The 115,343-nt window shown below is 60.8% G+C and carries 89 protein-coding genes, 2 pseudogenes and 2 riboswitches (1 of these 93 cut by a window edge); of the genes and pseudogenes, 48 read left to right on the top strand and 43 right to left on the bottom strand.

Annotated features, from left to right (window positions below; translation table 11 throughout):
- Positions 1-32 precede the first annotated feature (32 nt).
- On the top strand, positions 33-632 hold the full coding sequence (locus tag PSH66_RS14180) for a LysE family translocator (RefSeq protein ID WP_305429431.1): 600 nt from the start codon (positions 33-35) through the stop codon (positions 630-632).
- A gap of 277 nt (positions 633-909) precedes the next feature.
- Positions 910-1,383, top strand: coding sequence for a hypothetical protein (locus PSH66_RS14175; protein ID WP_305429429.1), 474 nt, complete (start codon positions 910-912; stop codon positions 1,381-1,383).
- 53 nt (positions 1,384-1,436) lie between these two features.
- Here the strand turns inward: PSH66_RS14175 and PSH66_RS14170 are convergent, their stop codons facing one another.
- The 3 genes from PSH66_RS14170 to PSH66_RS14160 all read right to left on the bottom strand — a co-directional run bounded on the left by PSH66_RS14170 (position 1,437) and on the right by PSH66_RS14160 (position 7,385).
- A complete protein-coding gene (locus PSH66_RS14170) occupies positions 1,437-3,704 on the bottom strand; it encodes an autotransporter outer membrane beta-barrel domain-containing protein (protein ID WP_305429428.1) in 2,268 nt (755 codons plus the stop codon).
- Positions 3,705-3,918: 214 nt separating this feature from the next.
- Positions 3,919-5,916: a hypothetical protein gene (locus PSH66_RS14165; protein WP_305429426.1), complete on the bottom strand. Its 1,998-nt coding sequence runs from the start codon at positions 5,914-5,916 to the stop codon at positions 3,919-3,921.
- Positions 5,917-6,110: 194 nt separating this feature from the next.
- Positions 6,111-7,385: a hypothetical protein gene (locus tag PSH66_RS14160; protein WP_305429425.1), complete on the bottom strand. Its 1,275-nt coding sequence runs from the start codon at positions 7,383-7,385 to the stop codon at positions 6,111-6,113.
- Positions 7,386-7,609: 224 nt separating this feature from the next.
- On the opposite strand from PSH66_RS14160, the gene PSH66_RS14155 reads away from it, so the two are divergent.
- From PSH66_RS14155 to PSH66_RS14135, 5 genes are all read left to right on the top strand, one after another.
- Positions 7,610-8,644, top strand: a complete 1,035-nt coding sequence (locus PSH66_RS14155; RefSeq protein WP_305429423.1) for a LacI family DNA-binding transcriptional regulator — start codon at positions 7,610-7,612, stop codon at positions 8,642-8,644.
- A 161-nt stretch (positions 8,645-8,805) separates the two neighbouring features.
- Positions 8,806-9,588 (top strand): sugar phosphate isomerase/epimerase, encoded by a 783-nt coding sequence (locus tag PSH66_RS14150; protein WP_003173647.1) that lies wholly within the window; start codon positions 8,806-8,808, stop codon positions 9,586-9,588.
- Positions 9,581-10,522 carry a sugar kinase gene (locus tag PSH66_RS14145; RefSeq protein WP_141063880.1) on the top strand — a complete coding sequence of 314 codons (942 nt, stop codon included), beginning with the start codon at positions 9,581-9,583 and terminating at the stop codon, positions 10,520-10,522. Before PSH66_RS14150 ends, PSH66_RS14145 begins: the two co-directional genes overlap by 8 nt.
- A gap of 46 nt (positions 10,523-10,568) precedes the next feature.
- Positions 10,569-11,861, top strand: coding sequence for an MFS transporter (locus tag PSH66_RS14140; RefSeq protein WP_305429422.1), 1,293 nt, complete (start codon positions 10,569-10,571; stop codon positions 11,859-11,861).
- Entirely contained in the window at positions 11,858-12,835 is a 978-nt protein-coding gene (locus PSH66_RS14135; RefSeq protein WP_078824430.1) for an NAD(P)-dependent oxidoreductase, read from the top strand. The genes PSH66_RS14140 and PSH66_RS14135 overlap by 4 nt, the downstream gene beginning before the upstream one ends.
- 88 nt (positions 12,836-12,923) lie before the next feature.
- On the opposite strand, the gene PSH66_RS14130 is transcribed toward PSH66_RS14135, so the two are convergent.
- On the bottom strand, positions 12,924-14,549 hold the full coding sequence (locus PSH66_RS14130; protein WP_042944600.1) for a methyl-accepting chemotaxis protein: 1,626 nt from the start codon (positions 14,547-14,549) through the stop codon (positions 12,924-12,926).
- Positions 14,550-14,781: 232 nt separating this feature from the next.
- On the opposite strand from PSH66_RS14130, the pseudogene PSH66_RS14125 reads away from it, so the two are divergent.
- From PSH66_RS14125 to PSH66_RS14115, 3 genes and pseudogenes are all read left to right on the top strand, one after another.
- Positions 14,782-16,210, top strand: a pseudogene (locus PSH66_RS14125) (nucleobase:cation symporter-2 family protein).
- 13 nt (positions 16,211-16,223) lie between these two features.
- Positions 16,224-16,685, top strand: a complete 462-nt coding sequence (locus PSH66_RS14120) for an LEA type 2 family protein (protein ID WP_078732972.1) — start codon at positions 16,224-16,226, stop codon at positions 16,683-16,685.
- Positions 16,686-16,690: 5 nt separating this feature from the next.
- Positions 16,691-17,242: a GNAT family N-acetyltransferase gene (locus tag PSH66_RS14115; RefSeq protein ID WP_141063883.1), complete on the top strand. Its 552-nt coding sequence runs from the start codon at positions 16,691-16,693 to the stop codon at positions 17,240-17,242.
- 168 nt (positions 17,243-17,410) lie between these two features.
- Here the strand turns inward: PSH66_RS14115 and PSH66_RS14110 are convergent, their stop codons facing one another.
- Complete coding sequence (locus PSH66_RS14110) at positions 17,411-18,358, bottom strand: carbon-nitrogen hydrolase family protein (RefSeq protein WP_305429417.1); 948 nt, start codon at positions 18,356-18,358, stop codon at positions 17,411-17,413.
- A 91-nt stretch (positions 18,359-18,449) separates the two neighbouring features.
- Between PSH66_RS14110 and PSH66_RS14105 the strand changes: the two genes are divergently transcribed.
- Positions 18,450-19,370: a LysR family transcriptional regulator gene (locus tag PSH66_RS14105; protein WP_141065042.1), complete on the top strand. Its 921-nt coding sequence runs from the start codon at positions 18,450-18,452 to the stop codon at positions 19,368-19,370.
- On the opposite strand, the gene PSH66_RS14100 is transcribed toward PSH66_RS14105, so the two are convergent.
- On the bottom strand, positions 19,342-19,596 hold the full coding sequence (locus PSH66_RS14100) for a hypothetical protein (protein WP_003173636.1): 255 nt from the start codon (positions 19,594-19,596) through the stop codon (positions 19,342-19,344). The genes PSH66_RS14105 and PSH66_RS14100 overlap by 29 nt on opposite strands.
- A 163-nt stretch (positions 19,597-19,759) precedes the next feature.
- Here PSH66_RS14100 and PSH66_RS14095 point away from each other — a divergent pair, with 163 nt between their 5' ends.
- Positions 19,760-20,080 (top strand): YqjD family protein, encoded by a 321-nt coding sequence (locus tag PSH66_RS14095; protein WP_305429416.1) that lies wholly within the window; start codon positions 19,760-19,762, stop codon positions 20,078-20,080.
- A 59-nt stretch (positions 20,081-20,139) separates the two neighbouring features.
- On the opposite strand, the gene PSH66_RS14090 is transcribed toward PSH66_RS14095, so the two are convergent.
- Entirely contained in the window at positions 20,140-21,174 is a 1,035-nt protein-coding gene (locus PSH66_RS14090; RefSeq protein WP_305429414.1) for an Ldh family oxidoreductase, read from the bottom strand.
- Between the two features lie 180 nt (positions 21,175-21,354).
- Between PSH66_RS14090 and PSH66_RS14085 the strand changes: the two genes are divergently transcribed.
- From PSH66_RS14085 to PSH66_RS14050, 8 genes are all read left to right on the top strand, one after another.
- A complete protein-coding gene (locus tag PSH66_RS14085; protein ID WP_305429413.1) occupies positions 21,355-26,517 on the top strand; it encodes a dermonecrotic toxin domain-containing protein in 5,163 nt (1,720 codons plus the stop codon).
- A gap of 115 nt (positions 26,518-26,632) precedes the next feature.
- Positions 26,633-27,628 (top strand): FecR family protein, encoded by a 996-nt coding sequence (locus tag PSH66_RS14080; protein WP_305429412.1) that lies wholly within the window; start codon positions 26,633-26,635, stop codon positions 27,626-27,628.
- Between the two features lie 351 nt (positions 27,629-27,979).
- Complete coding sequence (locus tag PSH66_RS14075) at positions 27,980-28,408, top strand: hypothetical protein (RefSeq protein WP_042945716.1); 429 nt, start codon at positions 27,980-27,982, stop codon at positions 28,406-28,408.
- Positions 28,405-28,953 carry a hypothetical protein gene (locus tag PSH66_RS14070; protein WP_003173629.1) on the top strand — a complete coding sequence of 183 codons (549 nt, stop codon included), beginning with the start codon at positions 28,405-28,407 and terminating at the stop codon, positions 28,951-28,953. Before PSH66_RS14075 ends, PSH66_RS14070 begins: the two co-directional genes overlap by 4 nt.
- Positions 28,954-29,020: 67 nt before the next feature.
- Positions 29,021-29,767 carry a hypothetical protein gene (locus PSH66_RS14065; protein ID WP_003173628.1) on the top strand — a complete coding sequence of 249 codons (747 nt, stop codon included), beginning with the start codon at positions 29,021-29,023 and terminating at the stop codon, positions 29,765-29,767.
- A gap of 75 nt (positions 29,768-29,842) precedes the next feature.
- On the top strand, positions 29,843-30,523 hold the full coding sequence (locus tag PSH66_RS14060; protein WP_305429410.1) for a C39 family peptidase: 681 nt from the start codon (positions 29,843-29,845) through the stop codon (positions 30,521-30,523).
- Between the two features lie 40 nt (positions 30,524-30,563).
- The gene (locus PSH66_RS14055) at positions 30,564-31,307 is read left to right on the top strand and encodes a hypothetical protein (RefSeq protein ID WP_078732962.1); all 744 of its coding nucleotides are present in this window, start codon (positions 30,564-30,566) and stop codon (positions 31,305-31,307) included.
- Positions 31,308-31,356: 49 nt separating this feature from the next.
- Positions 31,357-32,661: a hypothetical protein gene (locus PSH66_RS14050; RefSeq protein ID WP_003173625.1), complete on the top strand. Its 1,305-nt coding sequence runs from the start codon at positions 31,357-31,359 to the stop codon at positions 32,659-32,661.
- A 78-nt stretch (positions 32,662-32,739) separates the two neighbouring features.
- Here the strand turns inward: PSH66_RS14050 and PSH66_RS14045 are convergent, their stop codons facing one another.
- Positions 32,740-34,059, bottom strand: coding sequence for a sigma-54 dependent transcriptional regulator (locus PSH66_RS14045; protein WP_003173624.1), 1,320 nt, complete (start codon positions 34,057-34,059; stop codon positions 32,740-32,742).
- Between PSH66_RS14045 and PSH66_RS14040 the strand changes: the two genes are divergently transcribed.
- Positions 34,058-34,282, top strand: coding sequence for a hypothetical protein (locus PSH66_RS14040; RefSeq protein ID WP_042944593.1), 225 nt, complete (start codon positions 34,058-34,060; stop codon positions 34,280-34,282). The two genes, PSH66_RS14045 and PSH66_RS14040, sit on opposite strands and share 2 nt — an antisense overlap.
- A gap of 119 nt (positions 34,283-34,401) precedes the next feature.
- Positions 34,402-34,662, top strand: a complete 261-nt coding sequence (locus tag PSH66_RS14035; protein ID WP_305429408.1) for a hypothetical protein — start codon at positions 34,402-34,404, stop codon at positions 34,660-34,662.
- Positions 34,663-34,744: 82 nt separating this feature from the next.
- Here the strand turns inward: PSH66_RS14035 and PSH66_RS14030 are convergent, their stop codons facing one another.
- From PSH66_RS14030 to gnd, 3 genes are read right to left on the bottom strand one after another with little or no spacing between them, the layout of a single operon-like run.
- Complete coding sequence (locus PSH66_RS14030; protein ID WP_141065047.1) at positions 34,745-35,569, bottom strand: HAD family hydrolase; 825 nt, start codon at positions 35,567-35,569, stop codon at positions 34,745-34,747.
- Positions 35,566-37,089, bottom strand: coding sequence for a glucose-6-phosphate dehydrogenase (gene zwf, locus PSH66_RS14025; protein WP_003173620.1), 1,524 nt, complete (start codon positions 37,087-37,089; stop codon positions 35,566-35,568). The genes PSH66_RS14030 and zwf overlap by 4 nt, the downstream gene beginning before the upstream one ends.
- Positions 37,086-38,069 carry a phosphogluconate dehydrogenase (NAD(+)-dependent, decarboxylating) gene (gene gnd / locus PSH66_RS14020; protein WP_003173619.1) on the bottom strand — a complete coding sequence of 328 codons (984 nt, stop codon included), beginning with the start codon at positions 38,067-38,069 and terminating at the stop codon, positions 37,086-37,088. Before gnd ends, zwf begins: the two co-directional genes overlap by 4 nt.
- 285 nt (positions 38,070-38,354) lie before the next feature.
- On the opposite strand from gnd, the gene PSH66_RS14015 reads away from it, so the two are divergent.
- The 3 genes from PSH66_RS14015 to PSH66_RS14005 all read left to right on the top strand — a co-directional run bounded on the left by PSH66_RS14015 (position 38,355) and on the right by PSH66_RS14005 (position 40,880).
- Positions 38,355-38,519 carry a DUF6026 family protein gene (locus tag PSH66_RS14015; protein ID WP_198140477.1) on the top strand — a complete coding sequence of 55 codons (165 nt, stop codon included), beginning with the start codon at positions 38,355-38,357 and terminating at the stop codon, positions 38,517-38,519.
- 161 nt (positions 38,520-38,680) lie between these two features.
- Positions 38,681-40,438: a phosphoethanolamine transferase CptA gene (locus PSH66_RS14010; protein ID WP_305429407.1), complete on the top strand. Its 1,758-nt coding sequence runs from the start codon at positions 38,681-38,683 to the stop codon at positions 40,436-40,438.
- Between the two features lie 232 nt (positions 40,439-40,670).
- Positions 40,671-40,880: a hypothetical protein gene (locus tag PSH66_RS14005; RefSeq protein WP_003173616.1), complete on the top strand. Its 210-nt coding sequence runs from the start codon at positions 40,671-40,673 to the stop codon at positions 40,878-40,880.
- Positions 40,881-40,984: 104 nt separating this feature from the next.
- Here the strand turns inward: PSH66_RS14005 and PSH66_RS14000 are convergent, their stop codons facing one another.
- The 10 genes from PSH66_RS14000 to PSH66_RS13955 form a co-directional block, all read right to left on the bottom strand.
- Positions 40,985-41,482: a GNAT family N-acetyltransferase gene (locus PSH66_RS14000; RefSeq protein ID WP_003173615.1), complete on the bottom strand. Its 498-nt coding sequence runs from the start codon at positions 41,480-41,482 to the stop codon at positions 40,985-40,987.
- Between the two features lie 174 nt (positions 41,483-41,656).
- Entirely contained in the window at positions 41,657-42,760 is a 1,104-nt protein-coding gene (gene zapE / locus PSH66_RS13995; protein ID WP_003173614.1) for a cell division protein ZapE, read from the bottom strand.
- 15 nt (positions 42,761-42,775) lie between these two features.
- Positions 42,776-43,111 (bottom strand): nuclear transport factor 2 family protein, encoded by a 336-nt coding sequence (locus tag PSH66_RS13990; RefSeq protein ID WP_003173613.1) that lies wholly within the window; start codon positions 43,109-43,111, stop codon positions 42,776-42,778.
- 51 nt (positions 43,112-43,162) lie between these two features.
- Positions 43,163-43,879, bottom strand: coding sequence for a YafY family protein (locus PSH66_RS13985; RefSeq protein ID WP_003173612.1), 717 nt, complete (start codon positions 43,877-43,879; stop codon positions 43,163-43,165).
- A 232-nt stretch (positions 43,880-44,111) separates the two neighbouring features.
- A complete protein-coding gene (pepN, locus tag PSH66_RS13980; protein ID WP_305429405.1) occupies positions 44,112-46,769 on the bottom strand; it encodes an aminopeptidase N in 2,658 nt (885 codons plus the stop codon).
- 13 nt (positions 46,770-46,782) lie between these two features.
- A complete protein-coding gene (locus tag PSH66_RS13975) occupies positions 46,783-47,613 on the bottom strand; it encodes a DUF2797 domain-containing protein (protein WP_003173609.1) in 831 nt (276 codons plus the stop codon).
- Positions 47,610-47,870 (bottom strand): YeaC family protein, encoded by a 261-nt coding sequence (locus PSH66_RS13970; protein ID WP_078824408.1) that lies wholly within the window; start codon positions 47,868-47,870, stop codon positions 47,610-47,612. Before PSH66_RS13970 ends, PSH66_RS13975 begins: the two co-directional genes overlap by 4 nt.
- An 11-nt stretch (positions 47,871-47,881) precedes the next feature.
- A complete protein-coding gene (locus tag PSH66_RS13965; RefSeq protein ID WP_003173607.1) occupies positions 47,882-48,754 on the bottom strand; it encodes a rhomboid family intramembrane serine protease in 873 nt (290 codons plus the stop codon).
- Positions 48,751-49,725: a metallophosphoesterase gene (locus tag PSH66_RS13960; protein ID WP_370694852.1), complete on the bottom strand. Its 975-nt coding sequence runs from the start codon at positions 49,723-49,725 to the stop codon at positions 48,751-48,753. The genes PSH66_RS13965 and PSH66_RS13960 overlap by 4 nt, the downstream gene beginning before the upstream one ends.
- The gene (locus tag PSH66_RS13955; RefSeq protein WP_003217892.1) at positions 49,722-50,612 is read right to left on the bottom strand and encodes an NAD(+) kinase; all 891 of its coding nucleotides are present in this window, start codon (positions 50,610-50,612) and stop codon (positions 49,722-49,724) included. Before PSH66_RS13955 ends, PSH66_RS13960 begins: the two co-directional genes overlap by 4 nt.
- A gap of 157 nt (positions 50,613-50,769) precedes the next feature.
- Between PSH66_RS13955 and PSH66_RS13950 the strand changes: the two genes are divergently transcribed.
- Entirely contained in the window at positions 50,770-51,717 is a 948-nt protein-coding gene (locus PSH66_RS13950; RefSeq protein WP_305429403.1) for a DUF1853 family protein, read from the top strand.
- 40 nt (positions 51,718-51,757) lie between these two features.
- Here the strand turns inward: PSH66_RS13950 and PSH66_RS13945 are convergent, their stop codons facing one another.
- From PSH66_RS13945 to cobW, 4 genes are read right to left on the bottom strand one after another with little or no spacing between them, the layout of a single operon-like run.
- Entirely contained in the window at positions 51,758-52,360 is a 603-nt protein-coding gene (locus PSH66_RS13945; protein WP_003173603.1) for a VWA domain-containing protein, read from the bottom strand.
- 53 nt (positions 52,361-52,413) lie between these two features.
- The gene (locus PSH66_RS13940; RefSeq protein ID WP_305429401.1) at positions 52,414-53,412 is read right to left on the bottom strand and encodes an ATP-binding protein; all 999 of its coding nucleotides are present in this window, start codon (positions 53,410-53,412) and stop codon (positions 52,414-52,416) included.
- A complete protein-coding gene (gene cobN / locus PSH66_RS13935; RefSeq protein ID WP_305429399.1) occupies positions 53,412-57,173 on the bottom strand; it encodes a cobaltochelatase subunit CobN in 3,762 nt (1,253 codons plus the stop codon). The genes PSH66_RS13940 and cobN overlap by 1 nt, the downstream gene beginning before the upstream one ends.
- 3 nt (positions 57,174-57,176) lie before the next feature.
- On the bottom strand, positions 57,177-58,238 hold the full coding sequence (gene cobW, locus PSH66_RS13930) for a cobalamin biosynthesis protein CobW (RefSeq protein WP_141065054.1): 1,062 nt from the start codon (positions 58,236-58,238) through the stop codon (positions 57,177-57,179).
- A gap of 92 nt (positions 58,239-58,330) precedes the next feature.
- Positions 58,331-58,530: riboswitch (cobalamin riboswitch) on the bottom strand.
- Between the two features lie 42 nt (positions 58,531-58,572).
- Positions 58,573-58,778, top strand: a riboswitch (cobalamin riboswitch).
- A gap of 95 nt (positions 58,779-58,873) precedes the next feature.
- On the opposite strand from cobW, the gene PSH66_RS13925 reads away from it, so the two are divergent.
- The 4 genes from PSH66_RS13925 (at position 58,874) to cobM (ending at position 60,982) form a co-directional block, all read left to right on the top strand.
- Complete coding sequence (locus tag PSH66_RS13925; protein ID WP_003173598.1) at positions 58,874-59,062, top strand: CbtB-domain containing protein; 189 nt, start codon at positions 58,874-58,876, stop codon at positions 59,060-59,062.
- A gap of 11 nt (positions 59,063-59,073) precedes the next feature.
- Entirely contained in the window at positions 59,074-59,778 is a 705-nt protein-coding gene (locus tag PSH66_RS13920) for a CbtA family protein (protein WP_305429398.1), read from the top strand.
- Positions 59,775-60,167, top strand: a complete 393-nt coding sequence (locus tag PSH66_RS13915; protein WP_003173596.1) for a cobalamin biosynthesis protein — start codon at positions 59,775-59,777, stop codon at positions 60,165-60,167. The genes PSH66_RS13920 and PSH66_RS13915 overlap by 4 nt, the downstream gene beginning before the upstream one ends.
- Before the next feature lie 68 nt (positions 60,168-60,235).
- A complete protein-coding gene (gene cobM, locus PSH66_RS13910) occupies positions 60,236-60,982 on the top strand; it encodes a precorrin-4 C(11)-methyltransferase (RefSeq protein ID WP_141065055.1) in 747 nt (248 codons plus the stop codon).
- A gap of 366 nt (positions 60,983-61,348) precedes the next feature.
- Here the strand turns inward: cobM and nfuA are convergent, their stop codons facing one another.
- From nfuA to PSH66_RS13895, 3 genes are all read right to left on the bottom strand, one after another.
- Positions 61,349-61,933 carry a Fe-S biogenesis protein NfuA gene (nfuA, locus tag PSH66_RS13905; RefSeq protein ID WP_003173594.1) on the bottom strand — a complete coding sequence of 195 codons (585 nt, stop codon included), beginning with the start codon at positions 61,931-61,933 and terminating at the stop codon, positions 61,349-61,351.
- 59 nt (positions 61,934-61,992) lie between these two features.
- The gene (locus PSH66_RS13900) at positions 61,993-63,015 is read right to left on the bottom strand and encodes an acyltransferase (RefSeq protein WP_305429609.1); all 1,023 of its coding nucleotides are present in this window, start codon (positions 63,013-63,015) and stop codon (positions 61,993-61,995) included.
- Between the two features lie 87 nt (positions 63,016-63,102).
- On the bottom strand, positions 63,103-65,394 hold the full coding sequence (locus tag PSH66_RS13895; protein WP_305429397.1) for a fatty acid cis/trans isomerase: 2,292 nt from the start codon (positions 65,392-65,394) through the stop codon (positions 63,103-63,105).
- A 164-nt stretch (positions 65,395-65,558) separates the two neighbouring features.
- Between PSH66_RS13895 and metH the strand changes: the two genes are divergently transcribed.
- Positions 65,559-69,269 (top strand): methionine synthase, encoded by a 3,711-nt coding sequence (gene metH / locus PSH66_RS13890; RefSeq protein WP_305429396.1) that lies wholly within the window; start codon positions 65,559-65,561, stop codon positions 69,267-69,269.
- A gap of 51 nt (positions 69,270-69,320) precedes the next feature.
- Here metH and PSH66_RS13885 read toward each other — a convergent pair whose 3' ends face one another.
- Positions 69,321-76,316, bottom strand: coding sequence for an NEL-type E3 ubiquitin ligase domain-containing protein (locus PSH66_RS13885; protein ID WP_305429394.1), 6,996 nt, complete (start codon positions 76,314-76,316; stop codon positions 69,321-69,323).
- Between the two features lie 99 nt (positions 76,317-76,415).
- Positions 76,416-83,438 (bottom strand): NEL-type E3 ubiquitin ligase domain-containing protein, encoded by a 7,023-nt coding sequence (locus PSH66_RS13880; protein ID WP_305429393.1) that lies wholly within the window; start codon positions 83,436-83,438, stop codon positions 76,416-76,418.
- 148 nt (positions 83,439-83,586) lie between these two features.
- On the opposite strand from PSH66_RS13880, the gene PSH66_RS13875 reads away from it, so the two are divergent.
- Positions 83,587-83,802 (top strand): DUF2970 domain-containing protein, encoded by a 216-nt coding sequence (locus PSH66_RS13875; RefSeq protein ID WP_003173587.1) that lies wholly within the window; start codon positions 83,587-83,589, stop codon positions 83,800-83,802.
- A 52-nt stretch (positions 83,803-83,854) separates the two neighbouring features.
- Here PSH66_RS13875 and PSH66_RS13870 read toward each other — a convergent pair whose 3' ends face one another.
- Positions 83,855-86,257: a S8 family serine peptidase gene (locus PSH66_RS13870; protein WP_305429392.1), complete on the bottom strand. Its 2,403-nt coding sequence runs from the start codon at positions 86,255-86,257 to the stop codon at positions 83,855-83,857.
- A gap of 658 nt (positions 86,258-86,915) precedes the next feature.
- Here PSH66_RS13870 and PSH66_RS13865 point away from each other — a divergent pair.
- Both PSH66_RS13865 and PSH66_RS13860 read left to right on the top strand, forming a co-directional pair.
- Entirely contained in the window at positions 86,916-88,574 is a 1,659-nt protein-coding gene (locus PSH66_RS13865; RefSeq protein WP_027606484.1) for a nitrite/sulfite reductase, read from the top strand.
- Positions 88,558-89,052: a DUF934 domain-containing protein gene (locus PSH66_RS13860; protein WP_078732930.1), complete on the top strand. Its 495-nt coding sequence runs from the start codon at positions 88,558-88,560 to the stop codon at positions 89,050-89,052. Before PSH66_RS13865 ends, PSH66_RS13860 begins: the two co-directional genes overlap by 17 nt.
- A gap of 128 nt (positions 89,053-89,180) precedes the next feature.
- Here the strand turns inward: PSH66_RS13860 and PSH66_RS13855 are convergent, their stop codons facing one another.
- Positions 89,181-89,591, bottom strand: coding sequence for a MerR family transcriptional regulator (locus PSH66_RS13855; RefSeq protein ID WP_078824391.1), 411 nt, complete (start codon positions 89,589-89,591; stop codon positions 89,181-89,183).
- A 71-nt stretch (positions 89,592-89,662) separates the two neighbouring features.
- On the opposite strand from PSH66_RS13855, the gene PSH66_RS13850 reads away from it, so the two are divergent.
- Positions 89,663-90,895 (top strand): NADH:flavin oxidoreductase/NADH oxidase family protein, encoded by a 1,233-nt coding sequence (locus PSH66_RS13850; RefSeq protein ID WP_305429390.1) that lies wholly within the window; start codon positions 89,663-89,665, stop codon positions 90,893-90,895.
- Positions 90,896-90,972: 77 nt separating this feature from the next.
- Positions 90,973-92,697: a ubiquinone-dependent pyruvate dehydrogenase gene (gene poxB, locus PSH66_RS13845; protein WP_141064438.1), complete on the top strand. Its 1,725-nt coding sequence runs from the start codon at positions 90,973-90,975 to the stop codon at positions 92,695-92,697.
- Positions 92,698-92,748: 51 nt separating this feature from the next.
- Here poxB and PSH66_RS13840 read toward each other — a convergent pair whose 3' ends face one another.
- Positions 92,749-93,306: an NADPH-dependent FMN reductase gene (locus PSH66_RS13840; protein ID WP_003173579.1), complete on the bottom strand. Its 558-nt coding sequence runs from the start codon at positions 93,304-93,306 to the stop codon at positions 92,749-92,751.
- A 229-nt stretch (positions 93,307-93,535) separates the two neighbouring features.
- Here PSH66_RS13840 and PSH66_RS13835 point away from each other — a divergent pair, with 229 nt between their 5' ends.
- Positions 93,536-93,772 (top strand): hypothetical protein, encoded by a 237-nt coding sequence (locus PSH66_RS13835; RefSeq protein WP_042944582.1) that lies wholly within the window; start codon positions 93,536-93,538, stop codon positions 93,770-93,772.
- Positions 93,773-93,833: 61 nt separating this feature from the next.
- Here PSH66_RS13835 and PSH66_RS13830 read toward each other — a convergent pair whose 3' ends face one another.
- Complete coding sequence (locus PSH66_RS13830; RefSeq protein WP_003173577.1) at positions 93,834-94,172, bottom strand: hypothetical protein; 339 nt, start codon at positions 94,170-94,172, stop codon at positions 93,834-93,836.
- Positions 94,173-94,353: 181 nt separating this feature from the next.
- On the opposite strand from PSH66_RS13830, the gene PSH66_RS13825 reads away from it, so the two are divergent.
- Complete coding sequence (locus PSH66_RS13825; RefSeq protein WP_003173576.1) at positions 94,354-95,247, top strand: LysR substrate-binding domain-containing protein; 894 nt, start codon at positions 94,354-94,356, stop codon at positions 95,245-95,247.
- Here PSH66_RS13825 and PSH66_RS13820 read toward each other — a convergent pair.
- The 5 genes from PSH66_RS13820 to PSH66_RS13800 form a co-directional block, all read right to left on the bottom strand.
- Positions 95,244-95,813 (bottom strand): GNAT family N-acetyltransferase, encoded by a 570-nt coding sequence (locus tag PSH66_RS13820; protein ID WP_042944580.1) that lies wholly within the window; start codon positions 95,811-95,813, stop codon positions 95,244-95,246. The genes PSH66_RS13825 and PSH66_RS13820 overlap by 4 nt on opposite strands.
- 20 nt (positions 95,814-95,833) lie before the next feature.
- Positions 95,834-98,089, bottom strand: a complete 2,256-nt coding sequence (locus PSH66_RS13815; protein WP_003173574.1) for an Orn/Lys/Arg decarboxylase N-terminal domain-containing protein — start codon at positions 98,087-98,089, stop codon at positions 95,834-95,836.
- Positions 98,090-98,245: 156 nt separating this feature from the next.
- The gene (dnaQ, locus tag PSH66_RS13810) at positions 98,246-98,986 is read right to left on the bottom strand and encodes a DNA polymerase III subunit epsilon (protein ID WP_176156633.1); all 741 of its coding nucleotides are present in this window, start codon (positions 98,984-98,986) and stop codon (positions 98,246-98,248) included.
- Between the two features lie 65 nt (positions 98,987-99,051).
- Positions 99,052-99,504: a ribonuclease HI gene (rnhA, locus tag PSH66_RS13805; RefSeq protein ID WP_003173571.1), complete on the bottom strand. Its 453-nt coding sequence runs from the start codon at positions 99,502-99,504 to the stop codon at positions 99,052-99,054.
- A gap of 46 nt (positions 99,505-99,550) precedes the next feature.
- The gene (locus tag PSH66_RS13800; protein WP_078732922.1) at positions 99,551-100,309 is read right to left on the bottom strand and encodes a class I SAM-dependent methyltransferase; all 759 of its coding nucleotides are present in this window, start codon (positions 100,307-100,309) and stop codon (positions 99,551-99,553) included.
- 65 nt (positions 100,310-100,374) lie between these two features.
- Here PSH66_RS13800 and gloB point away from each other — a divergent pair, with 65 nt between their 5' ends.
- The 8 genes and pseudogenes from gloB to PSH66_RS13760 form a co-directional block, all read left to right on the top strand.
- Positions 100,375-101,142, top strand: coding sequence for a hydroxyacylglutathione hydrolase (gene gloB / locus PSH66_RS13795; RefSeq protein ID WP_305429387.1), 768 nt, complete (start codon positions 100,375-100,377; stop codon positions 101,140-101,142).
- 98 nt (positions 101,143-101,240) lie between these two features.
- Entirely contained in the window at positions 101,241-102,641 is a 1,401-nt protein-coding gene (locus PSH66_RS13790) for a lytic transglycosylase domain-containing protein (protein ID WP_003173568.1), read from the top strand.
- 268 nt (positions 102,642-102,909) lie between these two features.
- Positions 102,910-104,739, top strand: a complete 1,830-nt coding sequence (locus tag PSH66_RS13785) for an extracellular solute-binding protein (protein WP_141064442.1) — start codon at positions 102,910-102,912, stop codon at positions 104,737-104,739.
- Positions 104,736-106,574 carry an extracellular solute-binding protein gene (locus PSH66_RS13780; RefSeq protein ID WP_305429386.1) on the top strand — a complete coding sequence of 613 codons (1,839 nt, stop codon included), beginning with the start codon at positions 104,736-104,738 and terminating at the stop codon, positions 106,572-106,574. The genes PSH66_RS13785 and PSH66_RS13780 overlap by 4 nt, the downstream gene beginning before the upstream one ends.
- Positions 106,575-107,648 carry a microcin C ABC transporter permease YejB gene (locus PSH66_RS13775; RefSeq protein WP_078824380.1) on the top strand — a complete coding sequence of 358 codons (1,074 nt, stop codon included), beginning with the start codon at positions 106,575-106,577 and terminating at the stop codon, positions 107,646-107,648.
- Position 107,649: 1 nt separating this feature from the next.
- Positions 107,650-108,669 carry an ABC transporter permease gene (locus tag PSH66_RS13770; RefSeq protein ID WP_003173563.1) on the top strand — a complete coding sequence of 340 codons (1,020 nt, stop codon included), beginning with the start codon at positions 107,650-107,652 and terminating at the stop codon, positions 108,667-108,669.
- A 1-nt stretch (position 108,670) separates the two neighbouring features.
- Positions 108,671-110,272 (top strand): ABC transporter ATP-binding protein, encoded by a 1,602-nt coding sequence (locus PSH66_RS13765; protein WP_305429385.1) that lies wholly within the window; start codon positions 108,671-108,673, stop codon positions 110,270-110,272.
- Between the two features lie 120 nt (positions 110,273-110,392).
- Positions 110,393-111,265, top strand: a pseudogene (locus PSH66_RS13760) (AraC family ligand binding domain-containing protein); the annotation flags it as partial.
- Here the strand turns inward: PSH66_RS13760 and PSH66_RS13755 are convergent.
- Together PSH66_RS13755 and PSH66_RS13750 are read right to left on the bottom strand one after the other, a co-directional pair.
- Positions 111,210-111,797, bottom strand: coding sequence for a LysE family translocator (locus PSH66_RS13755; RefSeq protein WP_305429383.1), 588 nt, complete (start codon positions 111,795-111,797; stop codon positions 111,210-111,212). The pseudogene PSH66_RS13760 and the gene PSH66_RS13755 sit on opposite strands and share 56 nt — an antisense overlap.
- A 74-nt stretch (positions 111,798-111,871) precedes the next feature.
- Positions 111,872-112,762, bottom strand: a complete 891-nt coding sequence (locus tag PSH66_RS13750; RefSeq protein ID WP_305429382.1) for an NAD(P)/FAD-dependent oxidoreductase — start codon at positions 112,760-112,762, stop codon at positions 111,872-111,874.
- Positions 112,763-112,907: 145 nt separating this feature from the next.
- Between PSH66_RS13750 and PSH66_RS13745 the strand changes: the two genes are divergently transcribed.
- Positions 112,908-113,345 carry an Rrf2 family transcriptional regulator gene (locus tag PSH66_RS13745; protein ID WP_078824375.1) on the top strand — a complete coding sequence of 146 codons (438 nt, stop codon included), beginning with the start codon at positions 112,908-112,910 and terminating at the stop codon, positions 113,343-113,345.
- A gap of 32 nt (positions 113,346-113,377) precedes the next feature.
- Here the strand turns inward: PSH66_RS13745 and PSH66_RS13740 are convergent, their stop codons facing one another.
- A complete protein-coding gene (locus PSH66_RS13740; RefSeq protein ID WP_141064447.1) occupies positions 113,378-114,358 on the bottom strand; it encodes a Gfo/Idh/MocA family protein in 981 nt (326 codons plus the stop codon).
- 127 nt (positions 114,359-114,485) lie between these two features.
- Here PSH66_RS13740 and PSH66_RS13735 point away from each other — a divergent pair, with 127 nt between their 5' ends.
- On the top strand, positions 114,486-114,848 hold the full coding sequence (locus PSH66_RS13735; protein ID WP_305429380.1) for an NUDIX hydrolase: 363 nt from the start codon (positions 114,486-114,488) through the stop codon (positions 114,846-114,848).
- A 58-nt stretch (positions 114,849-114,906) separates the two neighbouring features.
- On the opposite strand, the gene PSH66_RS13730 is transcribed toward PSH66_RS13735, so the two are convergent.
- Positions 114,907-115,343: the 3' portion of a periplasmic heavy metal sensor gene (locus tag PSH66_RS13730; RefSeq protein ID WP_078732908.1), read on the bottom strand. The gene runs 34 nt beyond the window's last position; only the last 437 of its 471 coding nucleotides appear in the window; its start codon lies off the right edge, out of view; it ends in the stop codon at positions 114,907-114,909.

Raw genomic sequence — 115,343 nt, 5'->3', positions numbered from 1 at the left:
ACTCCATCGTTTGGTTTATCGGAGTCCCCGCCATGCTGTCTACCTTGCTGCCCTTCATGTTGTTTGCCTTTGTCGCCTCCATCACCCCAGGCCCGACCAATATCCTGGTGATGAGCAACAGCGCCCGCTACGGTTTCAAGGCGGCGTTGCCGATCATTCTAGGAGCTTGCGCGGGGGCGGCGGGGATTGTGCTGCTGGTGGGTTCGGGCGTGGGCCAGTCGCTGGTACACCTGCCTGGCATACAGACTGCGATGCGTTGCGCAGGATTGGCCTGGTTGAGCTACCTGTCCTGGCAGATTTTCACCGCGGCGCCGCAAACCATAGAGCCACAATCGCAGCAAAAGCGACTCGGCCTGTTTGGCGGTGCAAGTTTGCAACTGATCAACCCCAAGACCTGGTTGATGGCATTCGCCGTGATCAGTGCGTTCGCGGGGGACGGCGCAGATCAGCAAAGCCATATATTGCACCTGTCACTGATATTTTTCCTGATTTCCCTGCCATGCCTCAGCGCTTGGGCATTGCTGGGTACAGGTTATGGCCGGGTAAAGCGATCTCCCCGAGCGATAGTCAACTTCAATCGATGCATGGGAACCTTGCTGTTGTGCTCGGCAGGGTTCAGCGCTTTCACCTGAGACAGCTCGATACACTTAGTATAAAAAGACATTAAAAGAGTGCTTTAAACGCCCAAACATAAAAGACAAACAAGATGCATGAGGTTTCTAAACGAGATGACTCGCCTGCACAGCGTCAATGCTGGCAGGTACCCTGCAGTCTCTTGGGTCAATCATGAATTGAGTACGCTGTACACTGTTAGTTCTGACAGTTTACAGCACGAGCGTACTGGCATCTTATAACTCAACCAGCGTATCCGGTACTTTCGCCTCATACCTCTATAATGGAGTCGCCATCATGTCAGCACAGCTCGCAATGTTAACGCCTCACCAAACACAGATTTTGTTTCCCAAACCGCGCAACGGGCAAGGAAGCTTTACAACGTCGGTAGACTCGCACGCCATTCCGATCCAGACAAAAGACATCGTCCACGATACCGAAAAGCGCATCTTCGGGATTACTGGTCGCAATGCAGATGCACTGAGTGACACCGTAAGAACAGTTTATATTCAGTTTCCGGACGACACCCCGGCAGGTACGGTTTTCCATCTGGAGGAAGGTGAGTTCACCGATATCAGAGTTTGGTTTACCGTAGATACTGCTCTTAACAAATACGCCGTACGCGTTATCACAGGCACTTTGTCCATTCAGGAAATCTCTACTCGCGGTATTCATATTGCAGGGGCTTGCAGTGGCCGCACAGAGAGAAACCCCTCGGGAAAATCCCATGAAATGGTCATAAACTTCGACCTGAAAACCTCATACAGCTGAAAAATAAAAAAAAGCCCGTATCCTGCGATACGGGCTTTTTAATCAAGCGTTAGTTACCATGTGTAGCGAACACCCACATTGGCCCCCCACGGCTGTTCAACCTTGCCGCCACTGCTGTGCTCAAGGTCGGCATGCAATTGCAGATTTTTCGACAACTTCACCGCCATACCCGCTCCGAACTCAGCGCGGGAGCCGGACAGGTCGTTGTTGAACACATTATTGTTCACAGAAACCTTATTGTTATTGGCAAACTCGTGCACCATTGCCGCTCGCAGGTAAGGCTGCACCACGCTCCCACTGTCGAGTTGGATGTCACGTCCTACGGTCGCACCGGCCTTGGCCGTGATCGAGCGCGTACGTTCGCCTTTGGCTTGCAAGCCGTTATCCAGGTTGTAATTGGCCCCCTGGATAACCACAGTGGACATTTGGGCGTAAGGCTCGACAAAAAAGCCGTCATCCAACTTGATATTACGACCGAACTCAGCCGACAAGCCGCCACCGGTGTTGCTGTACTTGCCCTTGGACGAAGTGCCATCACTCAGACCGACCTTGGACTCATTCTGGAACCGGTTGACCTTGGCCACGGCATCGAAATACAAGCCGCTTTCCTCGTCCAGCCAGGTTGCGTAGGCACCCAGGTAGTAGCTCTTCACATTGCCGGAAGTACCGCGCTTGAGGTTCAGGTCCGAGGTGCTGTGACCCGCCATCACGCCCACCAGCCACTGGCTGTCGGCCAACGGAGTGTCGGCACCCAAGGTAAAGCCCTGCTGGTTCTGGCTGTAGCCAATCCCGGTGCTGTCGGACACTTTGTATTTGTTGCCATAACCACGGATCCATACACCCGCCTGACCAGGCTCGAAACGCAGCTCACCCATACGCGTACGCAGTGAAGTCGCCTCGCCGTACCACACGGTCGGCGCGGTGTTGAACAGTGCCAGCACCGAACGGGTGCCTGGGCTGATCACGCGGTTATTCGGGTCAAGGAACCAGTCGGTGCCTTCCTTTTTCAGGCCATAGGAATAAGCGCCAACGTCCACCACATCGCCCAGCAGGGAGAACTGCGCATCACCGCCGCCAGTGTGCACGATGCGGATGTCTTCGGGGTTGACTGGCTCGGCACCGCTGGCAGCCAGCAACAGGCTGTGATTACCGTTGGCCTCACCTTCAATGTTCAGGAAGTCTGTAATACCACGAGCAAAATCGGTGCTCATCACAAACGTGCCGTTACCGTCGAGGCTATCCAGGTCGAGCTGATAAAACGCATCGGTATCACCGAACTTTACGGTCCCGCCTGCCAGGCTCAAGGCACCGACCTGACTGTCTGCGGTCAACTCCCAGAACGACTGATCGCCTATGTCCAGACGAGCTACATTCTGCAACTGGCCGGTCAGGCCTGCCTGGTTCTGCAGGTTCAAGTGCGCGGTGCTGCCATCCTCGACAATGACGTTGCCGTTCAAGCGGCTGTTGTCGATATTCATGTTCGCCGTAGCGCCGCCATTGACTTCCAGCAATGTGCCATTGCCACCGGTCAGGGTAGAGCCATTGCGTACATCGATATCAACCGTCGGGACTCGCCCCGGCCGCCCTTCGACAACAATTGCAGAGCCTGTGCGACCTTCCACCTGTGAGTTATCCAGGACCAGCTTGCCCATCTCGGCATTGTTCAACTGGTTGGTCACGACGACACCGTTCTTGCCGCCAATCAATGTACTTTGGCTGGCCGTCACCAGCCCACCGCTGTCCAGAAGAACACCGAAACTGTCCGCGCCAGTACCTTCCACCAGCGTGTTTTGTTTGAAATGCAATTCACTGTTGCGTTGAGCGGTGGCTCCTCCAACGGTACCTTTGATGACACTGTTGGATACTTCGGCAATCCCACCCTGAAGCGAGCCCAAGGTTTGAAAGGCTTGCAGTCCGACGTGAGTGTGACTGATCAACGTACTGTCGGTAATGGTCGCAGTACTGTCAGCCAGACGTACAGCCGCCCATGTCGGGCTCCTCGACTCTACACGAGCGCCCGTAAGACTGACGCTGGAACCCTGGGTAGCATGGATATCATTAACCCGGCTGCCGGCATTCACGATCAAGGCCGAATCATTGACCCTGATACTTTGCGCACGGGCCCCGTTGAGGGTCAGTTCGGATTTCAGATCGAGTTGCCAGTCATTGGAGGCTTCACTGGAATCGATGGTCTTGCTTTCGCCAATCAACTGACCTGCCTGGGCCGTTCCTTGAACGGCGGCAAACATAAGCAGGGTCATCGTTGGGACTTTCATCATCGCACTCAGGGGTTTGAGTTTGAAGTGGGTTAATCTGTGCATGATTGTTCACTCTCTGGAGTAGAGCCTTCGAAAACGGCATGGCTCGTTCCCGGGGAATGAAGCCTTGCCTGTGCGGCGCAGAGAGTACGGATTGAACATCCCAAGCACTGTAGGACTTATCTTATTGAGCAGACTGAATCGACAGCAGCGTGATGCAGAAATAAAAAGGGGAGCAACGCTCCCCTTATCATATCAATGTCTATGTGCTCGAACCTCAGGGAGTCGTCGGTACCGGTGTCCCGTCACAGAAGACATGAGTCGTCCCCATCGCAACACGTGTATTCGATTTTACACCGCGTCCGGTCACACCATTGTTCAACACAGTAAAGTAAGTAGCATCGCACTCGCCTAAAGGTGCTCTATCCAAATACCCCTTGTAATCGATTTGGAATGTGATGCCATCATCGATATCGTCCTGGGTAATAGTTGGATGAACAAGCAGCAATTGAAACGGTCCCCTTGGAAAAGGCGCGTATGTGTTTTCGAGCCACAGTTCCAGCGTCAGCGGCTCGCCCAGCGCCATCCTTGCATCTCCTGGTACATAAACCTCGCCATAGAGCACAGGTGGCGTCCCCGGTGTTCGGGTTTTCAACGAAGAACAGTCCCAACGATTGTTGGAGGGATTGCGGTCTACGTACTGAGCCATCGGTAACATCACCGATACCGCATCCTGTACGTCGACATCGGTATGTGGAGATTCATTTTCGTTGGTCGTGGCCGGGTCGATGACCAGATACTTGATGGTCTTCATGTCGTTACCGTGGCGGGCGACGACCTCCCAGCCAATGTTGAAAGAAAAAGTATCGCCGCCCGCTGTTGTACCAATAGAAAACGGCCCAACTCGCTCATCTTCCCAAAGCAGGATGATCGACAGCCCCGGATGGGGCGCCACTGCGACCGTCCACAACACGATGTCCACACGCACGGGCTGGTCGGCATGCTCGGGCAACAACACATCCGGCGTCGTCGAACCCGCGCCAAATACGTGGGCTTGATTCAGGTTGATATTAGGGTCGCCAGGTTCTCCTGGGTTAACCGGACCACCTACTGACAAATCGAGCTGAATGATTTTATCCTGGGACGTAAACAGCGAGTTATTTCGCGAAATTCGGTATCGCACAGGCACCGACTGCGGCCCGACCGTGGTCCGTGTATAAGAAGCCTTGATCTGCGCTTGCATGCCATTGAACGTTTGCGGGAACGTATCGAAAACCGGGCCCAGACCACTCCACGGCTGGGTGGTCCATTGCACTTCGAGCCGATCGAGCGTCGGGGCGTGATTGGTATAGGCGCAGACCCGAACTTCAGGGTCCAGCAGATAATCGGCGATATTGATCAAGTCGTCGGTACTTCCACCCTCCGGCGCGGGTGCCAGCGGCAAAAACAGCTCACCGGGTATGGGGTCGGCGATTAACCGGACTTCACGCTCCTCGATGAACGAGGGGCGGCTGACGTTACCTGCCCAGTCTGTGATGGTGTAAAACGCCCGGTAAGTCCCACTCAGGTCAATCATCGCGCGAGGCAGAAAAAAGTTATTACCGGTCTCAAGCATCGGAATACCGCCCGGGGGACTTACGATGTCCTGGGGGCGCGGAAACATCACAGGGCTCCAATAGAAAATAATGAAATCGCCAGCCTGCCATTTGCCAGGCGGCTGAACGAAGGTATTGTCCGGAATATCGAACTGTACTCCGCCATTCATCGTCAGATAGGTCTCGTCGATAACCACACCGTCAGGCAGATTGCTTGGAAAAATGGCGGCATCGGGCTGCTCACGAAAGCTGAGATCGCCATACGGCGGAACCAGGTCAACGGTGAACGCGCCAGGATCGGAAATGTCTTCCGGGTCAGGTACGCCTGGAGCACCGAGGAAGTCTCGAGATTGCAGGCTTCTGAGTTGATAGAAGCCGTGCCGAAATCCACCGGGCGGTGCCGTAATAGGAATATTAAATCTGTCAGGTATCGTAGTGGTGTTCAGTTGCGTCGGCCCGCCGACACTGACCCAGATAGGTGGGCTTGCCTGAAGGTCCTGTCTCTGGACTTCAAACCAGTCATCGAAATCCGTCAAGTCACCTGTTTTGCATTCAGCGGTGATTCCGACTGTCGCAAGATTGGCCGGAATCGTGCCGGTCGCATCGTCGAGGGCCTCGGCAATCGTGACGGCTGCCGGGTTAGCGGTGGTTTCAGAGGACGTTTTTGGATCGCTGCTCATTTGAAGATCTCCACTATTGATTGGTTAGGTTCCTTACACACATGGCGGTGTTCGTCAGGTTCATTTCGGCGGTCGAGCGTGACGACGTCCCGAATCCCGGCAACACCTTTCCCCGCCGACTGATTTTCGGCACAACCCGGGAGGTTGAAACTTGGATTTAAATCACTATGCGAAGGCCAATGTCGTCGCTCGCCTCAAGGCTCCGGTAGATTGCCGTCAGCCCAGCAATAAAGCGGTGGGTCTTCGGGGTTGGACGAAACGACACGGTCAAATCGCGCGAATCTGGAAAAAGAGCGGCCAATGATGGCGTCCTCTCGGGAAACCATGTAGCTCGCCTCCCCGCCTGCATACTCCTTGAGCGGGCGAATCAAGCGCTCGACATCAGTAATCGAAAAGGAATAGCCGTCGGTATCCGCGACGCCGTCCCAGACATGCGTCTGGGTTTCAACGATATCGGGAAGCGGATCCACATCGGGGGCCTTGCGGTATCCCTGAAACCGCATCGTGACAAGATCCCCATCCTGGATGACCGGAAACGACGAGGTGCCCTGATCGATGCGAATTTCAACGCCCTCCCAGAGGGGCGGTATGCAGGCACACGACATGTACTTGTTCGGGTTGTTGATCGGGTCCGATTCTGCCTGTGGAAACCTCGGTCTGAGGTACGTCGGGGACGGTATGGCAACGCTCAGTCCAGCTTGCGCCACCTCTGAAAACTGTGGGTTGAGGTTACCGGCGCGATCCCTCAGACGGTAGAAACAAAAGATAAACAACGCACCCGGGAAATTGCGAAAAACCGTATTGGGTACTTCAACGATCAGCGGACCGGTAGCGCCGGGTTGCGGAGGTGAAATGAAGGTGGGTGCTCCCGTCGGCAACGCATTCATGGCAGAAAAATACAGCAGTATGGCGTCACCCGCCTCACGGCCCCCGTAGCCACCCGGGATTTCCATCGGGACCAGGAGGGTGCTGTCCAAGTAATCATCCGTGATGGGATCGACAGGGAAAATTGCGGGAGCGAGCACCTCGCCAGCACCCGGCGCATCGCGATCGATCCGAATCGTCGTGACGTCGGATCGATCGAAGACTTCGTTGTCCGGCGTATCGAGGTGGATGCGATACGTCAGATCCACAATTGCACTGTTCAGCAAAAATGCCTGAGGGATCGACGTTGTATAGGGAAAGTGATCATCGGGGTCCAATGGACCCACCAGTTCCAGGAACGGCGTCACATCAACAGGCGCAGCGCTACGGTCACTCCATTCAAAAACGACCCAGTGGGTGTCGCCGTCGCCAGGTAAAAAAGTCCAAGGCGTAACAAGCTCAACCTCTAAATCATTAAAATAGTACTGCGCAGGCACCAGCCCGTCAGCAAGGGCATTCACAACACTAGGTCGCGCCGGCTTTGGGCTTCTGCTCGTCCCAGAAGCCGCAGCCCCGTCTGGCTGACCCTTTTTTGGTGTGCTCATGCTCGTCTCCCGCTATGGCAGTAGCTGTGCTTACTTGAAGCCGATTGAACACCTCCAATAATCACTCCGATACTGTCAAACCTGACAGGTAGCCGCGCCGTTCATCGGTTTTTGACATGGCCGACGCCTAACTCATTAAAGATTTTCTTGACGGAGCTCATCGACCAATGCTCTTCTGAAACCGGTTTCAAGCTGATTTCAATTCCAATAAAAAAGGCACCACCGTGACCTCATTTTCCGCCGCCCAGCGCAGCCGCGTGACCATGCTTGATGTCGCCCAACACGCCGGCGTGTCCAAGGCCAGCGTCTCGCGGTTCATCGGCGACGACCGCGCCCTGCTCTCCGATGCCATCGCCTTGCGCATCGAACAAGCCATCGAACAACTCGGCTACCGCCCCAACCAGATGGCCCGCGGCCTCAAACGCGGCCGTACGCGCCTGATCGGCATGCTGGTGGCCGACATCCGCAATCCCTATTCCATTGCCGTGATGCACGGCGTCGAAACCGCCTGCCGCCGGCACGGCTACAGCCTGGTGGTGTGCAACACCGACCGCGACGACGAGCAGGAGCGCCAGCATCTGGCGGCGCTGCGCTCGTACAACATCGAAGGGCTGATCGTAAACACCCTCGGCCATCACCTCGACCAACTGCTGGAACTGCAACGGGAAATGCCGCTGGTGCTGGTGGACCGCAAGGTCGAGCCGCTGCACAGCGATCTGGTCGGCCTGGATAACCCGGCAGCAGTGCGCATGGCGGTGGAGCACCTGGAGCAACAGGGTTATCGCGAGGTTTTGCTGGTGAGCGAAGCCGCCGATGGCACCAGTTCACGGGTGGAACGCCTGGAGAGTTTCAAAGCCGAGATCGTCCGGCACCCGGTGCTGACCGGCGCGGTGCTGGAGCTGGATGGCAACCTCGAAAGCGGCCTGCAGGCGTTTCTCGCCAAACCGGGTCCCAAAGCGGTGTTCTGCGCCAACGGCGTCGCCGCGCTGGCCTGCACCTACGCGCTCAAGGCGTTGGGCTGCACCCTGTTTGACGACGTAGGCCTGATCGCCCTGGATGACCTGGACTGGTACCCCCTGGTGAGCACCGGCATCACCGCCCTCGCCCAACCCACCGAGGCGCTTGGCGCCAGTGCTTTTGACTGTCTGCTCAAGCGTTTGCGCGGTGATACCGGGCCCACACGTACCCTGGATTTTCTGCCACAACTGATCATCCGAGGCTCCACCCGATCCGTTGTGGGAGCTGGCTTGCTGCAGTGAGGGGCGGTGCGACGATTCAACTTGTCCCCCGACAGGTTCACTGAAGATCCAGTGGGGCTGCTTCGCAGCCCAGCGCAGGGCAAGCCTGCTCACTACAACAAGCCAGCTTCCACAGTTTGTTTTACGTATAAAAATGAAACCGGTTTCAGAGGTAAATAACAATGCACAAATACCCCGTCTCCATCAGCCTTTCCAGCTACGGCGCCGACCTGGTTCGCCAGCAGGGCCAGTTGAGTTTTGTCGAGTTGCTCGCCAGCGCCGGTGCCCAGCGCATCGAATGGCGTGAAGAGTTACTGACCGTCGAACAGCCCGCCGAGCTGGCCCAGGCCGCCGCCGAGCAGGGCCTGGAATCGGTATTCTCGTCACCGCTGGAGCTGTGGGTCGCCGGCCGCGCCCAGCCGAATGCCGAACTCGGCGCAACCCTGGACCGCGCCCAAGCCTTCGGCGCACGTTGGCTCAAGGTCTCCCTCGGCTACTTCACCGACACCAATGACCTGCAAAGCCTGCACGCCCTGCTTAACCGCCACCCGGTCAAGCTGTTGGTGGAGAACGACCAGACCCTGCACGGCGGGCGCATCGAACCGATGCAACGCTTCTTCAGCGAGGTCGAGCGCCTGGGCCTGCCGGTAAAGATGACGTTCGACATCGGCAACTGGCAGTGGCAGGACCAATCCGCCCTCACCGCCGCACGCCTGTTGGGCCGGCATGTGGATTACCTGCACTGCAAGGCCGTGGCGCGCCGCGCGGACGGCAAGCTGGTGGCACTGCCGCCCGGCGCCACCGACCTGCATCTGTGGGAACAACTGCTCAAGCACATGACTCAAGGGATTACACGGGCGGTGGAATTTCCGCTGCAAGGCGACGACCTGATCGAAGTCACCGCGCAGCAGGTCGCCACCCTCGCCCGCCTTGGCCAACCCGTTGGGGAGAACGCCCATGTCTGAGATCGATATCCTCTCGTTTGGTGAAACCATGGCGATGTTCGTCGCCGAGCAGACCGGCGACCTGGCCCAGGTGACGCACTTTCATAAACGCATTGCCGGGGCCGACAGCAACGTCGCCATCGGCTTGTCGCGCCTGGGCTTCAAGGTGGCCTGGCTGAGCCGGGTGGGCAATGATTCCCTCGGGCGTTTTGTGGTCGATACGCTCAAACAGGAAGGGCTGGATTGCCGGCATGTGGCCGTCGATCCGCTGCACCCCACGGGTTTCCAGCTCAAGTCCCGTGAAGAAGGCGGTGCGGACCCGCAGGTGGAGTACTTTCGCAAAGGTTCCGCCGCCAGCCATTTGTCTGTCGCGGCCATCAGCCCTGCGCTGCTGCAAGCGCGCCATCTGCACGCCACCGGGATTGCGCCGGCATTGTCAGAGGCCACCCGGGCGCTGTCCCGCGAGCTGATGACACAGATGCGCAAGGCCGGGCGCAGTGTGTCGTTCGACCCCAATCTGCGCCCGTCGCTATGGGCCAGCGAGCAGCAGATGATCCGCGAGATCAACGCCCTCGCCGCGCTGGCCGACTGGGTCCTGCCGGGCCTGGGCGAAGGCCGTCTGCTGACCGGCTTCGATGACCCGGCCGACATCGCCGCGTTCTACCTCGACCAGGGCGCCGAAGCCGTGGCCATCAAGCTCGGCGCGGACGGCGCCTACTACCGCACCCACCTGGACCAGGGCTTCGTCGCCGCCGTGCGCGTGGACAACGTGGTGGACACCGTGGGCGCGGGCGATGGGTTTGCCGTGGGCATGATCAGCGCCCTGTTGGAAAACGCAAGCTTCCCCGAGGCGGTGCGGCGCGGCAACTGGATCGGCAGCCGCGCCGTGCAAAGCCGTGGCGACATGGAGGGCCTGCCGACCCGCGCCGAATTACCCGCTCGATCCGTTGCATAAACCCACTACCTGTTGCCACAACTACAACAAGCTCAGGAGCAACCTTATGGACACCGTGAAACTCGCCACCCGCCGTTGGTGGTACATCATGCCCATCGTCTTCATCACCTACAGCCTGGCCTACCTGGACCGCGCCAACTACGGCTTCGCCGCCGCTTCCGGAATGGCCGAAGACCTGATGATCACGCCGGGCATGTCCTCGCTGCTCGGCGCGCTGTTTTTCCTCGGCTACTTTTTCTTCCAGGTACCGGGGGCGATCTACGCGCAGAAACGTAGCGTCAAGAAGCTGATCTTCGTCAGCCTGATCCTCTGGGGCAGCCTCGCCACCCTGACCGGCGTGGTGTCCAACGCCTATATGCTGATCGCCATCCGCTTCATGCTCGGCGTGGTCGAAGCCGCGGTGATGCCGGCGATGCTGGTGTACCTGTGCCACTGGTTCACCCGCGCCGAACGTTCGCGCGCCAACACCTTCCTGATCCTCGGCAACCCGGTGACCATGCTCTGGATGTCGGTGGTCTCGGGTTATCTGGTGCAGCATTACAGCTGGCGCTGGATGTTTATCATCGAAGGCTTGCCGGCGGTGCTGTGGGCGTTTATCTGGTGGCGCCTGGCCGACGAGCGTCCCAAGGATGCCAAGTGGCTGAGCGACGGCGAAAAACACTCACTGGAAAGCGCCCTCGCCGCCGAGCAGGTGGGGATCAAGGCGGTGAAAAACTACGGCGAAGCGTTTCGCTCGCCCAAGGTGATCATCCTGGCGCTGCAGTTCTTCTGCTGGAGCATCGGCGTGTACGGCTTTGTGCTGTGGCTGCCATCGATCCTCAAGGCCGGTTTGAAGATGGACATGGTCGAAGCCGGCTGGCTCTCGGCGCTGCCCTACCTTGCGGCGGTCATCGCCATGCTGGTGGTGAGTTGGGGGTCGGACAAGCTGCAAAAGCGTAAACGCTTTGTGTGGCCGCCGCTGCTGATCGCCTCGATAGCCTTCTATGCGTCCTACCTGCTCGGCGCCGAACACTTCTGGTGGTCCTACACCCTGTTGGTAATTGCCGGGGCATGCATGTATGCGCCGTACGGTCCGTTCTTTGCGATCGTGCCGGAAATCCTGCCGGCCAACGTCGCCGGTGGCGCCATGGCGCTGATCAACAGCATGGGCGCGCTCGGCTCGTTCGGCGGCTCGTACCTGGTGGGTTACCTCAATAGCAGCACCGGTTCGCCCGGCGCGTCGTACCTGCTGATGAGCGGCGCGTTGATGCTGTCGGTGGTGCTGACGATTTTCCTCAAGCCCGGCGCCAGCGACCGCTCGCCGGTGCCCACTCTGGCGTTGAAGGTAAAGACCTCATGAAAAAATCCGTCGTGTTGTACAAGAAACTCTCCGCGCCACTGATGGCTCGCCTGCATGAACACGCCGAGGTCACGCTGATCGACGCGCTGGATGACGCCGGCCTGGCCAAGCTGCGCGACGCCCTGCCCGGCGCCCATGGCCTGCTGGGCGCCAGCCTGCGCCTGGATGCCCGGTTGCTCGACCTGGCGCCCCACCTTGAAGCGGTAGCCAGCGTATCGGTGGGCGTCGACAACTACGACATCGATTACCTGACCGAGCGCCGCATCCTGCTCAGCAACACGCCCGATGTGCTCACCGAAACCACCGCCGACACCGGTTTTGCGCTGATCCTGGCCGCCGCCCGGCGTGTGGTCGAGCTGGCCGACATGGTGCGCGCCGGCCAATGGCACAAGAACATCGGCCCGGCGCACTTCGGCAGCGACGTGCACGGCAAGACCCTGGGCATCATCGGCATGGGCCGCATCGGTGAAGCCCTGGCCCAGCGCGGGCACTTCGGTTTCGGCATGCCGGTGATCTACCACAGCCATTCGCCCAAGCCTCGGGTCGAAGAGCGCTTTGGCGCGCAGTACCGCAACCTGCAAGACTTGCTCAAGGAGGCCGATTTCGTCTGCCTGACCCTGCCGCTCACGGCTGAAACCGAAAAGCTGATTGGCGCTGAAGAATTCGCGCTGATGGGCCCCGAAACGATCTTTATCAATATCTCGCGGGGCAAGGTGGTGGATGAAGCGGCACTGGTCGAGGCGCTGCGCCAGCGCACGATTCGCGCGGCGGGTTTGGATGTGTTCGAGCGCGAACCGTTGAATCACGACTCGCCGTTGTTACGGTTGAACAATGTGGTGGCGACGCCGCATATCGGTTCGGCGACGCATGAGACACGGGAGGCGATGGCCCGGTGTGCGGTGGATAATCTGCTGGCGGCGTTGGCGGGGCAAAAGCCGAAAAACCTCGTGAATCCAGGGGCCTGGAAGCAATAACCCCTGACACACCCCAAAACCCATGTGGGAGGGGCGGTGCGACGATTCGACTTGCCTCCTCCCACAGTTGGATTGCTTGCAAAGTGGATCAGATTACAAACTTGGCCACCATCGCATTCAAATCCACCGCCAAACGCGACAGCTCATGGCTGGCCGAACTGGTCTGGTTGGCACCCGCCGCCGACTGGGTGGCCAGGTCACGAATGTTGACCAGGTTGCGGTCCACTTCGCGGGACACCTGGGCCTGTTCCTCCGAAGCGCTGGCGATCACCAGGTTGCGCTCGTTGATCAGGCTGATCGACTGCGTGATCTGTTCCAGCGCCACACCCGCGGCACGCGCCATTTCCAGGGTGTTATGGGTGCGTTGGTTGCTCTGTTGCATGGATTGCACAGCCTCGCCGGTGCCGTTCTGAATGCCGGCGACCATTTTCTCGATCTCCTGGGTCGACTGGGCGGTACGGTGAGCCAGGGCGCGCACCTCGTCCGCCACCACCGCAAAACCGCGCCCGGCCTCACCGGCACGGGCGGCTTCGATGGCCGCGTTGAGCGCCAGCAGGTTGGTCTGCTCGGCGATCGCGCGGATCACGTCAAGCACCTTGCCGATGTCACGCCCTTGTGTGGCCAGGCCTTCGATCATCGCGGCGGTGTTCTGCACGTCCTGAGTCATGGTCTGGATCGCGCCGACAGTCTCCATCACCCGGTCACGCCCTTCGCGCGCCGCCTGGTTGGATTGTCCGGACGCCTCGGAGGTGGACACTGCGTTACGCGCCACTTCTTCCACCGCCGCCGTCATTTCGTTAACCGCCGTGGCGGCCTGGTCGATTTCATTGTTCTGTTGCTGCAAGCCTTTGGAGGCTTCTTCGGTGACCGCGCTCAGCTCTTCGGCGGCGGAGGCCAGCTGCGTGGCCGAACCGGCAATGTGCCGGATGGTCTGGCGCAGGTTGGCTTGCATCGCGGCCAGGGCACCGATCAAGCGCGCGGGTTCATCCTTGCCATCGTCTTCAATGACTTTGCTGAGGTTGCCACCGGCGATGGTTTCGGCCACTGCCACCGCTTTGCGCAACGGCGTGACGATGCTGCGCGTCAGCAACCAGGCCAGCAGTACGGTGAGCAACGCGGCGGCCACCGATACGATGATCACGCCGGTGATCGCGCTCTCGTAACCATGGCCAGCTTCGGCGTCCGACGACTTGGCGTCGGCCGCGTTGATGGCGATCAGCTTGTTCAACTGCTCGCCCATCTGATCGGTGCCTTCCTTGATGCGGCTGTTGATCAGCGCACGCATCTCATCGACCTTGCCTTGCCTGGACAGGGCGAGCATATCGGCCTGAGCCTTCAAGTAATTCTCCAGAGTGACGCCGAAGACCTTGAACAGCGCCGCTTCCTCCTGCCCGGCAGGCAGCTTGGCGTAAGCCGCCTGGGCGGTCTTCACCTTGTCGGTCAGCACACCAATGCGGGTTTCAGCCTCCTGCAGCCCGGCCGGTTCGCGGTTGACCAATACGCGAAACGACAGGATGCGCATGCGCAGCACGTTCTCCATCATCGTGCCCAGGTGCGTCACGCTGGGCAGTTGGTTGGCGCTCATCGCCACCGATGCCTCGCGAATCAGCGTCATGCGGTTGACCGCAAACACGCCCAGTACAACGACTAACAACGCAATAAATGCGAAGCCGAGAGAAGCGCGAGGGGCAATATTGAGATGGCGAAGTGACATAAGAGAGCTCTCAGAAGTAATGTTGCGTGCATCCTTGCCGCGAAACGGCCAATCGGTGTCAACGCACCGCTCAGACCTTGGTCACCACTGTTGTAATTGATCGGTGGGCCTATAAGAGCTATCGGCGGGGTCATGGGTTTTATGCAGGCTATTCATAAATATTTTTTTACACTTTTGACGATAGACGGTTTCTGGCATCCTGCGGCTCCATTTTCCGACCCGAGCCCTTACTTTGTCTGACGCTCAAGCCCCCCCGCCCGCGCTATAAATCCGACCTGATCTACGGCCTTGAAGACCGCCCGCACTTCAGCGCGGCGATGTTTGCCGCGTTACAGCACGTGCTGGCCAGTTTTGTCGGGATCATCACCCCCACGTTGATCGTCGGTGGCGTGCTCGGCCTGGAAAGCGAAGTGCCGTACCTGGTGAGCATGGCGCTGTTCGTGTCGGGGCTCGGCACCTTTGTGCAAGCGCGCACCTTCGGCCCGATCGGCTCAGGGTTGCTGTGCCTGCAAGGCACCAGTTTTTCGTTTATCAGCGTGATCCTCAGCGCGGGCTTCATGGTCAAGGCCCGGGGCGGTGGCACCGATGAGATCCTCTCGACGATATTCGGCGTGTGCTTTTTCGCGGCGTTTATCGAAGTGGTGCTCAGCCAGTTCATCGGCAAGCTGCGCAAACTGATCACCCCGGTAGTGACCGGCACCATCATCACCCTGATGGGCTTGTCGTTGATCAAAGTAGCGGTCACCGACATGGCCGGCGGCTTCGGCGCCAGCGACCTCGGCGCGGCCGGCAATATGGGCCTGGCAGGGCTGGTGCTGCTCACCATTGTGGTACTCAACCGCTTCAACAACGCGTTCCTGCGCCTGGGTTCGATCGTGATCGGCCTGACCCTGGGCTTTGTGGTGGCCTGGTGGCTGGGCCGCGTGGACATGACGGCATTGCCCCAGGTGCCGTTGATCAGTGTGCCGGTGCCGTTCAAGTACGGTTTCTCGTTCGACTGGGTGGCGTTTATCCCGGTGGCGGTGATCTTCCTGATTTCGCCGTTGGAAGCGGCCGGTGATCTGACCGCCAACTCGATGATTTCCCAACAGCCGGTCAAGGGCCCGCTGTACATCAAGCGCATCAAGTCCGGGCTGCTGGCCGACGGTCTCAACTCGGCGATGGCGGCCACCTTCAACAGCCTGCCGATGGTGACCTTCGCCCAGAACAACGGCGTGATCCAACTGACCGGCGTGGCCAGCCGTTATGTGGCGTACTTTATTGCCGGGCTCTTGGTGCTGCTGGGCCTGTTCCCGATGATCGGCGCAGTGTTGCAACTGATGCCCAAGCCGGTGCTGGGCGGCGCAACCCTGATCATGTTCGGCACGGTGGCCGTGGCCGGCATCAAGATCCTCGCCGAAGCCGGGCTGCATCGGCGCAATGTGCTGATCGTGGCGATTTCCCTCGGCATGGGCCTGGGCGTGGCCGCCGTGCCCGAGGTGTTGCGCGACTTGCCCAAGGCGCTGCGCAACATCTTCGAGTCGCCGATCACCGTGGGTGCGTTCTGTGCAATCGTGCTGAACATTTTCCTGCCGGAAGCGTTCATAGAGCTGCAAGAAGATGAATTCGATCCGGAATCTTCTACCCTCAAAGTCATGCAGGACCCGGACGTCACCCAATAGGAGCACCTTGTATATGCGCAGGCTCATGGTTCTATCGCTGTTGCTGCTGACCTTGAGCGCCTGCGCGCTGTTCCCCAACCGCGACCCGGTCAACATCAACGTGGTGGGCATCGAGCCGCTGCAGAGCCAGGAGCTGGAAGTGCGCTTCGCGGTAAAACTGCGGGTACAAAACCCCAATGAAACCGCGATCGACTACAACGGCGTGGCCCTGGACTTGGAAGTCAACGGTCGGCCGCTGGCGTCGGGAGTGACTGATCAGAGCGGCTCCATCCCGCGTTTTTCCGAGACGGTGCTGATCGTGCCGGTGAGCGTTTCGGCGTTCTCGGTGTTGCGCCAGACCCTGGGCCTGAGCCAGACCCAGAGCTTGAACAACCTGCCCTACGTGCTGCGCGGCAAACTGGCGGGCGGTCTGTTTGGCACGATGCGCTTTGTCGACCGTGGCACGCTGGACTTGCCGAACACGGCGACCTGGTGAGCACCATGCAACCGACATTGTTAACTGAAAGACTGATCCTGCGCCCGCTGACCCTGGACGACGCTGACGCAATCCAGCAGCAGTTTCCCCACTGGGAGGTGGTGCGTTACCTCAACGCGCTGGTGCCCTGGCCCTATCCGGCGGACGGCGCCCGAACTTATCTGGAACACACCGCCCTGCCCGCCATGGCGCGTGGCGAGGAATGGCATTGGTCGATCCGTCTGAAAACCGCGCCCGACCTGTTGATCGGCAATGTCAGCCTGATGGATGAGGTGGATAACAACCGAGGCTTCTGGCTCGCGCCGGCATGGCAGGGCCAAGGCTTGATGACCGAGGCCAGCGCGGCGGTGACCGACTATTGGTTCGGCGTGCTTGAACGCCCCTTGATGCGCGTGCCCAAGGCCGCGCCGAACCTGGGGTCACGGCGGATTTCCGAACGTACGGGCATGCGTTTGATCAAGACGGATGAAGGTGAGTTTGTCGAAGGCACGTTCCCCCGGGATATCTGGGAAATGACCCGTGAAGAGTGGCTGCAATCTCAATCGTCCAGACGCTGAAGAACCAATGTGGAAAGCGGGCTTTCTGTGGTGAGCGGGGCATGAATATCTACACAATTTTTAAAAGCTGATAATTCACCCTGTGGTGAGCGGGCAAGCCCGCTCACCACAACAGCCCATTCGCCATAGTTTTTTTTCGCTCACCGGAAGTTGTGTAGATACCCATGCTCATCGGGGCAAGCCCCCTCCCACATCAGTGATAAATCGCACACCCGGCTTTTCGCGCTCATCCACCGTCAGCTCAAACACATCCGGCCGGGCGTAATGCCCTACCACGTCATAGTCATACCTCGCGCGGATCAGATCGTCGGTATCGATCCGCGCCGTCAACAACCCCGCTTCACCGACCAAAGGCCCGGCAAGGATGTCGCCCATGGGCCCGACAATCACGCTGCCGCCGGCAATCAACGGGCGGTCTGAAGGCCAATTGGCGATCTCCAACCCCAATGCCTCGGGCGAGGCCTGCACCTGGCAGGCACTCACCACGAAGCAACGCCCTTCATGGGCCACATGGCGCATGCTCACCTGCCACATCTCGCGCTCGTCCACGGTAGGCGCGCACCACACTTCGACGCCTTTGGCATACATCGCGGTGCGCAGCAGCGGCATCATGTTTTCCCAGCACACGGCGCCGCCGATGCGCCCCACCGCGGTATCGATCACTGGCAAGGTGGAGCCGTCACCCTTGCCCCAGATCAGCCGCTCGGTGCCGGTCGGCATCAACTTGCGGTGCTTGGCCACCAGGCCGCCCACAGGTTCGACATACAGCATCGTGCAGTACAAGGTGCTGCCACTGCGTTCGATCACACCGAGTACCAGGCTGGCGCCGGTGCGCGCCGACAGCCCGGCCAGCGCCTCGGTCTCGGCGCCCGGCACGTCGATGGCGTTGGCGAAATAACGGGCAAAGGCTTCGCGACCTTCCGGCAAGCGATAACCCAACTGCGTGCCGAAGCCTTCACCCTTGGGGTAGCCGCCCAGCAGCGCTTCGGGCATGACCACCAGTTGCGCACCGCTGCGTTTGATTGCGTCCTCGTAACTCAGGATCTGTTCGAGGGTTTCGGCCTTGCCGCCCGGCAATGCGCCGATTTGCAGGGCCGCCACAGTAGAAACAGGCATTACAGTCACTCCGAATAAGGGGGGTTGCCCATTCTCCCGTCAGTCGCGATCATGAATAAAGCCCACCTCAGTGCTGAATGATATAAACCAAATGAATATCGCCAACGTCGACCTGAACCTGCTGAAAACCTTCGAAGCCCTGCACGATGAGTCCAGCGCCAGCCGCGCAGCGTTGCGCCTGGGCGTCACGCAATCGGCCATCAGCGCGGGCCTGCGGCGTCTGCGCGAGGTGTATGGCGACCCCTTGTTCGTGCGTACCGGCCGTGGCCTGGCACCGACGTTGCGAGCCAATCAATTGAAACCCGTGATCAGCGAGGCGCTGGACCGTTGCCGCCAGAGCCTGGCCATGGTCGACCCAACCACCCCGCATTACCAGGGGCGTTCGGTGGTGCTGGGGTTGTCCGATGATTTCGAGATTGCCTATGGCCGCCGCTTGATGGAGGAAATTGCGCAACGCCTGCCGAAACTGCGCGTGATCTTCCGCCAGACCCACAGCCAGATCGTCGCCGGCGCCCTGCTGGACCGCACGCTGGACCTGGCGATTACCGCCGGCGGTTTCGCCCAGGGGCGCTTGAGCCGACAAGTGCTTGGCGAAGGTGATTACCGCTGCCTGGCGGACCCCGCCAGCCTGGCGCCGGATCAACACACCATCACCCTGGAGGCGTTTGTCGCCCGCGAACACGTGCTGGTGTCGTCAGGCGGGTTTATCGGGATCACCGACGAGGGCTTGGCGGCGCAAGGGCTGAGCCGTCAGGTGTGTGCGTCAACCAGCCACTTTGCCGCGCTGCCGTTTTTGCTCAAGGGCAGCCAGGCGGTGGCGACCATTCCCGGGCATGCGGCGCAGGCCATCGCCGGGATGACCGGCCTGCGGGTGTTGCCCTGTCCGCTGGCGCTGCCGCGCTACCCGGTGGAGTTGGGCTGGCGCACCCAGACTCAGCTTGACCCGATGTTGCTGAAAGTACGCGAGGCCATTGTGGCCGGGTTTACTTCGTCGCCGCCATCAGCTTGTTGACTTCACTGCGCACCATGTTGGAAAACTCCGGCGGCGACATGCCGTCGAGTTCCGCGCGGACCCACTCGGCCCATTTGCCCTTGCGCTTGGCACGCTCGCCGAACAACCGCGCGGCTTCGCCCTTGGCCTTGCCCAGGTTGGTCTGCCACAGGTCGTAGAGGCGGGACTTTTCATCTTCCAGCTCGGCGCGTTCGGCGAGGGTCTTGTTGGCGAGATTGAAGCTCATGTTGAATTACCTGCTGCACAAATAGGTGTCATCTTACACTGTAGGTCGAAAATTCCTGATTCGGATTTCGCCCACGAAAGCGCTTCGGCAAAAAAACTGCAACTTTTGCCACCGCCCGATACTCCATTGTTCACTGTCACATTCACCTGCAAGGAATCACACAATGGCCCGCAAAACCGCTGCCCAAGCCACCGTCGACCAAATCAAGGATCAAGCCTTCAGCGAACTCGCCGCGCTGATTGAAGAATCGGACAAACTGCTTAAAAGCAGCGCCAACCTCGTCGGCGAAGAAGGTGAAACCCTGCGTCAGCAAGTGGCGCTGAAGCTCAAGCAGGCCATGGACTCGGTGACCAGCGTGCGCGAACGCACCCAGCCGGTGGTTGACGCCACCGAAACCTACATCGGTGGCCACCCATGGCAAACCGTGGCGATTTCGGCGGGCTTCGGCTTGGTGGTGGGCCTGTTGCTGGGTCGCCGTAACTGACCCCCTTGCCGCTGTTGTCGTAGTCGTCGTAGGGAGTTGACGACTACGCCATTAAAACTTCAACCCGCCCAATCGTGTAACTGCGCCAACGCCTCAGCCTCAATCGCAATCCCCTTCTCCAGCGACGTCGCCCGTGTGCGATGGCGTCGATCCCCTGGTAACCGCCGCAACCCCGCCGCGTGCATCTGCCGCACCAGCTCCTGGCTGCGCTCGGCAAAGCTTTGCCCGGCCGTTTTACTCGGGTCGATCACGATCAACAACTGCCCGGTCCAGGGTGTACGCGCACCCGGATGGTCGGCCCAGTTGAACTCGAAAGAAAAATTGCCGCCGGTCAACGCCGCCGCGAGCAATTCGACCATCATCGATAACGCCGAGCCCTTGTGCCCACCGAATGGCAATAAAGCTCCACCTTCCAGCACGGCTTTCGGGTCCTGGGTGGGCTGGCCAAGGCTGTCCACGCCCATCCCCGGCGGCAAGCGCTCGCCCTGGCGCGCCGCGATCTGCACGTCCCCGTGGGCAATGGCGCTGGTGGCCAGGTCGAACACAATCGGCGCGCCATCGGCACGCGGCGCGGCGAAGGCAATCGGGTTGGTGCCGAACAATGGCCGATCCGCGCCGTGGGGCACCACGCAGGTCATGCTGTTGACCACGCTCAGTGCCACCAGGCCTTCTTCGGCAAAGGGTTCGACATCCGGCCACAGCGCGGCGAAGTGATGGGAGTTATGAATCGCCAACAAGGCGATGCCGGCGCTGCGGGCCTTGTCCACCAACAGCCCACGGGCCGCCGCCAGGGCCGGCTGGGCGAAACCGTTGGCGGCGTCCACCCGCACAAAGCCGGATGCTACATCCGTGACCACCGGCACAGCCTTGCCGTCGACCCAGCCGCTGGCCAGCGTGCTGAGGTAACCGGGCATGCGAAAGACACCGTGGCTATGGGCGCCGTCGCGTTCGGCACTGGCGCAGTTGTGCGCGAGGATAGCCGCCACGTCCGGCGAGGTGCCGTGCTTTACAAACACCGTGTGGAGCAATGCCACCAGCTCATTGAAACCAATGAGTGCGCGAGTACTGTCAACTATCGGGGACTGGGCAGACATCTGTAGCTCCGATTTTATAATTGGAAGAGGCAACAACAATCCAGACCTTCGATTAAACAACGCCGTACAGGCCTGCTGTCAACGGGCGCTTGAAGCCCACCGCAATTATGTACCGCTCCACATTCCACACCGGCACCTACCGTGAGGCTTCACAACCGCCGCATTGATGGAGCGTGCACCATGGCGAAAGTCTCCCCGCCGTATTTTTTCGATGAATTTCTGCGCCCGATCAAACGCAAAGAGCCGACGCCACGGGAGCGTGCGCTGGGGTTCGCGCTCAAGGATCTGGACTGGCTGCACACGCTGTATTACGCCACCGATGCCGCACGCCAGAACCGCACACTGCACGGGTATTGCATGCGGGTCGAACGGCTGCTGATCAACCGCCCCGGCAAGCCCGTCATGCCACTGGCCGGCACCTTTATCATGAGCCCGACCCCCGATGCTGAAAAAGCCGTGCTCTACACCCCCTATGGCGGCCTGGAGCTGTTCGACAGCCGCACCGACCTGCTCAGTGAAATTGAGGCCCGCTTGCGGGACCCGGACCAGCGCCGCCAATTACTGCACTTTCTGTCCATCATAGAGCGTGACGGACTGCCGGCGGATGAGCACCTGGGCCTCAGCACATCGGTCATCGAGGGTGCAGTGATGCTGGACCAGGAGCGCGCTATCCAGGCCGGACAATACAAAAATGTAACGATGATGCTCCAGGAACTGCGCAAACTTCCCACCCTGGATGGCATGCTCCACATCTTGCTCGACATCATGGCCCGCTCCTACTTTCCGGGCCTAAAACAGGCCGACACCCGTGTTAACTTTTTCAGCCGTACGCCCACTGATGACGGGTCTCGCTGGGTCGCCTCGCTGCCGCTCAACGAGACGCTGCTGCAGTTTTACGTCAAGCATGCCTGGCCGACGGACCGGACCCACACCTTCGATAATATCGGCTACGACCCCAGCACCTTGACCCCGCAGCAACGGGCTGAGGACCAGCGACGCTGGGACAGCGTGGTGGAACAAACCAGCGCGATCCTCTCCCGGTTATTGAACAGCCTGCTGCAGACCTACTGGAACGAAGACATCAATGGGGGTGAGTCACGCGCGCAACTGTTCGCCAGGGTCATGAGCGACAAGTTCCGCGCCGACCTGTTGTTCAAGCACCAGGACGAAATCGTCTCCAGCGACGAAAGCCGGATATTGCGCGCCACGTTGCTGCCCAACACGACCTTGCGTGAGACGCCGGATCGTCAGTTGAAGCTGGAAAAGGTGCGGGTACATTCGCCCTTTCAACATTACGTCGATCTTGCCGGCACACTGATGATGAGCAATTCCCACACCTATCTCTATACCCAATCGCGCGGGTTGCAGGTACTGAAGGACCTCAAGGACCTCAACGCCACCCTGTTGAGCATGCTCAAAGCCGCGGGTCATGAAGATGAGTTGCTCAATTTTCTGTCCATGGACGAACGCAGCGTGTTTATCGGCATGGACCACATACAAGTCCATGGCCAGCCGGTCGCAGACGATGTGTTCCTGGAAATGGTCGAGGACGTCGTCACCAAGCAGTTCGACAACCTGGACTCCGCGCTGGGGCTGTTTCGCCGCAGTGCGGGCAGCATTGATCTGGCGGCACTGCTCGACAGTGCCCTGGACGTGCGCATGATGCTGGACAGTCGTTTGTTGGAGCAACCAAGCGGCGGGCGCTGGACGGTGCATCCCATCACCAGCGGCAATGGGCGCCCCAGCAGCGTGCAGGCGGAAAAAGCCAAGCTGCACCTACGGCGATTGGAAGCGATCGAAGCCGCGCTGGCCATGGAGCGCAGCCAACATCCCACCTTGCGCGAGCTGGTGGCCCATGCGCTGAACATCGAGCTGGCCAAGAGAAATCTCAACCTGAAAGCCGACGACATCCATATCAATACCTATGCCGGCCGAGCGCGAGAACAAGAAGGCCGTCTACCCCAAAAGTCTTCAAGTATGGTCGAGCACTTTATCGCGCGCCTGGCGCGGCAAAGCGAAGCACTGAAAGACTCTCTACGCACCGGGTTCTACGGCAAACGCGACGCGGGCCTCGCTCACATGCTGCACAGCCTTTCAACCGCGACGTTCAATGCGATCATCGAGCAGGTCATGCAATCCTTTGTTCAAAGCGACCTGCGCACGCTGCCTCACCTGCTGCTGGAAAACAACCAAACGCACCTGAGCCATGGCCTGTTGCAAGGACTGATCGGCGAAGTCCGATTGCGACAATTGTCCAGAAGCTTGCCGGGGCCAACGCTGGCGTTGCTGGACGCCTCTCTGGACGCCGACGGCCTGAGCCGGCTGACCCGGCATGGCCTGAACGGTTTTATACCGGATGCCTTCGGCTTGACGTTGAACCTTGGCCTCGACGCCATCCCCCAAGCCCTGGCCAACTGTTTTGTGCTGACCGAACGCGGCGGCATCGACCCCCATCATTCAGGCACGGCGCTGCTATGGACGCCGCGTTGCGGCTATGAAACCTTTGCGTCAGTCAAGGTCCTGCTCGACACCCTGGAACGACGTTTGCAAAATCCGCTGGAACGCCTGCCCCTGCTGGAGAACGTGCCGGTCTCGCGGCGTCTTCCCCATCAGTCATACTCACTGGGTCCGCTGCAACGTATCGACGACGATCTGCTGAAAAACCGCCAACAGACCTACAGCTACTTCACACGTGACGAGATCGACCACGTGCTTTCCATGGGATTGAGCGCACAGCGTTTTCAAGACTGCATGGACCGCCTGATCCGCCGCGCGCCCCCGTCCAACCTGCCCAGGGCGATCGCAATCGCGCGCGCCATGATCCTCCAGCAGGCACTGCCGGTTTGGCTGGGCATGGCAACGCCTCGGGAGCAGATCCTGCAGGCCGAGCTGATCGAGCAGTACCGCGTCAGCGCACCGGATGAACGTGACTACCTTCACGGCATCACATCCATTCGCGAGAGCGCTCAAAGCGCCCTCACGAGCTTGCTCAAAGCGCGTTTTCCTGAGCAGGACATTACGCCGGACAACGTACTGATCCCTGGAAATATCGATTTAGCGGGCAATATCCAGACGCTGACGGATTTCGCCCTGCGGCACTTGCCTGAGCTGAACGGTGACGCGATCCGGCCACGCTCACGCACCGCTACGCCCTTGCCGGCCACACTGGACGGGAATGCCGTTATGCAACTGGTTCGACAGCTGGACCTGAAAAAGCGCTTTCAGCAGCAGTTGACAACACATCTCAAAAGCCAGACCACAGCCACGCGGGAGCGCCGTGAGCGATTCTGTCGACAACTGCCCTGGCAAGTCATGCAATACGCCCATCAACACATGCTTGATGAGCGGCTGTCGGCATCCGCGTGGGGGCTTATCCAGCAAGTCTTCGACATGCCCGATGCCCTGGCGCGCGCCGCCGTACGTGGGGTCACAGCCTTCATTCGCCCGCTTGAGCTGATCGCAACCGAGGGGGCCGCCAAAGTCAAGGCGTTGGGCTGTTACCTGATCGGGCCAACGTCCGGCGCTCCTGGCCCCCTGGTGTTGTATGCGCCCTACAGCCCCGCGCATTCATTGAAGGAATATTCGAACGAAGTCGCTCTTCTCAATGAATTCATCACGCCCGGCGCGCTGCAGGACTGGGTATTGGAACAGTTGCAAACCGAGCATCAGGCCACTTACCGCAATTTGCTGAATCAGCGCTTTGGCAAAGGGCCTTCTGATATACGTCTGGGTGTGTCACCCATCACCGGCAACCTACTGACTCGCCTGTTCGAAGACAACGCCGAAATGCTCCTCAAGATGCTCGCCAGCCAGTTCTCCCGCTGGGGCAAGTCAGCCTGGGACGCGGTCACCAGCCTGTTGACTCAGGGCATTCCCAAAGGCTTGCAATTCATGGCCGGAAAACTGGCCTACCCGCTGGTGGTATGGCGCAGCTATAAACTGTTCAAGGCCTCCGCCGAGAACCTGCAGGAACACCACTGGCAACAAGCGCTGAAGATGTTCGCACTGGGTGTCGCCGAGATGGCCACTCTGCGCGGGGCGCTGGAGGATCTGCTGCCCCAAACCGAGCCGCCCGCCGAGCCGGTGATCCAGGAGCCATGGCTGCAACCGTCGCAGCCGGCGGCCACCACGCTGGGCACGCTGGATGTGACGGACCCCGAACGTACTCGACTGCAAGTCTTTGAAAGTCACGATGTCGCCCTGGACGACCTTGAGAAGACCACGCAGCCGCACATGTACCGAGACAGGCTCAATACCCGCAACTATGTGCCGTTGGCGGGCAAGGTGTACCCGATAAAAAAAACCGGTGATGGCTGGCGCCTGAACAAAGGTGAGCTGCGTGGCCCATACGTGCGGCAAAACGCCCAGGGCGAATGGACGCTCGACCTGGACCGGCATAACCCACGCTATGGCAAGACATTGAGCCGCTACGCGGGCAGGCGTCACACACGCTCGGTCGTACGGTCACTGATCAATATCGAGGCGGTGGGCATGCGGGAGATTGCTGCGCTCTCCAGCTGGAAGGCGCAATGCATCGATGAAGCACTCAACGTGGCGACGTATTACACGGTCACCTGCAAACGCAACCTTGTCCACTTCGCCGCACTGCGCGATGCCAACAGTCGGCTTGGGCGTTTTTTCAGCGAGCTCTTTGGCATCGTCACACTCACGGCCGACCAGGTGCAAAGGATCGAGCGGCGGGTCGACGAGGTGCTCGATGAGTTGATCAACCCCACCCTGGTCGGCCCCGACTCAAAACGTTTTGTCAGTGGCACCGATCGCTACAGGTCGCAGGACAGTTTCGCTTTCGTGCTACCCACCGATGAGGAGCACAAGATCTATTTGCTGGGCCGCTTCTTCGACCCGCCTATGGACATATACCAGAACCGCCTGACCGCCCCGTTCAACCTCTCGGCCCACGCGCGAGCGACCGTGTTGATTCATGAGATCACCCACATCCGGTCCTCGACCGAAGACCTGGCTTACCTGGACAGCATGCGGCCGTTCGCGGACCTGATCAACGTCGACATTCCCGGGGCCGCGTTGATGAAGACTGATCTGGAAGACGTACGTGAAACCGCGCTGTCACTGGCAACGCCGGTGACGATGCTGTTCAAGGTATGGGACGCGGTTTCCCAATTGTGGGAGGATTTTGGCGACAGCCCTTCAACACAATTGCAAATGAAGAAAGTCTTGAGTACCACCGGTGCCACCTCGCTTGACGACGCTCGCTCGATCTTCATGAGCAACGCCGACAAACGCATCGACACCATTCTGGCCAACGCCGACTCGGTGACCTACCTGATCAGTGAGCTGGGCCGCACGCTGGATGCGGGAGCGTGAGCAGCCTTCAGGTCCTGGTAAACGAGAATAAGTTCCGATTGATGTGCAATCGCCATGACGGCTGTTCTCGCCGTCCGCCTGTGGGAGTTAGAATGTGGGAAATCAGGATGCGTCAATGACCGAAAAGTCCGTCTCAGAAACCGAATACGACACCATCACAGACGCCGCCGCGCAGTGGTGCATGCGCCTGCACGCCAGTGATTGCACGACGCAGGAACGCAAGGCTTTTGAACAGTGGCACGATGCCCATCCGCTGCATGCCTTCGAATACGCTGCGATGCTGGAAATCTGGGACGTTGCAGATTATCTGCCACGCAGCGACCCGCCCCGCGTTGCGGTGCCGTTCAAACCGCATAGCCGGGGGCGAATGTATGTCATGGTCGCAGCCGTGGGCCTGCTCGCCTTGCCCGTGGCGGCCTTCACCGGCTGGGAAGCCGGTTGGCTGCCCAGTTCCTGCGAACAGTTCGAAGCCCCCCATGGCTTGCGCCTGGTGAGGCTGGGCGATGGCAGCCAGGTCGAACTCAATCTGGGCACCCGGTTGGTCTACAGCCACTACAAGGACCAGCGCCGGGTCACACTGAAAACAGGCGAGGCGTTTTTCAAGGTCAGCCATGACAGTGCCCATCCGTTCATCGTGCGGGCGGGTGAAGGCCAGGTGCGCGTGACCGGCACCCAGTTCAACGTTTGGACGTACGAGGACCAGGTCCGGGTGATGCTGCTCGAAGGCTCGGCACAGATTTCCAGCGACCCCGTGCACGGCAGCGTGCCGCTGACGCCTGGCATGCAGGCCAGCTATCAACCGGGAGAAGCCACGCCGAGCGTGAAGGCGATCAACCCCGACGACGGCGCGCTGGCCTGGCGCCAGGGCAAGCTGGTGCTCGACAACCTGACCCTGGCCGATGCCCTGCCGCTGATCAACCGCTACCTCGCCAAACCGGTGATGCTGGCTGACGCCAGCACCGGCGCGATTCGCATCGGCGGGATCTACAACCTCAACGAGGTCAACAACCTCGTCCCCTCCCTGCCCAAGGTACTGCCGGTCTACCTGACCCAGAACCAGGACGGCAACCCCGTACTCAATTCCATCCCGCGTAAAACCCCCAAGGGCTGACGTCGCCAGGCGTGCCCGTGCTTGCTCGCGCCTGTTGTGTCCATTTTTGAAACACTGCCCTGCCCTGAACCGCTTGTACGGCGCGGATTCATGGTTTTGTCACATACAGTGTTAAGCCATTGATACAACCCGATGAATCGCTTGCGGCGTGGCCGAACCTGCGTACTTGATTCAGGACTGTCTCATCCTTGAAACAGCAGTGACGGCACTTTGCCCTACAATTACTTCAACCAATTGAATAATAACGATAAATAAAAAGCGGCACGGCTCCTGCTCTATCCCTTTCAGCGCTGTTTAGGGTCAGCGCGGAGCATAAGGAACACCGCCGTGATCACATTCACTCAAGGCTTGATGAAGGGACTGCTGGCCAGCTGTGTACTCAGCCTTGGCATCAGTGCGCCGAGCTTTGCCGGTGACGGTGTGATCGTGACCGGGCGCAATGTGCAAGCGCACATGATCGGCCGCCCCGCCTACGGTAAAGACCCCTACCCCACCACGGCCAACGCCAATCCCAGCCAGGACGTCATGGCGGCCACCGGCGAACTCAGTGACCGCGATTTCGGCAACGTCAGCAGCGGTTCGAGCATCGTGCGCGTCATTCAGACCAACGACACCATGACCGGCCTGCATGCCACTCAAGGCAGCCTGTCGACCCTGGGGGCCGGCTCGGCCGGCGGTCATGGCAGTGGCAGCGGCATGGGCGGGCAGATCAGCGACTCGATCCAGCGCGGCATGGCGCCGCTCAATAACATCGGCAGCATGATGGGGGGCAAGCCATGAATCGTGCCCTGCTCGTCCTCGCCTTGCTGACCAGCGCCCCGGTCATGGCCGACGACACCGCCGTGATCAGCCACAGCGGTAAACAGTACGACGGCGTCCTGTCGATCAACCAGGCGGCCGGCACGCAGAACCAGACATCCAACAGCCGCGCCATCGCCATCGGTGGTCAAGCCACCAACGTGAATATTCAGCGTATGGACGGCAGCGTCGACCCGTCCCTGAACGCCAAGGCGGCGATCCAGGGCACCTCATTTACCAGCGGCAACGGCGTACTGGGCATCAACCAGTCCGCCGGGGCCAATAACCAATCCATCAACGCCGTGCGGATCAGTATCAACCCTGGACCGCAAAGCATCGATGACAGCGTCCTGTTGCAACAGAACACGACGCAATTGACCGACTCAGGGCTCACCCCCACCACTGGCAGCCGCCTTGTCGTGACCAGCGACCAGGCCTTCACAGGCAGCCGAGGAGTGATTCAGGTGAACCAGAGTGCCGGGGTGGGGAACCGAGTGGCTAACACCCTGGGCATCACTATCAAGTAAACGCTTGGTAGTACTCGCTGGACCGTACCAACACTTAACCAACTAATTAGAAGCAAGGAGAAACACCATGAAACCTCAAATGGCCCTGAAACCAATGGTTTTCGCGCTCGCCGCACTCATGGCTGCCGCAGCTCAAGCGGGTGGTGGCTGGCACCCTGCGCCTCAACCTACCGGCACCATCGCGGCCGTGGTGACGGATGTACAAAACAGCGCGGTCAACAAGTTCGACGACACCAAAACCGAAAACAACGCCTCGGCCGATGGCTCGGTGAACAGCAACAACGGTAACGTTGGGGTCAACGTTCAAGCCGGCAGTGGCAACCAGGCTGACAACTCTGCCGCCATCTCCAGCGCCAAAGGCGATGCCGCCACCGTATTCGGTGTGGTCGATGTGAATCAAAACAGCGTGCTGAGCAGCTTCAGCAACAAAGGCACGCAAAACAACGCTTCGCTGGATAACTCGGTTAACGGTAACTCCGGCAACGTGGGTTATAACGGCCAGGCCGGTCAAGGCAACCAGGGTAAAAACAACCTGGCGATCGTGACCGCAGACGGCAAAAACATCGCTGCGGCCGCCAACACCGAACAAAACTCCCTGGGCAACAGCTACCTCAGCACTGCAGCCAGCAGCCACGGTTATGGCCATGGCGGCAACGCTCAGTACGTGTCCAACAACGCCAGCCTCGACAACTCGGTCAACCGCAACTCCGGCAACGTGGGTGTGAACCTGCAGTCCGGCTCGGGCAACCAAGGCAGCAACAGCCTGGCGATCGGTCAAGGTTGCACCGTCTGCGCCAGCGGCGTGCGCTTCTGATCCAACGGGGCCTTGGCAACAAGGCCCTTTTTTATTCCCTTTTTTTTAAATCAGTGTCCAGCAGGTCATACGATCATGCGCCTCGCAACCCTCACCCTCCTGTTGTTGCTCACCGGCCCCGCGTGGGCAGGCACCATGGCGATCTCCGCCATGCCTGGCGGTGCGGTGATTTTCAAGAAGGTCGAGAGTATTCGTGAACGCCGGTTCGCCAACCTGGTGGAACAGAAAACCGATTTCAGCTGCGGTGCCGCGGCACTCGCCACCATCCTGCGCCAAGCCTACTGGCTGGACGTCGACGAAGATCACATCATCAAAGGCATGCTGGTCACCGCCGACCAGGACCTGGTGCGTACCCAGGGTTTTTCCATGCTGGACATGAAGCGCTACCTCGAAAGCATCGGCATGCGCGCCCGGGGCTACAAAATCGCGCCAGACACCCTGGTGACCGTGAAAATCCCCGTGGTGGTACTCCTGGAAATTCGTGGCTACAAGCACTTCGTGGTGCTACAGCGCGCCGACAAGGACTGGGTCTATATCGGCGACCCCGTGCTGGGCCACAAGCGCTATTCCCACGACGACTTCGTCAAGGGCTGGAATGGCATCGTCTTCGCCGTACTCGGTGAAGGTTACGACAAGGCCAATGTCTTGCTCGACCCACCCACGCCGCTGACCGCCAAGAACCAGTTGAATGAGTTCCGGCCCGTAGGCGATGCCGAGCTGATGGATTTCGGTTTCATCCAGAGCGACTTCTTCTAAAAGAAGCGCAATAAGGGGCAGGACGCTCCAGGAGCAGAAGATGAACACTTCCCGTTGGCTGACGGTCATGTGTCTGGCAGCCTCGATGCCCGCTTACGCTTCATCGGCATTCAAACCGATCGAACTCAAGGATGCGGAAATGGCCGACCTGCGCGGCCGTTATGTGATGCCGGGGCGGATCATCAGCTTCGGTATTGTGATGAGCAGTACCTGGACCAATGCCGTGGGTGACACTCTCACCGGCAAGGCCAGCATGCAGGTCGACGCGTCGACCATCACGCCGCAATTCTATGTGCAAACCACTGGCTCGACCGGCAATGGGACGAACCCGAACACCGGCACCGGCAACGTTACCGGCGGCGCTGGCCTGGGCAGTGGCCAGGGCGTGACACAAAGCGTGCGTGCCGCCGGTGACGGCAACACTGCCTACAACAACGTGGGGATCACCGTCGAGAACGGCCTGGCCCCCGCCAACCTGGTGCAATCGGGGCAAGTGCTGGTGGCCGGCGGCACAGTGACCGGCGACAGCGCGGCCGGCCGTGTCAGCGTGTCGGCCAATAACGGCGGCTTGCAGATGGCGATCCAGGCCAACCACAACCAGGGCAACAGCCTGCAACAGATCGGTGGCGGCAACGTGCTGCAAGGCACGGTGCTGACCGGCAACACCAACTTCGTCAACAACATGACCCAGCTCAACGTGGTAATGAACAATAACGGTTTGAACAACGGCGCATTGAACTGCAACCTCGATCAACTCAAAGCCCTACGCACCCTCGGTTATTGAACTACGCTGAGCCTCGACACTTACGCATTAGAAAAGGACGGCTTATTTCATGCATCGATCGTTATCGCTTCGCGCGGTGGTCTGTTTAAGTACGCTCTTGCCTGCATCCGTTCTGTATGCCGCGCCAGATACCGATATCGAAACACTCAAACAGGAACTCCTGGAACTCAAGCAGCGCTACGAAGTACAGCAAAAAGCCCTGGCGGTGCTGGAACAACGGGTGCGCCAGGTCGAGGACCAACCGGCGACACCGGCGCCCAAGCGCCTGGCCAAATCCCCGGCAGACTTTCAAAAAGCCAGCGGCACCACCGTCGCCGGTACGGGCGCGGCGGCTGCATCCGGTGGCGCGGGCGGTGGCGGCAGTTCCTACGGCCAGTCGCTCAAGGATGACTCGGCCCCCGCGCAAAGCGTGAGCAACCTCTATAACGAAGCCAGCGGCTTTTTCGGCAACGGCAGATTCAGCTTTGAAACCGGCGTGACTTATGCACGCTACGATGCTCGCCAGCTGACCCTCAACGGCTTCCTGGCACTGGACTCGATCTTCCTCGGCAACATCAACCTGGACCGGATCAAGTCCGACAACTGGACCCTCGACCTCACCGGCCGCTACAACCTCGATAACCGCTGGCAGTTCGACGTGAACGTGCCCGTGGTCTATCGCGAATCCACCTACCAGTCGGCCGGCGCCGGCAACAGCAGCGCCGCAACGTCGGAACAGTCGGTGACTCGCGACCCGACCATCGGCGACGTCAACTTCGGCGTGGCGTACAAGTTCCTCGACGAAACCCCATCCCTTCCGGATGCCGTGGTGTCGGTGCGGGTCAAGGCGCCAACCGGCAAAGAGCCTTTTGGTATCAAGCTGATCGGCTCGCCCACCAACGACAACCTGTTCGTGCCGGAAAGCCTGCCGACAGGCAACGGGGTCTGGTCGATCACACCCGGCATCTCGCTGGTCAAGACCTTCGACCCGGCAGTGCTGTTCGGTTCGTTGTCCTATACCCACAACTTCGAAGACTCGTTCAGCGACATCAGCAGCGACGTCAACCAGAAGGTCGGCGGCAAGGTCAGCCTGGGCGACAGCTTCCAGTTCGGCGTCGGGGTGGCCTTCGCCCTCAACGAAAAAATGAGCATGTCGTTCTCGGTGTCCGACCTGGTGCAACGCAAGAGCCGGCTCAAGCCTGACGGCGGGGACTGGCAATCGGTGGTCTCCAGCGATGCCAACGCCGGTTACTTCAACGTGGGGATGACCATTGCGGCCTCGGACAACCTCACCATCGTGCCGAACCTGGCGATCGGCATGACCGACGATGCGCCGGACTTTACGTTCAGCCTGAAATTCCCGTACTACTTCTGACCGAATCGCAGGCGATTACCACAACGCAAAAGCCCCGCAACGATAAGGGTCGTTGCGGGGCTTTTCGGTTTACCCGCCCTAGCGGATCTGGTGTTTGTGCAGCAACCGGTAGAACGTCGGCCGGGAAATGCCCAGCACACGGGCCGCGACACTCAGGTTGTCGCTGTGCCGGTTGAGCACATCGCACAACGCCTGGCGTTCGGCGCGGTGCTTGTAGTCTTCCAATGTCGCCATGGGCGGCGAACCTGCCTGTTCGGTCACCAATCCCAGATCAACGGCTTCGATCTGGCGCCCTTCGGCAAGCACCAGGCCCCGGCGTACGCGGTTGGCCAGCTCGCGCACATTGCCAGGCCACGGGTGCTGCCCCATGGCGACCAACGCGTTTTCACTGAAACTGCGGGGGCGACGACCGGTTTCCTGACTGTAGAACCGCGAAAAATGGTTGGCCAGCATGACCACGTCGCCATGCCGCTCGCGCAACGGCGCCGTGACGACTTGCAGCACATTGAGCCGGTAGTACAAATCTTCGCGAAAGCGCCCCTTGGCGACCGCGGCTTCGAGGTCGACGTGAGTGGCCGCCAGCACGCGCACATCCACCGGGATGGGCTGGGTGCCACCGACCCGTTCAATGTGCTTTTCCTGGAGAAAACGCAGCAGATTGGCCTGCAACTCCATCGGCAGATCGCCAATTTCATCGAGGAACAGGGTACCGCCATGGGCGGCTTCGATACGCCCGACCTTGCGCTGGTGGGCGCCGGTAAATGCACCCTTTTCATGGCCGAACAATTCGGACTGGATCAGATGTTCAGGGATCGCCCCGCAGTTGATCGCGACAAACGGTTTTGCATGACGCTGTGACTGACGATGCAAGGTCTTGGCGACCAGTTCCTTGCCGGTGCCGCTGTCGCCCCGGATCAATACCGGTGACTCCGTAGGCGCCAGCTTGGACAGCAACTTGCGCAGCTCACGGATCGGTCGACTGTCGCCCAGCAGTTCATGGCCTTCGTCCACCGGGGTATGGCCCTTGCCGCGCAGGCGCGCCATGCCGAAGGCGCGCCCCAGGGTGACCTGCACGCGGGCAACGTCAAACGGCAAGGTGTGGAAGTCGAAAAACCATTCGCAGACGAAGTCACCGACATTCTGCAAGCGCAGGACGTCTTGACTGAGCACGGCGATCCACTCGGTGCCGCTGCGGCCAATCAGTTCCTTGACGGCTTCGGGTCGTTCCAGGTGATAGGGCTGCAGGCGCAGCAGGCCGATATCACAGGAACGTTCACCCACCGCTTCCAATGCACAGCTGTCTACCTCCCACCCGGCGGTGCGCAAACCAGGCAATAACCCATGGCAATCGTCACAGGGGTCGACCACAAGCAAGCGACGCGCAGGTGTAGCAAGCATGATCATTCCTTGGCGCCAGAATTTTAAAGTTATTAAGAAACAACGGTTTGTTACGCCTGGCGCTAACACTAGCAAGATCTTGACGCTCGCCTTGTACCGTTTTGCTATAAGTGCGGGCAAAAAGCCACTTTTGCGGGTTTGCGGCACGGAAGTGATGCATCGCGCCAATGTTCATCGCGCTTTCAAAACAGCCACTTACATGATGTCAGTCAGGGAAAGTTAAAAATATGTGTTCTAACATGTGACCCGTACCCGGCCATCGTGCATCAGTACAAGTAACCCACCGCACGGTCAGCCCAACCGCCGGTACTCACTTGAATGGGCATTTAGAGAGAGACCCACATGAACGCCCCGCTCCGCATCAACGAAGCTCTTTTGATCGCAGACCGTGCTTTCCGACCCTTTCAGTGCGTGGCCTGGCACGATGGCAACGGCGCCCTCAGCCTGAGCGTCATCGACCGGACCAATAACCGTATCGGCAGTAAACAACTGTCATCGAACACTTATACCGACCCGGCGCAGTTGGAAAACCTGCTGTTGCAGGCCCGCGCCGAACTCGACAAAGATGGCTACCGTTTACAGTCCTGGGCTATGCCGAAGTAAGTTGATGCCAACTTGCGATGACTGCACAACAGTCATCGCACGTTAAGCCGTATAACGTTAAGGCGCTTATCGGTTCAGGTACTTATCGCGCCGCGAGAATAAACCGCTCGAGCGCTTCGGCCGCGCCATCCTCGACATTGCTGCCGGTGACCACATTGGCCTGGCGCTTGACGGTTTCTTCGGCCTGGCCCATGGCAATCGATAAGCCGGCCACGTGAAACATCGCCGGGTCATTGCCACCATCGCCCATGGCAGCCGTCTGCTCCAGCGGCACGCCGAGGTGCGCTGCCAGGGTTTTCAGGGCCTCGCCTTTATTGGCCAGCATCGCGGTCACATCCAGATAAACCGGTTGCGAACGCGACACCTGGGCCAGCCCCTGCACCTTGGGCTGCAATTGCGCTTCCAGCTCTACCAGCAATTGCGTGTTGTTGCTGGCGGCGACGATCTTGTCGACCCGGTCCAGGTAAGGCTCGAAACTCTCCACCACCACCGGCCCATACCCCAGGCCGTCGGCTTCGCGCTGAACCATCGGGCCAGGCGGATCGCGCCGCAGCCAGTCGCCGTCGGCGAATACCCACACCTCCACGTCCGGCTCGGCCGAAAACAGCGCCAGGGTTATCAGCGCCGCCTCCGCCGGCAGGTGATGGGCAACCAGGATGCTGCCATCGGGGTTGATCAGCGTGCCGCCGTTGAAACCCGCCACCGGCACGTCGATGCCGAATGTCTCGATCAAATGCAACATCGCCTTGGGCGGGCGCCCGCTGGCCAGGCTGAAAAACACCCCGGCCTCGCGCAGAGCGCGAACTGCGTCCACCGTACGCTGGCTGAAGCTGTGATCGGGATGCAGCAAGGTGCCGTCAACGTCACTCAAGATAAAACGGATGGGATGGATCGTGGCATCACTCATCCGAGGCTGTGCCAGGTGCGGCCATCACGGGCAAGCAACGCATCGGCCGCCGCCGGGCCATCTTCACCGGCCTTATAGGTCTGAATGCCATCGTCTTCCTTCCACGCGTCAAGGAATGGCTGCACCGCACGCCAGCCATTCTCGATGTTGTCGGCACGCTGGAACAAGGTCTGGTCGCCGGTCATGCAGTCGTAGATCAGGGTTTCGTACCCGGTCGATGGCTGCATTTCGAAAAAGTCCTTGTAGGCAAACCCCAACTGGATGTTGGCCATGTCCAGGGTCGGCCCGGGCTTTTTCGCCAGCAGGTCGAACCACATGCCTTCATTGGGCTGGATCTGGATCTTCAGGTAGGTGGGCTTGAGTTCGTCCACCTCGGTGTCGCGAAACTGTGCGTAAGGCGCCGGTTTGAAGCAAATCACGATTTCGGTGTCGCGCACGCTCATGCGCTTGCCGGTGCGCAGGTAAAACGGCACGCCGACCCAGCGCCAGTTGTCGATCATCACCTTGAGGGCGACGAACGTCTCGGTGCTGCTGTCGGGCGCAACGTTGGCTTCTTGGCGATAGCCCGGCATCGGCTTGCCCCCGATTTCGCCGGCGGTGTACTGGCCACGTACCGAGTTGGCCCGCGCATCTTCCAAGGACCAGGGGCGTACCGCGCCGATCACCTTGGCCTTTTCGCCACGCACTGCATCGGCACCGAATGCCGCCGGCGGCTCCATGGCCACCATGGCAAGCAACTGGAACAGGTGGTTGGGCACCATGTCGCGCAGAGTGCCGGTTTTTTCGAAGAAATTGCCCCGGGTTTCCACGCCGACGGTTTCGGCGGCGGTGATCTGCACATGGTCGATGTAGTGGTTGTTCCAGAACGCCTCGAACAGCACGTTGGAGAAACGGCTGATGAGGATGTTCTGCACCGTTTCCTTGCCCAGGTAATGGTCGATGCGATAGATCTGCTTCTCGCTCATCACCTTGAGCAGGCAGGCGTTCAACGCTTCGGCGGTGGCCAGGTCGGAACCGAACGGCTTTTCGATCACCACACGGCGGAAAGCGTCGTCGGTTTCCGTCAATAGACCGGCACTGCCCAGGCGCTGCACCACATCACTGAAGAAGCGCGGCGCGGTGGCGAGGTAGAACACCGCGTTACCGGTGCCGCTGTCGGCGATCTTCTTGCCGATGTCGGCGTAGGTGCTGTCGTCGAGAAAGTCGCCCTCGACATAGCTGATGCCCTTGGCCAGCTGTGCCCACAATGCCGGGTCCAGCGCGTTGTCCGCACTGCCCCTGACTTTGCTCGCCGCCTCGGTGCGGATGAAATCCTCGAGCTTCTTGGCGAAGTCGGCATCGCTGATGGCGTTGTGATCCACGCCGACAATGCGCAGGCCGTCACCCAGCAGCCCGTCGCGGCTGAGGTTGTACAGCGCCGGCATCAGCAGGCGCTTGACCAGGTCACCATGGGCGCCAAACAGAAACAGTGTGGTGGGTGGAGCCGGTTCGGCCTGGGTTTTCTTGCCGTTGGCGGTCATTTTTTGGAAGTCTCCACATGTCCGCCAAAGCCGAAGCGCATGGCAGACAGCATTTTGTCACCGTAGGTGCTCTGCTGGCGCGAGCGGAAACGGGCGAACAACGACGTGGACAGCACCGGCACCGGCACCGCCTGTTCCATGGCGGCCTCGATGGTCCAGCGGCCTTCGCCACTGTCGGCCACGGAACCGGAGTAACCGTCGAGTTTCGGATCGGTGGCCAGCGCATCGGCGGTGAGGTCCAACAGCCAGGACGAGACCACGCTGCCACGGCGCCATACTTCGGCAATGTCGGCGACGTTCAAGTCGAAGCGCTGATCTTCAGGCAGGTTTTCCGAGTTCTTGGTCTTGAGGATGTCAAACCCTTCGGCAAACGCCTGCATCATCCCGTACTCGATGCCGTTGTGGATCATCTTGACGAAATGCCCGGCACCCGCGGGGCCTGCGTGGATGTAGCCCTGCTCGGCACGCGGGTCGGCGCTGGCGGAACGGTCCTTGGTGCGCGGAATGCTGCCCAGGCCCGGGGCCAGGCTTTTGAAGATCGGGTCAAGGCGCTGTACGGTTTCGGTGTCGCCACCGATCATCATGCAATAGCCACGTTCCAGGCCCCAGACGCCGCCGGAGGTACCGACATCAACATAGTGCAGGCCCTTCTCGGCCAGTGCCTTGCCGCGCCGCACATCGTCCTTGTAGTTGGTGTTACCGCCGTCGATGATCACATCACCGTCTTCCAGCAGTTCACTCAACTCATTAATGGTGTTTTCGGTCGGGTCGCCAGCGGGCAGCATGACCCACACGGCACGTGGCTGTTGCAGTCCGGCAACGAGCGCCTTCAAGTCTGCAACACCGGTGGCGCCCTCCTCGCTGAGGTTTTTGACAAATGCTTCGTTACGGTCGTAAACAACGGTGGTATGCCCATTGAGCATCAGGCGCCGTGCAATATTCCCGCCCATGCGGCCTAGTCCGATAATCCCCAGTTGCATGTGCTGATGCTCCTAACTGCTAAAAAATGTGTGACGTAGTTTATAGCGCAATGAGGCTAATGAGGGTTAGTCAGGGGCAGAACCTTGTAGTTTCATGACAAAAAAGTTGCCATCGTTTCACCATCACTGCGCCGAAAGTCACACGACCACCAAAAATAAAAAAGTTCCATTGCCGTGAAAAAGAATTCAGAATCGCCCTGACTGCTGCCGAGAACCTCGACTCAAGCGTTCTGGCACACCGCGACACACCGCCTATTTGCGAGGCAAGCAATGAATACAGCACAGATGACCCGTCCTCCACAGACCCTCTACGTCTCTATCCGTCGCGATGAGTTGCGCCAGTTGAAAGACGAACGCGATCAACTGCAGCAGGAGGTCATGCGCCTGCGTGCCCATATCATTCAAGCCCAACTCGATCAGCCCGCTGGCGCCCAGCCTGCGCTCTGCTGAGCCCGGTCATCGCTTTGTAAGATAAAGGCTACAAAAATCTCACAAAGTTTTCACACGCCATTCTCGATACTCCCGCCCCCAAGGGCCATCCCATGCAAGGGTGGCCTCTGTTGCGTGCAGCCCTGCGCGTCGACTGAAAAATTATCGGGTTGGAGCGCTGGATGGCGATGTTCGAACGCAGCACTAAGTCTGCGAAAGGCTTTGATTGGGCCGGTCTTGGCTGGCTATTCGTGTTTTTCTGGTACTTCTCGGGTATTACCCAACTGCTGATCCAACTCAGCGGCACGTCCGGCTTCAGCGGTTTTCGCCAAGCCTTCTTCATGAGCGCACTGTGGCTCGCCCCCCTGCTGATATTCCCACGCCGTACGCGCCTGCTGTCCGCCTTGATCGGCGTGGTGTTGTGGGCCTGTTCCATGGCCAGCCTGGGTTATTTCTTTATCTACCAGCAGGAATTTTCCCAAAGCGTCATCTTCATCATGTTCGAGTCGAACATCTCCGAGGCCGGCGAATATGCCACCCAGTACTTCGCCTGGTGGATCGTGCTGGCGTTCATCGCCCACACCGCCGTAGCGATTTTCCTGTGGACCCGCGTGCGCCCGGTGTACCTGCCGCGCGGACAGGCACTCGTGGCCGCGACCGTGATCGTGGTGGCGATCGTCGGCTACCCGCTGGTCAAGCAGATCGCCCGCAGCGACACCCTGGACGACGCAATTGACCGCTTCGAATCGCGCATCGAGCCAGCCGTGCCGTGGCAGATGATCGTCGCCTACCACCGCTACACTGAACAACTGGACAACATGCAAGGCATGCTCGACAGCGCCAGCCAGATCCCACCCTTGACCAACCTCAAGGACACCACGGCCGGCCAGCCTTCGACCCTGGTGCTGGTGATCGGCGAGTCCACCAACCGCCAACGCATGAGCCTCTACGGTTACCCGCGCAACACCACGCCTGAACTGGATAAGCTGCGCGACCAATTGGCGGTATTCGATAACGTCATCACGCCCCGCCCCTACACCATCGAAGCATTGCAACAGGTGCTGACGTTCGCCGACGAGGAGAACCCCGACCTGTACCTCAAGACGCCGTCGATTGTCAGCGTGATGAAGCAAGCCGGGTACAAGACCTACTGGATCACCAACCAGCAGACCATGACCAAGCGCAACACCATGCTCACGACTTTTTCCGAACAGGCCGACGAGCAGGTGTACCTGAACAACAACCGCAACCAGAACGCCCGTCAATACGACGGCGACGTGCTGGCGCCGTTCTCCAAGGCCCTGGCCGACCCGGCCGAACGCAAGTTCATCGTGGTGCACCTGCTCGGCACGCACATGAGTTACCAGTACCGCTACCCACCGAGCTTTGACAAATTTACCGACCGCCAGGGCGTGCCCGACGGCGTCAGCGATGATCAACTGCCCACCTATAACAGCTACGACAATGCCGTGCTGTACAACGATTTCGTGGTGTCCAGCCTGATCAAGGACTACGCCAAGACCGACCCCAACGGTTTCCTGCTGTACCTCTCGGACCACGGCGAAGACGTCTACGACTCGGCCGGCCACGCCACCCTGGGGCGTAACGAAGGCAAACCGACGGCGCCGATGTACACGATCCCGTTCATGGCCTATGCCTCGCCGAAATGGCGCGAAAACCACGACTGGAGTTTTGCCGGTGACCTGCAACGACCCTACAGTAGCTCGCAGTTGATCCACACCTGGGCCGATCTGGCCGGGCTGAGTTTCAACGAGCTGGACCGCAGCAAAAGCCTGGTCAGCGATAGCTTTCAGGCGCGACCGCTGCTGATCGGCAACCCTTATTTGCGCCAGCAGAAAGCCTTGATTGACTTCAGCCTGATCAAGCCGAAGAAGGCCAGCCCGGCAGATGTGGTGCTCCAGGAAAAACCAGCCCAGTAACACAACGACGACAAGGTGTCCTGGGTTTGAACCTCAGCGTGTATTAAAGCGTCCCGGGTTCTGTCCCCTCTCTCCCACTGGAAGTTATAAAAGCGAAGAGTCCAACGTTAACGAAATTGTTAACGTTGGAAGTTTCTCGGGTTAATTCCCACTTAATAAGATCGCGCCACTATGGCCCACAAATCTGCTCAAGGACCGAACGGACGACGATCACACTTAATGAGAAACCTCGATGAAACTCTCGACTTTAATGCTTGCCAGCCTGATGACCCTGACCTCCGCCGCCGCGTTTGCAGAAGGCGGCTCGGAGCGTTCCAAGCAGTTCTACAATGACTTCGCCTTCTCGCAACAACAAATCCACGGCTCGGAACAACAGACCGCGTTGGCCGACGGCAAGAACCCGAAAACCGAAACGGCCGATCAGCAACAACCCAAGAGTTAATTTAACGCTGAGTTAATACTTGTTTAATCCGCAACACCCTCACGCCATTCCGCTCCTTTGGCCAAGGTTTACGGGCGCCATTTAATGGCGCCCTTTTTTAATTGTTATTTATCCAGCGGTTTATGCCAGAACAACATGCGTCCATAGGCCGGATCAAACTTCGAATCATCAAACCCAAACTTGCGATAGGCTGACTGCGCCACGGCATTACCTTCGAGCACCTCCAGGGTAATTTTGCAGCAGCCGCGCTGCCGGGCAATTTCCTCGACCTTGTGCAGCATTTTCTGGCTCAGCCCCAGGCCACGGAACGGCGCCATCACCGCCACGTCATGGATATTGACCAAGGGGCGACAGGCAAAAGTGGAAAACCCTTCAAAGCAATTCACCAGCCCCGCCGGTTCACCGCCGACAAACGCCAGCACACTGAACGCATGAGGTCGCTTGGCCAGTTCGGCCGGCAGTTGCGCCAACAGATCGGCGGACAGGCTGTGACCGCCGCCCATCGGGTCTTCGGCGTAATGGTTGAGCACACGACTAATCGCCTGGGCGTGTACCGGGTTGGTGTAGCTGGCTTGCAGCACCAGGATATCTGGGGTTTCCATTGCCTTCCTCAATCACGACAACAAGGGAATCGGCTCCCTTTGAGGGGCTTGATTGTAAGCGTGTGGACGGCGCCAGTTGAAGGAGATTAACGACAAATATCTGCGTGAACACGGGAAGGTTCTGCCGATAAAAAAGCCCAGGCCGCCCATCTCGGTGTTTTTTTCGTACAGCAATCAACCGAAACGCTGCAATTGCATTTCCCGCAGGCGGCTGAGGGTGCGGCGAAAGGGAAACGCCAGGTAGCCCTCGGTATAAAGGTTTTCCAACGCGACCTGCGCCTCGATGAACAAGGGCACCTTGCGGTCATAGCACTCGTCCACCAAGGCAATGAACCGACGCACACTGTCGTCGTGCACCGACAATTGCGGCAGTTCACGATCACCGGCCGCCACACGCTGCACCGCATCTTCAGTGCCACGGGCAATCCGACCGGGACGCTGTTGCGCGCTCAAGTTGGGCACTTCACCCAGCGCAATCGCCTTGAAGCGATCACACAGCAGCATGAAATCCATCGCCGCCAAGGGTTGCTCGCACAAGTCGGCGTAACGGCACCAGAGCACAGTGTCGCTGGACTGCACGGCGTCGATGCGACGATGACCCACGACGATCGGGCCGCTGTTTATGCCCTGCCCTTGAGCCAGTTGTGCGAAGACCCTGGCCAGCGCGTCGGGCTGGTTCACCCAATAGCGCTGCAGGCCAACGCCTGGGTGCAAGCGATGGTCCTCGCCACCGTCCACCGCCACCACCTGCATATGCTGCTTGATGGCGGCGATACCGGGCAAAAATCGCTCACGGTTGAAACCCTCGGCATACAACTGGTCCGGCGGCTGGTTGGAGGTGCAGACCATTACCACGCCTTCCGCGAACATCACTTGGAACAGGCGGCCGAGAATGATCGCATCGCCGATGTCATTGACGAACAATTCGTCGAAACACAGCACCCGCACTTGCTGGCTCAGTTCCCGTGCCAGGGCCTGCAAAGGGTCGGGGGTGCCGGTCAATTGGAACAAGCGCTGATGCACCCAGCCCATGAAGTGATGAAAATGCTGGCGCCGCGCAGGCACCCGCAAGCTTTGGTGGAACTGGTCCATCAACCAGGTTTTGCCACGGCCCACCGGGCCCCACAGGTAAACCCCGGTGAGCGGCGCATGCCCTTGATGCAAGGCCTGATGACAGGCTTGCAGAGCATCCACCGCCCGGCGCTGGGCATCGTCGGCGACGAAACCCTGTTGAGCGATAGCGTGTTGATAGGCAGCGAGGGGCGAGTCGAAAGTCATGCCCGCGATTATGACCTACAGCGAGATATCCAGCCGTGAAATCTTACCCTGTTCGTTGAGGCGAAACGTGTAGCGCAGCTCCAGCGGGCTACCGGGGAAATTGCCGGAGACCACGTTGCTGACCAACACCTTGCCGGTACGATGCTGCACGTTGAGCACCTCGACCCGCGGCTGGTAGCGCCGCGCGGTGTCTTCCATCCAGCGCGCGATGGCGGCGGTGCCGACCTGATGCTCGCCTTCATCGAACACATTGGCGTCATCGGCAAAACACTGGGCGACCGCCGAGGTGTCGCGGGTATTGGTCGCCGCGAGATAGGCCGCGATGGCGGGAGCCAATTCGGGAAGGGACATGGCACAACTCCTTGTTGGTGATCTGTGATGCCATGCTAAGCCAAGGGTGTGTCAGTTTTTGTCAGGAGTGAACGGCACGGATTCGTTGCGCTCCATCAGCTTGCGCCAGGCCCGCAGCCAGTCGCTGCGTCGCCCCGGATACCGCTCGCCCCGGACTTGCGCGCTCGCCACACGGTCGGTGCGAAAGGTGCGATAGGCGCCGCGTAGCTCACACCACGCCACGATCACCCGCACTTCATTGAGAAAGCCCAGGGCCAGCGGCCAGATCAGGCGCTGGCTCTGGACCTGGCTGGCATCCGCGTAATCGATATGCAGCTTGGCCTGATTGCGAATAGCCTCGCGAAACACATTGAGCGGCACGCGGTTTTCCGGATAGCCGAAACCGGGCGGGCCGGGCAGTAACGTCGGGTTGCGCAAGGCCTCCTGGGCGGCTGGGTCAAGGACGTCGGCAATCTTGGCCAACGCATTGGCCGCCGCGCGACTGAGCACCTCGTCCCCACGCTGGTCCACATACCGCAAGCCCAGCACCACGGCCTCGGTTTCCTCGGCGTTGAGCATCAAGGGTGGCAAAAACAGGCCATTGCGCAACACGTAGCCGACTCCGGCCTCCCCGAAAATCGGCGCCCCCAGGGCGGTCAACTCGGCAATGTCCCGGTACAGCGTACGCTCGGACACCTCCAACTGCGCCGCCAGCACGGCAGCCGTAACAGGCCGTTTTTTACCCCGCAGGGCCTGCAACAAGGTCAGTAGACGAGTAGTACGCGACACGTTGATCCCGCCGAAAAACGAAAAGTGCCGCAGTTTAGCAAAGGACCCTGTCAGGAAATGTCAGTAGCAAGGTGGGCCTTTCGGTTATTCAAAGCTCTTGCGCCGTTGTTCTGGTTCTGGCTTTTGATCTTGATCTCAGGCGCCCCGTCAAACACGCTGGCCGAACGCAGGCTTGAATCCGTGGTGAGGAAGCAAGCTCCCTCGCCACAGGTTCAAGTGCGTTTACCCATGCTTACGCCAGGCTCTTGCTGACCACCTCGAACACATCGCTCGACAGCCCACCGGAGGCCAGGATGCGCTCCAGCTCGGCCTTCATCAGCGCCTGCCGTGCGCTGTCGTATTTACGCCAGCGCGTCAGCGGCGCCAATTGGCGCGACGCGATCTGCGGGTTGAAGCCATTGAGCTGGATCACCAGGTCGGCCAGGAAGCGATAGCCCGAGCCGTCGGCCGCATGGAAGTTGATCAGGTTCTGCCCGGCAAACGCGCCGATCAGGGCACGCACCTTGTTCGGGTTCTTGAGGTTGAACGCCGGGTGCTCCATCAACGCCTGCACACGCGCCAGGCCACCCGGCAAGGTGCTGGCGGCCTGCACGCTGAACCACTGGTCCATGACCAGCGGGTTGTCCTTGAAGTTCTCGGCGAACACCGCCAGGGCCTTGGCCTTTTCCGCTTCGAACGGTGAGTTCACCAGCACGGCCAGCGCGGTCAGGCGTTCGGTCATGTTGTCGCTGGTGTCGAACTGGTCCAGCGTCGCCGCCAACACTTCTGGCTTGCCGCTGAGCATCAGGTACGACAGCGCAATGTTCTGCAACGCACGCCGGGCAAAATGCTCCGCAGCAGCGACATACGGCGTCTGCCTGGACAGCTCACGATTGGCTTGATAACGCAGCCACAGGCCTTCGAAGAGCTGGTCGGCCAGCTGCATGCGGGCAAATTCGCGAGCGGCGTGGATGGCGTCAACGTCAGCCACGTCGCTGATTTCCGTCAGGTAGGCTTCACCAGGCAGCGAGAGCATTTCGGCGACCATGGCCTGGTCCAGGCTTTCGTCGCTCAACACCGTGCGCAGCGCCTCGACCAGGCGCTGGTCCAGCTTCAGCGGTTGACCCGCCTGATGCTGGCCAATGAGTTCCTGCAACACTTGCACCGACAGTTGCTGGCCGGCATCCCAGCGGTTAAAGCCATCGCTGTCGTGCTGCATCAGGAACATCAGCTGATCGCGGCTGTAGGGAAAGCTCAGTTTCACCGGTGCCGAGAAGCCGCGCAGCAGCGAAGGCAGCGGCTGTTCAGCGATATCGACAAAAGTGAAGGTCTGCTCGGCCTCGGTCACCGAAATCACCCGCGAGGTAGCGCCCGCCGCTGCCTCACCGGTCAGGCGCAGCGCAATGCCCGCGCCTTTGCCGTCCAGCAGGCCCAGTTCGACCGGAATCACGAACGGCAGTTTTTCCACCTTGTCAGGGGTTTCGGGGCAGCTCTGGCGGAAGGTCAGGCTGTAGGTTTTTGCCGTGGCGTCGTAGGACTCGCTCACTGCCAGACGTGGGGTACCGGCCTGGCTGTACCAGCGTTTGAACTGGCTGAGGTCAGCCCCATTGGCGTCTTCCATGGCCTTGATGAAATCGTCGCAGGTCACGGCCTGGCCGTCATGGCGTTCGAAGTACAGGTCGCTGCCTTTACGGAAGCCTTCGGCGCCGAGCAAGGTGTGGATCATGCCGACCACTTCCGAGCCCTTTTCGTACACGGTCAGGGTGTAGAAGTTGGAGATTTCGATAAAGCTGTCCGGGCGCACGGCGTGGGCCATGGGGCCGGCGTCTTCGGCGAACTGGTGGGTACGCAGATAAGCCACGTCCTGGATACGCTTGACCGTGGCCGAGTTCATGTCGGCCGAGAAGCCCGAATCACGGAACACGGTAAAGCCTTCCTTGAGCGACAGCTGGAACCAGTCGCGGCAGGTCACGCGGTTGCCCGACCAGTTGTGGAAGTATTCGTGAGCCACAATCGCCTCGACGCGCTGGTGCGCGGCGTCGGTAGCGGTTTCGGCGCGGGCCAGCACGGCGCTGGAGTTGAAGATATTGAGGCCCTTGTTCTCCATGGCACCCATGTTGAAGTCGTTGACCGCGACGATCATGAAGATGTCCAGGTCGTACTCGCGGCCATAGGTTTCTTCGTCCCAGCGCATGGACTTCTTCAGGCTGGTCATGGCGTGCTGGCACTTGTCGATGTTTTCCGGCTCGACGTAGATGCGCAGCGCCACTTCACGCTGGGTCATGGTGGTGAAACTGTCTTCGACGCACCACAGATCACCGGCTACCAACGCAAACAGGTAGGCCGGCTTCTTGAACGGGTCTTCCCAGGTCGCCCAGTGGCGGCCGTCTTCGCCGGGGCCGCTGGCGATCGGGTTGCCGTTGGACAGCAGCACCGGGTAGCGGTGCTGCTCGGCGATCACCGTGGTGGTGAAGGTGCTCATGACGTCCGGGCGGTCGAGGTAATAGGTGATCTTGCGAAAGCCCTCGGCCTCGCACTGGGTGCAGAACATGCTGCCGGACTTATACAGGCCTTCCAGCGCGGTGTTGCTTTCCGGGTGGATCTTGACCGTGGTGTCGAGGGTAAACGTGGCGCTGTTTGGGTGCACGGTCAGGTGGCTGTCGGTCAACTGATAGTCAGCGTCGGTCAATTGCTGATCGGCCAGGTTCACGCTCAACAGTTCCAGTTGCTGGCCATCGAGCACCAGCGGCGGCAAACCGGCGCCACGCTCGGGGTTACGGCGCATCACCAGCTGCGCGTGGACCAGGCTGTGGTCCTCGAACAACTCGAAGGTCAGGTGCGTCTCGTCGATCAGGTAGTCCGGCGCCTGATAGTCCTTCAAGTAAATCATCTTCGGTTGTTCGGTGCGCATGCTTGCAATCCTTCTACTGATGCACGGCGAGCTGGTAGGCCGTGTATTTGCGAATATTGATAACGCCGGTGTCGAAGATCAGGTATTGGCCCTTGATCCCCAGCAGCGTGCCTTCGGCAATCGGGTTCTTGTCCAGGTTGAAGCTGACGATCTTGGTCGGATACTGCTCCACCGGGTAGCGAATCTCAATCGGCTCGACGTCGGTTACCGGTTGGATGGCCTGCAGGCCAAAGCGTTCCTGCAAGCTCAACAGCCCGTCGGCGCAGGCTGCGAACAGCTCATCGCGGACCTGCTGGAGGTCCACCGATTGCGCATCGCCCTTGAGCAGCGCACGCCAGTTGGTCTTGTCGGCCACCTGGCTGCGGAACAGGTCTTCGACGAACCCGGACTGCTGGCGCGTGGCGACACGCATGATCGGCAATGCCTGGCTCGCGCCCTGGTCCAGCCAGCGCGTCGGCAACTGGGTGGCGCGGGTGATACCGACCTTGATCCCCGACGAATTGGCCAGGTAGACCACGTGGTCGGTCATGCAGAACTGTTCGCCCCAGCCTGGATCACGGCAGGTGCCGGCGTCGTAATGGCAACGCTCGGGGCTCATGATGCACAGGTCGCACTGAGCCAGTTTGGTCATGCACGGGTAGCAATAACCCTGGCTGAAGCTGGTCTTGGTCTTGCGGCCGCAATGGCTGCAATGGATGGCACCGAGGTACTCCAGGCGCACATGGGTACCGATCAACGGATTGACCGGCACCTCGCTATCGCCCAGACGAAACGCGTATTGAACGGTCGGCTCACCGAGTTGCGCCGACATTTTGCTGACTGCACCGCGACCGATTTCAATCAATGGATCGCATCCGACTTGAACAGGATGTTCGGCACGGTGGTCGACTTGGACTGGCATTCCTGCGGGCCCATGTAGCCGGTGCGCTGGTCTTCCGGCAGGTTCTGGATCTCCCAGGCGATCATCGCCTGCAGCGACAGTTCACGCTGTTCGGCGGTGAGCTTGCGGCCATCGGACCACTTGCCGATTTCCACGGCGAGCTTGAGGCTCTCGTAGATGTCCGGGGTGATGTTTTCGATCATTTCAGCAAAAGAGGACATGAGGCTCTTCCTTATCCAATAGAGGATTTGCGGCGGCTGTACAGCCCGCCCAGCAAACCGGTGAGGCAACCGATAACCAGGCCGCCCACATGGGCCGCGTTGGCGATTTGGCCGAAACCGATCATCGAGACCAGCCCCGACAGGCACAGCACCAGCCACACCAGCATCATCACCAGCACCCCACGGGGCAGGCGATAGGCCGGGTTGGGCGAGAGCAATTGATAGATCCAGCAATGCCCGAGCAGGCCATACAACACGCCGGACAAGCCGCCGAACAGGCCAGGACCGCCATAGGCGTATTGCGCGTAATTGGAGACCAGGCTGAACAACAGGGTCAGGCCCAGCAGATTGATACTGCCTTGGCGGCTTTCGATACGCCGGCCCAGCTCCCAGTACCACATGCCGTTCATGGCCAGGTGCAGGATGCCGAAGTGGATCAGCATCGGCGTGAACAACCGCCACCACTGTCCCGACGCCAACGTTTCGGCAAATGGCGTGAACTGGATGTATTCGCCCATCACCCGGAACGGCAGGAAGGTCAGCCAGCTCATGGCTTGCAGGTTTTCCCCGAGCAGGGTCAGCGCACCGACGATCAGGCTCGCCAGCAGCACCAGGGCGGTCACCGGACTCTGGCGCAGCTGCGCTAAAAAGCCTGGGCGGGCGGGCGGCGCCTGCTCGGGAATATCCAGTTGGCGGTCGGGGTCGCCGGCGGGAAAGCGCTGGTACAGCACGCGCACGTCGTCGCTGATCGCCTCCGGCACCCACAATACCTGCTCCCCCGCTTCCTCACTGACGTGATGGGGCACTTGCATGCGTTGCAGCAATTTGACGAAACCACCCAGGTCGACGCTCAGTGGCAAGCGCAATACGGCCACGGTACTCATGCAATCACCTCGGGCCGCTCAACGTCGACCCATACGAATTTGCGCGGATCCAGTTGGGTTTCCTGATCCAACCGATACGCCACCAGCTTGCCGTACAGCACCGCGCTGTAATCCAGGCAGGCCAGGTTCGGGCGGATCGGTGCGGGTGTGCCGCTGCGCCAGTAGTGGCCGACGAACAACAGGGGCTCGTCGACGCCGTAGCGCAGCAGGGAATTTTTTTGCGTCGACGACAGTGGCGTACGGGCCACCGGCTCCGGCAAAGCGTCCGGCTGGAACACGATGTCGCCATAGGTTTTCGGGTCGTCTTCCCAGAACTTGGTACGAAAGAACGAACGCGTCAGCCCATCGCCACCGGTGAGCGTCAGGCCATCCGGCAGGCGCATGTCGGTGCCGCGCAGCAGGCGGTCGAACGCGTTGCAGGCAAAGCTGCCCGGTACGGCGGCGGCCTGCAGGAAGTGCTGGTCGATACACCCCTCGGGGAACGTGGCGCGCAGTGGCTGGATAAAGCCTTCATCCCAGCAGGCATGCACCACACGGAACCGCCCGGCGTCGACAAACAGCGGCATGTCGTAGAACCACGTGAGGAAGTCGTGCCAATCGGCCGGGTGTTGTTCGAACTGGGTCAGGGTTTCGTGGATCAAGCGTTCATGGCGTGGCGTGTGCTCGCGCACGAACTGGCGGCCACTGCCTGGCGGTGCCGGCGTGACCCAGCCCAGGGCGTTGAATTCGTGGTTACCCATGATGCACAGCGCCTGGCCGGCCTCGGCCATGTCGTGGACGATATGCAGCGCCTCGCGAATGCGCGGGCCGCGGTCGATGATATCGCCAAGGAACACCGCCATGCGCGACGGATGACGCCAGGTGCCGCCCTGCTTGTGGTAACCCATCTGATCGAGCAGGTGCTCAAGGGTATGAGCGCAGCCGTGCACGTCACCAATCAGGTCGTAGCTACGCGCGGGATCGAGCATCAGTCGCCTCCACCCCCCAAGCGGCTGCCCCAGCCCAGCTTGGTGCGGCACACTTCGTAGTAGTTGTGATCCAGCGGGTGGATCAGCCGCAACTTCTGCGCCTTTTTGCTCACGGTGATGGTGTCACCGGGTGCGCAGGTGAAATGGTTCTGCCCGTCGCAGGAGACTTGTGGGTAGATCTGCATGTCTTTGGACACCACGATTTTCAGCTCACTGTTGCCATCGACCACAATCGGTCGGCTGGACAACATATGGGGGTACATCGGCACGATCACAATGGCATCGAGCTTGGGGTGCATGATCGGGCCACCGGCCGACAGCGCGTAGGCCGTCGACCCGGTCGGCGTGGCGACGATCAGGCCGTCGGCCTTCTGGCTGCAAACGAACTGGCCGTCGATGTACAGCTCGAACTCGATCATGCGCGTGGATTTACCCGGGTGCAGCACCACGTCATTGAGCGCATCGCCCTGGCCGATGGCTTCACCGTGGCGACGCACTTCGGCTTGCAGCAGGAAGCGGTTTTCCACCAGGTAGTGGCCGTCGAGCACCTTGGCCACTTCCACTTCCAGCTCATCGGGGCGGATATCGGTCAGAAACCCCAGGCTGCCCCGGTTGATCCCCAGCACCGGCACGTTATGCCGCGCCAATGCCCGGGCCGCGCCGAGCAGGCTGCCGTCACCGCCAACCACAATGACCATGTCGCACACTTCACCGAGCATCTTGCGCGATGAGGTTTGCAGGCCATGACCGGGGAGAATCTCGGCGATGGTGTCTTCGAGGATCACATGCAGGTGGCGTTCCAGCAGGAATTTTTTCAGCCGGCGGACGGTGTCCAACACCTGGGTACTGCCCAGGCGACCGATGATGCCGATATTGCGAAATTGCTCCATGGGGCTCCTGCGGGGCGTGGGGTGTGGCAAAAAAGAAACGATTATGGGCGAAAGGCCGCGTGAGGCAAAATCCTTTGTCGCCGTGAAGCCTTGATGACAATGGTTCTCAGGGTTTTTTCAGGCATCCGCTCCCGGCTTAAAAGGCTATGCTCGGACCATGACTGTATTCCCCGACTTGCACACCCTGCCCCGCCAACTGCGCCACCCCGAGGTGCGCGACCTGGCGTGGGTGATACTCGCCCCGCCGATGCTTGCCCAGGCGCCCTGGCCGCAACGCCACCCACTGGCCGGCAGCGACTGGGTGCAAGCCCCCGACCGGCTCGAACACTGGCTGCGACAACTGGACCAGGACAGCAGCGCCTTGCAGCACTGGCTGAGCCTGTCGCGCACGCGGCGCCTGGGCCTGTATTACGAACGCCTGTGGCAGTTCGCCGTGCAGCATGCGCCGGGCGTGGAGCTGCTGGCCGCCAACCTGCCGATCCGCCGCGCCGGGCATACCCTGGGCGAGCTGGACATGCTGCTGCGCGACCGCGATGGCGTGCACCACCTGGAACTGGCGATCAAGCTCTACCTGGGCCCGCAGGCCGGCGATGGCGAGGACACGGCGCAGTGGCTGGGCCCGGGTTGTCATGACCGGCTCGACCGCAAGCTGGCGCACCTGGCCCAGCACCAATTGCCGATTTCGGCGCGGGCGGAGAGCCGTGAGGTGCTGGCGGCGCTGGATATCCAGCATTTCGATGCACATTTGTGGCTGGGTGGGTATTTGTTGTATCCCTGGCCAGGGTTGGCCGCCGCCCCTCGCGGTGCCCATCCGCAGCATTTGCGTGGGCGCTGGTTGCATCAGCGCGACTGGCAGCAGTTTGTCAGCACCAGCGCGCCAGGCCGGTGGCAACCGTTGCCCCGGCATGCCTGGCTGGCGCCGGCCCATTACCCGCCCGCAGAGGTGTGGAGCGAAGCACAGATGCAGCGTTGGCTGACTGATCTTGATCCGATGGCGCCGGCGCAGTTGTTGGTGCGCATGGTCCAGAACGGTGAGGATTGGGAGGAAGCGGAGCGTTTGTTCCTGGTGGCGGATCTTTGGCCGAATGTGCCGGGGGCAGGCTGATGGTCTTGCAGTGCTTGTCCGGGCCTCATCGGTACAGGCACTACACCTCATCGATATGCCGATACTCCAACTGCAACCCCGCCGCCAACGCCTGGGCCCGGCCCAACCTGATCGGCCCGCGCTCGATATCCACCAGCACCCCCGGACACACCAATAACGGCAACCCACGGATGTCCTTGAGTCGCCCATCGGTAATCACCAACAACTTTTGTTGCTCGGCGGGATAGCGCTTGCGCCGCGTCACCAACCACTGCCCCGCTTCGGTCAACGCCGCCAGCAACGGCGTACCGCCGCCGGCACCCAGCTGATCCAGCCAGCCGGTCAAGCCTTTCGCGGCTTTGAGCCCTTGCACCTGCCACTTGGGTGCCTGCCCACTCGCCGTCAACAACGCCATGCGCGCGCGTTGCCGATAGGCATCGTCAAACAGTTGGGCCAGCAAGCCCTTGGCATCGGTCAAGGCACGGTGCCGCCGGGTCGACGCCGAAGCGTCGACAATCACCAGCCACAACTCGTGGGCCGAGCGGCTGCGTAGATGAAACCGCAGGTCCTCGCGCGATTGCGGCCGACCGCCCAGCAAGGTACCCGGCCAGTCAACCGCCCCCTGCTGTGCGCTGCGCGCCTTGCCTTGCCTGCCGGTATTCAATCGCCCCGCCTGGGGACGGGCATCCGCCCCCGTGTCAGGCCGGGGGCGAATGCCTAGGGCTTTTTTGGCCAGGCGGGGACTTCGCTACGGGCGCCCGTGGGCAAGGCGGGTGCGGGCATGTCACCCCACTGGCCTTGGGCGGGTGAGGTGTCTGAAGGCTCGGGGGCCTGCCCTTGATCGGGCGGACTCGACGGCGACGAATGCGCCTGGCGCCGATGGCGCAGGGCAAATTCGGCCACGGCCTCGATATCCTCTTCGCCAATCGCATTGGCGCCCCGCCACGCCGCGTGGGCCCTGGCGCCGCGCAGCCAGACCAGGTCGGCGCGCATCCCATCGACACCGGCGGCAAAGCAGCGCTCGGTAATCTGCGCCAGGGCCTGGTCATCCAGGGCGATACTGTGCAACCGCGCTCGCGCGGCCGTGCAGCGTTCACGCAAGGCTGCCTGCGGTGCGGCCCACTGTGCGCAGAACGCCGTCGGGTCGCTGTCGAAATCCAGGCGTCGACGGATAATCTGCCCGCGCTCGGCCGGCAAGGTCTGCCCGCTCAACGCCACATTGAAGCCAAAACGGTCGAGCAACTGCGGACGCAGCTCGCCCTCCTCCGGGTTCATGGTGCCGATCAGCACGAAGCGCGCCGAATGCCGATGGGAGATGCCGTCACGCTCGATCAGGTTGGTGCCGCTGGCGGCGACATCAAGCAGCAGGTCGACCAGGTGATCGGCGAGCAAGTTGACCTCATCGACATACAGCACCCCGCCATCGGCCTTGGCCAGCACACCGGGGGAAAATTGTGCGCGGCCTTCGCCGAGTGCCGCGTCGAGATCGAGGGTGCCCACCAGTCGTTCTTCAGTGGCGCCCAGGGGCAACGTCACGAACTGCCCGCTGGCCAGCAGGTCGGCCAGGCCGCGCGCCAGGGTGGACTTGGCCATGCCGCGCGGGCCTTCGATCAGCACACCGCCGATCTTCGGGTCGATGGCGGTCAGGCACAGCGCTAGCTTCAAATCATCGGCACCGACCACGGCGGACAGCGGAAAATGGGGAATATCAGTCATTAGCTGTCTTCTTCTATATCCAGCAACAGGTTTTCCAACGCCTCGCGGTACGCCCCCGGCTCCTGCCACAGTCCGCGCTGTTGCGCCTCGAGCATGCGCTCGGTCATGTCGCGCAGCGCAGCGGGGTTGTGCCGCTGCACAAAATCGCGGGTGTCAGGGTCGAGCAGGTAGGCGTCGGCGAGCAAGGCATATTGATGATCGTCGATCAGCGCCGTGGTGGCGTCGAAGGCGAACAGGTTGTCCACCGTCGCGGCCATCTCGAACGCGCCTTTATAGCCATGGCGCTTCACGCCGTCGATCCACTTGGGGTTGGCGGCGCGGGAACGGATCACCCGGTTCAGCTCTTCCTTCAAGGTACGGATCTTCGGCAGGTCCGGCTGGCTGTGGTCGCCATGGTAGCTGGCGGCCTTGTCGCCGCTCAAGGTTTCCACGGCGGCGAGCATGCCGCCCTGGAACTGGTAGTAGTCGTTGGAGTCGAGCAGGTCATGCTCGCGGTTGTCCTGGTTTTGCAGCACGGCCTGCACCTGGCTCAGGCGTTGGGCGAACTGCTCGCGGGCGGCGGTGCCCTCGTCGGAGCCGCCATAAGCATAGCCACCCCAATTCAAGTAGACCTCAGCCAGATCCTCGCGACTTTGCCACAGGCGGCCGTCAATCGCGCCTTGCACGCCGGCGCCGTAGGCACCGGGCTTGGCGCCGAAAATACGCCAGCCGGCCTGTTTCGCGGCGGCATCTTCATCCAGCCCCGACAAACGCAGTGCCTCGCGCTCGCTGCGCACCTTGGCGGCCAGCGGGTTCAGGTCATCCGGCTCGTCCAGGGCCGCCACCGCCTGCACCGCCGCATCGAACAGGCGGATCAGGTTGGCGAAGGCATCGCGGAAGAACCCGGACACCCGCAACGTCACGTCCACACGCGGGCGGTCGAGCAGGCTGACCGGCAGGATTTCAAAGTCGTCCACCCGCTGGCTGCCGGTGGCCCAGACCGGGCGCACACCCATCAGCGCCATGGCCTGGGCGATATCGTCACCGCCGGTCCGCATGGTCGCCGTGCCCCACACCGACAGGCCGAGCTGACGCAGGTGGTCGCCGTGGTCCTGCAAATGCCGCTCAAGGATCAGATTCGCGGACTGGAAACCAATGCGCCAGGCCGTGGTGGTGGGCAGGTTGCGTACATCGACGCTGAAGAAGTTGCGGCCGGTGGGCAGCACATCCAGGCGCCCACGGCTGGGCGCACCGCTCGGCCCGGCTGGCACGAAACGACCGCTCAGGGCATCGAGCAAACCACGCATTTCCGCCGGGCCGCAGGCATCCAGGCGTGGCGCGACGAGGCTACGCAGGTGCTCGATCACCGCTTTCACGTCTTCCCAACCGGGCGCTTGCAACTGCTCCAGCGGCCCGTCCAAGGCCTGTTCGATCAAGCGCGCGGCGTACACTTCCAGGCGCTCGCGGGTATCGCCGGCGGTGCGCCACAGCTGTTCATCCATCTGCTGCAACGCCGCTGGGCGACGTCCGGTCCAAGGCTCGGCCAGGGCGCAATCCAGCGGATCGAAACCCAGCTCGAATGCCTTGGCCAACACCCGCAGCAGGCTCGATTGCGGGCCACGGCCATCGCCACGCGGAATACGCAGCAAGGCCAGCAGCGTATCAATGCGCAGGCGGCCTTGCGGCGACTCGCCAAAGATATGCAGGCCGTCGCGGATCTGCGATTCCTTCAAGTCACACAGGTAGGTGTCCAGGCGCGGCAGCCAAATGGCGGCATCCGCGTCGCCGTCCAGTTCAAGTTCCTGGTCGATATGGGTTTCGCGCACCAGCTTGAGAATGTCTTTTTGCAGTTCACGGGCACGGCGCGGGTCGAGCAGTTGAGCTTCGTAATACTCGTCCGCCAACAGCTCCAGGTCACGCAGCGGGCCATAGGTTTCGGCACGGGTCAGCGGCGGCATCAGGTGGTCGATGATCACCGCCTGGGTACGCCGCTTGGCTTGGGCGCCCTCACCCGGATCATTGACGATAAACGGGTAGATATTCGGCAATGGCCCGAGCAGCGCGTCGGGCCAGCAGTTTTCCGACAAGCCCACGCCCTTGCCCGGCAGCCACTCCAGGTTGCCGTGCTTGCCCACGTGGATCACGCCATGGGCGCCGTAGGTGTGGCGCAACCAGAAATAGAACGCCAGATAGCCGTGGGGCGGCACCAGGTCCGGGTCGTGATACACCGCGCTGGCATCCACTTGGTAACCGCGCGCCGGCTGGATGCCGACAAACGTCTGGCCCAGGCGCAGGCCGGCGATCATCAGGCGGCCGTCGCGGAACATCGGGTCGGTATGCGGCGCGCCCCAGCGCTCCAGCACGGCCTGGCGATTGGCCTGCGGCAAGCGCTGGAACATCGCCTCATAGTCATCCAGGCCCAGGCTTTGATGGCAGGGGCGCAGGTCCAGGCTGTCGAGGTCGTTGGTGACGCCGCCGAGCAGTTCATGGATCAATGCCGTGCCGCTGTCCGGCAAAGTATCCGGCAGCGGATAGCCTTCAGCCTGCAGCGCCCGCAGGATATTCAGTGCCGCCGCCGGCGTGTCCAGGCCCACGCCATTACCGATGCGACCATCGCGGGTCGGGTAGTTGGCGAGGATCAGCGCGATGCGCTTATGCGCATTCGGCACCCGCGCCAGCTCGACCCAGCGCCGTGCGAGCGAGGCGACAAAGTCCATGCGCTCGGGCGCTGCGCGGTAGCACACCACATCCGACTGGCTGCGCTCGCTGCGCCAGGCCAGGTCCTTGAAACTGATGGGCCGGCTGATGATGCGCCCGTCCAGTTCCGGCAAGGCAATGTGCATCGCCAGGTCCCGCGGGCCCAGGCCCTGCTCGCTGGCCTGCCAACCGGGCTGGTTGTCCTGGGCGCAAATGGCCTGGATCACTGGGATATTGCGACGAAACGGGCGCACATGCGGCGCTTCGGGGCTGGACTGGGCAAAACCGGTGGTGTTGAGGATCACCGCGGCGTCGACCTCATCCAGCAGGTCCTCGACCACCGCCAGACAGCCGGGCTCTTTCAGGCTGGCCACCGCCATCGGCAGCGGGTTGAGGCCCGCCGCCTGCAAGCGTTGACAGAACTCGTCGATAAAACCGGTATTGGCCGCCTGCAGATGCGAACGGTAGAACAGCACCGCCGCTACGGGCCAGTCCGGGTTCCACGCCAACTGCCAGTCTTCAAGACGGGCATTGGCGGTGTGCGGGTGATAGATCGCGGTCCGCGCCAGGGTTTGCGGCTCGGCCCAAGGGTAATCACGGCCCAGGTAACCGCTGGCCAGGCAGCGATAGAAATCCAGCGCATTGCCCAAGCCGCCCTGGCGCAGGAAGTGCCACAGGCGGTCGCGTTGTTCGGCGTTTACCGTGCTCAGGCCACTGAGTTCCGGGTCCGGGCGATCATCGCCCGGCACGAGGATCAGCGTGACGCCGCGTTCGGCCAGCTCCACCAGGCGCTCGATGCCATAGCGCCAATAACCGATACCGCCATGCAGCGAAAGCAGGATGACCTTGGCATGGCGTAGCACTTCGTCGACGTACAGGTCGACCGACGCGTGGTTCTGCACCTGCATCGGGTTGGCCAGGCGCAGGCTGGGGTAATCGTCGGGTAGCTGTTGCGCCGCTTCGGCCAGCAGCGCCAGGCTCGAATCGCCGCTGCACAGGATCACCAGTTCGGCAGGGGTCTGGCCAAGGTCGGCGATATTGTCGTCCGCGACGAAACCACCGGGCTGAGTCCTGAGCAGGTGCATGGGTTAAACGCTGAGCGCTGCGCGCAACTGCGCTTCAAGGCCGGCGGCATCCAGGTCCTGGCCGATCAGCACCAGGCGCGTGATGCGCGCCTCGTCAGCGCCCCAGGCACGGTCGAAGTGCTTGTCGAAACGCGTGCCCACGCCCTGGACCAGCAGACGCATCGGCTTGTTCGGGATCGCGGCGAAGCCTTTGACGCGCAGGATGCCGTGCTGCACCACCAGTTGGGTCAGCGCGTCGAGCAGCAAGGCTTCGTCGGCCTGCGGCAGGTCGATGGAGATCGAGTCAAAAGCGTCATGGTCGTGATCGTCTTCACCGTCGTGATGATGATCGTGATGGCTGTGGCGACCGTCGATGTGCTCTTCGGAGCCGGCACCCAGGCCGATCAGCACGTCCAGCGGAACGCGGCCACTGCTGGCTTCGATGACTTTCACCGCCGGCGGCAGCTCTTGGGCGACTTCCAGGCGCACGCGGGCCAGGTCTTCGCGGCTGATCAGGTCGGATTTATTGAGGATCACCAGGTCGGCGCTGGCCAACTGGTCGGCGAACAGCTCGTGCAAGGGCGACTCGTGATCCAGATTCGGGTCGAGCTTGCGCTGGGCGTCGACCTGGTCGGGGAACGCGGCGAAGGTACCGGCGGCCACGGCGGGGCTGTCGACCACGGTGATCACCGCGTCAACCGTGCAGGCGCTGCGGATTTCCGGCCACTGGAAGGCTTGCACCAACGGTTTTGGCAGCGCCAGGCCCGAGGTTTCGATGAGGATATGGTCGAGGTCGCCGCGACGGGCCACCAGCTCACGCATCACCGGGAAGAATTCTTCCTGCACGGTGCAGCACAGGCAGCCGTTGGCCAGTTCGTAGACACGACCGTTGGCTTCTTCCTCGGTGCAACCGATAGAGCACTGCTTGAGGATTTCACCGTCGATGCCCAGCTCGCCGAACTCGTTGACGATCACGGCGATGCGACGGCCCTGGGCATTGTCGAGCATATGGCGCAGCAAGGTGGTTTTGCCCGACCCGAGGAAGCCGGTAACGATGGTGACGGGAAGTTTGGCCAGTGTTTTCATCGGATGCCCTTGAGGGCGGGCATACGGGACGATAAGCCCTGCGACGGCGCGCAGCAGCGGATTTCGTCACCGGATCACCCCGCCCGGTTGAAGTGGAAAATCGGTTGCGAGGCAGGTCTCCTGGCTAGGGGCATGCGGGCCATCAGGCCGGCGCCGGCTGCGCCTTCCCGCCTGATGGGCAGTGGCATGGCAGTCGGTAAACCCTTCACAGTTGCGGGGGCAGCCACGGATTGAACCGTGTTCCCTTCTTAGCTTCGGCCTGGGCCGAAGAACCTCGCAGGATGCAAGGCTACAGGTGCTCGGTCAATTTGACTACCGTCGCTCTGCATGCTTTCCTACAGGCCTTGTTTCGGGTGCCCTTCACAGGGTGAAACGGGAAACCGGTGCGTCATCGACAGATGGCCAGTCCGGTGCTGCCCCCGCAACGGTAAGCGAGCGAAGCGTCAGATCCACTGTGTCGGTATGGCATGGGAAGGCGATGCTTTATAGACCCAGAGTCCCTCGCGAGCCCGGAGACCGGCCCGAAAAATCAGATAACAAACCCGCGGTGGGCGGGCGCTGTTCAAAACCCTGCGTGCCCGGCTCGCGGGGTTTTCATGCGCTCGTTTCACCCTGACACCTGAAAGGGACGCGCCATGTCGATCATCAGCAGCACCTCAGCTACCGCCAGCAGTACCACTACCCTCAGCCAACGTCTGACCGCCGCCATCGGCGCGTCGATCCTCGGCGCGTGCCTGGTGTATTTCGCCGGCTTCTCGCACATCGAGGCGGTGCACAACGCCGCCCACGATACCCGCCACAGCGCCGCGTTCCCGTGCCACTGAGGCCTGCCGAGATGATCAAGCGTATTGCGCAAACCGCAGGATTCACTGGCCTTTTGGCCGCCCTGCTGCTGACCCTGCTGCAAAGTTTCTGGGTCGCCCCGCTGATTCTGCAGGCGGAAACCTTTGAGCACGCCCCGGCAACCGCCGAAGTAGCCCACGAACACGGCGCCGGCGCCGCTGCCCACAGCCACGACGCCGAAGCCTGGTCGCCGGAAGACGGCTGGCAGCGCGTGCTGTCCACCACCGGCGGCAATCTGGTGGTCGCCGTCGGTTTTGCGCTGATGCTGGCAGGCTTGTACACCCTGCGCGCACCCACCCGCACCGCCCAGGGCCTGCTCTGGGGCCTGGCCGGTTATGCGACCTTTGTGCTGGCGCCCACCCTCGGCCTGCCGCCGGAATTGCCGGGCACTGCCGCCGCCGAGCTGGCGCTGCGCCAGACCTGGTGGATCGGCACCGCCGCGTCTACCGCTGTCGGAATTGCACTGATCGTGTTCGGCCGCCATTGGCTGCTCAAAGTGCTGGGCGCGGCCATCCTGGCAGTGCCGCACGTGATCGGCGCGCCCCAACCGCAAGTGCACTCGATGCTGGCGCCAGAAGCGCTGGAGGCTCAATTCAAGATCGCTTCGCAGTTGACCAACATGGCGTTCTGGCTGGCACTGGGCCTGATCAGCGCCTGGCTGTTCCGGCGCAACCGCGATGATCACTACTCGGCATGACCTGCGTCGTCGGCCTGGGCTGCCAGCGCGGTTGTGAGGTTTACACCCTGCTGGCGCTGTTTGATGCCGCCCTCGCCGAGGGCGGCATCGATCGCCAGCGCATCACCGCACTGGCCAGCCTCGATCGCAAACAGGATGAGCCCGGTTTGCTCGACCTGGCGCGGTTGCTCAAGCTGCCCTTGCAGTGTTTCAGTGCCACGCAGTTGGCTGTTTATGAAGACCGTCTCAGCCACAAATCGGCGGTCGCATTTGCCCATACGGGCTGCTACGGCATCGCCGAAAGTGCCGCGCTGGCGCTTGCCGAACAGCTCACCAATGCCCCGGCCCGCCTGTTGATCACCCGCAAAAAAAACGCCCAGGCCACCTTTGCATTGGCCTGCGGCGACTAAACGCTCGATAATCGCCCTTCCCGATCATGAACAACCTTCATGCTCGCCGCTTGTCACAGGATTTGCGTATGACCGTCTACTTCATCGGCGCCGGCCCCGGCGACCCGGAATTGATCACCGTCAAAGGCCAGCGCCTGATTCGCCAGTGCCCGGTGATCATTTATGCCGGCTCGTTGGTGCCTGCGGCGGTGCTGGTAGGCCATCAGGCGCAGCAAGTGGTCAACAGCGCCGAATTGCACCTGGAACAGATCATCGACCTGATCAAGGCTGCCCACGCCAAAGGCCTGGACGTGGCCCGCGTACATTCCGGCGATCCCAGCCTGTATGGAGCGATTGGCGAGCAGATCCGGTATTTGCGCGAAGCGGGCATCCCGTTCCAGATCATCCCCGGCGTCACGGCGGTAGCCGCCTGCGCCGCCTTGCTGGAGACCGAACTGACCCTGCCGGATATCGCTCAGAGCGTGATCCTCACGCGCTACGCCGATAAAACCAGCATGCCGGCAGGCGAGGATTTCGACAGCCTGGCGCGTCACGGCACGACCATGGCGATTCACCTGGGGGTCAATCATCTGGAAAGGATCGTCGCCGATCTGCTGCCGCACTATGGCGCGGACTGCCCGATTGCAGTGGTGCACCGAGCGACGTGGCCGGATCAGGATTGGGTGGTGGGAACACTCAGTGATATTGCCGAGAAGGTGGCGGCCAAGGGGTTCAGGCGTACGGCGCTGATCGTGGTGGGACGGGTGCTGGCAAACGACGGTTTCAGTGAATCGTCGCTGTATCGGGCCGGGCATGCGCACCTCTATCGGCCTTGATATCTCACCTTACAAATTAACAGCAACACACTGATTTAACTGAACAAACACAAAAAAATGCGGGAGGGGCTTGCCCGCAATGGCCATAGGTATCTACACAATTTTAAAAGCTCAAAATCCTCCCTGTGGTGAGCGGGACAAGCCCGCTCACCACAACAGCCCATTCGCCCTAGTTTTTTTCGCTCACCGGAAGTTGTGTAGATACCTATGCCCTGATGGCGGTGCATCAGCCTACTCATAAGCCGACTGCAAGCCCCCTCCCACACTTAATCTTCTTTGTTAGAGATACTTCGCAATACCCTGAATTTAAAGCATAAAAAACGGCGCTCACGGGGCACCGTTTTTTATATGCAGTGAACACCTTACTCAGTAGTAGGCGTTTTCTTTCTGCGTGTGGTCGGTCACGTCACGTACGCCCTTGAGCTCCGGAATACGCTCCAGCAGGGTGCGCTCGATGCCTTCGCGCAGGGTCACGTCCGCCTGGCCGCAGCCCTGGCAGCCGCCGCCGAACTTGAGCACGGCGATACCGTCCTCGACTACGTCGATCAGGCTCACCTGGCCGCCATGGCTGGCCAGACCCGGGTTGATCTCGGTTTGCAGGTAGTAGTTGATGCGCTCGTTGACCGGGCTGTCGGCGTTGACATTCGGCACCTTGGCGTTCGGCGCCTTGATGGTCAACTGGCCGCCCATACGATCGGTGGCGTAGTCGACCACGGCATCGTCAAGGAAGGCTTCGCTGAAGGCATCGATATAGGCGGTGAAGCTTTTCAGCCCCAGCGCGGTGTCTTCAGGTTTTTCTTCGCCGGGCTTGCAGTAGGCAATGCAAGTCTCGGCATATTGGGTGCCGGGCTGGGTGATAAAGACGCGGATACCGATGCCTGGCGTGTTCTGCTTGGACAGCAGGTCAGCCAGGTAATCGTGGGCGGCGTCGGTAATGGTTATGGCAGTCATGGAAACTCCTCACAGGCTTGCCGGCAGTTTACGCCAAATTATTACCGAGGTACAAAGTCCTAGTATTTTTGTCGGGAAAGACCTGCCGGCGCATCAACCCCGAACCATCCCTTGAGCCTGCGATAGGTCGCCTTTTCCAGCCACTGGTAACTGGCAAAGGCGCCCAGTGCCGTCCCTGCCATGCATACGAGCAGCATCGCATAGGGGTCTATTTCCATCCGTTCGGCAATAAATTGCCCAACAGCGAGTACCGGCACGTGGATCAAGTACACCGAATAGGAACAGTCGCCGAGCACCTTCAAAAACCGCAAACCCTTGAAATAACGCTCCAATGTCACACAACTGATGACCAATATCGCGCTGGGCACTCCCCATTCCAACGCGCGCGGTATATCTGCCCCGTGATAAACCGCCATTGACGCAACCACGATACCCAACAACGGCAGCCAAGGCCTGGCCCGGCACAGCCCCCGGCGATACATCATGCCGATCACAATGCCCATCAGAAACTCCAGGACAATGCCGTTACTGTAAAAACCGCTGACCAAGCCCAGTGCGGCGCCGAGGTAGCACACCAGATACAGCAGCGTTGCCACTACCCACAACCGATAGGATTCGCGAACTAACAAAGCGAAGGAAAACAGCGCATAGAACAACATCTCAAAGTTCAGGGTCCAACCGACCCCCAGCAGCGGATAGACCTCCTCGCCCGGTTCGCTCGGGCCCGCGATGAACAGCAGCGACCTGAGCACATAACGCCACTCAAGGTGCTCATAGGGAAAAATCGAGGGCGCGGCCGCCACCAGAAGAACCATAAGCAAGGTGTAAAACCAATACGCCGGAACGATCCTTGCCAGTCGCATGAGCATAAAACGCCAAGGGGTCAACGTCTTGTCTGCGCTCGCAATGAAGATCACAAAACCACTGATGACAAAGAAAATATCTACCCCGATACCGCCTTTATCGGCCAGCAGATACTCCAGCGAGTTATGTGCCTCAAAGTCAAAAAATAACTGCATGAAGTGAACCCCCACGACAATCCATGCCGCGAAGGCGCGCAGTGCCTGCACTGAAATCAACATCATCGGAGTACCTTTTCCAATCCCGCAAGGCAAATATCCGACTGCTTCAGCACCCACGTGGAGGGATGACTGGATCACTGACAGTAGTTATAGGTTCTCGTAGCGGTTCATGTCCAACACACCCTCTTCCACCGGCGTGGTTTCACGGATGTACTGCGACAAATCGTGGAAGTACTGCCAGAACAACGGATGACTGCGACGCACGCCCCAACGGTCGACGATTTTCTCGAACTGCCCGGCATCCTTGGCCTGTTCCATCTGGGCGACGAACTGCGGCACTTCCCTGGCCGGAATATTGAACATGAAGTTCGGGTAGCTGCTGAGCACACCGGGGTAAACGGTCAGCGTGTCCAGCCCCGGCTGATAGCGATACGCCTCGCCCAGCAGAAACGCCACGTTGCTGTGGGCGCGGTTGCGCAGCAGGCTGTAGACCTCGCGCTGGCCGCCGGCCATTTCGATACGCAGCAGGGTGGCCTCGGGCAATTGATCGATGACCTTGAGTCCCGCGGCCGGACGCGACGTGAGTCGGCTGAGGGCCTGCTCGGCGTCCTGCAGCGCCGGGTCGATACCATCGCGCGAGCAAAATGCGCCGCCGCAGCGGTTGATTGGGTCGGGGCTGGCATTCAGGTGAGCGTAGCGGGCCAGCAATTGGTTGGCAAAATCGCGTTTCGGGTACTTTTCGCTCAGGTGCAGCCCGCTGGGCTTGTCGTCATCAATGGCCTCGTAGTCCAGCCACAGCTTGAGCTTGCCACTGTTCTGGTACCAGTCGTCCATGAAGTCATCGCGGGTGTCGGCCGGCATCAGGCGCAGGAAGTTCTGCTCGGCGCCATTGCGGATCAGGTCGAAGTACAGCCGCGTCTGCGCCTGGTGCGACACGTTGCCGAACACATCGAAGTTCACCGCCAGCTGATAATAGGTGCGCTCCAGCAGCGGGAAGTCGAACAGCCACATCGTCTGTGGCACCTCGCCGATCAGGCCCTTGGTCACCGAAGCGCTGTCAAAATGCCGGAAAATGCTCAGCAACGCATTGTCGTTACCGGCCCACAGGGTCGACCAGCTGGGCGGCGGCAAATCGGCATAACTGTCACGGCGCAGCGCTTCGTACTGATTGCGCTTATCGCGGTAAGCCAGCCACAGGCCGAGGACGCTGCCCACGTCATCGTTCTGCCCCGGCATCGCCAGCAGCGGCGTGGCCTGGCCGCGATAACGCGCATCGGTGATATACAAATCGTGATCAGGGTCCTGGAACAGGGTCCAGAAATTATCGCGGATCACGTCCGTGGCGATCTGCCCACGGCACACCGGCCCGCGAATAAAGGTGCGCACGAAGTATTCGGCGTTATCCAGCATGAACTGGTAACGCGCCTTGGCCGGGATGGCTTCGAAGGTTTCGAAGGGGTTGGCGCGACGCCCCGGACCATAGCCCGGCAAGGCGTTGACCTGCCAGTTGCCTTCGTAGAAAAGCGCCTTGATGCGCGCCATTTTCGCGGCGCTGAACGGGTAAGTGATGTGGGTTTTATGCACGATCACACCCTGCACCGGCCACAGGCGGTAATACACCCGCGTGCCGGGGTCGTCGTTTGGACGCCGGGTGTTGATCAGGTCGATCGGCTGCCCGCTCGGCGTGCGCGAACGCACCCACTGGAAGAAATGCCCAGGCTCGCCGTTCTCGAAATAGATATGCGCCAGGAACAAATGCTCGAACAACCAGCGCGCCACCAGGCTCTCGCGGGCGCCGGGTTGATTGAGCAGCCCCTCCCACTGCTGCACCTGCAAGGCTTCCCTGGCACTTGGCGCCAGGCCCTGCTCATCGATCGGCGCGCCGGAGGCCAGCCAACGCTGCAAGGTCTGGTATTGCTGGTCGGTCAGGCCGGTGACCGCCAATGGCATGCCTTCCTTGGGATGGCTGCCTGCGTAGGCGTTGAACTCGCCGGGCATGGCGCAGCTGTTTTCGCGGTTCAGGCCCAACACGATCTCTTCGGGGAGCTTGGCATTGGGTTGCAGCGGCGCGTTATGCCCCAGTTCCAGCATGCGCGCCATCAACGCGGCCTGGCTGCCCTGCGCGTCCAGCACCGAATAAAAGCCCTTCTGCCGCCAGGCCTGCTGACCGAACGCGTCAAAGAACAATCGGGTGGTGGGCGCAGCCTGGCTGCGCTCGCCGTCGTACACCGGCATTTTGCTCGCCCCCCGCGTCGCCCCCTCGGCACTGCCGAGGTTGAGCTGGCAGGCGGAGTCGTAGCAGGCGTGGCAGGCCACGCACTTCTCGGTAAAGATCGGTTGGATATCACGCGTGTAGGAGATCGCCGTAACGGGACCTTGCGCCTGGGCGGTACTGGCGATCAATGCCAGGACGGCGCTGACGATAAGACGAAGTGACATGTATCCGGTCCCGATTCAATGCGTGCGCTGAAATTGCCGGCGATTCTACCGGGCCATGACGCCTGCCAACATGAGCGATATTCATGCAAACCCCCAACATGCACCAACCGCTCGCAGGTTTGTTATGATCCATGCCCTCCGTAATGCCTGACCAGAGTAGTCCCATGTCCGATCGTAGCGCTCGTCTGCACGCCCTTCACCACGCCCTCAAGGACCGTATCCTGATCCTCGACGGCGGCATGGGCACGATGATCCAGAGCTATAAACTGGAAGAGCACGACTACCGTGGCAAACGCTTCGCCGACTGGCCGAGCGACGTCAAGGGTAACAACGACCTGCTGGTGCTCACCCGCCCGGACGTGATCGGCGGGATCGAGAAGGCGTACCTGGATGCCGGCGCCGACATCCTCGAAACCAACACTTTCAACGCCACGCGCATTTCCATGGCCGACTACGGCATGGAAGAACTGGCTTACGAATTGAACGTCGAAGGCGCACGCCTGGCGCGCAAGATTGCCGATGCCAAGACTGCCGAAAACCCGGCCAAGCCACGTTTTGTCGCTGGCGTACTGGGCCCGACCAGCCGTACCTGCTCGCTGTCGCCCGACGTGAACAACCCCGGCTACCGCAATGTGACCTTCGACGAGCTGGTGGAGAACTACACCGAGGCCACCCAGGGCCTGATCGAAGGCGGCGCCGACCTGATCCTGATCGAAACCATCTTCGACACCCTGAACGCCAAGGCCGCGATCTTCGCCGTGCAAGGTGTATTCGAAGCGCTCGGTATCGAATTGCCGATCATGATCTCCGGCACCATCACCGATGCCTCCGGCCGCACGCTGTCGGGCCAGACCACCGAAGCGTTCTGGAACTCCGTGGCTCACGCCAAGCCGATCTCGGTCGGTTTGAACTGCGCCCTGGGCGCCAGCGAGCTGCGCCCCTACCTGGAAGAGCTGTCCAACAAGGCCAACACCCACGTCTCGGCGCACCCCAACGCCGGCCTGCCCAACGAATTCGGCGAGTACGACGAACTACCGTCAGAAACCGCCAAGGTCATCGAAGAATTCGCCCAAAGCGGCTTCCTCAACATTGTCGGCGGCTGCTGCGGCACCACGCCCGGCCACATCGAAGCCATCGCCAAGGCCGTGGCCGGTTATGCGCCACGCCCGATCCCGGACATTCCCAAGGCCTGCCGCCTGTCGGGCCTGGAGCCGTTCACCATTGATCGCAGCTCGCTGTTCGTCAACGTCGGCGAACGCACCAACATCACCGGCTCCGCCAGGTTCGCCCGCCTGATCCGCGAAGACAACTACACCGAAGCCCTGGAAGTCGCCCTGCAACAGGTCGAAGCCGGCGCCCAGGTGATCGACATCAACATGGACGAGGGCATGCTCGATTCGAAGAAGGCCATGGTGACCTTCCTCAATCTGATCGCCGGCGAGCCGGACATCTCCCGCGTGCCAATCATGATCGACTCCTCCAAGTGGGAAGTGATCGAAGCCGGCCTCAAGTGCATCCAGGGCAAGGGCATCGTCAACTCCATCAGCATGAAGGAAGGCGTCGAGCAGTTCATTCATCACGCCAGGCTGTGCAAGCGCTATGGCGCCGCCGTGGTGGTGATGGCTTTCGACGAAGCCGGCCAGGCCGACACCGAAGCGCGCAAGAAAGAGATCTGCAAACGCTCCTACGACATCCTGGTGAACGAAGTCGGCTTCCCGCCGGAAGACATCATCTTCGACCCGAACATCTTTGCGGTCGCCACCGGCATCGAAGAGCACAACAACTATGCTGTCGACTTCATCAACGCCTGCGCCTATATCCGTGACGAACTGCCCTACGCGCTGACCTCGGGCGGCGTGTCCAACGTGTCGTTCTCGTTCCGCGGCAACAACCCGGTGCGCGAGGCGATCCACTCGGTGTTCCTGCTGTATGCGATCCGCAACGGCCTGACCATGGGTATCGTCAACGCCGGCCAGCTGGAGATCTACGACCAGATCCCGGCCGAGCTGCGTGATGCGGTGGAAGACGTGGTGCTCAACCGCACCCCGGACGGCACCGACGCCCTGCTCGCCATCGCCGACAAGTACAAAGGCGACGGCAGCGTCAAGGAAGCCGAGACCGAAGAATGGCGTGGCTGGCCGGTGAACAAGCGCCTGGAACACGCGCTGGTCAAGGGCATCACCACACACATCGTCGAAGACACTGAAGAATCCCGGCTATCGTTCGCGCGCCCGATCGAAGTGATCGAAGGTCCGTTGATGTCCGGCATGAACATCGTCGGCGACCTGTTCGGCGCCGGCAAAATGTTCCTGCCCCAGGTGGTCAAATCCGCCCGCGTGATGAAACAGGCCGTGGCCCACCTGATCCCGTTCATCGAGCTGGAAAAAGGCGACAAACCGGAAGCCAAGGGCAAGATCCTGATGGCCACGGTGAAGGGCGACGTACACGACATCGGCAAGAACATCGTCGGCGTAGTGCTCGGTTGCAACGGCTATGACATCGTCGATCTGGGCGTGATGGTGCCGGCGGAAAAAATCCTGCAGGTGGCCAGAGAGCAGAAGTGCGACATCATCGGCCTGTCTGGCCTGATCACCCCGTCCCTGGACGAGATGGTGCATGTGGCGCGCGAGATGCAGCGCCAGGACTTCCACCTGCCGTTGATGATCGGCGGCGCGACCACCTCCAAGGCGCACACGGCGGTGAAGATCGAGCCCAAGTACAGCAACGATGCGGTGATCTACGTCACCGACGCCTCGCGGGCGGTGGGTGTAGCCACGCAGTTGCTGTCCAAGGAGTTGAAGGCCGGTTTCGTCGAGAAAACCCGCCTGGAATACATCGACGTGCGCGAGCGCACCTCCAACCGCAGCGCCCGCACCGAACGCCTGAGCTACCCGGCGGCCATCGCCAAGAAGCCGCAGTTCGACTGGAGCAGCTACACCCCGTTGGTGCCGACCTTTACCGGCGCCAAGGTGCTGGACAATATCGACCTTAACGTCCTGGCCGAATACATCGACTGGACGCCGTTCTTTATCTCCTGGGACCTGGCCGGCAAATTCCCGCGCATCCTCACCGATGAAGTGGTCGGTGAAGCCGCCACCGCGCTGTACGCCGATGCTCGGGAAATGCTGCGCAAGCTGATCGACGAAAAGCTGATCAGCGCCCGCGCGGTGTTCGGTTTCTGGCCGACCAACCAGGTGCAGGACGATGACCTGGAAGTCTACGGTGCCGACGGCCAGCCGATTGCCAGGCTGCACCACCTGCGCCAGCAGATCATCAAGACCGACGGCAAACCGAACTTCTCCCTGGCCGATTTCGTCGCGCCCAAGGACAGCGGCGTCACCGACTACATCGGGGGGTTCATCACCACCGCCGGCATCGGTGCCGAAGAAGTCGCCAAGGCCTACCAGGATGCGGGCGACGACTACAACTCGATCATGGTCAAGGCCCTGGCCGACCGCCTGGCCGAAGCCTGCGCCGAATGGCTGCACCAGCAAGTGCGTAAAGACTACTGGGGTTATGCCAAAGACGAGCAACTGGACAACGAAGCGCTGATCAAGGAGCAGTACAGCGGCATCCGCCCTGCCCCCGGCTACCCGGCGTGTCCGGACCACACCGAGAAAGCCCAGTTGTTCCAACTGCTCGACCCCGAAGCCCGTGAAATGCAGGCCGGTCGCAGCGGTGTGTTCCTCACCGAGCACTACGCGATGTTCCCGGCGGCGGCGGTCAGCGGCTGGTACTTTGCGCACCCGCAGGCGCAGTACTTTGCGGTGGGCAAGGTCGACAAGGACCAGGTGACGAGCTACACCGCGCGCAAAGGCCAGGACCTGGCGGTGACCGAGCGCTGGCTGGCGCCGAACCTGGGTTACGACAATTGAGATAAAGGGGCCTGTGTGGCGAGCGGGGTTGCCGCTCGCCACCGGTTTACTTTATTGACGCCAGGACGGTCCCGGCTGTGGTTCGACGCCGGTGCGCGTCGACAGCGCCGTCACTGCATCCCGCGACAGTTCAAGCAGCTTGCCGGCCCGTTCGCTGCCCAATTCGATTTCCAGCAGGTTCAGTGCCTGCCGATAGCGCTCCAGACCTTCGCTGTTGTCTTGTCGATCAGGGTGCTCATCCTCCACCGCCTCCTGCCTGGCGTGGGCGCGCTCATCAAGCGCGGTGAACGCCTGCCGATAGCGTTCCTGCAGGTAGCGTACCCAATAATCGCGAGTGATGAGCTCTTCAAAAAAGTCATCGCTCGCCTCGGCGGCAAGAACCGACGCGCGCGCATCATCCAGCACCCGACCACTGATCGGTCGAGCGTAAGTCATATGTTCCGGTTGTCCCGGCAACTCCAACCCATCTGGCCAGCCTCGGGTCATGCCGATGCGATATTGCAAACGCACCTCAGCCCTGTCGCTGTGAAGCGCCGCCGCTTCCGCCAGGCGTTCCACACGGCCCAGTCGAAACAGTTGCCGGGACAGGTTCAGCAGCGCACGGCCTTTGTCTTCCAACTGCCCCGCGCTGACATCGCGCAAGGCATTGGCCTCGTACACCCGCACCTCCAGTTCACTGAAGGTGAGAATTCGACCGTCAATGCAGGTGCCGTGGGTTTCGGCGCTCTGGAACAACAGCTGGCGCAGCTCGCGATTTTCCGAGGCCGCCTGCATGACTGTCCAGACCCGCTGCGTCAGGTCCGACCGGGACAGGCGAAACTCGTCGGTAAGGCGCAGCTGTGCAATCAGGTGGAAGAAACGTTCATGGTCATCGGTTTGAGCCAATTGGTTCCAGACCTCCGTCCTCGCCGCTTTCAGCTCGGCACCGCCGACCGCCAGCCAGGGCGCCAATGCCGATGCGCCCACCTCGCCAGCCGGATCCTCGAGCGGTTCGGCGGGCTCGACAATGGCGCCATTGTCGGTACCGGACTCAGCGCCGGATTCGGTTTCAGAACCCCGTTCAAGCAGGTCAATTCTCACATGGATGTCATGTTGCGACAGTCCCATCACGGGCACCCCGGCATGTGCATCACTGTAATCTCTGATTCGTTCAAGACTGTCGAGCGACAGCAGTAGGTTGTCGGAAAGGTCGATGCCGCCGACCAAGTCATCGTGGGTGCCATCGAGCAAGGCGACTGGAAAGCTCATGAGCTCGTTGCCGCTGAGGTTCAGCGTACGCAAATGCCCAGCTTCCAATGCCCCTTCGGGCCACTCCTCAATCCTGTTGTGACTGAGGTTCAAAGCCTGCAGTCGAGGAAAGACTCGGGTGTTGAACCGATACAGACCATTGTGACTCAGGTCCAGCCAACGCAGGTGTTCGCCGCCCAATTGACGGTACAGCGGCTCGGGGTCATAGAGATTGTTGTAGTCGAAATCCAGGCGTTCGAGCCGCTCCATTTGCCCGACCGCCTCGGGCAGCGCTGACAACGCGTTGCCACTCAACATAAGCCTGGTCAGTTGCGGGAAGGCGCGCAGGAAGCCATTGGAGCCTTGCACCGACAGCCTGACCCCGGTCAGGTCCAGGCTGCGTACATGCGCAAACGACACCGTCAGCGCCGGCAAGTCACCGGTCTGCAGCCCCAGCAGGCTCAATTGTGGATTGACGCTGCCTGGCGCCCCCCGCCAGTTCGCATGGATACGTTGCGCAGCTAAACCACGACTTTCGGCCGACACGGTCACACCCTGTCGCGGGGACTGACGGGTGAAAATCCAGCCATTCAATTGGCGAGCCAGGGTTTCGCCGTCAACGCCAGCCGCGCCTTCCACGACCTCGGGCAATGGCAACAAATAACGAGCAATCGACCATGCAGTCTCCTCAGGCGGGAAATCAGATGATACGGACTGAACGGCAAACCGCTCCAACGCCCCTTCAGGCAGGCCTATGGCCACCTCGATGCGCTGCTGCGCCAGTATCCGGTCTATGTTGTTTTGCGCGATCCAGGGATTACCCACCAGATTGACCTTCAGCAGCAGCTCGTCGCTGCTCAATACATCCGGGGGCAACGCCGACAATTGGTTGTCACGCACGTCGAGCCAGGCCAATTGCGTCAGATTCTCCGCGCCCGCGGGCCAGGCCTTTAATTGCGTGCTCCTCAGGTCAAGCGCCTTGAGGTGCTGCAGGGCACTGACATCCAGGCGGCTCAGCGGGTTGTTGTGTAAATCCAGGTATTGGAGATGGCTCAAACCATCGAACTGCGCCTGCAGTTGCGGTGAGAAGGCCAGCCTGTTGTTGGCCAGTTCAAGCCGGGTCAACCGAGGAAGTTCGCCGGCGCCAATGGGCAGCTTGGTCAAGTCGCTGGCGTTGAGTTCAAGGCGCTGCACGGCACTGAACGCCTTGATAAAACCGCGTGCCTGCTCGACCGAGGCGCGCAGCCCATTCAGACGCAACGTCTGCACATGAGCGAAGCTGCCGGCCGGCAGTTGCGGCAGCTCGAACGATTGCTCCGCGGGTGACAACGACCATTCAAAGGTCGAGACATTCGCCGACAAACCATCACGCTGAGCCACGGCCCCGCGCCAGCTGGTTTCAAGGAGATCGATAAGTCGCGCATTTTCACCGCTTTTCCACTGACTCAAACGCAGCCTGACGCGGCCAGCGACGGGGCGCGGCTCGTAGAACGGATCAAAAATTCGGCGGCGCTCCTGGCTCAACTGTTCGACTGCCGCAAACCTTTCTTCGGGCGTCTCCAGCCTGACGTTCATCGCCTCCTGCAGCGACGTGGCCATTTGCGAGTTGCCCATCAAATATTCCAACTCGCCTCGACAGAACCCGTTCACCATTTGGTGCACATCAACCAGGTGCCCCATCGGACCGTTGTATGCCCTTACATAGTCATAGGCAGGTTTGAATGCCTCATAAGGGAATTTCGCCCAATCCAGTGACAAACCAGCCCAAAGGGCTTCGTGTCCGCTATAGAGGGTGTCCGGGAGTGTGCTTATGGCCGTATTGGTCAGATCCAGACGCTCCAGCAGCGCAAGGTTCTCAACCGACGTCGGCCACTGCCACAAGGCATAAGGGGCATCGATCCTGAGCTTTTTCAGTTGCGTGAGCGCGGAAAAATCGAGCCCGTTGAGCACGTCCAGGGACACGCCGGCACATTCGATATGAAGTTCCTCAAGCCTCGTCAATGCACTGAGCGCGGATGAAAAATGCGCCGAGACGGACCCCGCATTGACCTTGATACGCAAGCTTCGCAGGCTGGTCATTGTCTGCACCGCGTGCGGTACGGTCGTCAGCGACGGCTTGGGATCGTAGAAAGCGCCACTTTCGCCGATCGACAACTGTTCGAGATTGGGAAAGCGCGCCAGGAAGCTGTCCGCATTCCCATCGTTCATGGCGCGCCCGCCTACCGTCAGTTCGCGAATAGCCGAAAAATCAACCGTCAGCGGCGGCAACGTGTCGTTGATGATGATGCTCAGTCGCGCGTCTCCAGGCTGCTTCCTTTCCTCGGCCACACGTGAACGCGTCCAGGCCGCCTTGAGCGCCTCAGCGACTTGGCGTCGGTGCAAATACTCGGCGTCGTAGGCAACGCCCTCTCGTGGAACACCGACCCACACGTCCAGTTCAGCCCCCATCGCTGCCTGGGTACGTGCGCGATTTTCCAGCAGCGTGAAGATGCCTGCGTCCGTATGCCCCCTCTCTCGTAACACGCGGATCATTGCGCCGGCGCGCGCATCATCCATGAAGGGGTACACAGCGCGTACCCGTGTCACCAGGCTCGCACTCGATCCCTGGCCGCGACCACTGGCGTAATACCCTAACCTCGTCTCATTGATCCTTACCGGCGGTTTGAACCACTTGCCTTGCGGCTCCAGCGCACGTATCGCCTGAGCGCGGTTGCGATCGGCGAACTCGATGATTTTATTTTGCAGCTGCACGTTCTGGCTGACTTCAGGCACGCCCAGACTGGCGCGAGCGCTATCCGGCAATGCGTGCATGATCGAGGCGTAAAAATTGTCCCCGGCCCTGGGCACACTGTTGAGCGCCTCGCCGCGCTCATTGAACGCCTGAAAACTCGGGCCGTGTTTGACCAGGAACTTCTTTTCTGGCGCAGCCTGGCTGCCGACGCTGTCGAGTAACGTGCCGTCAATACTGCCTGCACGCACTTCCAGACGCAGCGTGTCCGGCCATCCCGGCAGGCTTTCAAGGCTGTGCAACGCCAGGCGTCGACTGTCCGCCGACGCCATGCTCTGACTGCGCAGCCCCGCATAAGCACGGGTCTGGCGCCCTTGTCGCGCGTACCAGCGTGCCTCTTCGAGCAGGCTTAAGGGCACGTGGCGCGAGGTTTGCAGCTGTTTGAGGTGATCGGGACGGGCATTGGCCAGCACTTCCAGGGCTGCGGCCTCGCTGAGCCCGGGGCATGCACGCTGCAAGCGCGTGACGCGTGCATCCACCGATTCCGTGCCCGCGTAGAGGCTGTCGAATATTGCCGGTTTGCGGGTGCGGGCGTAGTCCGCCAACTGTTTGCCCAGCTCCCCGACGCGCTTGTCGATTACACGGGCTGGCTGTTCCCCCAGCACAGAGGTGATTTGCGTCTCGTCCAACGCAGCGAGAATGCGCTCTGGCAACTTGCCGGCCAACACATCATGTCGAGTGACGCTGATCGTCGGCGGGTGGCGCGTGCCGGCCGGCACGCGCTCGCTGCCGTATCTCACCGACACGCCGGCCACCCCGGCGCCGTTGGAAACCTCCAGCACATACCCGGCCGGCCAACGTGGCATTTCAGTCACCAGCGGCAGTGCATAGAGGTACAGCGGGTCAATCGGCCGGGCGCCATTGAGTTGTTCAATCAGCTTCTCGGCGCTCGCGTCGGCGCGAAACAGGCGCATGGCGTCCGTCAGTGCAGGCGGCGGCGCGGCGTGATCCATATGCATCTTGCGCAAGGCGTTATCGCTCACCCCGCTGACATCCGCCACCTTGAGCAAATCCGCATCCGAAAATGCCTCGGCGGCGTGGCCGATGCGCCGCAGCAGGGTCAGGCGGTCCCAGGCCAGCGGACGTTCCAACGTGTGTCGCCAGGCGCCCTGACCGTTGCTGTGAAGGATCGGCTGATAGGCCGTCGCATCGCTCGGATGCTGGATGCGCCAACGTTTGATCTTATCGTCGTAGACCTGCTCGTAGACCTTGCCGCCCACACGCACATAGGTGCCGCCATTGACCTTGTGCTGTCCAAGCGCATTCGGGCCGGGGCTGTTATCCAGTGAAGCGGCACTCTCATAGGGGCTCAGGTCGGGTTTCCACAAGCGGCTCTGGCCGTTCGGCAACGTGACGGGGTCCAGCGATTCGATCAGCGGCTCAGCACGGGCCGCCTTGAATCTGCGCACACTGGCGCCCACACCCGCCATTACGGCGATCTGCGCAAGATTTTCCGCCACGTCGACCAAATGCGCCTTGGCCGCGCGCTTGTCACCCTCGCTCCACTCGATGGCACCCTCGAAGGTTTCATACAACAGCTGCCCCGCCATCACCGTCATCATGATTTCGCCCAACACCGGCACGAACATTGACACCAGGTTCAACCCCAGCAAACCGAATTCCAGCAGGTGCGCCAACTTGGCTTCGCGGGCCTTGACGTCGACATCGGCGCTGGGTATCGCATGGCTGCGGGCATCGGCCAGCACCTTGTCGCGGCTCTGCGCGTAGAGGTAGGCCCACAGGTCAAGGTTGTCGTCCCAGGGGCCTTGGCCCTTTTGAGTCAGGTAAGAAGGCGCAATATAGGGGGCCGGCTCCGGCGAGCGGGTTGCCGGACGTTCAGGTGGCAGCGCCTTGATACGCAGGAGCGGATACACCGTCCCCACAATCTCGACGACGGTTCGCCAGGGTGAGTTGAAGAGGCCACCTGGCGACTTGCCGGCCTCTTGCGTGAACTGGCTGAAATAATACGGACGCTGTTCATACGCCACGAACTGGCTGAAAAATCGCTGGTAAGCCGTCGGGGTGGGGTCATCGGACGGCACGCCCTCACGGTCGGTGAACAGGTGTCGAAATTCGCGGCGCATCTGCTCGACGGTGTAACGCTTGAGCGGATGCGCCGGATCATGCGGCACATAGAGGATCAGTTCGTCGCTGTAACGATGCTTTTCGCCAATGACGAACACCACGCAACCGGTCAGTCGCTGCTTCATCAGGCCCATATCGTTGAACCAGACCTGCTTGTTGCCGATCCGTGGATTGGCATTGCCCTCGATCACCGACAGGATCATCGTGTGATCCTGCGGTTCGATGTCGCCGGTCAAGAGTGCCTGCTCGGCCGCCGCCCGCATCGCGGCCTTCTGGCTGGCGATAAACGCTGGACGCAAGGTGGCGTCGGCCGCGAAGAACGCCGTCAAGTAGGCCTGGTACTTCGCCCCGACATCAAGGCTGCGACACAGCGTCAAAAACTCGTTCACCTTCAGGTTGACAGGCACCGGCTCAAACGTGCCGGGCGTGGCGGTCTCCACCATAAAGCCGGAGCTGGCATGGTAGGCCCCTGCCCTGCACTCCCAGGCCTCAAAGTTATGCAGGGCCGCCTGCAGCAACGAGAAATTCAGAAACTCGAATGAGCCTATCTCAAGGTTGACCACACTGACCTGCAACGGGCGGCGCAGGCATAACAAGGTCAGGTTGAGATCCACGTCAACCTGAAACTGATCCTGCAGTGCCTTGCGTAGCAGCGGTTCGGCAAAAGTTTCGACGTCTTGGAAGGTCGACATCACGCTGTCCAGTCGGACCTGAGCGGCGGCAGCCGTTTTGACACTGGCGTCAACACGCTCGCGTTGGACGGGCGAGGCCTTCCGGTACCAGGGCGGCGTCACTGCGGCGGCCTCCTTGAGGGCAGTCTTGCGTTGGGGCGTGGCATCGACCAGCCACTGGGGCACGGCCTGTTCAAGAAAATCACCGTGGATACTGGTGGTCGCAGCGGGTTTGGCGCGTGCGCTATCCAGGGTGCGATAACGTGGGTTGGGCATAAGGTCACTCCTGTGAATGGGAGTGACAGAACATCATGGGGCGCCGCTTGGCCGGTGGTGCATAGTGCTTGTCGCACCAGCGTCCAACGCGGCGTTCGGTCATGACAGAGGTTGGTCCAGCTCGGTCATCTCCCGTCGCGACAGGTCGCGCGCCAACTGCTGGCGCTCGGCTTTGCCTTGATTGCCCAAGGTTTGTATTTCATCAAAATACGCCTCGCCAAAATCCGGATAGCGAAGCTCCAGCGCCTCGGATTGCTCCGTCAGCCGCGCTTGCAAATTGGAGAAGTCATCCGCGTAGTGTTCCTCCAGGTACGTCATCCAGTAAGGGCGCGTCACCAGTTGCTCAATAAACGCCGACGTTCCTTGCGCCTGGACAACGGTGGTATAGGCGCGCTCAAGATCACTCGGCGAGATCTGCGCCAGGTTCTGGTACAGCATGCTCTTGGGCTGGCCGGGCAAGTCCAGGCGCCGGGCCAGACCGATGCGGTAGGCCAGCCGGATCTCGGCCGGGTCGATGCGCGGTTTTTCGGCGATGGCCTGGCGCGCCAAGGCCTCGACCTGGTCCAGATTGAACAGTCCCCTGGAGAGTTTCAGCAGCTCACGGCCCTTGTGCGCGGGGTCGATGGCTTTCAATGCCGTGAACTCATACGCCTTGATCTCAAGGTCACTGAACAACAGGATTCTGCCGTCACCACAGGTGGCGTTGTTTCGCATCGCACGGGAGCGTTCAAACAGCTCATCACGCAGCGCATCATCGCTGTGGGCTGCGTCGAGCACACGCCAGACCCGCTGCGTGAGATCAACCGGGTCCTGGCTGAAGTCCTTGGTATGGCGCAGATTGGAAAGGATAAAGAAAAAATCGGCGCCGCTCTTGTCCGCCTTGAGGGTGTCCCATACCTGGTGTTTTTCCGAGTCGCTGGGTACCTGGGCGAACCAGCGGTCTTTTTGAACATCATCGGGTTCCAAATCAGGATGGCCGGCATCCGACTCACTGCCCGAGTCGGATGCTTGAGCATATCCCTCCACGATGCGGTCGATTTCATCCAGCGTCATGCCCAGCCCCTGGCCGGTTTCCTGCAGATGGTCACGCAGACGCATGGCATCCTCTTCGAAGAGAAGGTTGTCGGAAATATCGGTACCCGACGCCAATGCGGCATGCGTCGGTCTCAGAATCTCGACGGGGATCTCGCCGATCTGGTTGTTGCTCAGGTTCAGGGTTCTGAGTGCAGGTGCACTCATCGCGCCGTGGGGCCAGTCGGCCATGACATTGCCATGGAGGTCCAGGGTATGCAGGCGACCCATTTGGGTCATGTCAAATTCAACCAGGGCGTTGTCACCCAGGTCCAGCCACTCCAGGTTTGTCAGACCGAGCAATTGCTGCTCCAGGGCCCTGGCGTCCTGCAAATCGTTTCTGCGCGCTTCAAGACGCGTGAGCTGTGCCAACGTTTGAACGGCCTCAGGTAAAGCGCCCAGACGGTTATCGCTGAGATTCAGGTGGCGCACATGAGTAAAGCTGCGCAAAAAATCATTCGAACCTTGAGCCGTCAGATGCACGTTGCCAAGGTCAAGCGTCGCGACATGGTTGAAGCTGACCGGCAATTCGGGCAGGTCGCCCAGGCTCAGCGAGGCCAGGTTCAATCGCGAATCGGCCGCCAATTCGGACGGCGTTGACAGGGTGAGGCGCCAGCTATCCATCAGGGCTTGGGCAGCCCGCCTGCGGTCGACCGCGTTGACCCAGATATTGCGCACGCGATAGCCCGGTGTGTCGATCCAGGCATTGAGGCGCGTGATCATCTGCACATGCTGGCGCTCCCATTCTTTCAAACGGGCTTCAAGCTGTATCGCGCCGAATTCGGCGCTCAAGGCGTCGATACGTTCTACGGCTTGCGCAGTGCTCAGTTTGGGAGACAGTTGTTGCAGGCGTTCAGCCGCCGTCAAACGAGTACTGGTGTCGCCTGGGCTTTTAGGAAGGGGCAGGAGCAGGTCCGGTTGTTCCGAGACTTGCACAGGATAGAACTCGGGATCGCCGCCGGTCCTGCCCGCAAGCAAGGCGGGCCGGGCGATACCCAGGGGTCTGGCGACAACGTTGTCGGCGGCGTAGCGCTGTATCCTGGCCAGCGTCGGTGCATCGAGCCTGCAACCCTGCAGTTGCACCCCGTCCAGCAACGGCTCGTGGCCGGCAAAGAGCGCCTCCGGAACGCTGGTAATCGCGCTGTGGCTCAGATCGAGCCTGCGCAACGATGGCAACTGCAATGCGCCGGTCGGCCATGTGCGAAGGGCGGTATGGGCCAGGTCGAGGTGAGTGAGGGCCGTCAACGCACGCACATCCAGTCTCTGCACGCGATTGAAGCGCAAGTTGAGCGTTTCCAGGGACGGCAACCGGTTCAGTCGGTTCTGGATCGCCGTGGTCATGGTGAGATCGTTGTAAGACACGTCCAGGTACGTCAACCGCGGCAGGCGCTCCAGTACCGGCGGCAGCTCCGCCAATTGATTACCGCTCAGCTCGAGCCTGCGCAACTCGGCAAAGTGACCCACAAAGCTGTCCAACTGCTCCAACGAGGCGCTTGCGCCTGGCAGACACAAGCGACGCACGTGGCTGAAGTCCGCGCCCGTGAGCGTGGGCAGGTCCCCCAGGCGCCATCCCGGCAGATCCAGTGTGTCGCTCAAGCGCTGGACACGCCATGAAGGCCCGGCCACCGGTTCATGTGCGCCTAATCTCGCCTGGATCCCTTCTTGCCAGCACTCAAGGATCTGTGCAGCGACATGACGACGGTTCTGAGCGCTGTTCAACTCATTGGCGATAGCCGGCCGCGTCTGCCAGGCGTGCAGATTGTTGACCAGGCTCGTGTGTTCCTGGTCCAACGCGTTGATCCTTCCCAACAGGGCCTCATCGGACAGCCCCTGTCGCTGCAACCCGTTCAAGGCGACCTCGGCAAACCGCGGTAGATCCGGCACCAGTTGCTTCAAGCGGCCACGCGCATACTGCGTCAGCACCGTATGTGCATCCAGCACGTGCGCCGGATTCTCTCGCACATACCGATAGGCCACCTCGAACGACTCACGGCCCAGGTTCGACCAATTGACGCTCAGCCCGCGCCATACACGCTCATGGCCGGAAAAAAGCTCGGTCGGCAGCGCAGTGATCGACAAATCGCGCAGATCCAGTCGTTCGAGGTGTGGCAACTGCAAAACACCTTTTGGCCAAGCGTCGGCAGACCCCGCCACCACCAGCGACCGCAGCTGATTCAAATGGCTGACGTCCACCTCCCGCGTTATGCCCCTCAGGGTCAATTGTTCAAGCCCCGGCTGGTTATTCACCACCGCCTGAGCCACTTGCGTAAACCCTTCCCCCCCACCATTGATAATCAACGCCTTGAACGCTGGCATCTGCCCGAATGCCGACACTATCTGAGCCCTGATGGGGGCACTCCACGTGCGTGCGCCAAAAAAGTCGGTCATGTCGACCTCCAATGATCGGACGCCGGAAAACGGTCGCATCGACGCGTCCACCGAGGGTCCAAGCAACGTTTCATAGCTCAGGCGCAAAACCCCGACATTGGCTAAATCGACGCTCAGTTCGGGCAGATCAGGACTGGCGCGCAGATCCAGGTAGACGGGGACCTGATCACCGAGAATGACCCGTGATCGCCAGGCATCCCTGATGCGGCCGGCGGTCCCATGGCGCCCGTCGTCGTTCGAATCGGCGCCGACCCAAGCATCGAGTTGCGTCGTCAGCGCATCCTGTTCCCGCGCATAGAGGCTCAGCGCATGACCCACCTGTGATTCTGTCCTGCCTTCGCCCAGCAGACGTAAAACCATGCGTTCGGCGTCCTCGTCGGAAATGTTCGCAAGCACATCGCGCACCCGTGACACCAGGGCTGGATTGGTCTGCGCCCCGGCGCCACGACCACTGAGCGGGTACCCTGCTTGACCCGTGTCCAAACGCACCGGCGACTTGAAGCGTGACCGTGGGCTGTGCGGCAGCAACACCTCGAGCATTTGTTCACGGTGGGCCATGGCATAGTCCGTGATGATCTTTTGCAGTTGGCCGCCCTGCCCCACCTGCGGTAACCCAAGGGATACCCGCGCGCTGTCGGGCAATGCGTGCATGATCGAGGCGAAAAAATTGTCGCCATGGCTCGGCACACTGTTAAGGGTATTGCCCTGTACATCGAATGCCTGAAACTGGCTCGCCTGGGGGTGTTGCGCATGCCCCTTGACCAGGTACTTGATCTGCTTGGCCGTGGGGCTGCCGACGCTGTCCAGCACTTTGCCGGCGATATGGCCCTGACGCACTTCCAGGCGCACCGTGGCCGACCACCCAGGCAGTTTTTCCAGGGTATGCAACGCCAGGCGTTGGCTGTCGGGCGTGGCCATGCTGTCCAGATGCAGCCCGGCCATCGCCGTGTTCAAGCGCGCCAACCGCGCACGTGCGCGGGCTTTGAGCATCAGGCTGCCAGGCAGCCGGCCGGTGCGACGAATGTACAATTGCTCGTCGACACTGGCAGCGGCCCGCACTTCGCGTGCGGCGTCCGTCGACAGGCCGGGAAACGTGCGCCGCAGCGCCTCGGTTTGCGGCGTGCGTGGCGTCATGGCCTCGCTGCCCTTGAGTAGGTTGTCGAACACCGTGGTCTTGTTGGCTCTCAGGTGTTGGGCCAGTTGCGCGCACAGCACCTGTTCTCGCTCAGATTCAACCCGCGCGCCCTCGGGTCCGAGCAGGCTGACGATCTCGTCTTCGTCCAATGCCTCCAGAATACGGTTCGGTAATTTCGCGGCCGACACCTGTGCACGGGAGATACTGATCACCGGCTTGGGCGGGTGCGATGCCCGGCCATATCGGAACGATGGCCCGGCAGGATCGCCATTATCGAAGACTTCGACCACCCTGCCGCGCGGCCAGCGCGGCATATTGACCACTTGCGGCAATGCGTAGTTGTAGCGATTGTCCGGCACCGGCAGACCCAGGCGGGTCTGCTCGATCATTTCGTTGAGCAATCGATCGACTTGAAACTGGCGCAGCGTGTCGGACAACGCCGAGGGCATGGGCAGGTTATCCATGTACATCTTGCGCAGCGCGGCATCGTCGGTGCCGCTGATGTGTGCAATCTTCCTCAGCGTCGCCGGGTCCAGGCCATCGGTGGCGTGGCCCAACCGCCGTAACAGCGTGTCGCGGTTCCACTCCAAAGGCCGCTCGAAGCGATGACGCCAGGCGCCCTGGCCGTTGTGTTCAAGAATCGGCTGGTAGGCCTTGGGGTTGGTCGGATGCCGGAGCCGCCACTGCTGAATGTCGGGGTCAAAGGTACTCTCGTAGACTTGGCCATCCAGCCGAAGATAGGTCTTGCCGCCCACCTCATACTGCCCCAACGCATTCGGCTTGAGCCCGGCGGGCAGGCGTGTGGGGCTTTGGTAAGGTTCAAGTCCGGGGCGCCATAGCTGTTCATCACCAAACGGCAAACGGACCTGCACCAGGCCGTCGACCAGAGCGCCGGGCTTGATGCGTGGCGCCTTGCTGACCGCCGCCCCGACCACGGTCATGAACGCCAGGTTGGACGCCACCGAACTCAGGTAATCCCAAGCTTTATCGGCATCGCCCACGCTCCAGCGCTCGACGCCGTGATAGATGTCCTGCGTCAGTTGCACGGCCGTCACGGCGAGCATCACCTCTCCCAGCCCCGGCACGAAAAAGGCCGCCACGTTCAAGATATCGAGGCCCCATTCGAGGTATCCGTACAGCCTTTTAGTCCAGGCATCGTGGTCGACCCTGGACGTCGGTACCGCCAGTTGCTGACTGGTCTCTTTCAGGCGCTGTTGGTGCCGTGTGTAGAGTGCGCTGAACAGAGGGCCTTCAAAGAAGGACTCACTGAGATTCAGCTCGGGTACTTCGCGGTAGACCCACTCGTAAGCGCCGTGCATCCGGCCGATCAGGTTCCTGCCGACGTAAGGGATATCGGCGTTCCATTTCAGTGTTTGCAGCGCAGGCTTGATGCTGCCGAGAAATTTCCCGGCTTCGTCGTAGGGAATCAACTTGAGGAAGAACCGCTGATAGGTCTCGTCGCGCAGACGGGTCCCCAAGTCCGTGGCGAATGCCTTGAGCGACGCGTATTCCTTGATCGGCGCCACCGGGTCGCCAGGGATGCACACAACGATGCGTGAGTCGTTGTAACTGAGCACCTCCAGCAGATTGTCGCCGGGGTTCGACCAGCGCAAATCGATTTTCTTGCTTTTGCGTCGGCGCGCGCCCAGCACGAACAGCTCGCTGACAGTCGAGCCCAGCACATGCAGCTGGCTGAAAATCACCGGTTCGCCGTCGAGCGTCGCCACGCCCTCGCCCTTGAACAGCGCGTACAGCATCGTATGCGCGGTTGCGCAAATATCCGAGCGGAGCAAGGCCACATGGGCATGAGCCAGGAGGCTGTCCTTCCAGGCTTGAATCGTCTGCGAGCGCACAGCGGCGGCTGTGGCCGGGGCATCGAAAAAGGCCGTGAGATGGTCCTGGTACTGCTTGCCGATATCCAGCGTTCGGCAGAGCGTGGCGAACTCGGTGGGCGTTATCGCCAGCTTATCGATACGGTTACGCGCCGAATCACCTCGGGCCGGGTCACTCCAGGCGTACAGCCCGTTTGGCTCTAAGTCGTTGCTCACAGGGGGGCCCTGCTCGGCAAGCACGGTCTCGACGGGGAATGTCTGGTCGCGCTCGAAGTTGCGCAATGCGTATTCGAGCAGACTCTTTTGTTTGAACAACCCCAACTGAGGCAGCGGTTCGAAGTCGTGATAGAAGAACGCGCGCGACACATCCACGTTCAAGCCGAATTTATCCTGCAAGGCTTGCTCAAGCAGCGGTTTGGCGAGCGCCGTGACGCCCATCAAGCCTTTGAGGGTTGCCGCCAAACGTTGATTGGACGCTCGACTGCGCTGCTGCGCCTGGCGGATAACCTGGCGCTGCGCCTCGTCGGCGGCCTCGAACCACGCGGGGCCCGTTCGCTCGGCAACCGCGCCGGGTACTCTGGCCCGGCTCAACTCGTTGAAATCAGCCTGGGTAAGGTGTTGGACCCAGCCGGGCAGTTTATTTCTGATGAAAGCGTTGTGCAGGCCTTTTCCGAGGGGTGATTGCGTGCTGTCCATAGGTCGCTACCTGATGCTGTTGCCTAAAAGCGGCAGTACATCATCACGGTGGCCACGAGCCGCGACACATAGTTAAAGCCACGTAGATACCCCGCGCCCCTGCGCAGATTGACTATGCTGCGTAGAGGTTCCCCCGCGCGAGGCAATCATGAGCGATCCAGCCCCCAAGCCCCCCACCTTCTGGCAAATGCTGCACAGCGTGGTTGCCGCCGCCTTCGGCGTACAAAGCGGCAAGAACCGCGCCCGCGACTTTACCCACGGCAAGCCCAGCCACTTTGTCATCCTGGGCATCCTGTTCACGGTGGTGTTCGCGTTGACGTTGTTCGGCATCGTCAAGCTGGTGTTGCACCTGGCCGGGGTGTGAGGGTTCCAGGGCCCCGCTCACGGCTTGCGCCGTGAACGGGTTCCTCGCTGAATCACTCGGTACAGGCCCCCAAACGCCGCCATGGTTTGGCGCTGCCTTGGAGCACATAGTTCACGTCCGGTTGATTCGCCTGTGTCCAATGAGCAACCTCATAGTTGAAACCTTCGTAGGACACCCGCGTTCCCGGCGTCGAATAGGCGGTGGCTCCGCTCCAGGGGGTTGCACACGCCTGCTCATCGCCAACAGGCAAACCTGGGGCCGACGCGGCGGCCTTGATGGTGACCTGTTTGGTCAACAGCATGCCGTACTGGGATTGAGCTACCTGGGTAGGCGGCAGCAACTCACCCTGTGTGCCAAGTAATTGCACCGTTACCTGCGTGCCTGGCGCGAGCGTTGCCGGAACGGTAAACGTGATGGCATGCACCAGCGGTGTGAGAGCGGTGCCTTGCTTGATACCACTGAAAAGAGCAGGCGCTTTCCAGTAATAGAAATGTTTTTCGCCATTGGCAAAGGCCCCCGTTGTCCTGCCGCTCAACGTGACGACCTGACCAGCCTTCAACTCATCAGGCACATTCCATTCGCCACTCAAACGCCACACCATCGGCGGTACAGACACGCGTCGGGACCAGGTATCGGTTGCCCCCTGGCTGTTACGCGCGGTCAGTGTGATCGTACGTTCGCGGTGTTTAAGCCCATCACTCCAGTCAACAGACAGCTGCATGGGGTTGGTATTGTCCGAGCCTTGAATCTGCAACGGTTCGTCTACAGCCCCCCATTGATATGTCACATCCGTCGCATCCGCAGGGCGAATGATGGCTCGGTAAGCCCAAGGACGCCCGTAGTACGGCGCATCAAAACCGACCACCCGCTTGATGCCGAATGCGGGAGCCGGCTCAGGTGGAAAGCCGCGGGCGTAGTCAGCCAACAACTTGTCCACGGCCGCTTTCACATCCGGCTGCTTGCCCATCGGCCGATTGGCATCATGGCCCGGCAACTCATGCCCGGTCTGCGTCAGCAACTGGCGCATGATCCGCGGCGGCACGGCGCCCAAACCGTTGGCAAAGGCAATACTCTGGATCTGTGCGACGGCGCCGGCAACGATGTAACTGGAAAACCGATAACCTAAGGTTTCATCGTTGTCATAGCGAGAATAAGTGTTGTGCGCGCCGCTTGTCGCATAACTGGCATAGGCGATACGCGAGCCCCAGGTCGAGACGTCGATCCTGCTTCCATAGTTGGCCGCGAGGCGGGAGCCCGTCTTCGGATTGATACTGCCGACATAGATGGCGCCATCATCATTGCGAGTGCGGTCAAACAACCCATTGAAGTCCGGATGATCGAGGTTCATGGGTGTCGCGGGATCATTGCCATACTTGATACCGCCAGACGCATTGACAATGACATGGACTTTAAACTCGTGCGTAAGTATCTCGATTCTTCGCTGCGTACTTTCATACCCCGCCGAGGGCAATTGGCAGGTACTGGCCCACTTGGCGGACGCACTGGCCTTGGGACAAACAGAGCCCGGATAAGGTGAAAAGTCCGCATAGCGAGTCGTGGTAGAACTGAAACTCGGGTCAAGTACCACCACATCACCGGGTTTCAGGTTGAGCTTATAAATATCGTCATAAATAGACGCGAATGTCGCGGGTACAGCGGCCAGTTGAGCGTGCGGCACAATACCCTCGACACCGGCGCCATTATCTTTTGCGGCAATAATACCGGCAGCCGCAGTGGCATAATTACCGACCGCATAACGTGTACTGCAACTCAGCGTGCGTGGCCCATCGATCGGTGAAAACGCCAACGAGGGTAAATCCATATGACTACGGTTCCAGTAATTATCACTGGCGATCACCACACGTGCATTCTCGCCTTTGCCCCCAGGCATGCTGCTGGCGGCCACGGAGTTGATGCCTCCCATGACATAGCCGGGGCCCGGTGTCGGGCCTTGCCTGTACAGCGCCTCGAGACCCGCCTGGGAGCGAGCGCCAAACGCCGGTTTGAAGGGTGCGCCGATGTCGCCTACCGCCTCGACCTGGACCGATTGCAACTCGGCCGACGCCACCAACGGGTTTTTTCGGTAACGGGCGAGAACAGCCGCTTGTCGCGCTCGCGTGTCTTCGCTGACATTAACCGTAAACGTCTGCTCAGCGGCATAATTCGCTTCGACCGCCTGTTGCCTTGCCGAATTTTTTGCCTGCTGCAGTAACAATGAGTCCATATCGGGAATAGACTTGCGCAACATATCCAGCGATCGCTTGATACTGCCATCCGTCATCGCTTGCTGTTGTAACGTTGATAAATCACTGTTGAGCTGAACAACGATCACTGAGCGCTCAGGTGCTGCTTCAACAGTGCCTGCACACATTATCATTGCAGTAACTAGACATGGGCAGATGAAAGCAACGCCTGTGCGCGCCTTCTGCCATGCAGAGTGCATGAACGTGAACATAATGATTTTCCTGTGTAGATAGACTGTTTGTATGGAGAATTTGGACTTCCCTGTTCAACAGTACCTACGATGTACCACTGGCCAAACGCATCCAACGCGTGGCACGACCAGCAATCACACATTCAAAAAGAAGAGAACAGCATTTGATACGACGCGCAATTTCGTAGTGTTATTGAGCATAGGACAGACTTAGCCGAAGTGCCCGACGGTACCTTGCCCATGGATGAACTCGCGAGGGCGCACGCTTATCCAGGGCGCAGGCCGCGATATCATCGCGACCTGCACTCGAGACTCGACCCCACGCGTTTTTTCTATTGGTGGCTGACCCAGAACACTGCGGTGCCCACCACCAGGATGATCAGGAACAGAATGGCCCAGGCGTCCACGGTACTGTCGGGTTTACGGGCTTTTGTCGGATGGCTCATCGCATCGCCTCTTGTCGGTTTTATAGGTGATTGCAGTCAGACTCGCTCACAGTAAAGTCGATGATTGCCCGCATGACAAATGTGGGTATCGCGATAACCCTTCTCATTAGTCATTTTGGTTATGTGCATATACTCAAACATCACTTTTGCGCATAAACGCAAACTGGTATCGTGCGCCGGCTCCGTTGGGAGTGCGCGGCCGTGCGCGCAGATTTGCCGAGAACAGGACCTATATGTACGTATACGACGAATACGATCAGCGCATCATCGAGGACCGCGTCAAGCAGTTCCGTGATCAGACCCGACGCTATCTGGCAGGTGAACTGAGCGAAGAAGAGTTCCGCCCTCTGCGCCTGCAAAATGGCCTTTATGTTCAGCGCTTTGCGCCGATGCTGCGGGTGGCCGTGCCCTATGGCCAACTGACTTCGCGCCAGACACGCATGATGGCCAAAATTGCCCGCGACTTCGACAAAGGCTACGCCCACATCAGTACCCGCCAGAACGTGCAGTTCAACTGGCCGGCGCTGGAAGATGTGCCGGACATCCTGGCTGAACTGGCTACCGTGCAGATGCACGCTATTCAGACCAGCGGTAACTGCCTGCGCAACGTGACCACCGACCAATTCGCCGGTGTCGCCGCCGACGAACTGATCGATCCACGCCCCTGGTGTGAAATCGTGCGTCAATGGACCACCTTCCACCCGGAATTCGCCTACCTGCCGCGCAAGTTCAAGATCGCCATCAATGGCTCGACCTCGGACCGTGCGGCCATCGAAGTCCACGACATCGGCCTGGAGCCGGTGTACAACGCCGCAGGCGAGCTGGGCTTCCGTGTGCTGGTGGGTGGCGGCCTGGGCCGTACGCCGGTGGTGGGCGCGTTTATCAACGAGTTCCTGCCGTGGCAGGACCTGTTGAGCTATCTCGACGCAATCCTGCGGGTCTACAACCGCTACGGCCGTCGTGACAACAAATACAAGGCCCGGATCAAGATCCTGGTCAAGGCGCTGACGCCCGAGGTGTTCGCCCAGAAAGTCGACGCCGAGATGGAACACCTGCGCGGTGGCCAGACCACCCTGACCGAAGCCGAAGTGCATCGCGTCGCCAAGCATTTTGTCGACCCCGAGTACAAGGCCCTGGGCAACCAGGACGCCGAACTCGCCGCGCTTGACCAGCAGCACCCTGGGTTTGCCCGTTGGCGCACGCGCAATACCCTGGCGCACAAAAAGCCGGGCTATGTGGCGGTGACCCTATCGCTCAAGCCCACCGGTGTCGCCCCTGGCGATATCACCGACAAGCAGCTGGACGCCGTCGCCGACCTGGCCGAGCGCTACAGCTTCGGCCAACTGCGCACCTCCCACGAGCAGAACATCATTCTCGCGGACGTGGAGCAGAGCCAACTGTTCACCCTGTGGGGCGAGCTGCGCGAAGGCGGTTTCGCCACGCCGAACATCGGCCTGTTGACCGACATCATCTGCTGCCCGGGTGGCGATTTCTGCTCCCTGGCCAACGCCAAGTCGATCCCGATCGCCGAATCGATCCAGCGCCGTTTCGACGACCTGGACTACCTGTTCGACATCGGCGAGCTGGACCTGAACATCTCCGGGTGCATGAACGCCTGTGGTCACCACCATGTCGGCCACATCGGCATCCTGGGCGTGGACAAGAAAGGCGAAGAATTCTACCAAGTGTCCCTGGGTGGCAGCGCCAGCCGCGACGCGAGCCTGGGCAAGATCCTCGGCCCGTCCTTCGCCCAGGAAGCCATGCCGGAGGTGATCGGCAAACTGATCGATGTGTACATCGAACAGCGCACCGAAGATGAGCGTTTCATCGACACCTACCAGCGCATCGGCATTGACCTGTTCAAGGAGCGCGTCTATGCAGCGAATCATTAAGAACAACGAAGTCGTCGACGAAACCTGGCACCTGCTGCCCAAGGACGCGAGCTTCGACGGTATCTCCAACTGCGACGACCTGATCGTGCCGTTGGCGCTGTGGCGCGAACATGGCCACGCCCTCAAGGCCCGCGACGGCGGCCTGGGCGTGTGGCTGGATGCCGATGAAGAAGCCGAAGAAATCGGTGAAGACGTGGAACATTTCCAAGTCATCGCCCTGAACTTTCCGGCCTTCACCGACGGGCGCAACTACTCCAACGCACGCCTGCTGCGCGACCGTTACGGTTACAAAGGCGAGCTGCGCGCGATTGGCGACGTGCTGCGCGACCAACTGTTCTACCTGCGCCGCTGCGGGTTCGATGCCTTCGCGTTGCGCGCCGACAAAGACCCGTACGAAGCGCTGGAAAGCTTAAAGGACTTTTCGGTGACCTATCAGGCAGCCACCGATGAGCCGTTGCCGCTTTTTCGGCGCCGCTGAGTAACAAATGTGGGAGGGGCTTGCTCCCGATACCGGTGGTTCAGCTACTTATTAGGTAACTGAAACTCCGTCATCGGGAGCAAGTCGAACCGTCGCATCGCCCCTCCCACATTGGAATATCAGCACGTTCAGGATTGCGGGTTGAGTTTGATCGACGCCAACACCTGTTTCTGCCCCATGGTGCACGGCACGCCTTGCGGCTGTGCCCTCACCGCTTCGATCACGCCCATCAGTTGCGCCTTGTTATGGGCCAACTGCGCCTGCATGTCCTCGATCTGCGTCACCTTGCGCTCCAATGCCTCGATCAATTCCTCGCGCTTGTGCTCGCCGGGCGCCGGCATCAACGCCTTGAGTTCCTGCAAGGTAAACCCGGCCTGTTGCGCGCTCTGGATCAACTGCAGAGTCTGTAACGCCTCGGGCGCATAGCGCCGATAGCCGTTGGCCTGGCGCCCCACCTGACTGATCAGACCTTCGGCTTCATAAAAGCGGATACGCGACGCCGCCAACCCGCTCTGTTTTGCCAGCTCACCGATATTCATCACAACGCCTGCTTGACATTAAAGTTAACTTTAAGCTTAGCCTGAGGCCTCCCCCGCTCAGGAGTCAACCCATGTCACCCTTTGAAGCCCTGCAATTGCCCAACGGCCAAGTCATCTCCAACCGCATCGCCAAGGCCGCGATGGAAGAGAATATGGCGGATATCAATCAGGCGCCGTCGCGCGAACTGATGCAGCTTTACCAAACCTGGGCGGATGGTGAACCCGGCTTGCTGATCACCGGCAACGTGATGATCGACCGTCGCGCGATGACCGGCCCCGGCGGCGTTGCGCTGGAAAATGAGCAGCACCTGGACCGCTTTCGCGAATGGGCCGACGTGGCCCGGGCCAAGAGCGTGCACTTCTGGGTGCAGCTTAGCCATCCCGGACGCCAGACCATGGCCAATCTGGGTCAGCAAGCCCTGGCACCGTCGGCCATTGCCCTCGACCTCGGCAGTTTTTCCAGAATGTTCGCCAAACCCAAGGCCATGACCGAAAGCGAGATCCAGGACGTGATCCAGCGCTTCGCCACCAGTGCGCGCCTGGCCGAGAACGCCGGGTTTACCGGGGTGCAGATCCACGGCGCCCACGGCTATTTGCTGAGCCAGTTCCTCTCACCCTTGAGCAACCACCGTACCGACCGCTGGGGTGGCTCGCTGGAAAACCGTGCGCGGCTGCTGCTGGAAGTGATCCACGCCGTGCGCGCCAACGTCAGCCCGTCGTTTTGCGTGGGGATCAAACTCAATTCGGCGGATTTCCAGCGCGGCGGTTTCGATGAAGCCGATGCGCGCGCGGTGGTGGAAATGCTCAATCCTTTGCCCATCGATTTGCTCGAATTGTCCGGCGGCAGCTATGAAGCCCCGGCCATGCAAGGTGAGGCGCGGGACGGTCGCACCCTGGCGCGTGAAGCGTACTTCCTCGAATTTGCCGCCCAAATGGCCAGTGTCGCCCGCATGCCCCTGATGGTGACCGGTGGCATTCGTCGCCTGCCCATCGTGCAGCAAGTGCTCGACAGCGGTATCGCCATGGCCGGTATCGCCACAGCCCTGACCCTGGAACCGCAACTGATCAGGCACTGGCGCGAAGGCCGCGACCCCGATCCGCAACTCAAACCGATCGACTGGAAACGCAAGCCCCTGGCCTCACTCGCCACCCTGGCCGTGGTGCGTGATCAGATGCGTCGTCTGAGCCGTGGCCGCCAACCCAATGCCAAGGTTGCCCCCTGGCTGGCCCTGGCGTGTGACCAGTGGTTTACCGCTCGGCGCACCCGCCAATATCGGGCGGCCATGACACAAACTTCACATTAACAACGGAGCATTCGCCGTGATCGAACTGTCCCCTATTGATCAGCAGCCTTTAACCTCACTGACGATTGGAGTGCTTCATGGCGAAAATCAACTTGGCCCAGCAATTGGCAACCACCCTTGAACAGGCGGGCATCAAGCGCATCTGGGGCCTGACCGGCGACAGCCTCAACGGCCTCACCGATGCCCTGCGCAGCATGGACAGCATCGAGTGGATGCACGTGCGCCACGAAGAAGTCGCCGCCTTCGCCGCCGGTGCCGAAGCGGCCGCCACGGGCGAACTGACGGTGTGCGCCGGCAGTTGCGGGCCGGGTAACCTGCATTTGATCAATGGTTTGTTCGACTGCCATCGCAATCATGTGCCGGTGCTGGCGATTGCCGCGCAAATCCCGTCCTCGGAGATTGGCCTCAACTATTTCCAGGAGACCCATCCCCAGGAGTTGTTCAAGGAGTGCAGCCACTTTATCGAACTGGTGAGCAACCCCGAGCAAATGCCCCAGGTGCTGCACCGCGCCATGCGCTCGGCGATCCTGAATCGCGGCGTGGCGGTAGTGGTGATCCCTGGGGATGTGTCGCTGCTGGAAGTGGAAGACACGCTCAAGCCCTGGCCTACCCTGCATGCGCCGCGCACCTTGCCGGCAGAGGCGGACCTGGTGCAACTGAGTGAGATTCTCAGCAGCAGTGAGAAAGTCACCCTGTTGTGCGGCAGCGGCTGTGCCGGTGCCCACGCGCAAGTGGTGGCCCTGGCCGACACACTCGGCGCGCCGGTGGTGCATGCCCTGCGCGGCAAGGAACATGTGGAATGGGACAACCCGTTCGACGTAGGCATGACTGGCCTGATCGGCTTCAGCTCCGGCTACCACGCCATGCTCAATTGCGACACGCTGATCATGCTCGGCACCGATTTTCCCTATCGCCAGTTCTACCCCACCGACGCAAAGATCATCCAGATCGACCGCGACCCTCAGGCGCTCGGCCGTCGCGCCACACTGGACCTGGGCATTGCCGCCGACGTGAGTGAAACCCTCGACGCCCTGTTGCCGCGCCTGACCCGCAAGACCGATCGAAGCTTTCTCGACACCTCTCTGAAGCATTATGAAAAAGCCCGCCAGGGCCTGGATGACCTGGCGCAACCGTCCAAGGCCAACCGGCCGATTCATCCGCAATATGTGGCGCGATTGCTCAGCGAACTGGCGGACGATGACGCGATTTTCACCGCCGATGTGGGTTCACCCACCGTCTGGGCCGCACGCTATCTGAAGATGAACGGCAAGCGCCGCCTGATCGGTTCGTTCAACCATGGCTCCATGGCGAACGCCATGCCCCAGGCCATCGGCGCACAGGCCGCGTTCCCTGGACGGCAGGTGATTTCCATGTCCGGCGACGGCGGTTTCGCCATGTTAATGGGGGACTTCATCTCACTGGCGCAGCTGAAATTGCCAGTAAAGGTCATCGTGTTCGATAACTCATCCCTGGGCTTTGTCGCCATGGAAATGAAAGCCGCCGGCTATCTGGACACCGGCACCGAGCTGAAAAACCCGGACTTTGCGGCGATGTCCAACGCCATGGGCATCCTCGGTATTCGCGTGGAGCAATCCGAAGACCTGGAGCCGGCCTTGCGCCGCGCCCTGGCCCATGACGGTCCGGTATTGGTGGACGTGGTGACGGCCACCCAGGAACTGGTGATGCCGCCGAGCATCAAGCTGGAACAGGCCAAGGGCTTCAGCCTGTATATGCTCAAGGCGGTGATGAGTGGGCGCGGGGATGAGGTGATTGAGTTGGCTCGGACCAACTGGTTGCGCTGAACCAAACATGTGGGAGGAGGCTTGCTCCCTCCCACATTGGCCCTCCCCCCTTCAGCCCTTGTGTTTTTCCACCCATTGGCCGTAGGCATCGATAAATGCCTGCAAGAATGGCTTGGTCTTTTCCGACACCTTGCCGGACTCATCAAACACATTGCCCGCGCCGCCCAGGTAGGCTTCCGGCTGCTGCATGCACCACACGTCCAGGAACACCAGGGACTGGCGCAGGTGGTGGTTGGCGCCAAACCCGCCAATCGCACCCGGCGACACGCTGATGATCGCTCCCGGCTTGCCGCTCCAGGCACTTTGCCCGTAAGGGCGCGAACCCACGTCAATCGCATTCTTCAACGGGGCCGGCACCGAACGGTTGTATTCCGGGGTCACGAACAGCACCGCGTCGGATGAGCTCACCTGCTTACGGAAAGTACTGTAGGCTGCCGGCGGTGAATCACCGTCGATGTCCTCGTTGTAGAGTGGCAAATCGCCGATTTCCACAATGTTCAACTGCAGATTGGCAGGGGCCAGTTCGGCCAATGCCAGGGCGACCTTGCGGTTGATCGACTGTTTTCTCAGGCTGCCAACCAGGACGGCAATCGTGTAGACCTTGCTCATTGAGGTTTCCCCGATGTCTGACTAAATGAGCTTGTAGTTATAGAGACTTCGCGGCGGCTTCACCAGAGGGCTTCGAGATTCTCCCCAAGTGTTTGCCTTACAGCACGCCGCGTAAGAAACGTCTTAACAAACCAACGAATAGTATTTTTTTTCCGTAGGCAAACTACCTCTCTTTATGACGGTCTACACCACCGTATATCGAGTGTTTATCTCCAGAGGTTCTAAACAGATGGCAGCAGTACTTGTCGGACAGTTCCATGCCAGAGACGCGGAAGGCCGTGTTTATTCAGTGCATGAGTTCCAGGAATCCAACCCGGCGCACGGCGACCTGGCTGGCTCGGCGCCCACCGTTACCTACAAGCTGGCCATTGGCGACCGTGTAGAAAAACTGGAAGGCGATGAGTTCAAACTGATTCAGTCGGGCACTATTCTTGTCCGCGAGTCGCAAACCACCCGCGCGTCATAAGTACCCGCCTTAACGACCTGCTCAGTCCTGGCCATTGATGGCATTGACTGGGCCGGCGGGATCAGGGGCGGCGGATCTCCGTCACTTCCATGCCCTGCTCGCCCTGCTTGAGCGTGACCATCAAGTGCCCCCGCTCGCCTTCCACGGCGTACATCGAGCGCGTATAGCCCGATTTGTCATAGGCGGGATACGCCTGCACCTGCCTGACCAGCGTGATATCCAGCACCGCCCCCACCTGCTCGGCGACCTCTTCCTGGGAACGGATGAACGCTTCAAGCGCCTGGGTCTGCGGCGTGGTTTCGTCTTGATTGCGCAAGAGATAAGCAGCCACGCAGCCGACGGTCACCAGGACCACCAGTTGCTTGACCGTTACCCCGAAAAATATCGAGGGTAGACGCATGTGAGACCAGACCTGTTTTTGTTGTAAGTGCCGGGGAACCGGCATTGGTCGTTGATGATCGATGCGTCATTCTAGTGGGGTCGTGGCCGAACGCCAGAGCTCCAGGCGACCTGCGCAGTCTTTTTTGCGCACACGACCCTGGACCATTGAATCCCCACCGCACTGCACATAGACTCCGGCCATGCGTTTACGTCATATCGAAGTGATTCAGGCCATCTTGCAGACCGGACACCTCGGCACGGCCGCCGAATGGTTGCAACTTCCCGTGGGCGATGTGGACGCGGCGCTCCAGGAGGCGGAGTTGCAATTGGGCTTCATGCTGTTTGCCAGCGTTCGCGGGCGCTTGCAGGCGACGCGGGAAACCCTGGAGTTGCAGGCGGCAATCGCCCATGTGTATGAAGCACTGGAGCCGGCACAACGCCTGGCCAGCCGCCTGAAACACCATCATGCGCCGACCTTGCGCGCCCTGTGCACCCCGCCCCTTGCCAATCAACTGTTGCCGCAGAGCATTGCCGTTCTGCGCCGACGCTTCCAGGACACGCCGTGCAACCTGTCGAGCCAGCCAACCCGAGAGATCGTCAGGAGCCTGCTGCTGCATGAGGCGGATGTCGGCTTGAGCCTGCATGACCCGGAGCACCCGCAGATCCACAGCCGCGTGCTGGCCCAGGGCAAACTCCAATTGCTCGCTCCCCACGGCTGGCTGAAACCCAGGCAGAAGTACATCGCCTTGCAGGACCTGGCCGGGCAGTCGATGATCGGGCTGGAAGGCCAGGACCCGCTGAGCCGCGCGCTGGATGCCAAACTGCAAGCCTTGCGCCCGCTGCCGGTGGTACAGACGCGGGTGCAGACCTACCAGATGATGCGCAGCATGGTCGAAGCGGGAGAAGGCCTGGCGATTGTCGACCCGTTTACCGCGTTCGGTGCGCGCGAGGCCGGGCTGGACGCCTGCCCGGTGTCACCGCCGTTGACGATCAGCCTGTATGCGCTGACGCTCAACGAAGGCATAGCCTCGCCGGCGTTGAATGCACTGATGGACATCGTCACGCAAAAGGCTGAAAGCCTGTTGGCCGGTTAAGTCTTGTCGACGTCGGTCTTGAACAGCCGATACCAGAAAATCGCCACTTCGCGGGTCTGCGGGTCGATGCCGCGATAGCGCAGATGGTCAATGCCGCCCATCACATAGCCGCAACGCTCATATAAACGACAGGCCCCCAGGTTATTGTTCTGGGTTTCGAGCATCATGCCCGGCAGGTTTTTCTTGCGACTCCAGAACTGCGCCACGTCCAGCAACGCCTTGGCCACACCGTGCCGGCGTGCGGGCAACGCCACGGCCAACTCATCGACGTGGGCAAAACCGTTCCAATTGGTGCTCACCACGACATGCCCCACCGGACGGTCGTCCAGGTAGGCCATGAAGATTGCACTGTCTGGCGCATCGCGAAAACTGGCGAACTCCTCGGGATCGATACCGTAGCACTTGCGGTACGGCAAGATGCGTTCCACAGGCCATTGATCGACCCGCTTCCCCATCTGCGGCTCACTGTAGGCGCTGACCTCGAAGCTGAAGTCATTGCCCCACACATAGGCGTCAAAGCCTTCGTCGGCGACCCGAACACTGAGCCCTGGGTACTTCGGGTTCATTACAGCGTGCATAAACATCCTTAACCTTTAATGCAATCGACGGTGTAACAACGACCACTGCCGTCGTCTTCGTGTTGCAATCCGTGAACATCGGCGACAAATCCGGGGAAACTGCTATCGAACGTGCGGGCAAATGCCAGGTAATCGATGATCGACCGCGTCGACTCCGTAAAGCGCTCGCCCGGCATGATCAACGGAATACCCGGCGGATAAGGCACCAGCATCACGGCTGCGATGCGTCCTGGCAAGGCGTCAATGCAAACCGCTTCCACTTCACCCCGTACCAACTGGTCGTACGCGTCGGCCGGTTTCATCGCAATTTCGGGCAGTACCGTGTACATGCGCTTGAGGTGCCTGGCCGTGGCGTTACTGCGATAGCAACTGTGCAACTGGTCACACAGATCGCGCAGGCCCAGGCCCTGATAGCGCACCGGACCTTGGGCAAACACCGACGGCAAACAACTGGCCAGGCTGGCATTAGCGTCATAGTTGCGCTTGAACTCCAGCAATTCGGTGAGCAAGGTACTCCATTTGCCTTTGGTGATGCCCATGGAAAACAGCACCAGGAAGGAATAGAGACCGGTCTTTTCCACCACCAGCCCACGTTCCCAAAGGAATTTGCTCACCACCGCGGCAGGTATCCCGCGCTCGCTCAAGGCACCACCGGCGTTCAGACCGGGCATCACCAGCGTCACTTTGATCGGGTCCAGCAGTACGTAATCTTCAGCAACATCACCAAAGCCGTGCCAGTCGTCCTGGGGATGCAACAGCCAATCCGCGGTGGCGACGCGGTCAATGCCAGCCACCGACGGCGGCTGCCAGATGGAAAACCACCAGTCCTCGGCGTCGATATGCTGGCGCAGGTTGGCCAGGGCGCGGCGAAAGCTCAGGGCCTCGTCGAACATTTCCTGCAGCAACGAGCGCCCGGCCGGGCCTTCCATCATGGCCGAGGCCACGTCCAGCGAGGCGATGATGCTGTATTGCGGCGAGGTGGAGATATGCATCATGAACGCTTCGTTGAAACGGTCACGGTCCAGCTGGCGGGCGCCGCCGTCCTGCACATGGATCATCGACGCCTGGCTGAACGCCGCCAGCAGCTTGTGGGTGGAATGGGTGGTGAATACCAGCGGGCTGTCCGGGGTACGCGAGGTGCCCATGCCGTAGCGCCCGGCGAAAAATTCGTGGAACGCTGCATAGGCATACCAGGCTTCGTCGAAGTGCAACACCTCGACACTGTTGCCCAATTGCTGCTTGATCAGCTCGGCGTTGTAGCACAGGCCGTCGTAGGTGGAGTTGGTGACCACCGCCAGCTTCACTTTCGGCGCACGGCCACGGGTCAGGGGGCTCGCATCGATCTTGGCGCGGATCGACTCGGGGCTGAACTCACTCAGGGGTATCGGGCCGATGATGCCCAGCTCGTTGCGTTCCGGGCACAGGTACAACGGGATGGCGCCAGTCATGATGATCGAGTGCAACACCGACTTGTGGCAGTTGCGGTCCACCAGCACCAGGTCATCGCGGCCGACCATCGAGTGCCAGACGATCTTGTTGGCGGTGGACGTACCATTGATCACGAAGAAGGTGTGGTCGGCGCCGAAGTTGCGCGCGGCGCGGGCTTCGGCTTCGGCCAGAGGCCCGGTGTGGTCCAACAGCGACCCCAGCTCAGGCACTGATACGGATAAATCCGAACGCAGGGTGTTTTCCCCGAAGAACTGGTGAAACGCCTGCCCCACCGGGCTTTTGCGATACGCCACGCCGCCGCCATGGCCTGGGGTGTGCCAGGAATAATTGGAATCGGCGGTGTGCTGCACCAGGGCCTTGAAGAAGGGTGGCAGCAGGCCGTCAAGGTAGGTGCGTGCGGCGCGGGCCACTTGCCGGGCCAGAAACGGCACGGTGTCTTCGAACAGGTAAAGAATGCCGCGCAGTTGGTTGAGTTCGCTCATGGCATCGGCCGGCGCGTTCTCCAGGGTGACTTGCTCGCCCAGGGCAAAGATCGGCAGGTTGGGCGCCCGCACCCGTGCCAGGCGGATCAACTCGACCATGTTTTGCAGCAGGTGGGTATTTTCGCCTGCACCTTCGGCGGCGATCAGCATGCAGGCCAGGCCGTGATGGGTAGAAGCGACCAACCGGCCTTCGGCGTAGTCCATCGCAGAAAAGATACTGAAGCCCTCTTGCTCCAGCTCCCGGGCGATACCCCGGACCCGGTCGCCGGCCACCGTGTCGGCCTTGATGTCGCGATGTACGATAAGAACAGGAAACTTCAGGTCTTTGTACATGAGGGCAGGTAGTCCTTGGGGCTATGCACTCAAGGGTAGAAGCTGGGAGCGGATGTGGCGAATGAAGATTTCATCGGCAATGGAGATCGACTGTGGGGGGAGCAAGTCGAATCGTCGCACCGCCCCTCCCACATTTTGATTGGATCCCAACCAGGGTTACTGCTGGGTCAGTTGGGTCCACAACGCCGGCGCGCCCGCCGATTTGGCAATCGCTTCCAGCCGTGCCGCATGCTCGGCCATATCCTGCTCGCTGGCGCGAATGATGGTGGTCGGCTTGCGATCAGCCGGCAGGCGGCGGATTTCCGAAGGGCGGTTGCCCGAACCTTCCGCCGAACCGCTGCCGTCGGACGCATTACCGGCCAGGGACAGGCTGGTCTGCCCGCCGGTCATGGTCAGGTAAACGTCGGCGAGAATCTCGGAATCGAGCAAGGCGCCGTGGAGTTCACGGCCGGAGTTATCGACGCCATACCGCTTGCATAAGGCATCGAGGCTGTTGCGCTGGCCCGGGTGACGCTCACGCGCCATCATCAAGGTATCGAGGATCGAGCAGTGCCTGGAGATGTCCGCGCGATCGGTCTGCCCCATCAGGGCAAATTCGTTATTGATGAAACCGACGTCGAACGCCGCGTTATGAATGATCAGCTGGGCGCCGTTGATGAATTCGAAAAACTCATCAGCCACTTCGGCGAAACGCGGCTTGCCCTTGAGGAATTCGTCGGTGATGCCGTGGACGCCGATCGCACCTTCGTCACTGTCGCGGTCCGGTTGCAGGTAGACGTGGAAGTGACGCCCGGTAAGACGGCGACCCATGAGTTCGACACAGCCGATTTCAATGATCCGGTGGCCGTCGGTCACCGGCATGCCGGTGGTTTCGGTATCGAGTACAACAGATCGGATGGCCATCAGGGTTCAGCTCTCAACGGTGTCTTTCAAAGGGCGCGATATTACCACGTGATTCGGCATCAGCTCTGCTTGTAGCCCCGCACTTCATCCACACCACGGTTGGCGAGCTGGTCGGCGCGCTCGTTGCCGGGATGGCCGATGTGGCCGCGCACCCATTTCCAGGTGATGTCGTGGCGATTGCATTGCTCATCGAGCAATTGCCACAGGTCGGCATTCTTGACCGGTTCCTTGGCCGCGGTTTTCCAGCCGCGCTTCTTCCAGTTGACCATCCACTCATTGATGCCCTTCATCACGTATTGCGAGTCGGTTACCAGCAGCACGTTGCAGCGGCGCTTGAGTTCTTCCAGGCCGCGAATGGCGCCCATCAGTTCCATGCGGTTGTTGGTGGTGTTGGCTTCGCCGCCCCACAGTTCCTTCTCGACGCCCTTGCACACCAGCAAGGCGCCCCAGCCGCCGGGGCCCGGGTTGCCCTTGCAGGCGCCATCGGTGAAGAGTTCAACGCTATCGGTCATCGGTTACATCCATCAAAACAGGCGGGTCTGAAAATAAAAAGAGCTATTACGGCTGGCTTTGCTTGCGGTTGACCTTGGCCATCGGCATCGGCACCAGCTTGCCCATGGGTTGGCGCGCGACCTGGCGCACCGGCCGCAGCCCGACCACGATCTTGCGCGCCACCAATAGATAGAAGCCGCCGCCCGACAACTGCCAGGCGCCTGCACGGCGTTCCCAGCCGGCCAGGCGGCCCTGCCACGTGGTCGAGGCAAGCGGCGGACGATAGCACCCGAAGCGGCGTTTCTCCAGCGCGAAGCCCAGCAGGTTCAGCCAGTCCGCTACCCGCGACGGCGCGATGCAGCGCGCCTGGCGCAGGCCATCATGGGCGAACACATGGCGCAGGCCCCACGTGCTCCAGGGGTTGATGCCGACAATCAGCAAATGGCCACCCGGACGGACGCTGCTCGCCGCTTCGCGCAGCAAACCGTGGGGCGACAGGCAGAAATCCAGGCCATGTTGCAACACCACCACATCGGCGGCGTGCTCGCTCAAGGGCCAGGCCTGCTCTTCGCAGACAATCTCCACCCCCGGCAACGGTGCGCCCAGGCGCACATTGCGTTGCACCTGGGGCGCAGGCGGCGGCGTCTGCGCGGAGGGGCCGTAATGCACCAGGTAACCACCAAAGAACCGACCCAGCTCGTCTTCGAGCATGTGCCGTTCCTCTTCCAGCAAAAATTGCCCGATCGGCCCGGACAACCATTCACGGGCTGCGCCGATCAGCGCCAGCCACTCGGGATCGGCCTGGGCGAACGCTTTATCAGTCATTGCATTCTCCAACTCGCCTAGACGTTCTAAGATGCACCAATGTGTTCAGCTTGGCGAATCGAAGAATGATACAGATCAGTGCCCTGCCCGCCTTCACCGATAACTACATCTGGTTGTTACAGGACCCGAAGACCCACCGCTGCGCCGTGGTCGACCCCGGCGATGCCGCACCGGTACAGGCCTGGCTCGAGCAAAACCCTGGATGGACCCTCAGCGACATCCTGGTCACTCACCATCACCACGACCATGTGGGCGGCGTCGAACAGCTGAAAAACATCACCGGCGCCAAGGTCTACGGCCCGGCCAATGAAAAAATTCCCGCGCGGGACATCGCCCTGCACGACCATGATCGCATCACGGTGCTGGGCTGGGATTTCGACGTGCATAGCGTACCCGGCCACACCCTGGGACATATCGCCTTCTATCACCCGGGCGTGCTGTTCTGCGGCGATACGCTGTTCGCCGCCGGCTGCGGTCGCCTGTTCGAAGGCACACCGGAACAGATGCATGCCTCGCTGACGCGCCTGGCTGCCTTGCCCGCCGACACCTTGGTGTACTGCACCCACGAATACACGCAAAGCAACCTCAAATTTGCCCAGGCGGTGGAGCCGCACAATGCCGATATTGCCGAACGGATGGAAGCCGTCCGCCAACTCAGGGCCCGAGACGAGATGACGTTACCCTCCAACCTGGCCCTGGAATTGCGCACCAACCCCTTTTTACGCACCGCTGAAACATCCGTTAAACAAAAAGCGGACGAACGGAATGGCCACGATAACCGCGCTGGGGCCGAGGTGTTTGCTAGCTTGAGGGCCTGGAAAGATAAGTTCTAACGGGATGCAATCTGATACGTAATTTCTGAATGGTTGACCGGAACCGAAGCGCTTTCTAGAATCGCCCGACATTTTTGCCCGGAACTTACTTCCAGCCAATGTCGTCACCTATTCGTAAATCCAACCATTCAGACGCATTGACCCGCCTGGCTCAAGCCGTGGCGGTGGGTGTCTGCGCAACGCTGGCGGGCTGCCAATCGACAAATTTCGCTGCACAATCCACCGTGCAACCCAAACCGAATCTTGCCGCCAAGATCAAGCAAAAACCCATCTGGCTCTCAGAGAAGCCCAGCCCCGAAGTGCCCCAGGATGTCTGGGAACGCATGCGCCGGGGCTTTCAATTGCAGGACAATCTCGGCGTCAACCCGCGCATCGAGCAACAGCGCCTGTGGTTCGCCAGCAACCCGTCGTTCCTGGAGAACGCCGGGGAACGCGGCAGCCTCTATATTCATTACATCGTCGAACGCCTTGAAGAACGCAACATGCCCCTGGAGCTGGCGCTGCTGCCAGTGATTGAAAGTGCCTACAACCCCATGGCCTATTCGCGCAGCGATGCGGTCGGCCTGTGGCAATTCATCCCCTCCACCGGGCGCTACTTCAACCTGCGCCAGACCCGCGCCTATGACGGCCGTCGCGACATCACCGCCTCCACCACCGCCGCCCTGGACTACCTGACCCGTCTGCACGATATGTTCAACGGCGACTGGCTGCTGGCGCTGGCCGCCTATAACGCGGGCGAAGGCACCGTGAGCCGGGCCATCGAGCGCAACGAAAAGCTCGGCCTGCCCACCGACTACTGGAACCTGCCGCTGCCGCAGGAAACCAAGGACTACGTGCCCAAGTTCCTGGCGCTGTCCCAGGTAGTGCTGGCTCCCGAGGCCTACGGTGTCAACCTGAACCCGATTGCCAACACACCCTATTTCGAAGTGGTGGAAGTCAAGCAAAGCATGGACCTGTCACGGGTCGCCGCGCTGGCGGAAATCGACGAAGACGAACTGTTCCAGCTCAACCCGGCCCTGAAGCAACGTACCACCCTGGATGGCCCCCAGCATCTGTTGGTACCGAGTTCCAAGGCGCAATTGCTCACCAGCACCCTTTCGACGATGAAGCCTGAAGAATTGCTGGCAATGCGCCCGAAAAAACAGGTGTTCGACGAAGTCGAGACTCCACGGGTGGCCGGGCGCACCCGCAGCTACAAGGTGCGCAACGGCGACAACCTCACGCTGATCGCCAAGGCCAACAAGGTCGACGTGCACGACCTGCAGCGCTGGAACCAGCTCAACGGCCAGGCACTCAAGGTCGGCCAGACCCTGGTGATGCAGGACACGCGCAAGGTAGCCACTTCCAAGCCCGTGCAATACAAGGTCAAGAAAGGCGATTCGCTGTACATCGTCGCCAAGCGTTTCAACGTGGAGATGCAACATCTCAAGCGTTGGAACCCGCGTACCGGCCAGGCGTTGAAGCCGGGGCAGATGCTGGTGGTTTCCGGGCCGCGCTAAGACTTCAAACATAAAGGCAAAGCTTGCATGTGGCGAGGGAGCTTGCTCCCGCTGGGCTGCGCGGCAGCCCCAAAACGGGCACCCAGGAGGTAACTGGCTTACCTCATGATATTGGCAGCGCTCCGCGCTCCAGCGGGAGCAAGCTCCCTCGCCACCGCAAGCTCCCTCCCACATTGGATCTACATCATCCCAACTGGCTTTTTCCAACCGGAACAAGCTGTTACTGTACCGATCATAAAGCCCAAGCCGCCTGGATCGGATCTCTGACTTGAAGCGTCCCCTCCTTCTACTAATAAGTCTGGCCTTGAGCTTTTGCGCGAATGCGACGATAACCGAGAGCCATGGTTATACGCAGTTCGGCGTGCTCAAGTACCCGGCCAAATTCACCCATTTCGATTGGGTCAACCCTGCAGCGCCGAAAGGCGGCACGTTGCGGGTCATGGCATTTGGCACCTTCGATACGCTCAACCCCTACACCTTCAAGGGCTCGAGCCCGGTTTCCACCCCCAATTTCCTGCAGTACGGCGTCAATGAGCTGAACGAACCGTTGATGGTCGGCACCGGCCAGTACGCGCCGTCCGGCGATGAGCCAACCTCCAGCTATGGGCTGATAGCGCAGTCGGTGGAATACAGCGAGGACCGCAGCTGGGTGGTGTTCAACCTGCGCCCGCAGGCACGCTTCCACGATGGCAAGCCGATCACCGCCGACGATGTGGCGTTTTCCTACCGCACCCTGCTGACTGAAGGCCACCCGCAGTACCGCACCAACCTGCAGGAAGTCGCGCGGGTGGATGTGCTTGACCCTCACCGCATCCGCTTTGTGTTCAAGCGCGCCGGCAACCCGCTACTGATCCTGCGCCTGGGCGAGTTGCCGGTGTTGCCCCAGCACTATTGGAAGCACCGCGATTTCAAGGCCACCACCTTCGAACCACCGCTGGGCAGCGGGCCGTACCGCGTCAGCAAGGTCACCCCAGGCCGGCAACTGGTGTTCGAACGGGTCAAGGATTACTGGGGCAAGGACCTGCCGGTCAACCAGGGTTTCTATAACTACGACAAGGTCGAAGTGGAGTTCTATCGCGACAGCGACGTGGCGTTCGAAGCCTTCAAGGCCGGCGAATTCGACATCTACATCGAGCACCAGGCCAAAAACTGGGCCAATGGCTACAATTTCCCGGCGGTGAACCGCGGCGAAGTGATCAAGGCGCAGATCGCGCACCAGATCCCGACTCAGAGCCAAGGCCTGTTCATGAACACGCGGCGGCCGACGTTCAGCCAGACCAAGGTGCGCGAAGCCCTGGGGCTGATGTTCGACTTCGAGTGGACCAACCGCACCCTGTTCAGCAACGCCTATAAACGTACCTTGAGCTACTACCCCAACAGCGAATTCTCGGCGACCGGCCTGCCGGTGGGCCACGAATGGCTGATGCTCTCGCCCTACCGTGAGCAGTTGCCGGCCAACCTGTTCACCCAGCCGTTCAGCCTGCCGCAGACCGACGGACGCGGCATCCCCCGCGATACCATGCGTCGCGCGCTGGCGCTGCTCGACGATGCCGGCTGGAAGCTGTCCGGCCAACGCCTGCTCAACAAGGACGGCCAACCGCTGCGCCTGGAGATATTGCTGGTCAACCCGAACCTGGAGCGCATCCTGCAGCCCTATGTCGAGAACCTGATCAGTATCGGCATCGACGCACGCCTGCGCACCGTCGACCGCGCCCAGTACAAGCAACGCCTGGATCAGTTCGACTTCGACATGATCCTGATTACCCTCAACCAGACCTTGAGCCCCGGCCTTGAGCAGTGGCAGTACTTTCATTCCAGCCAGGCCGCGATCAAGGGCAGCAAGAACTACGCAGGCATCGCCAACCCCATCGTCGACCACCTGCTGGAACAACTGCTGGCGGCGCAGACCCGCGAAGAACAACTGGCCGCCGGCCGCGCCCTGGACCGGGTGCTGCTGTGGCAGCACTACAGCATTCCCAACTGGTACCTCAACTATCATCGCTTGGCGTACCGCAACCGGTTCGCCTTTGTCGCCACGCCGCCCTACAGCCTGGGCCTGAGCGCATGGTGGCTGAAAGCTTCGGAGAAAGCCCAATGATGTATTTGCGCAACGCTCTGATCAGCACCTTTTTACTCTGCAGCGCAGCCCAAGCGGCGCCGCAACACGCGCTGACGCTGTATAACGAACCGCCCAAATACCCGGCCAATTTCAAGCACACCGATTACGTCAACCCGGACGCCCCCAAGGGCGGGACGTTTCGCGAATCGAGCCTGGCCGGTTTCGACAGCTTCAACCCGTTTATCAGCAAAGGTGTCCCCGCCGACAATATCGGCCTGATCTACGACACCCTGGCGACCCAAAGCCTGGACGAGCCGTTCACCGAATACGGCTTGGTGGCCGGCAAGATCGAAAAAGCCCCGGACAACAGCTGGGTACGCTTTTACCTGCGCCCCGAGGCGCGCTTCCACGACGGCCATCCCATGCGCGCCGACGACGTGGTGTTCAGCTTCCAGACCTTGATCAAGGACGGCACCCCGCTCTACCGCACCTATTACGCGGATGTCGACGAAGTGATCGCCGAAGACCCGTTGCGGGTGCTGTTCAAGTTCAAGCGCACCAATAACCGCGAACTGCCGCTGATCCTCGGCCAGTTGCCGGTGCTGCCCAAACATTGGTGGGCCACGCGCGACTTCACCAAGGGCAACCTGGAATTCCCCCTCGGCAGCGGCCCCTACAAAGTGGCGCAGGTCAACGCCGGACGCTCGGTGCGCTACGAGCGAGTCAAAGACTATTGGGGCAAAGACCTGCCGATCAACAAGGGCCTGTACAATTTCGACCAGCGCATCACTGACTACTATCGCGATGCGACGGTGGCCCTGGAAGCGCTCAAGGCCGGGCAGTTCGATTACTGGGCCGAATTCAGTGCGAAGAACTGGGCCAACGCCTACAACGTGCCCGCCGTAGCGCAAGGCCGGCTGATCAAAGAAGAGATCCCCAACGGCAACCCCACCGGCATGCAGGGCTTCGTGTTCAACACGCGCAAGCCCATGTTCCAGGACGTGCGTGTGCGCAAGGCCATCAGCCTGTTGCTGGATTTCGAGTGGAGTAACAAGCAACTGTTCAACGGTGCCTACACCCGCACCCGCAGCTACTTCGAAAACTCCGACATGGCCGCCACCGGCTTGCCTGGCCCCGACGAGTTGAAAATTCTCGAACCGCTGCGCGACAAGATCCCGCCCCAGGTGTTTACCGAAGCCTTCGAGCCGGCCAAGACCGACGGCAGCGGCATGATCCGCGCCCAGCAGCGCGAGGCGTACCAGTTGTTGCAGGAAGCCGGCTGGAAAATCGTCGACGACAAAATGGTCGACACCACCGGCAAACCGGTGACCATCGAGTTCCTGCTGGCCCAGACCGAGTTCGAGCGCATCCTGCTGCCGTTCAAACGCAACCTCGCCGACCTGGGCATCGACCTGGTGATTCGCCGGGTAGACGTCTCGCAATTCGTCACCCGCCTACGGTCGCGGGATTTCGACATGCTCGTGGGCAGCTTTCCACAATCTTCGTCGCCGGGTAACGAACAGCGCGAATTCTGGAAATCCACCAGCGCCGACAAACCCGGCAGCCGCAATTACATGGGCCTCAAAGACCCGGCCGTCGATCAGTTGGTGGAACAGTTGATCGATTCAGACACCCGCGCCAGCCTGATCGCCCATGCCAGGGCCCTGGACCGCGTGCTGCAATTTGGCTACTACGTGATCCCCAACTGGCATATCAAGACTTTCCGCGTGGCTTACTGGAACAACCTCGGTCATCCAAAGGTGTCACCGCTGTATGACGTCGGCATCTCCACCTGGTGGAGCAAGCCCAACGTGCCGCCGGCAATGGCCCCAGAACCCCAAACGAGCGCCGACACGGCGAGCGGAGGCGATTAAATGCTGGCTTATATTCTTCGCCGCCTGTTATTGATCATCCCCACGCTGTTCGGGATTTTGCTGATCAACTTCGTCATCATCCAGGCCGCCCCCGGTGGCCCGGTGGAGCAAATGATCGCCAAGCTCGAAGGCTTTGACGGCGCCACCAGCCGCATCGCCGGTGGCGGTGCCGAAGTGGCGGTGGCCGGCTCCAGCTACCGTGGCGCCCAGGGCCTGGACCCGGCGCTGATCAAGGAAATCGAGAAGATGTACGGCTTCGACAAGTCGGCGCCGGAACGTTTGTGGATCATGGTCAAGAACTACGCCCGCCTGGATTTCGGCGACAGTTTCTTCCGCGACGCCAAGGTCATCGACCTGATCAAGGAAAAGATGCCGGTGTCCATCTCCCTGGGGTTATGGAGCACGCTGATCATGTACCTGGTGTCGATCCCGCTCGGGATCGCCAAAGCCACGCGACACGGCAGCCATTTCGATGTGTGGACCAGTTCGGCGATCATCGTCGGCTATGCGATCCCGGCGTTCCTGTTCGCCATCCTGCTGATCGTGGTGTTTGCCGGCGGCAGTTATTTCGATTGGTTCCCACTGCGCGGGCTCACCTCGAATAACTTCGACGAACTGAGCTGGGGCGGCAAGATTCTCGATTACTTCTGGCACCTGGCGTTGCCCATCACCGCGCTGGTGATCGGTAACTTCGCGACCATGACGCTGCTGACCAAAAACAGCTTTCTCGACGAGATCAACAAGCAGTACGTGGTCACCGCCAGGGCCAAGGGCCTGACCAACCACCGCGTGCTGTACGGGCATGTGTTCCGCAACGCCATGCTGTTGGTGATCGCCGGTTTCCCCTCGGCCTTTATCGGTATCTTCTTCACCGGCTCCTTGCTGGTGGAAGTGATCTTCTCTCTCGACGGCCTGGGCCTGATGAGCTTTGAAGCGGCGATCAACCGCGATTACCCGGTGGTGTTCGGCACGCTGTTCATCTTCACCCTGCTGGGGTTGATCGTGAAACTGATCGGCGACCTCACCTATACCCTGGTCGATCCGCGCATCGACTTCGCCAGCCGGGAGCATTGAGATGAACCTGTCCCCCCTCAATCGCCGCCGGTTCGAGCGGTTCAAGACCAACAAGCGCGGCTGGTGGTCGCTGTGGCTGTTCCTGATCCTGTTCGTGCTCAGCCTGGGCGCGGAGCTGATCGCCAACGACAAACCGCTGGCCGTGCACTATGACGGCGGCTGGTATTTCCCGGCGCTCAAGCGCTACCCGGAAACCACCTTTGGCGGCGAATTCCCGTTGGAGGCCAACTACAAGAGCCCGTATATCCGCGAACTGCTCAAGGCCAAGGACGCCTGGACTCTGTGGGCGCCGATCCCGTTCAGCTACCAGAGCATCAACTACGACCTGAGAGTACCGGCCCCTGCGCCGCCTTCGAGCGTCAACCTGCTGGGCACCGATGACCAGGGCCGCGATGTGCTGGCGCGGGTGATCTACGGTTTTCGCGTGTCGGTACTGTTTGCCCTGACCTTGACCGTGCTCAGCTCGATCATCGGCGTGATCGCCGGAGCCTTGCAGGGCTTTTATGGCGGGTGGGTCGACCTCGCCGGGCAGCGCTTCCTGGAGATCTGGTCCGGGCTGCCGGTGCTGTATCTGCTGATCATCCTCGCCAGTTTTGTGCAGCCCAACTTCTGGTGGCTGCTGGGGATCATGCTGTTGTTCTCGTGGATGAGCCTGGTGGATGTGGTGCGCGCCGAGTTCCTGCGTGGGCGCAACCTTGAATACGTGCGCGCGGCCAGGGCCCTGGGGATGCGGAACGGCGCGATCATGTTCCGCCATATACTGCCCAACGCCATGGTCTCGACCATGACCTTCATGCCGTTCATTCTCACCGGCGCCATCGGCACCCTCACCGCCCTGGACTTCCTCGGCTTCGGCTTGCCCGCCGGTTCACCGTCGCTGGGCGAACTGGTGGCCCAAGGCAAATCCAACCTGCAGGCGCCCTGGCTGGGCATGAGCGCGTTTGCCGTGCTGGCGATCATGTTGAGTTTGCTGGTGTTTATCGGCGAGTCCGCTCGCGATGCCTTCGACCCGAGGAAATGAGATGAATCAGGACAATCTGATCGAAATCCGCGACCTCAGCGTCGAGTTCGTCACCGGCGAGCATCACCACCGCGTGGTCAATAACGTCAGCTTTGATATCAAGCGTGGCGAAACCCTGGCCCTGGTCGGCGAAAGCGGATCGGGCAAGTCGGTGACCGCGCACTCGATCCTGCGCCTGCTGCCCTACCCGCTGGCGCGCCACCCCAGCGGCACCATCAACTACGCCGAGCGAGACCTGCTGACCCTCAAGGAAAAGCCCCTGCGGCACATTCGTGGCAACCGCATCGCGATGATCTTTCAGGAGCCGATGACCTCGCTGAACCCGCTGCACTGCATCGAGAAACAGATCAACGAAGTGCTTGGCCTGCACAAGGGACTTACCGGCAAGGTCGCCACCCGGCGTACCCTGGAGTTGCTGGAACTGGTGGGCATCCCCGAACCGCACAAGCGCCTCAAGGCCTTGCCCCACGAACTGTCCGGCGGCCAGCGCCAGCGCGTGATGATCGCCATGGCGTTGGCCAATGAACCGGAGCTGTTGATCGCCGACGAACCGACCACCGCCCTCGACGTGACCGTGCAGTTGAAGATCCTGGAATTGCTCAAAGAGCTGCAGGCACGGCTGGGCATGGCGTTGCTGCTGATCAGTCATGACCTGAACCTGGTGCGGCGCATCGCCCATCGCGTGTGCGTGATGCAGCAAGGATGCATCGTTGAACAGGCCGACTGCGAGACGTTGTTCCAGTCGCCGCAACACCCCTACACCCAGGAACTGCTGGGGGCTGAACCCAGCGGTGGGCCGGCCGGTAACACCGTTGGCCCGCCCTTGCTGGAAGTCGAGGACCTTAAGGTGTGGTTCCCGATCAAGAAGGGCTTTTTGCGCCACACCGTCGATTACGTCAAGGCGGTGGATGGCATCAACTTCAGCCTGCCCCAGGGGCAAACCCTGGGCATCGTTGGCGAAAGCGGCTCGGGCAAATCCACCCTGGGCCTGGCGATTCTGCGTCTGATCGGCAGCCAGGGCGGCATTCGCTTCGAAGGCCAGCAACTGGACAAGCTGACCCAGCAGCAGGTGCGCCCGCTGCGCCGGGAAATGCAGGTGGTGTTCCAGGACCCGTTCGGCAGTTTGAGCCCACGCATGTGCGTCAGCGAGATCGTCGGCGAAGGCTTGCGCATCCATCAGATGGGCACGCCCGCCGAGCAGGAAGCGGCGATTATTGCAGCGCTCAAGGAAGTCGGCCTCGACCCGCAGTCGCGACACCGCTACCCCCACGAGTTTTCCGGCGGCCAGCGCCAGCGCATCGCCATCGCCCGTGCCCTGGTCGTCAAGCCGCGCCTGATCCTGCTGGACGAACCCACCTCGGCGCTGGACCGCACGGTCCAACGCCAAGTGGTGGAGCTGCTGCGCAGCCTGCAGGCCAAGTACAACCTGACGTACCTGTTTATCAGCCATGACCTGGCGGTGGTGAAGGCGTTAAGTCACCAGTTGATGGTGGTCAAGCATGGGCAGGTCGTGGAACAAGGTGATGCGCGGGCGATTTTTGCTGACCCGCAGCATGCGTATACGCGGCAATTGTTGGAGGCGGCGTTCCTCGTCCCGGCCTGATGCATGGCCCCGCTAAATCGCCTACGCGGCGTAGCACACCGCGCTGAAACTTGAACAATCGCCGGTTTTGTATAAGGCTGCTCCCCGACGTATTCAATCACCGCCTGGGAGCGCCCGCCCATGACCGCCGCTACCGCACCGCTTTTCTGGCGCGACCCCGCGTTGCCCTTTATCGAAGCGCGGACCATCGCCGACGGGCGCAAGGTCACTTACACTCGGCACGCCCATGAGCACTTTTCCCTCGGTGCGATCACGGCCGGGCGCAGTTATTACCACTACGGCGACGAGACCTTCCAGATCAGCGCCGGCACCGTGGTATTGATGAACCCTGGCGATGTGCACGCCTGCAATCCCATCGAAAACGAGCCGTGGTCCTACCACATGCTCTACCTCGACACGCACTGGCTGACCGACTTGCAGCACCAGTTGGGCTTGCGCACCGATCAGGGTTATCTCCCGTTCAATACGCCGTACACCCGCGATACGGTGCTGTACAGCGGCCTGCTGGCGTTGTACCGATTGCTGCTCGACGAACACGCCGAACTGCTGCAAAAACAAAGCGCGCTGGTGAGTTATTTCAGTGACGTCCAGCAACGCCTCAACCCCGTCAACACCCCTGTGCGCGAGGTCAACCACAAGCTGGAACGGGCGGCGGACTACATCCGCGAACACTGCACCCAGGCGCTGAAACTGGAAGACATCTGCCTGGCGGCCGAGCTGTCGCCGTCCTATCTGATCCGCGCGTTCAAGCAGTATTACGGGCTCACGCCCCATGCCTTTCTGGTCAACCAGCGTATCCAGTTCGCCCGCACGCAATTGCGCAATGGCGAGTTGATCGCCGACGTCGCCCTCGCCGCCGGCTTTGCCGACCAGGCGCATTTCCAGCGGGCGTTCAAACTGCATTTTGCCGCCACGCCAGGGCAGTACCGCGACCGGCTCAAGCCATCAGCAAATAACCCACACTGGCCACCAGCAACGCGGCCATTGAGCGGTTGGACACGCGCACGCCCTGGGGGTTGCCCAAGTAGCGGCGCAAAAAGGTGCCGGCATAGGCCCAGCACGCCACCGACAGGTAGCAGATCACCAGGTAGAGGCTCGCAAACAGCCACACCTGCCGGGCATCGCCATCGGCCACAAACAAGCCCATCCCCGCCACACACGCCAGCCATGCCTTGGGGTTGAGCCACTGCATGATCGCCCCGTAGAGCATCGACGGCGCGCTGGCGCTGCCCTCGGCGTCCAGCCGGCCGTCATCCGTCGCCAGTTTCCAGGCCATGTACAGCAAAAAAGCCACCCCGCCCCATTGGATCAACTGGGTCAGTACCGGCCACCGCAGCAGCACCTCATGCAACCCCAGGCCGATCAGCACCAGCAACGCCGTGAAGCCAACCGCCGCGCCGAACACATGCTTCTGGCTGGCGACAAAACCGAAGCGCGCCCCAGAACTCAATGCCACCACATTGACCGGTCCCGGGGTAATGGAGGTGGCCAGGGCGAAGGCGGCCATGGAAAGGATCAAGCTCATTGCGGTTACCTTTTATGAGAATGCATATAGAGGCACCACGGTATAAGGCCCGGCCAATGGGGTATTGAACAAAATCACCCTGGGCCGTTGATCAACGCAAAGTGCGCACCCACCCCGGCGCGCACCCCCTCGGCTACGGCCAGCGCCACGGAACCACCGGCCAGCGAGGTGTCCCCACAGGCGAACACGCCGGGCACTGAGGTCTGGCGGGTTTCAGTGGTATGCAGGTACGGCCCGGTGGGACCGTCGATCAGCTCACAACCCAGTTGCCCTGCCAATGGGCTGATCCGGGTGCGCGGCACGGTGAAAATGCCATCCAGCGCAATGACCCGGCCGTCGATCAGCTCCAGGTCCGCACGCTCGCCATTGATGCTGCGTACACCCGTGCTTTCCACGCGGACCCCACGCCGGTCCAACTGTGCTTGTTGGCCGGCATCCGGGGCGAACATGCCGTTGGTGAACAAGGTGGTAGGCCCCCAATCCGGAAGCATCAACGCGTGATGCATCGCCAGGGATGAGGTGGCCAGTACACCGATGCGGCCCAGGTCCAACTCATAACCGTGGCAGTAAGGGCAATGGAACACGCGCTGGCCCCAACGCTCTTGCAAGCCCGGGATGGCGGGTAGTTCGTCGACCACACCCGTGGCAAGGATCAGGCAGGTGGCCTGGAATTCGCCGTTGCACTGGGTACGCACACTGAACCCGCCCGGCTGTTGGCTCGCCTGGACCACGCTGTCCTGCACCCAGGTGACCGTCGGATATTCCATCAACTGGCTGCGCCCTTCGGCGGCAATCACCTGCGGCGGCTGCCCATCCTGGCCGAGAAAGCCGTGGGAGGTAGTGGCAAACCGGTTGCGTCGCAGCCCCGAATCAATCACCAGCACCGTGCGCCGCGCTCGCGCCAGTTGCAGGCCCGCAGACAGGCCGGCGTAGCTGCCACCCACGATAATCACGTCATGTCGCATAAAAATGGTCCCGTATCAGGCGCGTCCGGTCATCCGCACGCTTTCACGACACACCATAAGTTACATAAAAATATCGCGTCAAGTATCTCGTAACTTTTCAGATTACAAACGATACTTTTCGTGAGCTTAAACACGAGGTTTATAGATGAGAAACGACACCCGCCTTTCGCGCATGCTGCATGTGCTGATCCACATGGGCCGCCATGAGGAGCGCGCCACCTCGGAGACCATCGCCCAGATGCTCGGCACCAACCCGGTGGTGGTGCGGCGCACGCTCGGGCTGCTCAAGGAAAAAGGCTACGTACGGTCGGAAAAAGGCCATCAGGGCGGCTGGAGCCTGGGTAAGCCCCTGAGTGAAATTACCTTGCTGGACATTCACAACGCCCTGGGGACGCCATCGATATTTGCCATCGGCCTGTCCACCGACCATCCGCAATGCCTGGTGGAGCAAGCCGTGAATGCCGCGCTCACGGACGCTTTCGAACAGGCCCAGGCGCTGCTGTTGAAGCGCCTGGGCAAGGTGACCCTGGCGCAATTGGCCGAAGATTTTGACGAGCGCTACCGTGTCGCGATGCTGCCTTGACGCTGCGCGGGCAACTGCCCAATCCGACAGGACTACCCAGGATGATTAGGGTTACGTTGCAGCACCTTGTCCAGGATCCGGTCGGTCTTCAACGCCTCGATCGCCAACGAAGGATGCTCGGATTCGCCACGAATATGTGCGTTCATCGCCACCACGTGGTGCCACTGGATATGCGCGTGACACGGCACTTCCAGCACTTCGCTGACCTCGCCTTCAAGGCACAGGGGCTGGTCTTCGAAGACTGCAAACGTTATGCGACCCGTGCTGCCGATCAGCTCGACCTTGTCCTCGCGCCGGTCCGCGACAAAGTTCCAGCAGCCCATGCCCAAGGCCCCCGAACTGAAGGTCCAGCACGCCGTCACTGCGTCTTCAGCCGCATAACGCCCGGCCTGGTGCGCAGTGAAACCTGAGACTTCGATGATATCCCCGGCCAGGTACTGGAACAGGTCAAAGCCATGGCTGGCCAGGTCGGCAAAGTAACCACCGCCGGCGACCAGCGGGTCGGTGCGCCAGTTGGCCGCGCTGGCGTCCTCGGCACCCGGCGGCTTGCAGAAGGCCCAGGTAAGGTGACGCAACTCGCCGATGCGCCCGTCCCTCAGCCAATCGCGCACCTGTTGGAAGCGCGGCAACGAACGCCGGTAGTAGGAAACAAACAGGTGTAACCCGGCGCGCTCAAAGGTGCGCTGCATCAACGCACTCTGCTCGGCATTCAACGCCATGGGCTTCTCGACACAGCAATGTTTGCCCGCCGCCGCCACCATCAGGCTGTATTCCAGGTGACTGTCGGGTGGTGTGGCGATGTACACCGCGTCCACTTCGGGGTCGTTGATCAACGCCTGGGCGTCGGTGTAGAAACGCGCGATGCCATGCCGTGTCGCATAATCGCGCACTGCCGCCTCGCGACGCCCCATCACCGCCACCAGCGCCGAACCTGGCGCTTTATAGAAAGCGGGTCCACTCTTCAACTCAGTGACACTGCCACAGCCGATCATGCCCCAGCGTATGGTGTTCATCCTTTGTCCTCGTGCTTTTTCATCAGTCGGGCAGTATCCACGTACCCACGGCCACGCGCCATAACCACTTAGCATGACAATTGCATTACACTTTTGTGACACCCATCCCGCTGCGGGAGCACAAACGATGAAAATCAGAGCAACGGTCATTTGCGAACACGAGGGGCACATCCTTTTCGTGCGCAAGGCCCGGTCAAAATGGGCTTTGCCGGGCGGCAAGGTCGAACGCGACGAACGCCCGGTGGGCGCCGCCGAACGCGAGCTGGAAGAAGAAACCGGGTTGAACGTGGACGGGTTGCTCTATCTGCAGGAACTCAAGGCGCGCGACACGCTGCACCATGTATTCGAAGCGTCGGTCGTGAACATCGATGAGGCGCGCCCTTGCAATGAGATCGTCGATTGCCAGTGGTATGCCTATGAGGCCCTGGACCAATTGGACACCACCGACGCCACCCGGAATATCGTCAGGTCTTTTCTACGGCGCCTTTAGCTCTGCCCTCGCCCGTCCCTCTGGTTTCGCCCCTTCGTTTTCTGCCGTTCGTCACGGCTTATTCATCGCCAACGCGATGAGCACGTTCCGCACCCCGTAAATACAAGGCCTCCACCAGCTTTTGCCGCTCATCTCGCGGTAACTCACTGGCAAACTGCGCCAACGTCGTGTCCACCAGCGCCCTGAGCGCCGTGTCGGCTTCCCGCGCCTTGGCCAGTTCGGCCACCAGTACATCGCGATCCAGCGTGGGCGCTTGCAGTTGCTTGATCACCCCCATGCGTGCCTCGCGGCCAGCCAACACCAGTGGCTGGCTGTCGGCGCGATTGTGGCGCAGCAGTTGACGTAACTCCTTGCGCCGTTCCGGCGACAACTTGACCATGGCCTGGCGCAGGCCGTGCTGGTTGACCATGGCTTCAGCCGGTGTGGCCCGGGCCATCCAGTGATAAAGCCCACCGCCTACCCCGCCGATCAAAAACACGTTGAGCAGTACCGAAA

It is taken from the genome of Pseudomonas sp. FP597, from assembly GCF_030687435.1.
In the GTDB taxonomy this organism is placed as follows: Bacteria; Pseudomonadota; Gammaproteobacteria; order Pseudomonadales; family Pseudomonadaceae; genus Aquipseudomonas; species Aquipseudomonas lactucae.
The sequence above is the reverse complement of the archived record's forward strand: the minus strand, read 5'-3'. Positions and strand labels throughout refer to the sequence as shown.

Excerpts from the sequence above, each read along its gene's own strand:
- PSH66_RS13880 (WP_305429393.1), bottom strand. The coding sequence starts at position 83,438 with ATGGACAGCACGCAATCACCCCTCGGAAAAGGCCTGCACAACGCTTTC.
- PSH66_RS14110 (WP_305429417.1), bottom strand. The coding sequence starts at position 18,358 with ATGCCTGTTTCTACTGTGGCGGCCCTGCAAATCGGCGCATTGCCGGGC.
- PSH66_RS14075 (WP_042945716.1), top strand. The coding sequence starts at position 27,980 with ATGAAGGGACTGCTGGCCAGCTGTGTACTCAGCCTTGGCATCAGTGCG.
- PSH66_RS13925 (WP_003173598.1), top strand. The coding sequence starts at position 58,874 with ATGTCGATCATCAGCAGCACCTCAGCTACCGCCAGCAGTACCACTACC.
- PSH66_RS14175 (WP_305429429.1), top strand. The coding sequence starts at position 910 with ATGTCAGCACAGCTCGCAATGTTAACGCCTCACCAAACACAGATTTTG.
- PSH66_RS14165 (WP_305429426.1), bottom strand. The coding sequence starts at position 5,916 with ATGAGCAGCGATCCAAAAACGTCCTCTGAAACCACCGCTAACCCGGCA.
- PSH66_RS13835 (WP_042944582.1), top strand. The coding sequence starts at position 93,536 with ATGGCAGCAGTACTTGTCGGACAGTTCCATGCCAGAGACGCGGAAGGC.
- PSH66_RS14070 (WP_003173629.1), top strand. The coding sequence starts at position 28,405 with ATGAATCGTGCCCTGCTCGTCCTCGCCTTGCTGACCAGCGCCCCGGTC.
- cobN (WP_305429399.1), bottom strand. The coding sequence starts at position 57,173 with ATGCACCTGCTCAGGACTCAGCCCGGTGGTTTCGTCGCGGACGACAAT.
- PSH66_RS14160 (WP_305429425.1), bottom strand. The coding sequence starts at position 7,385 with ATGAGCACACCAAAAAAGGGTCAGCCAGACGGGGCTGCGGCTTCTGGG.
- PSH66_RS13755 (WP_305429383.1), bottom strand. The coding sequence starts at position 111,797 with ATGAGCTTGATCCTTTCCATGGCCGCCTTCGCCCTGGCCACCTCCATT.
- nfuA (WP_003173594.1), bottom strand. The coding sequence starts at position 61,933 with ATGACTGCCATAACCATTACCGACGCCGCCCACGATTACCTGGCTGAC.
- PSH66_RS13965 (WP_003173607.1), bottom strand. The coding sequence starts at position 48,754 with ATGAGTACCGTGGCCGTATTGCGCTTGCCACTGAGCGTCGACCTGGGT.
- metH (WP_305429396.1), top strand. The coding sequence starts at position 65,559 with ATGTCCGATCGTAGCGCTCGTCTGCACGCCCTTCACCACGCCCTCAAG.
- PSH66_RS13840 (WP_003173579.1), bottom strand. The coding sequence starts at position 93,306 with ATGAGCAAGGTCTACACGATTGCCGTCCTGGTTGGCAGCCTGAGAAAA.
- PSH66_RS14090 (WP_305429414.1), bottom strand. The coding sequence starts at position 21,174 with ATGTCTGCCCAGTCCCCGATAGTTGACAGTACTCGCGCACTCATTGGT.
- PSH66_RS14150 (WP_003173647.1), top strand. The coding sequence starts at position 8,806 with ATGCACAAATACCCCGTCTCCATCAGCCTTTCCAGCTACGGCGCCGAC.
- poxB (WP_141064438.1), top strand. The coding sequence starts at position 90,973 with ATGGCGAAAATCAACTTGGCCCAGCAATTGGCAACCACCCTTGAACAG.
- PSH66_RS14005 (WP_003173616.1), top strand. The coding sequence starts at position 40,671 with ATGAAACTCTCGACTTTAATGCTTGCCAGCCTGATGACCCTGACCTCC.
- PSH66_RS13920 (WP_305429398.1), top strand. The coding sequence starts at position 59,074 with ATGATCAAGCGTATTGCGCAAACCGCAGGATTCACTGGCCTTTTGGCC.
- PSH66_RS14140 (WP_305429422.1), top strand. The coding sequence starts at position 10,569 with ATGGACACCGTGAAACTCGCCACCCGCCGTTGGTGGTACATCATGCCC.
- PSH66_RS14120 (WP_078732972.1), top strand. The coding sequence starts at position 16,224 with ATGCGCAGGCTCATGGTTCTATCGCTGTTGCTGCTGACCTTGAGCGCC.
- PSH66_RS14095 (WP_305429416.1), top strand. The coding sequence starts at position 19,760 with ATGGCCCGCAAAACCGCTGCCCAAGCCACCGTCGACCAAATCAAGGAT.
- PSH66_RS13790 (WP_003173568.1), top strand. The coding sequence starts at position 101,241 with ATGTCGTCACCTATTCGTAAATCCAACCATTCAGACGCATTGACCCGC.
- PSH66_RS14055 (WP_078732962.1), top strand. The coding sequence starts at position 30,564 with ATGAACACTTCCCGTTGGCTGACGGTCATGTGTCTGGCAGCCTCGATG.
- PSH66_RS13815 (WP_003173574.1), bottom strand. The coding sequence starts at position 98,089 with ATGTACAAAGACCTGAAGTTTCCTGTTCTTATCGTACATCGCGACATC.
- PSH66_RS13860 (WP_078732930.1), top strand. The coding sequence starts at position 88,558 with ATGCAGCGAATCATTAAGAACAACGAAGTCGTCGACGAAACCTGGCAC.
- PSH66_RS14135 (WP_078824430.1), top strand. The coding sequence starts at position 11,858 with ATGAAAAAATCCGTCGTGTTGTACAAGAAACTCTCCGCGCCACTGATG.
- PSH66_RS13990 (WP_003173613.1), bottom strand. The coding sequence starts at position 43,111 with ATGTCCCTTCCCGAATTGGCTCCCGCCATCGCGGCCTATCTCGCGGCG.
- rnhA (WP_003173571.1), bottom strand. The coding sequence starts at position 99,504 with ATGACCGATAGCGTTGAACTCTTCACCGATGGCGCCTGCAAGGGCAAC.
- PSH66_RS14170 (WP_305429428.1), bottom strand. The coding sequence starts at position 3,704 with ATGCACAGATTAACCCACTTCAAACTCAAACCCCTGAGTGCGATGATG.
- PSH66_RS14080 (WP_305429412.1), top strand. The coding sequence starts at position 26,633 with ATGACCGAAAAGTCCGTCTCAGAAACCGAATACGACACCATCACAGAC.
- gnd (WP_003173619.1), bottom strand. The coding sequence starts at position 38,069 with ATGCAACTGGGGATTATCGGACTAGGCCGCATGGGCGGGAATATTGCA.
- PSH66_RS14105 (WP_141065042.1), top strand. The coding sequence starts at position 18,450 with ATGAATATCGCCAACGTCGACCTGAACCTGCTGAAAACCTTCGAAGCC.
- PSH66_RS13915 (WP_003173596.1), top strand. The coding sequence starts at position 59,775 with ATGACCTGCGTCGTCGGCCTGGGCTGCCAGCGCGGTTGTGAGGTTTAC.
- PSH66_RS14130 (WP_042944600.1), bottom strand. The coding sequence starts at position 14,549 with ATGTCACTTCGCCATCTCAATATTGCCCCTCGCGCTTCTCTCGGCTTC.
- cobM (WP_141065055.1), top strand. The coding sequence starts at position 60,236 with ATGACCGTCTACTTCATCGGCGCCGGCCCCGGCGACCCGGAATTGATC.
- PSH66_RS14035 (WP_305429408.1), top strand. The coding sequence starts at position 34,402 with ATGAACGCCCCGCTCCGCATCAACGAAGCTCTTTTGATCGCAGACCGT.
- PSH66_RS13970 (WP_078824408.1), bottom strand. The coding sequence starts at position 47,870 with ATGTCCTCTTTTGCTGAAATGATCGAAAACATCACCCCGGACATCTAC.
- PSH66_RS14000 (WP_003173615.1), bottom strand. The coding sequence starts at position 41,482 with ATGGAAACCCCAGATATCCTGGTGCTGCAAGCCAGCTACACCAACCCG.
- PSH66_RS13950 (WP_305429403.1), top strand. The coding sequence starts at position 50,770 with ATGACTGTATTCCCCGACTTGCACACCCTGCCCCGCCAACTGCGCCAC.
- PSH66_RS13895 (WP_305429397.1), bottom strand. The coding sequence starts at position 65,394 with ATGTCACTTCGTCTTATCGTCAGCGCCGTCCTGGCATTGATCGCCAGT.
- zapE (WP_003173614.1), bottom strand. The coding sequence starts at position 42,760 with ATGACTTTCGACTCGCCCCTCGCTGCCTATCAACACGCTATCGCTCAA.
- PSH66_RS13955 (WP_003217892.1), bottom strand. The coding sequence starts at position 50,612 with ATGGAGCAATTTCGCAATATCGGCATCATCGGTCGCCTGGGCAGTACC.
- cobW (WP_141065054.1), bottom strand. The coding sequence starts at position 58,238 with ATGAAAACACTGGCCAAACTTCCCGTCACCATCGTTACCGGCTTCCTC.
- PSH66_RS13870 (WP_305429392.1), bottom strand. The coding sequence starts at position 86,257 with ATGTTCACGTTCATGCACTCTGCATGGCAGAAGGCGCGCACAGGCGTT.
- gloB (WP_305429387.1), top strand. The coding sequence starts at position 100,375 with ATGATACAGATCAGTGCCCTGCCCGCCTTCACCGATAACTACATCTGG.
- PSH66_RS14060 (WP_305429410.1), top strand. The coding sequence starts at position 29,843 with ATGCGCCTCGCAACCCTCACCCTCCTGTTGTTGCTCACCGGCCCCGCG.
- PSH66_RS13745 (WP_078824375.1), top strand. The coding sequence starts at position 112,908 with ATGAGAAACGACACCCGCCTTTCGCGCATGCTGCATGTGCTGATCCAC.
- PSH66_RS13830 (WP_003173577.1), bottom strand. The coding sequence starts at position 94,172 with ATGCGTCTACCCTCGATATTTTTCGGGGTAACGGTCAAGCAACTGGTG.
- PSH66_RS13770 (WP_003173563.1), top strand. The coding sequence starts at position 107,650 with ATGAACCTGTCCCCCCTCAATCGCCGCCGGTTCGAGCGGTTCAAGACC.
- PSH66_RS14050 (WP_003173625.1), top strand. The coding sequence starts at position 31,357 with ATGCATCGATCGTTATCGCTTCGCGCGGTGGTCTGTTTAAGTACGCTC.
- PSH66_RS14045 (WP_003173624.1), bottom strand. The coding sequence starts at position 34,059 with ATGCTTGCTACACCTGCGCGTCGCTTGCTTGTGGTCGACCCCTGTGAC.
- PSH66_RS13740 (WP_141064447.1), bottom strand. The coding sequence starts at position 114,358 with ATGAACACCATACGCTGGGGCATGATCGGCTGTGGCAGTGTCACTGAG.
- PSH66_RS14100 (WP_003173636.1), bottom strand. The coding sequence starts at position 19,596 with ATGAGCTTCAATCTCGCCAACAAGACCCTCGCCGAACGCGCCGAGCTG.
- PSH66_RS13875 (WP_003173587.1), top strand. The coding sequence starts at position 83,587 with ATGAGCGATCCAGCCCCCAAGCCCCCCACCTTCTGGCAAATGCTGCAC.
- PSH66_RS13850 (WP_305429390.1), top strand. The coding sequence starts at position 89,663 with ATGTCACCCTTTGAAGCCCTGCAATTGCCCAACGGCCAAGTCATCTCC.
- PSH66_RS14180 (WP_305429431.1), top strand. The coding sequence starts at position 33 with ATGCTGTCTACCTTGCTGCCCTTCATGTTGTTTGCCTTTGTCGCCTCC.
- PSH66_RS14145 (WP_141063880.1), top strand. The coding sequence starts at position 9,581 with ATGTCTGAGATCGATATCCTCTCGTTTGGTGAAACCATGGCGATGTTC.
- PSH66_RS13735 (WP_305429380.1), top strand. The coding sequence starts at position 114,486 with ATGAAAATCAGAGCAACGGTCATTTGCGAACACGAGGGGCACATCCTT.
- PSH66_RS13900 (WP_305429609.1), bottom strand. The coding sequence starts at position 63,015 with ATGTTGATTTCAGTGCAGGCACTGCGCGCCTTCGCGGCATGGATTGTC.
- PSH66_RS14040 (WP_042944593.1), top strand. The coding sequence starts at position 34,058 with ATGATCATTCCTTGGCGCCAGAATTTTAAAGTTATTAAGAAACAACGG.
- PSH66_RS13855 (WP_078824391.1), bottom strand. The coding sequence starts at position 89,591 with ATGAATATCGGTGAGCTGGCAAAACAGAGCGGGTTGGCGGCGTCGCGT.
- PSH66_RS13820 (WP_042944580.1), bottom strand. The coding sequence starts at position 95,813 with ATGAACCCGAAGTACCCAGGGCTCAGTGTTCGGGTCGCCGACGAAGGC.
- PSH66_RS13750 (WP_305429382.1), bottom strand. The coding sequence starts at position 112,762 with ATGCGACATGACGTGATTATCGTGGGTGGCAGCTACGCCGGCCTGTCT.
- PSH66_RS13765 (WP_305429385.1), top strand. The coding sequence starts at position 108,671 with ATGAATCAGGACAATCTGATCGAAATCCGCGACCTCAGCGTCGAGTTC.
- PSH66_RS13780 (WP_305429386.1), top strand. The coding sequence starts at position 104,736 with ATGATGTATTTGCGCAACGCTCTGATCAGCACCTTTTTACTCTGCAGC.
- PSH66_RS14010 (WP_305429407.1), top strand. The coding sequence starts at position 38,681 with ATGGCGATGTTCGAACGCAGCACTAAGTCTGCGAAAGGCTTTGATTGG.
- PSH66_RS13940 (WP_305429401.1), bottom strand. The coding sequence starts at position 53,412 with ATGACTGATATTCCCCATTTTCCGCTGTCCGCCGTGGTCGGTGCCGAT.
- PSH66_RS14015 (WP_198140477.1), top strand. The coding sequence starts at position 38,355 with ATGACCCGTCCTCCACAGACCCTCTACGTCTCTATCCGTCGCGATGAG.
- pepN (WP_305429405.1), bottom strand. The coding sequence starts at position 46,769 with ATGCGCACCGAACAACCGAAGATGATTTACTTGAAGGACTATCAGGCG.
- PSH66_RS13865 (WP_027606484.1), top strand. The coding sequence starts at position 86,916 with ATGTACGTATACGACGAATACGATCAGCGCATCATCGAGGACCGCGTC.
- PSH66_RS14030 (WP_141065047.1), bottom strand. The coding sequence starts at position 35,569 with ATGAGTGATGCCACGATCCATCCCATCCGTTTTATCTTGAGTGACGTT.
- PSH66_RS13825 (WP_003173576.1), top strand. The coding sequence starts at position 94,354 with ATGCGTTTACGTCATATCGAAGTGATTCAGGCCATCTTGCAGACCGGA.
- PSH66_RS14085 (WP_305429413.1), top strand. The coding sequence starts at position 21,355 with ATGGCGAAAGTCTCCCCGCCGTATTTTTTCGATGAATTTCTGCGCCCG.
- PSH66_RS14065 (WP_003173628.1), top strand. The coding sequence starts at position 29,021 with ATGAAACCTCAAATGGCCCTGAAACCAATGGTTTTCGCGCTCGCCGCA.
- zwf (WP_003173620.1), bottom strand. The coding sequence starts at position 37,089 with ATGACCGCCAACGGCAAGAAAACCCAGGCCGAACCGGCTCCACCCACC.
- PSH66_RS13800 (WP_078732922.1), bottom strand. The coding sequence starts at position 100,309 with ATGACTGATAAAGCGTTCGCCCAGGCCGATCCCGAGTGGCTGGCGCTG.
- PSH66_RS13885 (WP_305429394.1), bottom strand. The coding sequence starts at position 76,316 with ATGCCCAACCCACGTTATCGCACCCTGGATAGCGCACGCGCCAAACCC.
- PSH66_RS13775 (WP_078824380.1), top strand. The coding sequence starts at position 106,575 with ATGCTGGCTTATATTCTTCGCCGCCTGTTATTGATCATCCCCACGCTG.
- PSH66_RS14115 (WP_141063883.1), top strand. The coding sequence starts at position 16,691 with ATGCAACCGACATTGTTAACTGAAAGACTGATCCTGCGCCCGCTGACC.